Source organism: Desulfosudis oleivorans Hxd3 (assembly GCF_000018405.1).
Lineage (GTDB): Bacteria > Desulfobacterota > Desulfobacteria > Desulfobacterales > Desulfosudaceae > Desulfosudis > Desulfosudis oleivorans.
This window is the reverse complement of the sequence record NC_009943.1, coordinates 2,585,817-2,701,159: the sequence shown is the minus strand read 5'-3', so window position 1 is coordinate 2,701,159 and position 115,343 is coordinate 2,585,817. Positions and strand designations below refer to the sequence as shown.

Here is a 115,343-nt window from a genome sequence, read left to right as displayed (position 1 = left end):
ACCGCACTATTCAGTTGATCAAGGGGCTGGGTGCCAGGGCCGGCGTGGCCTTAAACCCCTCCACGCCGTTGAGCGTCCTGGACTGGGTGCTGGACGACCTGGACCTGGTGGTGATCATGAGCGTGAATCCCGGCTTCGGGGGCCAGCAGTTTATACCCAATTCCCTGGACAAGGTCCGGGCACTCAAGCAGCGCATCACCGAGCGGGGGCTGGCCACCCAGATTCAGGTGGATGGCGGGGTAAACGAAAAAACCATCAGGGACGTATCCGCGGCCGGTACCGACGTGTTTGTGGCCGGGTCGGCCGTGTTCGGCAGCAGCAATTACAAAACCACCATCGCCACGCTTCGCAAGCTGGCAAATGAGGCATAGGGGGCAAAATGGCGCGTCCGGTCAAAAAAAAGGTCCTGGTCATTCACGGTCCCAACCTGAACATGCTCGGGCTGCGGGAGCCGGAAACCTATGGCAGCCAGACGCTGGCCGACATTGACACCGCGGTCAAAAATCGCGGCGCTGAGCACGGGGTTGTCGTGGAGAGCTTTCAGTCCAACAGCGAGTCGGCTATCGTGGAAAAGATTCAAACCCTGGTGGATGGTGACGTTCACGGAGTGATCATCAACCCCGCCGCCTTCACCCATACCAGCATCGCCATTCGGGACGCCCTTCTCCTGCTTTCCATTCCTATAGTGGAGGTTCACCTTTCCAACATCTATCGCCGGGAACCGTTCCGGCACACCTCCATGGTGGCTGACGTGGCCGTGGGACAGATCGCCGGGTTCGGCAAGGCCGGCTATCTTCTGGCCGTCCAGGCCATGGCCGGGCTGATCTGATTGAAACCAGCGGCGGACCGATCATGGCGACCAGGTGTAATTTTTTGTTCCGGCTTTTCAGCCGGTTTTGTGTCGAGGGGCAGGCATGCGCGCGGTGATTCAGCGGGTTCAAAAGAGTTCCGTCACCGTGGACGGGCACGTGGTGGGAAGCATCGGACCGGGCCTGCTGGTGCTGCTGGGCGTGGCCGGCAATGATGAGCAGAAGGATGCCGAGTTTCTGGCAAACAAGATCACGTCCTTGCGCATATTTGAGGATGATGCCGGCAAGATGAACCGGTCGGTGATTGATACCGGCGGGGGCGTGCTGGTGGTTTCCCAGTTTACCCTGCTGGCCGACTGCCGCAAGGGCCGGCGCCCCTCTTTTGTGCAGGCCGCCGAACCCCGGAAGGCCGAAGCCCTGTATCTCGCGTTTGTCGAGGCGGTAAAAAACAGGGGGTTGACAACAGCCACGGGCACCTTCGGCGCCATGATGGATGTCTCCCTGGTCAATGACGGGCCGGTAACCTTTGTGATTGAAAGCCAATAACACTACCTTATTATCGGTATCGGGATCGGTATCGCTATCGAAAACAATGACTTCCGACTGAACCGGCAGGCTGCTTTTTAACACGAAGAACACGAAGAACACGAAGGGCACGAAGAACACGAAGGGCACGAAGAACATAAAACGAAAAAAACGCTTAAGAAAAAAGCCATACGGAGAAAAAGAATGACAGGTCAAATGAGCAAAAAAGAGCTGGACGCCTTTTCAAAGAAGACTATTCGGAAGCCCGCCCTGGTGTGGGACGCGCTTTCTCCTGCCGAGACCCGGCAGTCCTTTGATTTTGCTGAAAACTACAAGCGGTTTCTGGACGATGCCAAAACCGAGCGAAAGGCTGTGACCGTTATTCAGAAGGCCCTGGCCGCCGCCGGCTTTGTGGACATTGACGGCCGGGCCAAAGGCAAGGGGAAATTCTACAAGGTGTTTCGCAACAAGGCGGTGGCCGCCGCGGTTGTGGGCAGCGCCCCCCTGGACCAGGGCATGCGGATCATCGCGGCCCACGTGGACTCGCCCCGACTGGACCTCAAGCAGAACCCCCTTTACGAAGAGGTGGACCTGGCCATGCTCAAGGTCCACTACTACGGCGGCATTCGCAAATACCAGTGGCTGGCCCGGCCCCTGGCCCTTTACGGAACAGTGGTGGGCAAAGACGGCCGGTCCTTTGATGTGGAGATCGGCGAGGCGGAAACTGATCCGGTGATCACCATTGCCGACCTGCTGCCCCACCTGGCGGCCAAACTGCAGAACAGCAAAAAATTGTCTGATGTGTTTGAGGCCGAAAAACTCAACCTGGTGGCCGGCAGCCTGCCCGCCGGTGACGAGAAGCAGAAGGACCGGTTCAAGCTTACCGTGCTCAAATACCTGTTTGACCGGTACGGCCTGGTGGAGGAGGATTTTGCCAGCGCCGAGCTGGAGGCGGTGCCTGCTGGAAGGGCCAGGGACGTGGGGTTTGACCGCGGCCTGATCGGGGCCTACGGCCAGGATGACCGGGTTTGCGCCTACACGGCCCTGGCCGCGATTCAGGACCTGAAGAAGCCGCCCCGGACGGCCGTGGCCCTGTTTTTCGACAAGGAGGAGATCGGCAGCGAAGGCAACTCCGGCGCCCGGTCCCGGTTCATGGAGGACTTTATCGCCGACCTGTTTGAAAAACAGGACGCACCGGTTTCCGAACGGGTGCTGCGAAAGGCCATCACCGCTTCAGAGGCCCTTTCCGCGGACGTGAACGCGGCCCTGGACCCGGACTACCAGGAGGTCCATGAAAAGCGCAACGCGGCCCGTCTGGGATACGGTATCTGCATCACCAAGTTCACCGGTTCCGGTGGCAAGTCCGGGTCCAGTGACGCCAGTGCCGAATACGTGGGCCGGGTACGGCAGATATTCAACCGGGCCGGCATCGTGTGGCAGACCGGTGAGCTGGGCCGGGTGGACCAGGGCGGCGGCGGCACCCTGGCCAAGTTCCTGGCCGCCTACGGCATGGATATCGTGGATTGCGGCCCGGCCCTGCTCTCCATGCACTCACCCTTTGAACTCTCCAGCAAGGCCGATGTGTACATGACCTTCAAAGCCTTCAAAGCGTTTTTCGATGACCGGCAGTAATCTGTTGATCACAGGAAAAAGGCGCGTGGCATATCACTCTTTCAGCTTTTCCCGGGCCGTGCGGACCGTTGCCGTGTTGGCAACGGCCATGGTGCTGTGTACCGTCGCCTTTGCGCCGGCTTTTGCCGAAAGGCCCCTTTCCCAACTGCTCGAGCCTGGCGACAGTGTGCTGGTACAGCGCATGGACGACGGCCGTGTGGTGCTTGCCGAAAATCCCGATACCCTGCTGGTGCCGGCCTCTATTCTGAAAATCGTCACCAGCCTGGCCGCGTTTGAGATCCTGGGAAAAGATTTTCGTTTTATCACCGAGTTTTACACAACCCCCGGCGGCGACCTGATTATTAAGGGATATGGTGATCCCAGCCTGGTGTCCGAAGAGATAGAGGCGGCCGCATTTCGCATCGCGGCCATGGTGCCGTCCGTGGGTGACATTCTGGTGGACGCCTCTTTTTTTGCCCCCGGCATTGCGGTCCCCGGCCGGAAAATCGGATCGTCCCAGCCCTATGACGCTGTCAACGGAGCACTGTGCGCCAATTATAACACTGTGAATGTGACGCGAAAAGACGGCCGGTATGTCAGTGCCGAACCCCAGACCCCCCTGCTTGACTTTGCCCGGCGGCGGATTGCAAGAATGGACCCTTTTTCCGGCAGGGTCGCGTTTATAGAAGACGCATCAGCGGCGGCCCTGTATGCCGGAGAGCTGTTTGCCTGGTTTCTGGAAAAACACGGGTGCCATGTATCGGGCAAGGTGGCTTGCGGCCGGGTGGAAAAGGGCAGGGATACCCTGGAGTTTACCCACGTCTCTTCATCCGCCCTGGGCGACAACGTGGAAAAACTGCTGCGCTATTCCAATAATTTTACGGCCAACCAGCTGCTGCTGGCCTGTGGCGCAAAGGCTTACGGCCCGCCCGCCGACCTGGCCAGGGGGGTGGCCGCTGTTCAGGACTACGTGAAAACGGTTCTGGCCATTGACGGCATGAAAGTGGTGGAGGGGTCGGGCCTGTCACGGGAGAACCGGATGTCTGCCCGCATGATGGCCGGTGTGCTGGCCGCGTTCGAGCCCTATGCCGGGCGAATGCGCGTTTTTGGTAACGAGTATTACAAAACCGGGACGTTGTCGGGGGTAAACACCCGGGCCGGGTATTTTCTGTATGAAGACGGGCCGCGCTACCTGTTTGTTGTGATGAGCAACACGCCGGGCAGAAGCGCGGATGTGCTCATGCCGGAGATCAGAAAGCGTGTCGAGTCGGATCGCCGGCAGACCCCGGCAGGGCCGGGAGAGCTTACGGATTGATCCGGCCGCAGGTGATGGTGGCGTATGCGCTGTGGTTGTGAATGGACTCGAAGTTTTCCACGCTGATGTTAAACCAGGTGATGTTGGTATCGTTTTTCAGGGCCACGGCCACGTCGCGCACGATGTCTTCCACGAACTTGGGGTTCTGGTATCCCTTTTCCGTCACCCATTTTTCATCCACCCGTTTCAAGACCGAATAGAGTTCGCAGGAGGCAGCCGCTTCCACCAGCTGAATCAGGTCTTCGATCCAGACGAACTTTTTGGACCGGATGGCCAGCCGCACCTCTCCCCGCTGGTTATGGGCGCCGCCGTCACTGATCTCCTTTGAGCAGGGACACACCGAAGAGATGGGCACCACCACTTCAGAGACAAGGTCCACCCTGCCGTCGGCACGGCTGGTGCCCATGAGTTTGCAGGTGTACTCCATGAAGCCTGGAGTGCCGCTCACCGGCGCCGCTTTTTCGATGAAATAGGGAAAGGTGACTTCCATGTGGGCCGAGGCCGCGTCCAGGTCCTTTTTCATCTGGTCTAAAATGACGGAAAAGGTCTTGGGCGATATCTCCGGCTGAAGGATGTGGAGCATCTCCACGAACCGGCTCATGTGGGTCCCCTTGCTTTCATGGGGCAGGTCCACATACATGTTGATGGTGCCAACAGTCTGCTGGCAGCCGTTTTTCCGGTCCAGTACCCGGATGGGGTATTTGAGGTTTTTGATGCCGACCTTGTCAATGGGCATGTTGCGAAAATCCCGCTCTTTCTGAATATCTTTCATTTCCATACTGTATCAGTCGAATTGCGCGTGCAGGCGCGGTGCCGGGGCAGCGGGCCGTGGTTACCGTTGTTGTCGTTTTTTGCTATATACGCCGGAGGGAGATGAATTACAACAAATAATCGGTTTTCACGTTGGACAGGGACCGGAAGATGTTACCTTTGACCTTTCTGTTGCCCCTGTAGAGCGCTTCCAGCAGGGCCTTGATCTCGCTGCGCTTGGAGGTTTCAGCCGAAGGGCAGGGGTTTTTGAATTCCGGAAAACGCAGATGGCCGGCAAACCGCTGAATATCCTTTTCATCGGCAAGCGCCAGGGGCCGGACCAGGGTGACCTTGCCGCCGAACATGGGGAGAAACGGTTTCATCAGGCTGATTTCACCGGCATAGCACATGTTGATAAACAGGGACTCGATGATGTCGTCCTTGTGATGGCCCAGGGCCAGCTTGTTGCAGTCCAGTTCGGCCGATACTTCAAACAGTCGTTTTCTTCGCAGCCGGGAGCAGAGAAAACAGGGGTTTTCCCTGTTGGCGTCGCTGTGCGCCACGATACCGCAGTCGGTGGACTCCACCCGCAGGGGGGGCCACCCGGTTTGCGCGAAAAAATCCTGCAGCACACCGCCAAAACCGTCTTCAAATCCGGGATCGACGTAACAGGGGAAAAGGGTATAGGAGATGGGAATTCGGGAGAGCCGTTCGTAAAGGAACCAGAACAGGGTGAGGCTGTCCTTGCCGCCGGAAACACCGACGCAGACACGGTCCCCGTCGGCGATCATGTCGTACCGGTGCTGGGCCGTGCCCACTGCCTTGTTGAGAACCTTGTAACTCCGGTCTTCCGGGGGCGCCGGACGTTGTCGTCCGCTTCTATGCGTCGTCTTCGTCGTCGCCTTCGTCCCCGTCCGCTTCAAGGTCTTCATCCTCCCGGGTTTCCAGGCCGCTGTCGGCCAGCCCGGCGCCTTCATTCATGTTCCGGGTCATTTCTTCGGCGATTTCCTCGCTGATGCCGTCATTTTCAAAGGCGTCTGCCTTGAAAAAACCGGACGCCAGGGCCGCGGCCATGTTCTCCTGGGTGATCTTGCCCGCGGCGATCTCCCGCAGGGCCACCACAATGTCTTCGTTTTTGGGAGAGATGACCAGGTATTCAGAGCCTTCCCGTATCTGGCGCACCCGCTGGGCCGCCAGGTGAACCAGCTCGAAACGGGACGGTACCTTGCGCAGACAGTCTTCCACCGTGATTCGTGCCATTTTTTATCCTCCATGGATTATCGAATTTCTATGAGTTCATAACTCCGTTTGCCGCCCGGGGCCTGAAGCACCACCTCATCGCCGGGCACCTTTCCCAGAATCGCCTTTCCCAGGGGGGAGGTCACGGAAATAAGCCCGTTGTCGATGTTGGACTCATCCGGGCCGACCAGTTGATACTCCACTTCATCACCCGTGTCAATGCTCTCCAGCCGGATGGTGCAGCCGAACACGGCCCGGTCCTTTGTCAGGGTGGACGGGTCGATGATGTTGGCGCTGGCCAGCTTGTGCTCCAGGTCGTTGATGCGGCCCTCGATGAACCCCTGTTTCTCTTTGGCCGCGTGGAACTCGGCGTTTTCGGAAAGGTCACCGTGGGCCCGGGCCTCTTCAATGGCCCGAATGTTGGCCGGTCGCTCAACGGCCTTGAGACGACTCAGCTCCTGGTTGAGCTTTTCATACCCCTGTCGGGTAATCGGAATGGTTTCTACCACTACTGCCTCCGCGAAAAGGTGCATCCGCCCGGTATTTTCAGGCGGGTGCACGGGTGGTTTTAGAAATAGTCCCGGATCAGAATCTCGCCGATCTGGATGGCGTTGGTGGCTGCGCCCTTTCGAATGTTGTCGGCCACAACCCACATATCGATGCCGTTGGGTACCGAAACATCTTTTCGAATCCGGCCCACCAGGGTTTCGTCTATGCCGGCAGCGTCGATGGCCATGGGATAAATGTTGGCCCCAGGGTCGTCCACCACCTTCACACCGGGCGCGTTTTTCATAAGCTCCCGCACCTCTTCCGGTGAGATGGGGGTTTCGGTCTCGACGTTCACCGCTTCCGAATGGCTGTAGAGAACCGGCACCCGAATGGTGGTGGCGGACACCATGATGGTGTCGTCTTCCATGATTTTGCGGGTCTCGTTGACCATCTTCATCTCTTCATCGGTGTATCCGGTTTCCAGGAACGAGCCGATATGGGGCAGGCAGTTGAAGGCGATCTGATGTGGATACACCTTTTTTTCAAAAGAGGCGTTGTCCAGAATCGCCCGGCTCTGGTGGAGCAGCTCGTCAATGGCCGCCTTGCCCGTGCCCGACACCGCCTGGTAGGTACAGACCACGATGCGTTTGATGCGGGCCTTTTTGTGAATGGGCGCCAGGGCCACCACCATCTGGATCGTTGAACAGTTGGGGTTGGCGATGATGCCCTTTTTGGAATAACCGGCCACGGCATGGGGATTGACCTCCGGCACCACCAGGGGAATGTCCGGGTCCATGCGCCATGTCTTGGAGTTGTCGATCACCACGCACCCGTCCTGGGCCGCGATAGGGGCGAACTTCTTGCTGGGCCCGCCGCCGGCCGAGAAAAAGGCGATATCCACGTCCTTGAAGGACTCCTCGGTCAGCTCCTCCACGGGGACGTCTTCCCCTTTGAACCTCAACTTTTTCCCCACCGACCGGCTGGATGCCAGCATCTTGATGGATTTGATCGGAAAGTTTCGTTCTTCAAGGCAGGCCAGCATCTGGCCGCCCACAACACCAGTGGCGCCGGCCACCGCTACGTTGTATGATTTTTCAGCCATGTCTCCTCTCTTTTCCTTTTTTAAGATTGAGCCACATAGGCGGCCACCCGGGCGCCCACTTCCGCGGTGCTCATGCCCATTTTTCTGGCTTCCACACTCTTCAAGTCTTTTTTGATGGCGGTCATCGCGGCCTGCTCAATGGCGTCCGCGGCCGCGCTCTCGCCCAGGTGTTCCAGCATCAGGCTGCCGGCCATGATGGCGGCAATGGGGTTGATCACGCCCAGGCCGGTGTACTTGGGGGCTGATCCGCCGATGGGCTCGAACATGGAGACCCCCTCGGGGTTGATGTTGCCGCCGGCGGCCACGCCCATGCCGCCCTGAATCATGGCGCCCAGGTCGGTGATGATATCGCCGAACATGTTGTCGGTCACGATCACGTCAAACCACTCCGGGTTTTTCACCATCCACATGCAGATGGCGTCCACGTGGGCGTAGTCGGTCTCGATATCCGGATACTCTTTTGCCACATCGTGAAAGGTCCGCTCCCACAGGTCAAAGGCAAAGGTCAGCACGTTGGTCTTGCCGCACAGGGTCAGCTTTTTTCGTTTGTTCCGGTTGCGGGTGTATTCAAAGGCGAACCGGATGCACCGCTCCACCCCTTTTCGCGTGTTGATCGATTCCTGAATGGCCACCTCGTCCGGGGTACCGTACTTCAGAAAGCCACCGGCCCCGGCATAAAGCCCTTCGGTGTTTTCCCGAACAACGGTAAAATCGATATCCGCCGGTGTCTTGTCTTTCAGGGGTGTATAGACCCCTTCGTACAGCCGTACCGGCCGGAGGTTGATGTACTGGTCGCAGGTGAATCGAAGTTTGAGCAGCAGGCCCTTTTCCAGGATGCCGGGCTTGACGTCGGGATGGCCGATGGCGCCCAGAAAGATGGCGTCCGCTTTCTTGAGCCGGTCGATGGTGTCGTCGTTCAGGATTTCGCCGGTGGCCTTGTAGTGTTCACCGCCCAGCGAATAATCGGTGTAGTCAAGGTTGAAGCCGAACCGGGCGGCGGCGGCGTTGAGCACCTTCACCCCTTCGGCCACCACTTCCGGGCCGGTGCCGTCTCCCGGTATGACCGCGATGTTGTAACTTTTTCCCATGGTTTCCTTCCTTAACAGGTTAATAAATAAATATCATTGACCCGCCGATACCGGCAGGCGCTTCTGTTTTGTTGCATGACGGTGAATGTGGTGAGAATCAGATGTGGTATGGGCTATGCTCTTCCTCGTCCGAATCGGCGGCATCGGTTTCGATCAGCAGGTCGTCGGCCGCGTCATCCTCCGTGTGCCGGCCGTCTCTGGAAAAGAGGCGGCGGACGGCGCGGGCCGGACCGAAAGAGACATACAGCGCCCCCAGCGTGAAGAGGGCCACCACCGGTTCCTGGACAATAAACACCAGCATCAGCACGGCAATAACCAGGATGTTGAAGTTGTTCGCCCTCACCAGAACGGGCGGCGCCTTCTTAAAACTGGTGTAGGGAATATTGCTGACCATGAGAAAGGCCAGCGCAAACATGGCCCCCAGCAGCAGAACCGTGGCATAGGGGCCTGGGCCCGCGCCGTTGGTGACCTTCATGATGAACAGCACGCTGGTGGCGGTCATGCCGGCCGCTCCGGGAATGGGCAGCCCGGTAAACACCGAAGAGTCGGCCACATCCACGTGGGTGTTGAAGCGGGCCAGGCGAAGGGCTCCGCACGTCATAAAGATCAGGGCCGCCAGCCATCCCAGTTTCCCCAGAGGCTGAAAGGCCCACAGGTAGGCCAGAATACCCGGCGCCAGGCCGAAGGTGATCAGGTCGGCCAGGGAGTCGTATTCAATACCGAACCGGCTGGTGGTTTTGGTGAGCCGGGCGGTTTTGCCGTCCAGAATATCAAACACCATGCCGCCGAGAATCAAAAACGCGCTGTTTTCAAACCGGCCTTCTATGGCGGCGATAATGGCCAGAAACCCGCAGAACAGGTTTAACGTGGTAAACAGGTTGGGCAGCAGATAGATGCTCCTGCGCAGTTTTTCTTTTTCAATGTGTCTTTTTTTCATGATTTCAAATATGCCAGAATGGATGCACCGGCGGCCACCTTGTCCCCGATCGATACATTCAGGGAGGTGCCGGCCGGCAGGTAAACATCAAGCCGCGAGCCGAAGCAGATCATGCCGAACCGCTGCCCCCGCTCCAACTGGTCTCCTTCGTAGACATTGCATATAATCCGCCGCGCCACCAGCCCGGCAATCTGCACAAAACAGATGTCCTTGCCGGTTTCGGTGTGCAGAAACACGGCGTTGTGCTCGTTCTCGGCAGACGCCTTGTCCAGGTTGGCCGAGAAGAATTTTCCCGGGTAATACAGTATTTTCGTTATCTTCCCGGCAAAGGGGATCCGGTTGACATGTACGTTGAAAACCGACATGAAAATACTGATTTTCAGGCATTTTTCCTTTCCCAGGGGGCTGTTTTCAACCAGCGTTGCCGTGACGATCTTGCCGTCCGCCGGCGACACCACCGCGTTCTTTTCATCCGGAATGATCCGGTCCGGATCCCGGAAGAACCAGCAGATAAAGCCGGTGACCAGAAGCCCGGTTACCGACAGGGTTGAAAACCCGGCCAGCGCGAAAACAGCGGTCACAAACGCACCGGCCCCTATAAATGGATATCCCGGCCTGGCAATGGGAAATGCAGACCGGGACGGCGGATCAGCCCACTTGTATTGGCTCATTTTAAGGCTCTTTGGTCCCTTTTATAATGGTTATGTACAGTCGTATGTGTAACAAAGATCGCCTGTATTGTCAATATATTTAATGCCCGGCGCCGATGGCCCTCACGTCTATTCGCATGAAACGGCCGACGGTGTTTTTGCTTTACCCGGCCGGGGTACAATGTTAAGAATACGGGAAAACATATGGCGGAAGTGCATGGGAATCGAACCCACCCGGGACGGTGTTAGCGCCCCACACCGGATTTGAAGTCCGGGAGCATCACCAGAACGCTGCGCACTTCCGCATCCGTTGATAAGGCTAATGACTGGCGCCGGACAAGTCAACAAGATTTTGCATCAAGCGGCGCCGAATCGGTTTGGGAGTGTCCTCCATGATCAACAGAAAAAGACTGACCGACACCTTTGTGTCCCTGGTAAAAATCGACAGTGAATCAAAAAATGAAAAGGCAGTGTGCGCGTTTCTGGCCGACCTGTTCCAGGACATGGGCGGCGTCCCGGAAATAGACGATGCCGCCGCCGGCATAGGCGGCAACAGCGGCAACCTGGTGGTCCGGTTTGCCGGTGCTCCGGGCATCGAACCCCTTCTGCTCTCCGCCCATATGGACACGGTGGCGCCGGGGCAGGGCATTGATCCCGTGCTGACAGACGGCGTGTTTTCCAGCCGGGGCGATACCATTCTGGGGGCTGATGACAAGAGCGCGCTTGCCATCATTGCCGAGGCCCTGCGCGTGACCAGCGACCAGGGGGGGCCGGTCTGTCCCATCGACCTGGTGATCACCGTGTGCGAGGAGATCGGCCTGGTAGGGGCCAAGCACCTGGACACAAGCCTCTTTTCCGCGAAAAATGGTTATGTGCTGGACGCCTCGGACACGGCGGGCATCGTGACCCGGGCCCCGGCAGCCAACAAGTTCAGTTTTGTGGTGCAGGGAAAAGACGCCCATGCCGGGGCCCATCCCGAAGATGGCATCAACGCCATTGCCGTGGCGGCAAAAGCCCTGGCAAAGCTTTCTCCCGGCCGGGTGGACGCGGACACCACGTTCAACATCGGCCTGATCCAGGGCGGCATCGCCACCAACATCGTTCCGCCGGTAGTAACCATTAAGGGCGAGGCCCGCAGTCACAGCGACCAGAAGCTGGCCGACCTTACCGATCATATTGTTTCCGTGTTTAAAGAGACCGCCGAAGCCCAGGCCGCCACATCGTGCTACCCCGGCCTGCCCTTTGTGGATATCGAGGTGGAAAACGATTTTAAAAGCCTGTTCATCGGGCCGGACCACAAGGTGGTGCGCACCGCCATGAACGCCGCGTCCCAAATCGGCGTGGACCTGAAAGAAAAGACCTCCGGCGGCGGGTCGGACGCCAACATCTTTTTTCAGCAGGGAATCACCGCGGCCATTCTGGGCACCGGCATGAAAGACATGCACACCGTGCGCGAAACCGTTGCCGTAGACGACATGGCCCGGGCCGCCGAACTCCTGGTGGAGATCATCCGGCAGTGGTCGGTGCAATAGGGGAGATCCATGGACATCTATTTTGACTGCGGTTCCGGCATCAGCGGCGACATGACCCTGGCCGCGTTTGTGGACCTGGGCGTGCCTGTGGAGTGGCTCAGGCAGGAGCTGGCCCGCCTGCCCTTGGACGGGTTTGACATTCAGGAATCCGTTGTGTCGCGTAACGGGATTCGGGCGAAAAAAATCGACGTAATCGACATTCATGGCGATGGGGATGACGGCCACGCCCATGGCCGCCACTACGCGGCCATCCGTTCCCTGATCGGCGGCAGCCCCCTGCCCGAGCGGGTCAAGCAGATCGCCCTGGCCGCCTTTGAAAAGCTGGCAAAGGCCGAAGCCGCTGTTCACGGCGTGCCTCTGGAAAAGGTTCACTTTCACGAAGTGGGCGGGGTGGATGCCATCGTGGACATCGTGGGCGCGGCCCTGTGCGTGGCCCACCTGAAGGTCGGAAAAATCGCCGCCTCAGCAGTGCCCCTGGGCTCCGGCCATGTGACGTGCAGGCACGGGGTGCTGCCGGTGCCGGCACCGGCCACGGTGGGAATCTTAAAAGGCGTGCCGGTGTACGGCACGAACGTGGATTGTGAACTGGTGACCCCCACAGGCGCGGCCATTCTTACCACACTGGCAACCGAATTTGGCCCCATGCCGGCCATGACCATGGAAAAGACCGGTTACGGCGCCGGTACCCGGGAGATTGCGGCCATGCCCAACCTGCTGCGCCTCATTTCCGGCAGATTTCAGACTGCCGGTGCGGCAGACGGCCATGCCGACCTGATGATGGAGACCTGCATTGACGATATGACCCCCGAAATCTGGGGCCATGTCATGGAACGGCTCTTTGAAGCCGGGGCCAGGGATGTTTATTTTGTCCCGGTGCACATGAAAAAGAACCGGCCCGGTATCCTGCTTTGCGTACTGTGCGACAAGGCCCAACGCGAGGCCCTGGCCGCCTGCATCCTGTCTGAAACCACCTCCATCGGCGTGCGCTACTATCCGGTGGAGCGCATCATGCTGGCCCGCCGGCCGGTCACGGTGAAAACGGCCTTTGGCCCGGTCCAGGCCAAGGCCGTCACCCTGCCCAACGGCACCACCCGCATCGCCCCGGAGTATGAAGCCTGCCGCAAGATCTCCCTGGAACGCAAGGTTTCAATCCTGGAGATTTACCGGGCGACGGCGGATGGCCCGGTAGTTTAGGTGAAACGCCCTGTGCGGACCCGCATGCCGGGTGTTGTGGGTGCCGGGGCGGCGCCTTACCATCTGCCGGAAGTGTCCGGGAAAATCTTAACTTTTACATTTCACTTTTTTTTTTGGCGGGCTGAATCCGGATCAACTGGAAAGCGGTTATAACACTCGCACCTTCCAGGAACTGTTGGGACACAGCAGCGTGAAGACACCATGATCTACACACACGTGGCACAAAAGAACCGGCTGGGGGTAAAAAGCCCACTGGATGCGGGGCCGGAGTAAAATCAGCCTTCGGGCTTGACATTTTTCAATCAATCCCCATTGTTATCTATTTACCACAGCGATATCCATTTAAACTTGAGAAAAAAGCAAGGAGAGGCAGGCATGACAAACAAGGAGACCCACTCGTTTAAAACCGAAGTTCAGCAGCTGTTAAACCTGATCATCAATTCCCTGTATTCCAACCGGGAGATTTTTCTGCGCGAGCTGATTTCAAACGCGTCGGACGCCATTGACAAGCTGCGGTTTGCCGCGCAGACCGACCCCGACATCCTGGGAGATGACACGGAGTTTAAAATAAAGATCACGGCCGACAAAGAGAACCGCACCATTGAGGTGGCGGACAACGGCATCGGCATGACCCGGGAAGAGGTAATCGAGAACATCGGCACCATTGCCCAGAGCGGCACGGCATCGTTCCTGGCGGCCCTGGAACAGTCGAAAAAAGAGGGGCAGCTGTCGCCTGAGCTGATCGGCCAGTTTGGTGTGGGGTTTTACAGCGCCTTTATTGTGGCCGACCGGGTGACCCTGGTCACGAGGGCCGCCGGAGCGGATACAGCGGTCTGTTGGGAGTCTGCCGGTGACGGGGCCTATACCATCGAAGACACGGAAAAGGCCGACCGGGGCACTCGCGTGATCCTGCACCTGCGGGAAAACAAGTCGGAAGAAGAAGACGAGCTTGAGGATTTTACAGAGGAGTACACCATTCGTCACATTGTTCGCAAGCACTCCGATTTTGTGGCCTATCCCATTGTAATGGATGTGGAGCGCGACGAACCGGTGCCCGAGGATGAGGCCATTCTGGACAAGGACGGCAAGCCGGTGGAGGGCCAGACCCGCAAGGTGGTAAAAGAGGAGACCTTGAACTCCATGAAGGCCATCTGGCTCAGGGACAAGAACGAGGTCACCGAAGAGGAGCATAACGAGTTTTACCGCCATCTGAGCCACGACTGGAACCCGCCCCTGGCCCACCTTCACCTGAAGATGGAGGGGGTGATCGAGTACACGGCCCTGCTCTATGTACCGGCCAAGGCCCCGTTTGAGCTGTTCCGGGCCGAGCGCAAGCACGGTATCTCCCTCTACTGCAAGCGGGTATTTATAATGGATGACTGTAAGGAGCTGTTTCCCGAATACCTGCGGTTTATCAAGGGCGTGGTGGACGCGCCGGACTTAAACCTCAACGTGAGCCGGGAGATTCTGCAGCAGGACGCCGTGGTGCGAAACATTCGCAAGAACCTGACCAAGCGGGTGCTCAAGCTGTTTGCCGAAATGGGCGCGGAAAAGTATGACACCTTTTACGCAGAGCTGGGGCCGGTGCTCAAGGAGGGCGTTTATACCGATATTGAGAACCGGGAAAAGCTGGCCGACCTGCTGCGCTACCGCACAACCAAGTCCGGGGAAAAACGGATCAGCCTGAAGGATTACGTGGCCGGCATGAAGGCCGACCAGCAGGAGATGTATTATATCACCGGTGATGACCTGGCCTCGCTGATGAACCACCCCCACCTGGAGCGGCTCAAGGAAAAGGGGTACGAAGTGCTTTTGATGGCCGACCCGGTGGACGAGTGGGTGGTCCAGTCTTTGACCGAGTATGAGGGCAAAAAGCTCAAGAGCGCGGAAAAGGGCGACCTGGACTTAGACAAGGTAGATGAGGCCCAAAAGGGCGAGTATGAAAAGCTTTTGTCCCATATGAAGACCGTTCTGGAGGCCAAGGTCAAGGATGTCAAGCCTTCCACCCGGCTCAAGGAGTCACCGGCCTGCCTTTCCGGTGACACTTACGACATGAGCGCTTACATGGAAAAGATTCTGAAAGCCTCGGGGCAGCAGATGCCGGAGACCAAAAGGGTGCTGGAGCTGAACCTGGAACACCCGGCAATGGCCAAAATCAAGGCACTGTTTGAAGCGGACAAGGAAAGTGAGCAGCTCACTGATTATATCAATCTTATGTATGACATTGCCCTGATCGGAGAAGGGGGCCGCATTGACAATCCGTCGCGGTTTTCCAGGATCGTGGGGGACCTGATGGCCTCATAACCCGGAGCTTTTATGAAATATTCGGGTTGAAATCGAAATCGGTATCGAATCCCATCGACGCCAGGACCATGCCGTGGTTCTGGCGTTCTTATTTTCTTCTATAGTTCTGTTCTCCTGAAACAGGGCCGCCGGCCGTGGGCGCCTGGGTACGACTGGCGCAAACCCTTAATATCCTTGACACTGACAGGGAGTTCCGGTAGGCTCTTGCCAATTTTTTAAATGCTGCCTTGTGCCGGGTTCGCCCGGATATTTCATTAAATATTCGGGCTCGTCTGACCTGCCCGATCAACCATCACACCTCGGAGACATTTACTATGGCCGCCAAGCTTGATATCGTCAGCATGCTGCTGAACGCTGGACTCATGGTCCAGTTCGTGCTGCTGCTGCTGCTCTTTTTTTCCGTCACCTCCTGGACGATCATTTTTATCAAGTACACCTATATTCGCCACGCATTAAGGCAATCCCTGGAGTTTTCCGAATATTTCTGGAAAAAAAGGGACTTTTCCGAGGCCTTTGCCAAGGCCAAAAATCTTGATTCCTCGCCTGTGGCCCAGGTGTTCCGGGCCGGGTACAGCGAGTTCAAAAGGTTCAGCACCCCGTCTACCCGCACCGGGTCCGGCGAATCGGAAAACAATTTTGACGTGCCGGTGATCAAGAGCATTGAGCGGGCCCTGTCCCGGGGCATCACCGCGGAAACCGCCAAGCTCAACCGGCTGGTGCCCTTTCTGGCCACCACGGGCAATACCACCCCCTTTATCGGCCTGTTCGGCACGGTGTGGGGCATCATGAACTCGTTTCACGGCATCGGCGAGCGGGGTGCGGCCAGCCTGGCGGTTGTGGCGCCGGGCATCTCCGAGGCCTTGGTGGCCACGGCCGCCGGCCTGGCCGCAGCCATTCCCGCGGTGGTGGCCTATAACTACTTCACCGGCAAGATTCGGGTGATTGATTCGGAGATGCGCAACTTTGCCTCCGATTTTCTCAACATTATCGAGCGCCAGGTCCATATCGCGGCCCAGGCCAGGGGAGAGAAAAAATGATGGCAGGCGGTGAACAGGACCGGCTGATGTCGGACATCAACGTGACCCCCTTTGTGGATGTCATGCTGGTGCTGCTGATCATCTTCATGGTCACCGCGCCCATGATGGTGCACGGCGTGGACGTGGCCCTTCCCGAAACATCTTCATCTCCGGTGATGGTGGATGAGGAGGAGCGGCTGATCATCTCCGTGGACCGGCAGCAGCAGATATTTATCAACGACATGCAGGTGGAGTTCGCCTTTTTGAACGAAAAGCTGGCCGCCATCATGGAAAACCGCCGGGACCGGCAGGTGTTTCTAAAAGGGGACCGGGAAAACTCCTATGGCTACATGATGGCGGTCATGGCCGAGATCAAGGCCGCGGGCGTGGAGAAGCTGGGCATGCTGACCCAGCCCCTGGAGGAGGAAAAGCGGCGGTGATGCTGACCTTCTCAACAATGGGCGCCGCTGGGGTTTTTGAATAATGGCTGTTTCTTACCATGCATCGCTTCTGGACGACCGGCATACCGGTTCCGGCTCTTTTGCCGCCTGGATGTCGCTCTCCTTTGGATTTCACCTGCTGGTACTGGTGCTGCTGGTGGTTTCGGGAAGCTATTCGGGATGCCAGAAGCGCTCATTTCCCATGGGCGCCATCAGCGTGGACCTGGTCTCTCTTCCCGGCCCGGCTTCAGGGCCGTCAAAACCGGCGGCCGTCGCAGGCAAGACAGCCCCGGCCCCGGCCCCGCCGGTCAGGGAGAGCAAGGCCCCGGCCTATGAAAAGCCGGCGGTGGTGCCCAAACCCAAAGCCGCGGTATCGACAAAAAAGAATACCGCGCCGGTCAAGGCTTCGCCCAGGACCGCCCCGGCAGCGGCCCCGGAAGCCGAAGATACGGGTGATGCCGAACTGGCCAAAACCCTTGCCGATCTTGAACAGAAAGTGAGCCAGACCGAACAGAACGTCAGCATTTCCGGCCAAAGCAACGGACCGGCCGGTGGCGGCGGCACAGGCGCCGGTGGCGGAAGGGCGGCCAGCGCTCTTGAAATCTACAATGTGGAGATGGGGTTTCAGATTCGAAAAAACTGGGTTTCCCCCATGGGCGTGGATGAAAACCTGCAGGCGGTGATCGCCATTCATATTGCCGCCGACGGTAGCCTCATGGACCTGCGGTTTGAAAAGCGGTCGGGCAATGACACCTATGACGAGTCGGCCCGCAAGGCCATTCTCAAGTCCGTGCCCCTGCCGCCCCTGCCAAAGGGGTTTGTGCTGCACAGGGTAAATCTTGAGTTTACGCCGAAAGACGCCCGATAAACCGGAGCGGTGAAAGGTTGAAAGAGGAATGGTAAAGCGATCCCTGCTTGTTCTGGCCCTGCTGATCTGTCTGCCGGCCACACTTTTTGCCCAGTATGATTACGTGCGGATCAGCAACCCGTTTCTGCATAAGATTCCCATTGCCGTGCCCCTGTTTCAGGCCCTTACCGGTACCGAGCCCGAGGTCAAGGCCGCACAGAGCGGGGCCGACCTGCTGGCCGACACCCTGGAGTTCACCCGTTATTTTAACCTGATCAACCGGGCCGCCTTTCTGGAACGGCCGGACCGGACCGGGGTGACCCTGGCCGACATTGATTGTAAGAACTGGCGCGACATCGGCGCCGAGTTTCTGATCACCGGCGGCGTGACAGTGGCCGGGGGAATGATGGAGATGGAACTCCGGCTGTTTGACGTGTTCAAGGAGCGGATGATTCTCGGCAAAAAGTACAAGGGCAAACCTGTGGACCAGCGGAAAATGATCCGCCGGTTCTGCGCGGAGGTGATGGAACAGCTTACCGGCACCCCAGGCATCTTTGAAAGCAGAATCGCATTTATCTCCACCGGCGACGGCAGCAAGGAGATCTATGCCTGTGAATTTGACGGGTACAACCCGCAGCGGATCACGCGCAACAGCAGCATCAATCTCTCCCCGGCCTGGTCGTCGGATGGCCAGTGGCTGGCCTACACCTCCTACCGCAAGGGGGGGCCGGACCTTTACATCACGCACCTCACCGAAAACCGGGGGACGGTTTTTTCCAAAGAGGGGATTAACATCGCGCCGTCCTGGGTGCCGGGCCAGTTCATGCTGGCCGCCACTCTCTCTTTTGAAGGGGACCAGGAAATCTACCTGCTCACCGGATCCGGCACGGTTGTCCGGCGGCTGACCCGAAGCTGGGGCATTGATGTCTCTCCCACTTTTTCGCCGGACGGCAAACGCATGGCCTTTGTGTCCGGCCGGGCCGGCAGCCCCCAGATTTTTATCATGGACATGGGCTCCGGCCGCACCCAAAGGTTGACTTTTGAGGGCGGATACAATACAAATCCTAGTTGGAACCCTGTAAATGACACGATTGCGTACTGCGCCATGACCGGCGGTGCGTTTAATGTTCGTGTCATTGACGTAAAAACAGGCGCCACTGTGGCCCTGACCGCCGACCAGGGTGATAACGAGTCTCCCTCATGGTCGCCGGACGGCAGCCTGATTGCGTTCAGCTCCACGCGGGAGGCCGGGGTTTCCAGGATTTACGTGATGACCGCCGCCGGCACCGATCCAAGGCGGCTGTTGATACTGCCGGGGGAACAGACAGGCCCGAAATGGTCGCCGGCCGTGGCGGCGGGCAGATAAAACTTTAAAACCAACAGGAGGAACACATGGAAAAGAAACGGTTGTTTGTCATGTTTGTCATGCTGTTTGCCATATGCGGTCTGTTGTTTACCGTGTCTTGCGCAAAACAGAGTGTGAAATCAGAGGCTACCGAGCTGGAAACAGAATCCTCCCTCGCTGCCGATGAAGCATCTCAAATGGCGGCCGAAGAGATGGCCGAGGCCGAAGCCATTGCCGCTGAAAAGGCCGCGGCCCGTCACGCTTTTGTCAACGAGAACATCCATTTTGATTTTGACAAATCCACCCTGACCCCCGCGGCCCGGGAAATTCTTCGGACCAAGGCCACGTGGCTCCGGGACAATTCGGATGCGGCAGTAGTTGTTGAAGGCCATTGCGACGAGCGGGGCACCACCGAGTACAACCTGGCCCTGGGTGACCGGCGCGCCAAGGCGGCCAAGGATTTTCTGGTGGACATGGGCATCTCCGCGTCCCGCCTTTCCACCATCAGCTACGGCGAGGAAAGGCCCCTGGATCCCAGGAGCAACGAAACCGCCTGGGCAAAGAACCGTCGTGCCCAGTTTGTGCTCCGCTAAAACCGGTTGTTGCGTAAACGGTCCGGATCATGTCCGGATGTTGAAACTATCGTAAATCGGCCGGCAGGCTGTTGAATTCGGCCTGCCGGCTTTTTTATGTACAGCGCATGTGTTGTCCGCATGCCGTGCGAGGCGGATGGGAGCCTGCCATGCGAATCATCCTTTTTTTTATTTTACCGGTCTTTGTTCTGGGCGGCTGCATTGCCACCCAGAACAGCACCCTGGTCGATTCCCGCGTGTACCAACTGGAGCAGGAGCAGTTTGTCGTCAAGAGGGACATCGACTACCTGAAAAACAGTGTTGAAAGCAAGGAGCAGGCCCTGCGGGCCGATTTTGCCGTGCTAAAGGCCGAGCTCAACGCGTTGCGGGAAGAGGTGCAGTCCCTGCGGGGAGAACTGGAGGCCGCCGTCCATCTTCTGGAAAAGCAGAAAGACGCGGCAACGGACGCTGAAAAAGAACGCCAGGAGCAGATGACGGCCCTGGGCCGCAGCCTGATTGAACGGGTCGCCGCCATGGAACATTATCTGGGCATGGAGGCGCCGGCACCGGGGGCCGCGGCAGACGAAGCGGCGGCGGACAGGGCCGAAAGCGCCGCAGAGGGCAACCTGGCGGTTGAGCGCTTATACGGAATGGCCCGCCAGCACTACGAGCAGGGCAACTATGATGCCGCGCGAAAGGGATTTGAAGAGCTGATTGCACGCTTTCCCAAGTCTGATCTTGCGGACAACGCCCGGTTCTGGATCGGGGAGAGCTACTTTCGGGAAAAGTGGTACGAAAAGGCCATTCTTGAATATCAGAAGGCCATCGACGATTATCCCAGGGGGAACAAAGTGCCCGCTGCCCTCCTGAAACAGGGCATCGCCTTCAGCTATATCGGCAAGACCACGGAAGCCCGGGTGGTGCTCAATAAACTGGTCAAACAGTTTCCCGGTTCCAGTGACGCGAAAATCGGGGAACAAAAGCTGGCGGAGCTTTGATGATACCCGTTGCCGACCCGGCAGGCGGAATAACCGGACGGACAGGTGTTCATGGTTAAGGTTATCGGCATTGATCCCGGCCTGGCCGACACCGGCGTCGGCATTGTAAAAGGGTGTGACGGTCGGGTTTCAGGCTATTCCTTTGGCTGCATCCAGACGTCGAAAAATGACTCTTTGCAATGCCGCCTGCACCGTATCTTTTCGAATGTTCAGGATCTGCTGCGGGATGAAAAGCCGGATGTCATGGTGGTTGAGGATGTCTTTTTCTTGAAAAAATACCCGGTTTCCGGCATTGTGCTGGGCGAGGTGACCGGTGTGATCCTCCTGGCCGGGTTCCAGGAAAATGTGAAAGCCGTCAAGGTGCCGGTGCGGGAGATCAAACAGGTTGTCACCGGCAACGGCAATGCCGGTAAAAAACAGCTGGGTGAAGCGGTGAGCCGGTTTTTGGGCCATGACGGGCCGATTCGCCCGGACCACGCCTCCGATGCCCTGGCCCTGGCCATTATGGGACTGCTCCGTTATGATCGGTTATCTTGAAGGCACCTTGCTGAAAAAAAAGGAAGACCGCATTCTCCTGCTGGCCGGGCCGGTGGGGTATGAGGTGCTGTTGCCCGCCGTGGTGATGGCGTCCCTGCAGGGCAAGCGGGAGGGGGACCCGCTTTTTTTCCACATCTATCATTACCAGACTGAACGGCAGCCCAAGCCGGTGCTCATCGGGTTCAATACCGAGGAGGAAAAGGATTTCTTTCATTTGCTGATCACGGTGGAGGCCATCGGCCCCCTCAAGGCGGTACAGTGCCTGACGCTGCCCATCGGTGAGGTGGCCGAGGCCATTGAGACCGGCAACAGCGCCCTGCTGGGCCAGTTGAAAGGGGTGGGCGGCCGCACGGCCCAGAAGATGATCGCCACGCTCAAGGGCAAGGTGGGCCGCTTTGCCGATGCCGGTCATTCATCAGCGCCGGATGTGCCGGTGACCGGCAGTCTGGCGGACCAGACAGTGGAGGTGCTGGTGGGGCAGCTGGGTTATAAACCCAACGAAGCCCGGCTGATGGTGGCCGGGGCACTGAAGCGCAACCCCGACGTTTCCACCCCGGAAGCGCTGTTTGACGAAATTTTCAAGCACGGACAGGCCCAATGAAAGAAAAGATACTTACGTTTTCTTCTGATCCCTCTTCTCCGGTCACCCGGCATGAGACGGAAGAAGATACCGGCGACGATCTTTTTTCCCTGCGGCCGTGCGATTTTGAAGATTACGTGGGCCAGGACCGGACCGTGGAGACCCTGCGGATCGCCATTGCGGCCGCCAAGCAGCGGAGCGAGCCCCTTGAGCATGTGCTGTTTCACGGTCCTCCCGGCCTGGGCAAGACCACCCTGGCCCATATTATTGCCGCTGAAATGGGAACCAGCCTCACCATTACTTCGGGCCCAGCCCTGGAAAAGGGCGGGGACCTGATCGGCATGCTGACCCATCTGAAACGCGGCGACATCCTGTTTGTCGATGAGATCCATCGGCTGCCCCGGACCACCGAGGAGTTCCTTTATCCGGCCATGGAAGACTTTGCCGTGGATTTCGTGTTTGACAAGGGCATTCATGCCCGGTGTCACCGGTACCGGCTCAACCAGTTCGTGCTGGTGGGGGCCACCACCCGGGTGGGGCTTCTCTCCGCGCCCCTGCGGGACCGGTTCGGCATTTTTCGTAAATTTGATTTTTATTCCCGACAAGACCTGGCCCGCATTGTTTCCCGGTCCGCGGCCCTGATGGGGCTGACCATTGATGAAACATGCACGATGGAACTGGCCCGACGGTCCCGGGGAACCCCCCGCATCGTGAACCGCCTGTTAAAGCGGGTCCGGGACTACGTACAGGTGCGTCATGGCGGTGTGATCACGGTGTCGGCCATTGACGATGCCCTGGCGCTGGAGGGAGTGGACGAAAAGGGATTGACCGGCCTGGACCGGTCCTATCTGGAAACCATTATTCAATATTACGGCGGCGGCCCGGTGGGCATCGAGGCCATCGGCGCCACACTGCAGGAGGAGACCGACACACTGGTCGATGTGGTGGAACCCTTTCTGCTGGCCGAAGGACTGCTTCAGCGGACCTCCTCGGGCAGGAAGGCGACAGAGGCCGCCTACAGACATCTGGGGGTGCAATGGCGCGGATAAACATGGTGTGGTATCGGGATTTATTGAAAGGCATCGGGCGATTTTTTTGTGTGAACATGCCGGCGGCAGCGATGGCGCTGGCGGTACTGGGCATCTCCGGGACAGGGGCCCAGGCATTTTCCATTCCCGACCTGGTGGTCTATTCCGAGGAGGACCGGCCCCAGTATGTCATCCTGGTGGAAAAGGCCACCCAGCAGCTTTTCCTGTTTTCTTTTTACAAAAATTCTATTCGCAAGGAAAAGCAGTGGAAGTGCTCCACCGGTGAGAACCATGGTCCCAAGCTGGTGATGGGTGACAAAAAAACACCGGAGGGCATCTATTTTTTCACCCGCAAGTACACAGACAGTGAGCTGGCGCCGATTTATGGCACCCTTGCGTTCCCTCTGGACTACCCCAACGTGCTGGATCATGAAGCGGAAAAGAACGGCAGCGCCATCTGGCTTCACGGTACCAATAAAGTGTTGAAGGACAATGATTCCAACGGCTGCGTGGCGCTGGAGAATGGCAGCATTGACGCGCTGGCCCCGTATATAGAGCTTTATCATACCCCCATCGTGATCGTCCACGAGGTGGCCGAAGCCCCATGGCAGGCCGTTCCCCGGGTGGACAAGGCGGTGGGAGCCCTGGTGCGGCAATGGAATGACGCACTGGTTTCCGGCACCTACCACGACTATCTTCGGTTTTATGACCCCCGTTACCTGCCCGACATGGGGTGGTGGAAAAAGTGGCGCCGAGTGCGCGGCGAGGTGGCCGGGGAACTTCCGGACCTTTACATTGACATGGATTCGCTTCTGGTGGTTCGCTATGACAAAAATTATGTGGCCCTTTTTGACCAGGTTGTTTCAGCCGGCGGCAGCTGGGTGAAAGCAGGCAGAAGAAAACTGTTCCTGGAAGAGACGACCAACGGACTGAAGATTGTCGGTGACACTTTTCAGGGACCTGAGGTGAAGGGGGGCGCCCAGAGTCCTTCCAACCGTCTGGTGGCGGCCTGCCGGAACGTGTATGACGTGGCGGTGACGGAGAAAAGTGTCCGCCGGATGCTGGACCAGTGGCTGTCGGCATGGAGCCGAATGGACATGGACGCATACGGCACCTTTTATGCCGGCGATTTTGTTTTCGATGGCATGAACAAAAAGGGGTGGCTGGCCTATAAGCGGAAATTGAACTGGCAGTATGACTATATTCGCGTGGCCATGGACAACCTGCGGTTTGTGGAGACATCACCCGCCGTTTGTGTGGTGACCTTCATTCAGAAATACGAGTCAGACCGTTACAGCGATATGGGCCTGAAAACCCTGATCCTGAAAAAGGAGGACGGGCAATGGAGGATTCACCGGGAGTCCTGGGAAGCGTTGGACCTTCCGCCGACACCGAAAACAGAGGGCTGAGAGAGCAGCACTGGAGCGTCATGTTCGTCAGCGAACATGGGCGGCTGGTTCACGTAAAGCACTTTGTGCGTTACGTGGCCATTGCCGCCGGCGTGTTCATCGTCTCCCTGCTGGTCTCGCTGTGTTGCTTTTTGCTGTTCTTGAATGAACGGTCGAAAACCGAAAAATTGTCGGGCGACCTGGCATCCGCCCGGCAGGAGGTGCGGGTGCTGGTAGACAGAAACGATGCCCTGCTGGCCCGGATTGCGGCGCTCACCGCCACGGATACCCCTTCCGGTACGCCGGCAGAACCCGATGCCGTGGCCGACACGGGTGAGAAAGGGGCCGCGCCCGATGACGCCGCTTCAGAGGCGGCAACTGTCGCCATCGAGAACCTGCGGGTGGTTCAGACGTCGGATACCCATGCCTCCCGGATCGAGTTTGCGGTAAAAAAAGTCGGTGATTCGTCGGACACGGTTTCCGGCCGGGTGTTTGTGGTGCTTGAAGGCGACACCGGCGCGGGTCCCAGGACAGTGGTGGCCCCTGCCGTGGCCCTGAATGACGGCGTACCCGCCCAGCCCGGCAGGGGCCAGTATTTTTCAATTGCCCGATTCAAACCGGTCTCCATGACGGTGAATATCGAGAACCCCCATGAACTTGAAACCGCCACGGTGTATATATTCAGTACCGACGGTGAATTGTTGTACGAAGCGATTTTCCCGGTAAAGGTGGTAAGAGAAGCCCCTGCCGCCAGCGCCGATCCGTCGGAGCGCCCTGATCATATGGCGTTTGTCCCCGGCCCATTTAATGTGTCGATACCTGTTGCCGGCAGTGCCGGCGCCCTGTCTCCTCCCTGACCCTGAAACGGGGTTCGCCCGGAAAGGTAAGCAATATCATGGTTTTTTCTGCATCGCCCGGCGTTGAACAGTGGCGGATCAGCCGGTTCTCCCGAAGAGCGGGGGCATGGACGGCGCTTTGTCTCGCCTGCCTGCTGCTGCTGCCGGTTTCGGCCCTTTCTCAACGGGCCGAGCATGTGGTCTATTTTGAAAATACCGATTATGAGCTTCACGTTTACAGGCTTTATGGCCGGGAAGATGGCAAGACGCTGCTGCTCATCGGCGGCATTCAGGGGGATGAGCCCGGCGGCTTTCTTTCCGCCGATCTTTACGTGGACCTGACCCTGGCCAGGGGCAACCTGATCGTGGTGCCAAGAGCCAATTTTCAGTCGATCCTGATGCAGCGACGCCAGGTCAACAAGGACATGAACCGGACCTTTTCCGGCGACGTGGACCGGAACAGTTACGAGGCAAGGGTGGTTGAAATCCTCAAAGAGCTGATCGCGGAGAGCGACTGCATGCTCAACCTGCACGACGGATCGGGATTCTATTCTCCCACCTGGATCAGCGACCAGCGCAATCCCAACCGTTACGGCCAGTGCCTTATCGCCGACTGTGATATCTACGAGGACCCGGAACGGGGTATTCGCCTGGATCTGGGGAAGATGGCCCGGACCGTCATCGCCGATATGAACCGTCATATCAAGAACCCGGACCACCATTTTCATTTCAACAACCACCGGACCAATGAAAAAGATTCTACCCATAAGGAACAGCGGGGGTCGGCCACCTATTACGCGGTCTACAATTGCGGTATTCCCGCCTTTGGCGTGGAGACCCATAAAGGGCTTTCCCTGGCGGAAAAGGTGAGTCAGCACAATTACGCCATCAACGGGTTTATGGCGCTTCTGGATATTGTTCCCGAAACGCCGGGCATCTATCTGGATACCCCGGAATTGAGTTATCTGCTGGTTTCCATTAACGGCGGTTCTTCGGTCCTGGTGGCTAACCAGCAGACACTTTATGTAAGACCGGGAGACATCGTCCGGGTCATTCATATAGAAGCCAACTACAAGCGCGGCCTGACCGTGGATCTCCTGGGGGCAGGTACCCTGAACGATCTGCGAAAAGATTTTAAGATCACCCGGGAGTCGAAACTTGTTGCCCGAAAGGATTCCCTGCCCTGCGGCACCGTGTACGTGGCGTTTGGCGGTGATCCCATGAACAGGGCCCAGAACATTGCCACGGTGGATGCGGGCGGGTCGGCCCTGTTTTTCAATGTGGAGGTTAATGGTCAACCCCTTGTATTTCCCAATTATGGCCACGTGGAACTGATACGCGGCGACACGCTCAAGCTGGTTGATGTGGCGGGCAACGGCCCCTATGGCGACGTGGTGGTGAACTTCAAGGGGTTTGTGGGAGACGAGACCAACAATACCGGTGAGGACAGGGGCTATTTGATTCATACCGCCAAAGACCTTTGGGAGCGGTATGCCGTTGACAAAGAGAAGAACACCTATCAGGTGGTGGCGACCCGGAAGGGTCAGGTCACGGGAAAGCTGTTCGTGCACCTCAACCCGCCGGTATTGCGATACCTGATGCTTCAGGCGGCCGACGGTGCTGAGCACCTCTACTGCTGCCGGCCCGGAGCAACGCTTGTCCTGAGCACAAAAGCGGCCGGCTCCCTGCGCCTGGCCGACATGATCACCAACGTGTCGGACAATAAAGGTGTGCGGGTGTTTGCCGGTTTCGGCGACACCCTTGCCGAATGGCCCAGGGGCGGCGGGCTGCCCGGCGCCGATCGCATCGCCGGACGACCGGCTGAAGCAGCCTGTCGCGTGGAGGTACGGCGCGGAGATGAGGTGATAGGGCAGGTGACGCTACGATTTTTAAAGGAGCATGAGAATGGATAGCCGGCAGAAAGGGCTGTCGATCATTGACGGTGGGCTGAGTATAGAAGGCACGCTCACGGTTAAGGGCACCCTGGTGATAAAAGGCGATGTGAGGGGAACCATTGACGGTGAGAGCCTGGTGATCGCGGCCGGGGGGCGGGTTCGGGCCACGGTCCGGGTGACGGAGATGACCGTCGGTGGTGAGTTTGAGGGGGACGCGGCCGTGGACCGGGACCTGGTCATCCTGGCCACCGGCAGCTGCGCCGGAAAGGTCGCCTGCCGCATGCTTCGGATGGAAAAGGGCGGCCGGCTGAATACCGAGGTGGCCTGCAACGGGGGATAATCTTCAATGTTTTTGTCTCCGCATTCGGCGGGTAGTGTCCATCATGGTTAAGGGAGGATAAAATGAAAAAAGCATGCATGATGTTTCTGGCGGTATCGTTTCTGCTGGTTCCGGTCATGGCCGGCGCCGCGGCCAATGTGGTGGCCATTGAGGGAATGGCCTACAATGTAAAGGCGTCCCTGGCGGATAACCTGAAAGCACTGGAAGGCAAGCAGGTTTACATCACATTGAAATCCGGAACCGTTCTGGCGGGTACCGTCAAGACAGTGGGGGACCACCTGGTGCATCTGGAGAAGCTGGATCGCAAGGACTTTTTTGACGCTTTGATCCGCCTGGACGAGATTGCCGCCATTGATACGAAGTTCCGGGATTTCCAGCGGTGATCTGATTCGCACCGGAGGAGGGGGGCATGGCGCAGACCGGGATGCAGGGGAAGGGGTACCGGCCCCGCCGTTTCAGTTCTCGGTTTTCCGCTGTGTTTCCGCCTCCGTGTGGGCCTCTTCATCCATGCGGGAAAGCCCCTCCATCAGCAGCCACATGAACTGGCCGATCTCGCTGCGGGACTCCTCTTCCGGCGGAATACCGGGGGTAAACTTGAACCGGCCGGTTTTTTCCTTCAGCACGGCCCAGAAGGCCTCTTTGTTGTTCATCTCGCCGAAGCGGGCCCGGATCGGCTCGCCGTTTTTAAAGGTGATGGTGGCTGAATCGTGGGGGAACTTGAGGGTCAGGACCCCGGTTTTCTGGTTCATGTTGAAGGTCTGAAGCAGTTCGGCCACAGGCATCTCCGAGAGGTTGCCGGACATGCCCGATTCCAGGTCCGCGGACCGGGCCACGTTGGTTTTGGCCAGGCGTTTGGAGAGCAGGCCGGCAAAGTACATCTGAAGGGCAGGGAACTGGCGCAGCAGCTTGCGGAAATTCCGGCTGTTCAGAAAGATCACCCGGGTGGGCTCAACGGCCCGAATAGAGGCGCCGGCCGCCTCACCGCTGATCAGGCTCATCTCGCCGAGAATCTCCTCCTTGCCCAGAAACGCGATGTTGACGTCGTTTTCCCCCACTACCTCCACCATGCCCGACAGGATCACAAAGAGGTTTTTACCTGGCTCTCCCTTATTGATGATGATGTCGCCTTTTTGAAACTGTTTATGCCGGATAAAGGGCACAAAGTATTTGATCTCGTGTTTTTTGAGTGTTTTGAAGAAAGAAAAGTTTTTCAGCAGCCGGGCGATGTTGTCCTTGGCGTTTTCGTGCGGGTCTTCCAGTTCGAACACGTATTCGGTGACCTTTTCGTAGGTCAGGGTGATGGTGCCGGAGCACCCGCTGCATTTGAACGTTGCCGGATCCTCCTGTGACGCCGGTTCTTCCTGGTCGCTGTTAAGGACACGCCTGATATCGTCGGCCAGGATGGTGCAGGTGGGTTTGCCCGGCGGCATGTGCAGGGCATTGGTGGAAAACCGGAACTGGTCGTCTGTCTCATAAAACGGGCAGCTGTCGTTCTCTGTCACTGTAAAAAAGGCTTCAAGCAGCGTCATGCGTATCCTCGTTTATACCCGCCACCCGGCGAGGCCGGTTTATTGGTCTCCGGTTGCCGCGGTGACGGTTGTGGTGATACCGCCGCGTGCGGTGAATTCTCCGGAGACCTCCATCCATACGGGGGCCACGGCCCCGGACAGATCGTTTAGAATTCGGTTGATCACGTGCTCGTAGAATATGCCCACATTGCGATATTGCAGAAGATAGTATTTCAATGATTTGAGTTCCACAATATGATGGCGGGGACGGTAGCGGATGGTGATGCATCCGTAGTCGGGCAGCCCGGTCATGGGGCAGAGGGAAGTGAATTCCGGCTGCCGGATCACCACGTCGATGGGCCGTGTCTCCCGGTAGGCATATTCAATCACGGTAAGCATCTTGGTGCCCACCGTGTCGGCGGAAAGCGCCGTGTAGGGAAGCGGGGGCTGCGGGTTGTCACTCATGGTCTGCCGCCGGTCTCAAGGGTTAAGCTGCTGTCTTGTAATTGTTCGTGTGTATGTTCTACATGATTTGTCGTGCTTTTTCAAAATAAAAAAGCGAATCCACCGGGCCGGGCACCGGGCAGGTTTCCGGTTGCAAACCGTACGGGGATTGTATATGGATAATGTTTGTACAACATGAGGCATTTAAATGAAACACAAGGAAGATCCAGTGACTGTCGGCCGCAATGATCCATGCCCCTGCGGCAGCGGGAAAAAATACAAAAAGTGCTGCATGGGCAGGGAAACAACCCCCCAGTCCTCTCTGGCCAGGGCCTATCGCGAGAAATACGGCATTTGCATCAAACAGGCCGAGGACATCAGGGCCATTGCCAGAGCCGGACGCCTGGCCCTGGAACTGCTGGACCGGGTGGAACAGATGCTGCGGCCCGGCATCACCACCGACCAGGTCAACACCCTGGTGCATGACCAAACGGTTGCCGCCGGTGCCGTGCCCGCCCCCCTGAACTACCGGGGATTTCCCAAGAGCGTGTGCGTGTCGGTCAATGACGAGGTGTGCCACGGCATCCCGGGCAACCGGATTCTTCAGGCAGGGGATATTGTCAACGTGGATGTGACGCCGATTTTAAACGGCTATTATGCGGATGTAAACAAAACCTTTTTTGTGGGCACACCGGGCCTGAATGCCGTCAAAATCGTGGATGTGACGCGGCGGTCCCTGGCCGAGGCCATGGCCATGGTGACACCGGGCAATCATGTGGGAGACATCGGGTGGGCCATTCAGCGTTATGTCGAGGCGCGGGATTGCTCGGTGGTGCGTGAGTTCGTGGGCCACGGCGTGGGGTTCGATTTTCACGAGCCGCCCCAGGTGCCCCACTACGGGAGAAGGGGGGAGGGCGTGGTACTGGTGCCGGGCATGGTCTTTACCATTGAACCCATGATCAACCTGGGCGCCAAGGGGATTCGTGTGCTGCCGGACGGCTGGACCGCGGTCACCGCCGACGGCTCCCTGTCGGCCCAGTTCGAACAGACCCTGGTGGTCACCTCCGACGGCTTTGAAAGCCTGACCCCCTTTGACCTCTGACCCTACCCCGCATACCGGTCCTTGAACTGCGGCTTGTTCTTGTAGGTCTTGAGCATGCCCCGGGCGTTGCAACTGGGGCACCGAATCTCGGAGGGCATGTTTTCCGTGTCGATCTCAATGGGGCTGTTGCACTTGGAACAGTTGATGGTAACCGTCTTCCCCTTTGCCGGCGGAGCGTTATCGGTCGGCTCCATGGCCAGGGGCTCGTCTCCCACCGGAATAAAGTCAATGTCCGGCGGATTGGGCCGGGTTTTCTCCTCAATAAAGGCCAGCACGGCCTGCCGCACACTCTCGTTGTCATCCTCGCCGCCCTTTGCCACCAGTTTCTCATACTGATCTTTTGAGATGGTGATCCTGGCCTCCAGCACATGAATCGACTCCATGGCGGTGTTGAGCTCTTCTAAAAGCCCGGCCAGTTTGGCGATTTTCATGTCGCCGGACTTTATTTTCTCCTGAATTTTTTCGGCCAGCTCTTCGGCCGACAGCCATTGGTCTTCGTGCTGTATTCTGCCTTTTTCCAGGTCGATGTGTTCCATTGCGCCCCTCCTTGTATCTGTTCGGGCATTTTGTTTATCCGTTCAGGTTTTGTTAACAGAAGCATAGTACATGTGAAAAAAAGATGCAAGCGCCGGAAACATCACTTTTTTTCACCGGCAGCCGTCTTGCAAGTCCGGCACAAAGCCTGTATAAAGGAACCATTTTTAAAGGAGAACGTATGCCGTTTCGCATTGCCATCAACGGGTATGGAAGAATCGGACGCTGCGTGTTGCGGGCCCTGTATGAGTCGGGCCGCAGGGCGGACATGGCCGTGGTGGGCATCAACGATCTGTCCAACATGGATTCCATTGCCCATCTGACCCGGTTTGACTCCACCCATGGCCGTTTTGCCGGCCGTGTCGTTCATGAGGGGGCCACCCTTTATGTGAATGACGATCCCATTGAGGTCTCTTTTGAAAAAAATCCGGCGGCCCTGCCTTGGGCGAAGCTGGGCGTGGACGCGGTGCTGGAGTGTACGGGCAGCTTTATCGACCGGGCCACGGCCGAAGGGCATTTAAAAAGCGGGGCCAAAAAGGTGGTTTTTTCCTGCCCGGCGGAAAACGCGGACGCCATTGTCGTTTACGGTATCAACCATACCTCCCTTAAAAAGGACCATACTGTCATTTCCAACGCCTCGTGCACCTCCAATTGCATTGTTCCGGTGATCGACGTGCTGGACCGGGCCCTGGGCATTGACCACGGCATGATCACCACCATCCATTCCATCATGAACGACCAGCCGGTGATCGACGCTTATCACAACCGGGACCTGCGCAAGTCCCGAAGCTCCGGCCAGTCGGTGATTCCGGTCAACACCGAGCTACCCAGCGGCATTGACCGGCTCCTGCCCCGGCTGGCCGGCCGGTTCCAGGCCATTGCCCTGCGCGTGCCCACCACCAACGTGTCAGCCATGCAGCTCACGGCTCATGTCAAAACAAAAACCGAGGCCGCAACGGTCAACGAAATCTTTGCGACAGGCGCCACCGGCCCGCTCGCCGGTATTCTGGGATACACCGAACTGCCCCTGGTCTCCTGCGACTTCAACCACGACCCCCACTCGGCCGTCATTGACGGCTCCCAGACCCGGGTTGCTGGCACCACCGGGGTTTCCGTTCTGGCCTGGTTCGACAACGAGTGGGGCTATGCCAATCGCATGCTGGACACCACCTTTGCCCTGCTGTCTGCCTGATTCCCTGTTTTTACCGTCTGTTTTTTGCCGCCATGCGGGCCGCAAGAGCCACGATCCAGTCCGAGGGGGTGCGGGTCAGCAGGCCGTTGCTGATGCGGTGCTGAAAGTACATGAATTTGGCGGCCAGGCCGGGCACCACCAGAAAGCGGTTGCGCTCAATGGCCTTTACAATGGTTTTTGCCACGTGTTCCGGTTCCAGCAGGCCTGCCATGCGCTTGACCGCCTTGCCCTCCGGCGGCATGGTTTTGGCCTCTTCGTCGATAAAGGGGGTTTTGACCTCCGGCGGGCAGACCACGGTGACGCGAATGTTGTGGCGCTTGAACTCGGCGCGAATACATTCGGAAAAGCCCACCAGGGCGTACTTTGAGGTGCTGTACAGGCTGTAGCCGAAAATGCCGATCAGGCCGGCCTCAGAGGCCAGGTTGACGATGTGGCCGCTTCTCTTTTTCTTCATGTGGGGCAGCACCGCGCTGATGGTGTTGCGGGTGCCGTACACATTGATCTTCATCACCCGGTCGAACTGCTCATAGGTGATGTTTTCAAAATAGTTGCCGTCTCCCACGCCCGCGCTGTTGATCAGGATGTCGGGCGTGCCGAACCGCTCCACCGCGTCGTTTATCTTTTGCGCCACGTCGGTGTTGTCCGCCACATCCATGGACACGGTATCGAACTTCTGGTTGGCGTCAACAGCCCTGTCTGCGACGGCCTGGCGGGCCTTGTCCAGGCCGGCCTGTCCCCTGGCAAACAGCACCATGCTGCATCCGCGATCGGCCAGCATCAGGGCGGTCTCAAGGCCGATGCCGCTGGAGCCGCCGGTGATAAAGGCCAGTTTATTGAAGAAGAAGGTTGTCATGGTTTTCCCCCTTGTGTTGTAAGTTTCAGCGTCGCCGTCGTAAAGGTTCAGCAGCCCGAACAGGATTGCCGCGCGCCCTGCGGGCGCTCATAATGACGCCTACATCCGTCATTATGAGTCGAAGGCATGTCATTGCGAGCGCAGCGAAGCAATCTTTAACATGCCTGTGTCATTGCGAGCCAAAGGCGAAGCAATCTTGAACAGATGCGAAGAAGATTGCTTCGTCGCTTCGCTCCTCGCAATGACGGGAAAAACGATGTCATTGCTGAAGGCGAAACAATCTCCTGCCCAATCGTTTGCCGCCCATTTTCGTTCCTTTATCGGATACTTTCCTTATCAATATACTCCCGAATCCGCTTCAGCCCCTCTTCATAAGAGACCTTTGGCGCATAGCCCAGTTCTTTCCTGGCCCGGTCAATGGGAAAGCGGTTGTCCGATCCCACCAGGTTCAGAGCGTCCCGGGTCACGGGCGGCCGTTTCTGAATGCCGAAGAGCTTCCATGTTTTTTCAAATACAAAGGCGCTCAGGGCCGCCGCCGGCCGGGGTACGGATCCCGGTTTTTTCGCGCCGATCATGGCGGCGATGTCCTCAAAATAACGGCGCCAGGTGACTTTAGTTCCGTCGGCGGCGTTGTAGGCCCGGCCCAGGGCCGTGTCACTGGCCCCGGCCAGGAGGAACAGGTCGGCCACGTTGTCCACGTAGGCAAGGCCGGCGTTCATGTTGCCGCCGGAGATAAGACCCGGCGCGCCGCTGCGTAAAACATTGACCACGTCATGAAGCCAGGGGCCGGAACGCGGTCCGTAGACATTGCCGGGCCGCACCACGGTCAGGGCCAGGTTCTTTTTCCTGTGGTACTCCCATGCCAGCTTTTCCTGGGCCTGCTTGGTGCGGCTGTAAGGGCCAAAGGTTTTTCCGTAACCCACATCTTCGTGACACACTTGCTTGCGGACATTGTCGCCGTACACCACCACACTGGAGACCAGCACCACCCGGGCTCCGGTTTTTGCGGCCTGTTCAAACACCAGGCGGCTGCCCTCCACGGTAAACTCCCAGTATTTTTTTTCATCCCCCCAGTCCGACACCACCGCGGCCAGATGAATGATGGTCCCGGCTCCGGAAACGGCCTTTGCCACAGCCCCGGACTCCGAGATGCCGCCCCGTACCACTTCCACCCGGTCGCCCCAGGCAGCGGGCAGGGCTTCGTCCGGCAGCACCAGTGCCTTGACCGCCATATCCTGCTCCAGCAGCTTGTGAACCACCTGGCTGCCGATAAAGCCGGTGGCCCCGGTCACCAGCACGGGCTGGGCCATCTGTTTTGAACTGTTCATGGTGTTCCTCTTTTGTTTGGCAAAATTATAATTCACCGCAAAGGCGCAAAGCGTTCCTCTTATGTTTCAATGCCGGCTTCGGCAAAAATTTTTCTGCTTTTTTCAAGCACGCTGTTGTCGGCAAAGGCGGTCATGGCCTTGTCGGTTTTATAAGGGTCGGGTGTGCCGATCTTGTCGGTTTTGTCATGCCACAAAGGGTTGTAGGCAAGCAGGGCCGACTGGGTGACGCCCAGTTTTTTCAGAAACGCGGCAATATCGGTGATGTTTTTTTCGGTGTCGGTGATGCCCGGAATCAGGGGGGTTCGGGGCAGAAGGGTTTTTCCGTCTTTTGGGGCCCGCGCAAACAGGGTTGCAAAGTTGGCCAGAATCCGGTCGTTGGGAACGCCGCAATAGGTTTTGTGGGCCGTTGGGTCGATAATCTTTATATCAAAGTAGATGGTGTCGAGCATGGGGTAGAGCATCGTCACGAAACGTTCTGCGTCAAACAGGCCGCAGGTCTCTACCAGGGTGTGAATGTCTTCGCGTTTGATGGCTGTCAGCAGGTCGGCGGTAAAGTCCATAAACAGCGTGGGCTCGCCACCGGACAGGGTGACCCCGCCGCCGGATGCGTCAAAAAACGGTTTGTCCGGCAGCACCTGTTCAAGGATGTCGGTGACCGGCATCTCTTTGCCCACCTGTTCCAGGGCGCCGGAGGGACAGGCGGCGACACACGCAAAGCAGAGGGTGCATCTCTTTCTGTCAATGTAAAAAGGGTTGGCTTTTGACAGGGCCTGCTCCGGGCAGGTTTCCCTGCAGGCGCCGCAGTCGATGCACCGGCCTTTATCAAAGGCAATTTCAGGTCCGGCTTTTTTGCTTTCCGGATTGTGGCACCAGACACAGGAAAGCGGGCATCCTTTGAAAAAGATCACCGACCGGATGCCCGGCCCGTCATCCAGGCTGTTGCCCTTGATATCCAGGACCAATGGAGTTTGTGTGTTTGTCATGGAATCTCCATCATTGTTGTCAGACCCGCTAAAACGCCATTGTAAGTCTATGAAATGTCATTGCGAGCGCAGCGAAGCAATCTTGAACCTATGCGAAGGAGATTGCTTCGTCGCTACGCTCCTCGCAATGACGGGAGAAACGTCTTGCTCCTCGCAATTGCAGACCTGTTTACTTTTCCCTTGTCACATGCCGAATTCAGCCCGTTCAATCAGCTCTATCTGCATCTCCCGGTTCAGCGAGACAAAATAGGCGTTGTATCCCGATATGCGCACCAGCAGGTTCTGGTAGTTTTCCGGGTGTTCCATGGCGTCGCGCAGCGTGTCCGACGACACCACGTTGAGTTGCATCTGCATGCCGCCCAGGCCGGTATAGGCCTTGGTATAGGAGCAGAGGGTGTTGACGGTCTGGGCATGGGACTCGCCCGGCGCCGGCACCACCTTGACGTTAAAGGCGATGTTGTTGTTCATGGCGGTGGGGTCCAGGCCGGCCACGTCGCGCAGGTTGTCTAAAATACTGGGGGAAGAATGGGGTTCAGGGGTCAGGCCCGGTGTAAAGGCCTTGCCGGCCAGTCGTCCCGACGGCAGTGCTCCGGTCAGGGTGCCGAAGGCCACGTGGTTGGACATGGACCAGAACCCCGCGGTATAGGGGCCGCCCCGGTAGTTGGTGTGGGCCCCGAAAATGTCGTGGGCCAGCCGGATGATGCGGTTGGCCATGGCCAGGGCCTCTTTGTCGCCGGACCCGAACAGGGGAATTTTGTTTTTGATGATCGCCAGCAGGGCCGGTTCGTTTTCAAAATTGGCGGCCAGGGCCCGGTGAAGATCGCCAAAGGAGACCTGCTTGCCGTCGAACACCAGTTTCTTGATCACCATCATGGAGTCGGTGATGTCGGCAAGACCGATGCAGGCCACGCCTGACGAGTTGTAAAGGGCCCCGCCTTTGGTGACATCCCTGCCTTTTTCTTTCGGGCCCTGGATCAGGGCCGAGATGTATGGCGTGGGCCGGATTGTCTGGTGGGCCTGGCCCAGCAGGTTGTTGTACTCGCAGGTCTGGTCGGCCAGAAATCCAAGCTGGGTTGCAAAGGCCTCGAAAAACGATTCAAAATCCTTGAAATGGCCGGTGGTCACGTCCCCTGTTTTGGGGCCCAGGTCCCAGCGCATCAGGGGGTGGCGCCCGTTGTTCAAGGCCATTTCAAGGGCCGCCACCATGTTGAACATCATGCAGTTGGTGTGGCCGATGTGACGGCCGGAAAGGGTGGGCTCCACGCACCCGGTGGCGGCCCAGTCCCGCAGGTGCTCGGCCGGGTAGTTGAATTCGGCCAGCGAGGCCATGACCGCCTCGTCATTGTGAATGGAGGGGGTGGCCGCGGTGTTCAGGTTCACCTCGCAGAGCCGCGCAAGATAAGCGTCGCTGTTTTTTTCGCGGTTGTACCGGGCATTGACGTTGGGGTCCCGAATGGAGAGCATCTCCGTGACCTTTAAAAAGATGTAGGTCATGTCGTTGACCGCGTCCTCGCCGTCCGGGGTCACCCCGCCCAGGGTGATGGCCTGGTCCGATGAGCTGCCGCCGAACAGGTAGTTGCCGATGTCCGGAATCAGGGGCAGGTGGTCGGTGCATCGCATGTAGAAGCACCCGACAAGCTCGATGGCGCGGCGGATATAGTCCTTCTGTTCGTTTTCGTTTTTCAGGGCTGCCATGTCCGCCTCAAAATAGGGTTGCAGCCACTGGTCCATGCGGCCCAGGGAAAAACCGGCGTTGGTGTTTTCCATGTGAACCCCCACCCAGACGATCCAGATGGCGTTGATCGCTTCATCCAGGGTGGCGGCCGGGTTTTCCGGCACCTTTCGGCAGATGTCGGCCAGCCGGACCAGCTCTTTTTTGCGGGCCGGGTCTTTTTCCATGCCTGCCAGCCGGTGGGCTTCAGCGGCCAGGTTTTTCGCGTAGGCGTTGATGCCCTCCAGGGTCAGCTTCATGGCCCGCAGGGTGGTGTGCTTTTCCGCGTCCGCCTCGCTGGTGCGGCCAATCTCGGCGTCGATTTGGGCCATGATGCCTTTTGTGCCCAGAGAGAGCAGGGTCGGGTAATCAAGAATGGTGTGGGAAAGGGCCACGGTTTTCCACAAAAAGCAGGCGGCAAACCGCTCGTCGAGTTTCTGACAGTCAGGATAGCCTTTGTTGTCCCGCACCCATTCGCGGAAATTGCGGTTCAGCCAGAAGGGAAACACGGAGTTGTGCAGCACGTCAATGGTGTTCGGGGAAACGTCGTAGGGGTTTAAGGGCCTGTGGGGGGCGGTAAGCAGTTCACCCCAGATCATGGTGCCGTGGGCGTCCGGGTAGAGCACCACGCCGATCTCTTGGGCGGTGGTGGTGCCAGCCACCAGGTCGTTTTCCCGAATGAGGGGTTTGCGGTTTTCCATCAGGTATTTTAAGGCATGGGCCTGGCGAATCTCGGCCACCCAGGGCTCGCCGTTTTTGTCGGTTTCAAAACCATTTTCCCTGTACCACCGGGTCAGGATTTCGGGCCGCTCGTGGCAGAGGGCGGGTCGGGTCTTTAAATGAATATCCAGAAAGGTTTTGAGCCGGGGAAAGTCGTCCAGGCTGTAATCCGCCAGGTAGGGGTCGGCAAGAAACCGGACCCCGGGGTCCGTGGCCGTGGCCGACAGCCGGTCTTTGTTTTTTTTGTTAATGCTTTTCTGAGACGCTTCGGCTGGATCGTAATCCCGCTTTTCCCGTTTGGCCTCTTTTTGCAGCTTTCCCACCTGTACCTTTTTTAACAGCAGCGACAGGTAAAAGTTCATCAGCTGGAGGTAGCCCAGGTTGCCCCGGGTGACCATGCGGTTTTCCATCAGGGCCAGCATCAGCTTGTTGGGGGGCTGGGTGGCCGCCTCCTTTACCGCGGCTTCGTCCACAAACACCAGTTGAGCGTCGGGTTTTTCCGGCATTTTTTTCAGTACACGGACTCGGCCGTTTTCAAACTGAACAGCCTGTTCCACGCTGCCGCTTTCGGTGCGAATGCCGAAGGTAAAATTGATGGGCCCGTCATCGCACGAAAGGTAACGGTTCAACGCGGGCCGAAGGTTGAAGTTGGCGGCAAAAAACCGGAAAAACAGGTTGGCCAGCATATTGGTCATGCCTTTACGGTTTGCATTCATTGTATGTCTCCAATTGAAAAATGGTGGTTTCCATCACCTGTCTGCGTTTCTTAGTCTTACTCTTACTCCCGTTTTCTCTTCCGGTCCTGTTACAAACCCATCAGAACAGTGCTTCACCGGTATCCACGCGCTGTTTGAGTTGCAGCAGCGTGTCAATCAGTTCGGTGGTGCGCTGTTTGATAAACGTGTCCACAGTATCGATCACTTCATGAAAAAGCCGGCTGTTGTGAAGGGTGATCAGGCCATGGAGGTCGGACCAGAATCGCACCACCTGGTGAAGGATAAACCGGTCCCTTTTCACTCCCTTTCCCGGAATATAGGCTTCCAGGGGCTCGATAAAAAGGGCCAGGCATTTTAAGGCGGTCTGCTTTTCATGATGGGCCAGGGGCTCAATGTCGGTGCCCACATAGTCGAGGTACTTGGGTGTGTGCAGGTTGAACATGAGGTCGTAGTAGCTGGGATAGGTCAGGCCGAACGTTACGTAGCCACGGATCATGGCGCCGAACCGGGCCTCAATGTCGGAATGGGGGCCGGCCTGTTTTGTCAGCAGGGCAAAAAGTTTTTCAAAGCCCCGCACCCGGATCATCAGGTTGAGTTCATCTTTATTGGAATAGTAGTTGTAAAGGGTGGTGGGGGTCACGCCCAGGCGGGAGGCGATCTTGCGCAGGCTTAAGTTTTCAAAACCGTCCTTGATGATGATGTCAAGGGCCGTGTCCAGAATCCGCTCACGGGTCTGTTCCACTTCCTGGGGTGTTCTGGCTGCTTTGGGCATGGGGCCTCCGCGTTTAAATAACAATGTTAAGTTAACAGTGTTATTTTTAAAAGTCAAGTTTTTTCAAAAAAGACAAGAGGGCGGCAAAGGGTTGGAGATAGGCCCGGATATTTCACGAGTTGATTTGGCTGCAGATCCAAGGCTCGGGCATGAACATGTAGGCAACTCCCTGTGGTTGCCCATCAAAGGGCGAACACAAGGTGCGCCCCTACCGTATATCCGCGAATGCCGGAGCAACACAGCAGCTGCGGTCAAGGAGACTCGCCTGAAGGATGAAATACCCCGGTTAATGACAACGATTTTCTTGACAACCGGCTTGGGGGTGGGGTAGGATTCCGTCATGACTGAGCGCTCGCTCAGTATAAGGGTGAAAAGAAGACAAGAAGAGTAGAAGAAAGGAAGAGGCGAGGTGAAGGCCGCAACCGGTACGCATCACGACGTTCCCACCCAGGTCAAGGACCCGGCCCTGGTGGAAAGAAGGCGGCGGCAGATCGTGGACGCTTCCGTGGCCCTGTTTGTAAAAAACGGGTACCACAACACCACCACCCGCCAGATCGCCAAAGCCACCGGGTTTTCCATCGGCAGCCTGTATGAGTATGTCTCCACCAAGGAGGATGTGCTTTACCTGGTGTGCGACGCCATTCACGCGGAGATGGAGAAGGCCGTGACCCGGGTGGTATCGGACCAGGTGCCCGGACCGGATATGCTGCGGGACGCGGTGCGCGGTTATTTTGCCGTGTGCGACACCATGAGCGACCACATTGTGCTGATCTACCAGGTGACCCAGTTTCTTTCAGACAAGTGGAAAAAAAGGGTGCTGGACAATGAAATCCGGGTCACCGGCCGTTTCCGGCAACTGCTGGAAGACGTGATCGCCAAGGAGCAGTTTGTCGGCATCGACGCCCGGCAGATTGATCTGGCGGCCCACAACATCGCTGTGCTGGGCCATGCCTGGGCTTTTCGCCGCTGGTTTTACCTGAAGCACTACTCTCTTGCCGAGTACACCGAGTTTCAGATTCGAAATATTCTGGGCGCGATTTCCGAAAATTTTCACAATTCCATCAACAAGGGGAAATAAGTCATGGATCAGTCGACCTATAAGCCGAAACACGCCGTCCGGGTGGTGACCGCCACCTCCCTGTTTGACGGCCATGACGCGGCCATCAACATCATGCGCCGCATGCTTCAGGACACCGGGGTGGAGGTGATTCACCTGGGTCACAACCGCTCGGCCACTGAAATCGTGGACGCGGCTGTTGCCGAGGATGCCCATGGCATTGCCGTTTCCAGCTACCAGGGCGGTCACATGGAGTTTTTTAAATACATTCTCGAGCTGCTGAAAGAGAAGGATGCGGCCCATATAAAGGTGTTCGGCGGCGGCGGCGGCGTGATCGTGCCCGACGAAATTCGCGAACTGGAGGCCTGCGGTGTGACAAAGATATATTCACCCGACGACGGGGCGAATATGGGCTTGCAGGGCATGATCAACCACATGGTACGGCAGCTTGATTTTGTCACGGTGGGCCGGAAAAAGGTGGACCTGTCACACCTGTCCGTTGACCGTCCCCTGGAAGTGGCCCGAATGATTACCCGGGCCGGCCTTAAAAGCCCGCAATCCGGCGGCCTGGCCAAGACGGCCAAAAGGCTCCTGGCGGCTCAGGCCCGGGAGCGCCGGGTGCCGGTGGTGGGCATTACCGGTACCGGTGGCGCGGGAAAATCGTCTCTCACCGATGAGCTGATCCTGCGGTTTCTGATGGACACGAAAAAGCTTCGCGTGGCGGTCCTCTGCGTGGACCCCTCCCGGCGCAAGAGCGGCGGGGCGTTGCTGGGAGACCGGATTCGCATGAACGCCATCACCGATTCCCGTGTCTACATGCGCAGCCTGGCCACACGGGCGTCCGCGACCGAGCTGCCCCCGGCCATGGCCGACATCATTCATATTGTCAAGGCCGCCGGGTTTGACCTGGTGATGGTGGAAACCGCGGGCATCGGCCAGGGGGACTCCCGCATTCATGACCTGGTGGATGTGTCGCTTTACGTGATGACCAGCGAATTCGGGGCCGCTTCCCAGCTTGAGAAAATCGACATGCTGGACTTTGCCGATATTGTGGCCATCAATAAATTTGACAAGCAGGGGTCCGAGGACGCCCTTCGGGACGTTCGCAAGCAGCTTCAGCGTAATCGCAAGTCCTTTGATTTACCGGTGGAAACCATGCCGGTGTTCGGCACCATGGCGGCCCGGTTCAACGATGAAGGGGTCACGGCCCTGTATCACGGCCTGCTGGACGCCATTTGCCAGAAAACCGGGGTAAACTGGACATCGTCTCTGACCCGGCCCGTTGTAACCACTTCCGGGGCCAGGTCTATTATCGTGCCGCCGGAACGGGTCCGCTATCTTTCCGAGATTGCCGACACGGTGCGGGCCTACCACGGCCGCACTGCGGACCAGGCCGACGCCCTAAGGGCGTGCTGGCACCTTGAGGAGGTAAAACAGCGCCTGGCCGCCGAAGGCGACAAACCATCGGCCAGGGCCCTGGACAAGACCCTGGCCGATGCCAGGAAAAAGGTGACGGCTGAAACGCTGGGCCTGATGAAGCAGTGGGACGAGATGCGGGCCCATCACGACAGCGGCGAAATGGTCTACAGTGTCAGAGGACGCGAGATCAAAGCCCCGCTTTATTGCCGGTCCCTGTCCGGCACGCCTGTTCCCAGAGTATCCCTGCCCGACTTTGCCGATCCGGGCCAGCGGTATCAATGGATGCGCCAGGAGAATCTGCCGGGCCGGTTTCCTTACACGGCCGGGGTCTACCCCCTTAAACGGTCCGAAGAAGACCCCACCCGCATGTTTGCCGGTGAAGGGGACCCGGCCCGGACCAACCGGCGCTTTAAGCTGCTGTCGGAAAATTCAGAGGCCAAGCGGCTTTCCACGGCCTTTGATTCAGTGACCCTGTACGGTTACGACCCGGAAAAGCGGCCCGACATCTACGGCAAGGTGGGCACCTCCGGGGTGAGCGTATGCTCGCTGGAGGACGTAAAGACCCTTTATGACGGGTTTGACCTGTGCGCGCCCAACACATCGGTTTCCATGACCATCAACGGCCCGGCCCCGATCATGCTGGCCATGTTTTTTAATGCCGCCATTGATCAGCAGGTGGAAAAGGCCGAGGCAAAAAAGAAAAGAAAGCTGTCGGCCGTTGAGCGGATCGACATCGTCAAGCACGTGCTTTCCACCATTCGGGGGACGGTCCAGGCCGACATTTTAAAAGAGGACCAGGGTCAGAATACCTGCATTTTTTCCGTGGCGTTCGCGCTTAAAATGATGGGCGACATTCAGGACTTTTTCATCAAAAACCGTGTGCGAAACTTCTATTCTGTTTCGGTGTCCGGCTATCATATTGCCGAGGCCGGTGCCAACCCCATCACCCAGCTGGCCTTTACCCTGGCCAACGGGTTTACCTACCTGGAGTATTACCTTTCACGGGGCATGGACATCGACAATTTTGCCCCCAATTTTTCATTCTTCTTTTCCAACGGCATGGACCCGGAATACACGGTGATCGGCCGTGTGGCCCGCCGCATCTGGGCCGTGGCCTTGAAGGAAAAATACGGGGCTGCCGAGCGGTCCCGCATGCTCAAGTACCATATTCAGACATCGGGCCGGTCCCTGCACAGCCGGGAGATTCAGTTCAACGATATCCGCACCACGCTTCAGGCCCTGTGCGCCATCTACGATAACTGCAACAGCCTTCACACCAACGCTTATGACGAGGCCATTACTACGCCCAGCGACGAATCGGTACGCCGGGCCCTGGCCATTCAGCAGATCATCAACCGGGAATGGGGGCTGGCCAAAAACGAGAACCCCAACCAGGGCAGCTTTATCGTGGAAGAGCTGACAAAGCTGGTGGAAGAGGCGGTGCTGATGGAATTCGACCGGATCACGGCCCGGGGCGGGGTTCTGGGTGCCATGGAAACCGGGTACCAGCGCAGCCGCATTCAGGAAGAGTCCATGCACTATGAACGGCTCAAGCATACCGGAGAACTGCCGGTGGTGGGGGTCAATACTTTCCTGCGGCCAGACAGCGCGGACGGCGGCGAGACCGGCCCCCTGGTGCTGGCCAGGGCCACGGAGGCGGAAAAGCGGTCCCAGCTTCGGCGCCTGGCCGCCTTTCACAAAAAGAACGCCAACCGGTCGGAACAGGCTTTAGAAGAGTTGAAGCAGACCGTTCTTTCCGGGGAAAATATTTTCGCCCGCCTGATGGAGACGGTGCGGTGTTGTTCTCTGGGCCAGATCACGCAGACGTTGTACCGGGTGGGGGGGCAATACAGGAGAGGGATGTAAGACTGGAAGAACGTAACGACTCAATCTTACTCTTGATCTTGCGGTTGAAATCTTGTCGATCAAGAGTAAGATTAAGAGTAAGAGTAAGATGAGATACAGATTCCAGCAGGTAGACCATAAACAGAACTGTGGAGGTTGTTTCCATGAGAGAAGCGGTGATTGTCAGTGCGGTGCGCACCCCGCTGGGCGCGTTTAACGGCGCTTTGGCCGGGGTTGGCGCCACCCGGCTGGGTGCTATTGTGATTCAGGAGGCTGTGGACCGGGCCGGCATTGATGCGGCAGCGGTCAACGAGGTGATTATGGGCATGGTGCTGCCCTGCGGGTACGGCCAGAATCCGGCCAGACAGGCGGCGGTTCAGTCGGGCCTGCCCTGGGAGGCTGAATGTGTCACCGTGAACAAGGTGTGCGGGTCGGGCCTAAAGGCCGTGATGCTGGCGGCCCAGGCCATTGCCGTAGGAGATGCCGATGTGGTGGTGGCCGGCGGCATGGAGACCATGAGCATGGCGCCTTATTACCTTGAAAAGGCCCGTTTCGGCTACCGCATGGGGCCGGGCGCCATTCAGGACCACATGGTGCATGACGGGCTGTGGGACGTGGTCAACGACTTTCACATGGGCATATCCAATGAGCTGTGCTCGGAAAAATATGCTGTCAGCCGGGAGGATCAGGACCGGTACGCGGCAGAGACCTATCGCCGGTCACTGGATGCCGTGACATCGGGCCGGTTTGCCGATGAGATTGTGCCGGTGCCGGTGATGGGCAGAAAAGGGGAGACCGTGCTCTTTTCCACTGACGAGTGCCCCCAGGAAACTTCCTACGAAACCCTGGCCCGCATGAAACCGGCCTTTAAGAAAGACGGCGTGGGCACGGCGGGCAATGCCTCGGTGATCAGTGATGGCGCCGCCGCAGTGGTGGTGATGTCCAGGGAAAAGGCGGCAGAATTCGGGTGCAAACCTTTGGCCGTGATCGGAGCTCAGGCATCTTACGGTATTGACATGAAATACGTGCTGATGGCACCGGTGTGGGCCATTCCCAAGTGTTTAAAAAAGGAAGGCCTTGCCATGGGCGACATCGACCTGTTTGAGATCAACGAGGCCTTTTCCGGCTCCACCGTGGGCGTGATCCGGGAACTGGGCCTTGACCCGGCAAAGGTCAACGTCAACGGCGGCAGCGTGGCCCTGGGCCATCCCATCGGCGCCAGCGGGTGCCGGGTGCTGGTGACCCTGCTGTATGAAATGGCCCGGCGTAAGGCGAAAACCGGGCTGGCCTCTCTCTGCCTGGGCGGCGGTGAGGCCGTGGCCCTGATTGTGAAAAGGGATTGATGCCTTATAAGTGACTCACCACGAAGAATACGAAGATCAGGAAGATGGCGAAGATGGTGTTCCAGATTCAAACCATCTGCGTCAAAAACGATCCGCAAAAACGGCGCAGTGCAAAGCCCGCAAAATTTCTTCGTGCTCTTTTAAAGCTTCGTGATCTTCGTGTTGAAACATCTTGCCGACATCGTTGGCCGGCCGCTTTTTAACACGAAGATCACGAAGCAGCTTTACGGTTTTTTGGGCTTTGTGTTGTAATGGTTTTGTCGCTTATGTCAGCCGCAGTCGATCCCGATCCCGATTTCGATTGCGATGGATGGAGAATGATATGGCAACAGATATTCAGGAAACCTACACGCCCCGGTCGGAAATTGATGCCCGTCTGAAACGGCTGCGCAACAGGCTTGAAAAGGAAAAAATCGACGCTGCCCTGATTATGGAGACTGCCGACCTCTTTTACTTTTCCGGCACGGCCCAGCAGGCGTTTCTGCATGTCCCGACAGACGGCCCGGCCATTCTGATGGTCAAGAAAGACGCCCAGCGGGCCTTTGAAGAGTCTTCCATCGAGCAGATCCGCGCCCTGCGCAGCCAGAAGGAGATGGCGCCCGTCATCGGTTCGCCAAAGACCCTGGGCATGGAGCTGGATGTGCTGCCGGTCAACATGTACCGCTATTTTCAGGAACAGTTTCCGGATACAGAAATTGTGGACATATCCCATGCCGTGCGGTCGCTAAGGGCCGTAAAATCAGCTTATGAAATTGATATCATCCGGCAGGCATCAAGGCTTTCCGACCAGCTGGCCGCCTTTGTGCCCCGGGTGCTGGAGCCGGGTATGCCCGAGATTGAACTGGCCGGCCTGATTGAGGCCGAAGCCAGAAGGCTCGGCCACCAGGGCATGATTCGCATGCGGGGCTGGAACAGCTCACTCTTTTATGGCCACATCATGGGCGGAGCCTCCGCGGCGGTTTCCAGCAGCCTGGCCTCGCCCACCGGCGGCGTAGGCACCACACCGGTGTTTCCCCAGGGCAGCAGCTTTGCCCCCATCCGGTCCGGTGAGCCGGTGCTCATGGACATGGCCTTCGGCTTTCGGGGCTACCTGTCCGACCACACGCGGATCTACGCCATTGGCAGCCTGGCCGATGACCTGCTGGCAGCCCATGATGCCATGCTGGAGATTCAGGAACTGGTCAAAAATACGGCCCGGCCCGGCATGACCGCGGGCTCGGTGTACGAACTGGCTGCCGAGCGGGTGGCTGAGCTTGGATATGCCGATAATTTTATGGGCGCAGGTGACGGTCGGGTCCCTTTCGTGGGTCACGGCGTCGGCATTGAACTGGACGAATACCCGGTGCTGGCCCGGGGGCAGAAAATGGTGCTGGAAGAGGGCATGGTGGTGGCGGTGGAGCCCAAGGCCATTTTCCCGGGCCGGGGCGTGGTGGGTATTGAAAACACCCATATCGTGACAAAAAACGGCCTGGAACAGCTGGGTCGCTATCCCGAGGCCGTGGTAATCGTCTGATGGCAAAGTAAAAAGCCCAATATCTGCGTTGCGCTGCACCCCTCGTCACTGCGGCGTATCGCTATCCCGAAGCCGTGGTGTTTGTCTGAAGTTTTTCAAAATCGATAGCAAGGCTCCATGCAGAGCCTGAAAAAGCGGCTTGGTGTTCTTCCAAATCTTCGTGATCTTAGTGTCCAAACACCCTGGCGGCACAGTCGGCCGGCTGTATCGATATCGATTCCGATAGCGATCCCGATTCCGATTTCGATGAGTGGAACAGGTTCAGGCGGTGGAAGCCGTTACATGGACTGGTACATGGTCATGCGGCTGGTAACCCGTTGCAGGTAGTCCCGGGTCTCCTGATGGGGCAGGCGCTGGATCAGGTGGGTGTAAACCTGCTGGGGCGACATCCGGTTGATGGCCTGCGCGGCCCGGCTCACGCTGGTGGTGCCGGTAAAGGCCCTGGCCACGTTGCCGGCCCCGGTGTTGTAGGCCGCGATGGCGCAGTACATGCGGCTGGTGGGGTTGGTAATTTCCCGAAGGTACCGGTTGTAAAGAATGTAGAGGTAAGCGGTACCCACATTGATGTTATTCTGCTCGCTGTACAGGTAGGAGGGGGAGAGCAGCACCTGGCGGCCGAAAAGCAGTTGGGCGGCATCCCGCCCGGCGGACTGGGGAACGATCTGCATCAGGCCGTAGGCCGGTACATGGGACCGGGCCATGGGGTTGAAGGCGCTTTCCGTGTGAATCACGGCAAAAACCAGGGCCTCGTTTAATCCCCGTTCATTTGCATAGGATTTGACATAGGGCCGGTACGCCATGGCCTTGCGCTGCATGCCGCCCGCCGGCAGCGAAACCCGAAGGCTCACCGTGTCGGTGTCCGGCATCTTGGACGGGGTGCGGGAAATGGTGGCGTTCTGTTTTAAAGCCGCCACGGCCGCGTCGATCTCCTGGTCCGTGGGGTGGTCCTTTCCCGTGATCATTTTCAGCAGCACCGGGCTGTCCTTGACCTCGCCCGACTTTACATGGGGCGACTCCTGGGTGATCCGGTTTTCAATGTTCTGGGAAAGCACGTCCCGCTCAAACGCGGTTTTCTGGTCTTCGGTTATCATCTCCCGCAGTTTCTGTTCCACCAGGGTGTCGATCAGGGCCTCCATCTCCTTGCCGTCCACGTTAAGGTCGATCTGAAGGTACTGCTGATCAAAGTCCACGATATGGCGGGACTGAAAATCCGGGGCGTACTCCACCCACCGCTTGGCCGTGCTGATTTCCGCCTTGACCCAGGTTTTCAGGATCTCCTTTTCATAGGCCCGGTACTCCTCCTCGATGATCCGCTGGTAGGTCGCATAGGTCTGTTCAATGGAAGCCTCATCCGCTGCATACTGGGCTTCAATGCTCTGTTCATACTGGTCGAACTGTTCCATGGCCGCGTTTATTTCGCTTTCGGCCGTCATCTGCTGTTCCATGACATCGAACTGGTGGTCCATGGCAGACCACGCGGGCATCCATACGGCAGCCCCCGCGCAGATTGCAATCAGAAGAATGGAGATGGTTGACAGCCGGTATTTTGTTTTTAATATCATTTCCTACCTCATTGTTGACAATTCCAACCCGGATATTTCATGAAATATTTGGGCTATGCATTGGCCGCTTTTGACATAAGCTGATCAAAAATTTTGTCCACCTGGGCCATGGTCTCTTCAAGGGTGCCGCTGTTGTCGATCACCATGTCGGCCCGTTCCCGTTTTTCGTCAATGGGCAACTGGGAATGGATGCGGGCCCGGGCTTCCACCTCGGTGAGATCGTCCCTGGCCATCAGCCGCTCCAGCTGCTGGGCCGGCGTGGCATAGACCACGAGAATGTCGGACAGGTCTCGGTACATGCCGGACTCGTAGAGCAGGGGCACGTCCAGAATTACGATGGTATCCGGCGTTTCTGACTCGTTGATGATATCGACAATGGACTGGCTGATGCGCTCAAATACCCGCGGGTGAACGATGCGGTTGAGCTGCTCCTTTTTGATCGTATCGTGAAAGATGATCCGGCCCAGGGCCTTGCGGTTAAGTTCACCGTCGGGCAGCAAATACTCCCGGCCGAACATGTCGACAATCTCTTTCCATGCGGGGGACTCTTTTTTAACCACTTCGTGGGCGATGGCATCGGCGTCCACGACCAGTGCCCCCAGTTCCGCCAGACGGTTGGAAACAATAGATTTTCCCGTGGCAATGCCGCCGGTCAGGCCGACAATGAGCATGCAGACTCCTTTGGTCAGGTACCTGTAATGGTTGTGGCACCATTCGAATTTGCCCGGATCATATCACACCCATCAAAGGGGTGAAAAGTGAAATATGCTGCCCAGACCATTTCCGTGGCTGTGCGGCAGGAGCGGTGGCGGACTGCCGGTCGGCCTTGACTTTTTTTGCCAAAAAACGCTAAGCTGGCAAAAAAAGCGGCTATAGACCTGTTGCGTGTGAAACAAAAAAAACGGAGGCGGTAGTGAAAGACAAGACCAGAGAGAATGTGTATCAAGCATTTGTGGGAGAGGCCAAGGCCTATTTTCGGCTTTTGGCCTATGCCCAGAAAGCGGCAGAGGAGGATGTGCCCCAGGTGGCCCTGCTGTTCCGCGCCATTGCCGAAGCCGAGCGGGTCCATGCCACCCGGCACTTAAACCTTGCCAAAGAAGTGGTGGTAAAAGACACCGACACCAACCTGGAAGCCTCTTTTCAGCGGGAAAAGACCATCAGTGAAAATGTTTATCCCGAGTTTATCCGGCAGGCGGAAGAGGAGGGCGAGCAGGCCGCGGCCATCGCATTTGGCCACGCCCGGGACGCCGAGACCTATCATGCCAAGCTCTACGAGCGGGCCATGCTCCACGTGATCAAGGATGCGGTGGTCGAATATCACGTGTGCCAGGTGTGCGGGTATGTGACCGACAGAAAGATTCCGGACAAGTGCCCGATCTGCGGTGCCCCGCCGGAAAAATTCAAGACCGTGACATAAAGGGATTCCGGGGCTGGGGGCCGAAAACGCGACCCCGAGCCCCGGATCGCGTCAGTTCATTTATCTGCCTCCACCTCTCTTACTCTTACTTTTTATCTTACTCTTACTCTTACTCTTGATCTTTATTTCTTTCGATCCCGATCCCGATCCCGACCCCGATGCAGTCTTGCCGAACCTGTATCGCCTGCTTCGTGTTCTTTGTGACCTTCGTATCTTCGTGTTGAAAAGCGACTGGCCGGGCGCTGAAAATTAGAATCGTTTTTTGAGAACGAAAAAAAATCGATTTTTAAAGGCCCTCTTAAAAATTTCTTGACATTCCTGCCCGACCTTTCTAAATTGAATCAGATTCAATAAATGAATTGTATTATTAAAACTCGTCAGGAAAGTCCTTTTCATCCTATATTCAGGAGGCTTGCCATGGATTTCGCGTTTACCCGGGAACAGCTGATGTTCAAAAAAGAGGTGATCAAGTTTGCCAGAAAGGAGATCGTGCCCCGGATCGAGGAGCATGAGTTGGCCGGAAAATTTGATCTTGAGTCGTTTCGGAAGATGGGAGAGTTCGGCATTCTCGGCCTCCATTTTCCCGAGGCCTATGGCGGCCAGGGCGCGGACGTGATCACCACGGTACTGGCCGGAGAAGCCATGGGCGAGGCCGGGGTGGACGGCGGCCTGACCCTTTCCTACGGGGCCCATACCTTTTTGTGCACGGACACGATTTTTGCCCACGGCACCGAGGCCCAGCGAAAAAAATACCTGCCGAAATTAAACAGCGGCGAATGGGTCGGCTGCATGGGCTTAACCGAGCCGGACGCCGGTTCGGACGTGGCCTCCCTGAAGACAACGGCCGTTAAAAAGGGCGACACCTACGTGCTCAACGGCAGCAAGATGTTTATCACCAACGGCCCCATTGCCGACGTGGCCCTGGTCTATGCCAAGACCGACCCGGAAAAGCGTCACGAGGGAATATCCGCCTTTATCGTGGAAAAGGGGACCCCCGGCTTTTCAACGGGCCAGCCCCTCAAGAAAATGGGGTGCCGCACCTCTCCCACGTCGGAGCTCTTTTTCTCCGACTGCGAGATCCCGGCTGAAAACCTTGTGGGAAAAGAGGGCAACGGTTTTCTCATGGCCATGCAGACCGTGGAGTGGGACCGAAGCGCCCTGCTGGCCCCCATGGTGGGCGGCACAAAATACATTCTGGACCGGTGCGCCGAATACGCGAGCAAGCGGGTCCAGTTCGGAAAGGCCATCGGCCAGTTTCAGGCCACCAAGCACAAGCTGGCCAACATGCGGATTTTTTACGAAAGCGCGAAACTCCTGGTCTACCGGGTGGCCTGGCACAAGAACCAGGGGAACCCGCTCAACCACCTGTCCGCGGCCATGGCCAAGCTGTTTGTGGGCGACTGGAGCCTGGGGCCGGTCAACGACGCCCTGCTGCTCCACGGCGGATACGGTTACTGCCATGAGTATGCCATGGAGTGCGCGTTCCGGGACAACCGGCTGGCGCCCCTGGGCGGAGGCACGTCGGATATTCAGAAAATGATCATTTCGCGGCTCATGTAAATGTCGCGGGTTTACGAAATCAGGGGGTAAACATGGAATACGAATTCACGCAGGCCGAAAAGCAGGCCATTGAAGAAACAGAAAAAATCGCGGGCCAGGTGCTTGCCGATGCCGGCCGGGCCACCACACCCGAGGCCCGGCGCGGCCTGGTGCAGGCCCTGGCAAAGGCCCTGGCGCCAACAAACTACATGAAGGCCGGGCTTTGCGATGACACGCCTTTTGACGCGGCCGCCATGGGGGCCATGATTGCGGTGTCCGGAAACGGTCCCGGTTTTTTTATCGCCTTTGAAACAGGGATTCGGCAAATGGGCCGGCTGCTGGCCGGATACGGAAACAAGGATCAGCAGGACCGGTTTCTTGCACCCCTGCAAAAAGGGGAGTTGATCGGCACCGTGGCCCTTTGCGAAAAAACCATGAACGTGGTCAATGATCCCCTGGCCACCCAGGGGGTTCGAGAAGCGGGCGCGGTGGTTGTGTCCGGGGAAAAGGGCTTTGTGATAAACGGTGGTGCGGCCGACCTGTTTGCCGTGGTGGGCCGTCTGGAGGAGGGGCTGGGCGTCTTTCTGGTGGAAAGGGGCGCGCAATGCCTGACCCTGGATCCGGTTCTGGACAACAGCGACTACGGGCAACTATCGTCCTGCCGCATGATCCTGGACGGATGCCGGGTGCCTGAAACCCATGTCATCGGACCGGTGGATGCGAAAAAACTGCTGGCCGACCTTCGCATTTGGGAAAACCAGGTGCTGATCGCCGCTGCCGTGGGCATGATGAACGCGGCCCTTTTTTCCGCCACCCTGTTTGCCAAGACCCATCGCACGGGCGGCAAACCGGCCATCGCTTACCAGGAGGTGGGGTTCAAGCTGGCCGAGATGTTTACCCTGGTGGAGACCTCCCAGCTCATGGCCTACAAAACCGGCTGGCTGAACGCTGAAAAGGAGAGGGAAACGGGGGTGTTTACCGACTGCGCCAAGGTCTTCTGCTCCGAGTCCGCTGAAGAGGTGGCGGGCAGCGCACTGCGCATTCTGTCACTGGAGGGGCTTGCCCCGGATCATCCGGCCCAGGCGGCCCTGCGGTGGGCCAAGTACGCACAGATCGCCGGCACCTCCACCGAGATCGCCCGCATGCATATCGGTGACGCGGCATTGTAGAGGAAACACCCCGGAGGCTTTGTCGCAATTTTTTGTCATTGCGAGGAGTGAAGCGACGAAGCAATCTCCTTCGCATATGGACAAGATTGCTTCGCCTGCGGCTCGCAATGACGTAAATCTCGTTTTTTTCGAATTGCGACACTGCCGCCTGACGGAGTCGGCTGTGCCGCTTGCTTCACTACCGAGTTTGATTTGGAAGAAAGGGAAGCACCATGCCTGTCATTGAATCGGCCGTTGACGTGACCTCCGAGGCGTTTGCCCAAAACCGGGAGGCCATGGAGTCCCTGGTGGCGGACCTGAAAAGGGAGATTGACCGGGCCCACCACGAGCGGTCCCCAAAGGCCATGGACCGGTTAAAAGAGGTGGATAAATTGCCGGCGGACAAAAAGCTTGATCTGCTGCTGGACAAAAACACGCCGTTTCTTGAAATCGCGCCTCTGGCGGCCAAAGACCTGTATGACGGCAAGGTCCACGGCGCCGGCATTCGGGCCGGTATCGGCATCGTGGCCGGCCGGGAGGTGGTGGTATCGGTGAACGACGCCACCATCAAGGGCGGTTCCATGTATCCCATGAGCGTGAAAAAGACGTTGCGGCTTCAGGCCATCTGCATGGAAAACCGGCTGCCCGCGGTCAACCTGATGGATTCGGCCGGCGCCTTTCTGCCGTTGCAGTCCGAGATTTTTCCCGATCTCGACGACGGGGGCCGGGTCTTTTACAACCAGGCCATGATGTCCAAGATGGCCATTCCCCAGATCACCGCGGTGATGGGGCTCTGCACGGCCGGCGGAGCCTATGGCGCGGCCATGTCCGACGAGATCATTCATGTCAAGGGCCATGGCGCCATTTTTCTGGGCGGCCCTCCCCTGGTGCTGGCCGCCACCGGCGAAGAGGTGACCTCTGATGAACTGGGCGGGCCTGACCTGCACTGCGCCCAGTCCGGGGTGTCGGACTATTATGCCGAGGACGACGCCCATGCCATTGCCCTGGTGCGGGAGATCGTGGCCAACCTGCCCCGGCCGGAAAAGGCAAGGCTAACCCTGCGGCCGCCCGCGCCGCCCCTTTACGATCCCAAAGAGCTTTACGGCATCATTCCCCGCAACATCTCCACGCCTTACGATATTCGGGAGGTGTTTGCCCGGATGGTGGACGGCAGCGAGTTTATCGAGTTCAAGGAGATGTACGGCCCCACCCTGGTGTGCGGCTGGGCCCACATTCACGGCTATCCCGTGGGCCTGCTGGGCAACAACGGTGTGCTTTTTCCACAAAGCGCCCAGAAGGCCACCCAGTTCATCCAGATCTGCGACAACCGGGGCATTCCGCTGGTGTTTGTTCAGAACATTTCCGGGTTTATCGTGGGAAAACAGTATGAACAAACCGGGGTCACCAAGGACGGTCACAAGATGGTCAATGCCGTGGCCACCGCCTCGGTACCCAAGTTCACCCTGCTTGCCGGCGCCTCTTTCGGGGCGGGCAACTATGCCATGTGCGGCCGGGCCTATTCTCCCCGGTTCTTATGGATGTGGCCCAATGCAGAGATCGGCGTGATGGGGGGGCAGCAGGCCGCCGACGTGCTGGTGACCATCACCAACGATCAGAACGCCCGGCTGGGCAAGCCGCCCCTGACGCCGGAGGAGGAGGCCTTTATTCGCCAGCCCATCATTGACAAGGCCCGGCAGGAGGGAAACGCCTATTACAGCACGGCCAACCTGTGGGATGACGGCATTCTCGATCCGGCCAAAACAAGGGATGTGCTGGGCATGGCCATCTCAGCGGCCTTAAACGCGCCGCTGCGGGATGACCGTTACGGGTTCGGTGTCTTCCGGATGTAATATGAGTGGCTTCGTAAAAAATCCAATAACTGCGTTGCGCTGCGTCCCTCGTCACGGCGGCGTACGATCCGTACGCCTCATTCCTCGGAACGTGCGACGCCTTGCGCTTGAACTTTTTACAAAGCCGCCAAAGATAATCCACGAAAAAAGCCAATGGCAACTAAACGACAGGTATGCTCGCTATGTTTAATAAAATTCTGATCGCCAACCGGGGGGAGATTGCCGTGCGGGTCATGGCCACCTGCCGGGAGATGGACATTGCAACGGTGGCCGTCTATTCGGATGTTGATGCAGAGGCCCTGCACCGGCTTTGCGCCGACGAGGCGGTGTGCATCGGCAGGCCTGACCCGGCGGACAGTTATCTGAACGGCGCAAAAATCATTGACGCGGCCAAAAAGACCGGCGCCCAGGCCATTCATCCGGGCTACGGGTTTCTGGCGGAAAATGCCGAATTCGCGCAACTGTGCGAAGCCAGCGGCATCGTGTTTATCGGGCCGCCGTCAACGGTGATCCGCAGCCTGGGCGATAAAACCGTGGCCCGGCAAATCATGGCCGGCAGCGGCGTTCCAGTGATTCCCGGCATGAACATGCCGGAGTCCGATTTTAAAAAGATGGCGGCCCATGCCGAGATCATCGGTTACCCGGTGCTGGTAAAGGCGGCTGCCGGCGGCGGCGGCAAGGGCATGCGCATCGTTACCGACCCGGCCCATCTTTCCGAGGCCCTGGCCGCAGCGTCCGGCGAGGCGGCGGCCGCCTTTGGCAATGGGGCAATCTATCTTGAAAAATATATCGCCCGGCCCCGGCACGTGGAGATCCAGGTGCTGGCCGACCGGTTCGGCCACACGGTGCACCTGGGCGAGCGGGAGTGCTCCATTCAGCGCCGCCACCAGAAGATTATCGAGGAGACCCCGAGCACGGCCCTGACCCCGGACCTGCGGGAGGCCATGGGCCGGGCTGCTGTGCAGGCGGCGGAGGCCGCCGGTTACGTGAACGCGGGCACCGTGGAATTCCTGGTGGATGAACAGAAAAATTTTTATTTTCTGGAGGTCAACACCCGGCTTCAGGTGGAGCACCCCATCACCGAACTGGTGACCGGCATTGACCTGGTGCGCCGGCAGATCGAAATCGCCGCCGGTGAAAAACTCGATCTTGTCCAGAAAGATATTCAGGCCCGGGGCCATGCCATTGAGTGTCGTATCTATGCCGAGGACCCGGAAAACAACTTTATGCCGTCACCCGGCCGGATCGCGCTGCTGGAAGAACCCAGGGGGCCGGGCATTCGCAACGACTGCGGCGTGTATGCCGGTTTTACCGTGCCAATGGAGTATGATCCCATCCTGTCCAAGCTGGTGGTGCATGCCGGCACCCGCCAGGCAGCCATTGACCGCATGAAAAAGGCCCTGTCCGACTACCGGATCGCCGGCATTCGCACGCCGATTTCGTTTTTAATGGAAGTGGTCGATTCAGCGCCGTTTCGAAACGGTGAAACCTTTACCGATTTTTTGGACACCCATTTTTCTGAGTGGAAACCGGCCCAGGCAGACAACACACTGGCGGCCCTGGCCTTTATTGCCCACACCATGTGGGCCAGAACACCCGTGGTCTCGGAACCGGGAACCGGCACTGGCGGGAATGGCGGAGTTCCATCCCCGTGGCAGACATTGGGCCACTGGCGGCTTTAACCCGAATGTTTATAGAATCTCGAAAAACAAGATTTACCGCAAAAAAGGAAATCGCCAACATCAAAATTGCGCCTTCCAGGACGGAAAGAAAATTCAATACAACACTGCACGCTAAATCGAAATCGGGATCGAAATCGGTATCGGTATCGGGATCGGGATCGAAATCGAAACCCATCAATTAAGACAGGAATGATATGGACTACAGATTGAACATCGGTGGAACGGTTTTTTCCGTTTCCGTTGACCATGACGGTGAAGACTGTTTTTCCGCCCGGATCGACGGCCGCACATACCGGGTGGCATCTGTTCAGGCCGGGGCCGACACCCTGGTGATTTCCGTGGATGGTTGCCAGGTACGGGCCGGCGTGGCGCCAACAGACAGCGGCAAATGGATTGGCATTAATGGCGGGTCGTACACGGTTTACGATGAAGACACGGCCGGGCAGAAGATCTCCCGTCGCAAAAAAGGGGGACAGGTGCCGGATGCCGTGACCCCGCCCATGCCCGCTGTTGTGGTGCGGATACTGGTGAGCGTGGGAGACGCCGTGACAGCGGGCCAGGCCGTTGCGGTGGTGTCGGCCATGAAGATGGAGACCACACTCAAGGCGCCCTTTGACGGTGTGGTGACGGGAGTGCACGCGGCGCCGGGGGACAAAGTGGCGCCCGGCCACATCCTGGTGGATATTGAAAAAGCGGCTGAAAATCAGGTTGCTGAATAAAACGGGGGTACGACGATGTCTGATGAAGCATTGCAATATGAGGTAAGGGGGAATGCCGCGTGGCTGACCATTTGCCGGGAAGACCGGAGAAACGCCATCAGCCCTGGCGTGATCGATCTTTTTTTTAAAGGACTGGACAGGGCCGAGGCCGACCCGGCGGTGCGGGTTGTGGTGATCACCGGCGCGGGGGACAGGGTTTTCTGTTCCGGGGCTGACCTGGCGGGCCAGGGCGGTTCCGGACAGGATGTGTTTGCCGCCTATGCCGGCCTGCTCAAGCGGCTCTACGCCTTTTCCAAACCCACCGTGGCCCGGGTGAACGGCCATTGTCTGGCCGGGGGCACCGGCTTCATGCTGGCCTGCGATATCGTGGTTGCGAAGCAGAGCGCCATGTTCGGCACCCCGGAAGTGAACGTGGGCCTGTTCCCCATGATGATCGGGGCTCTTATTTTTCGCAATGTGCCGCGTAAAAAGGCCATGGAGATGGTGCTGCTGGGAGAAAAACTGACGGCGGCCCAGGCTCTGGATATGGGCATGATCACACGGGTGACGGCCGATGATGCCCTGGACGGCGAGGTGGAAAAGATTGTAACGCAGCTGGGTGAAAAAAGCCCCATCGGCACGGCCCTGGGCAAACAGGCCTTTTTTGCCGCCGAAGAGATGAACCTGGGAGACGCCCTGGATTATCTTTCCGCAAAGCTGGGCGAGGTGATGGCCACCGGGGATGCGGCAGAGGGGATTACCGCGTTTCTTGAAAAGCGAAAACCGGTGTTTCAGGGCAGATAGCCAATGGAAGATTCTGTGGAAGGAAAGTCAAACATGGACAAAGACCGTTTGATCATCGCCAATTGCAGCGGTTTCCTGGGAGACCGGTTTTCGGCGGCCGAGGAGATGGTCACCGGCGGCAGGATTGACGTGCTCACCGGCGACTACCTGGCCGAACTGACCATGGCCATTTTGTTCCGGCAGAAAATGAAAAAGCCGGAAACCGGTTATGTGAGCACCTTTTTAAAACAGATGAAGGTTGTCATGGGCCTGTGTCTGGAAAAGAAGATTCGGGTGGCCTCCAATGCCGGCGGGCTCAATCCCCGGGGCATGGCTGCGGCCCTGGCCGAACTGGCCAAAGAACTGGGTCTCTCCCCGAAAATCGCCTGGATCGAGGGAGATGACCTGATGCCCCGGTTAAAAGAGCTGCAGGCCGCCGGGGAACCGTTTGTCCACCTGGACAAAGGCATTGCCCTGGCCGACGGCGGGGGCATGCCGGTTTCGGCCAACGCCTACCTGGGCGGGTGGGGCATCACCGAGGCCCTGAAGCGCGGCGCCGACATCGTGGTATGCGGCCGGGTCGCGGACGCGGCCCTGGTTTCCGGTCCCTGCGCCTGGCATTTCGGCTGGGCGACAGACGACTGGGACCGGCTGGCCGGGGCCTATGCGGCGGGCCACGTGATCGAGTGCGGCGCCCAGGCCACGGGCGGCAACTACGCCTTTATGGACGAGGTGCCCGCCTATTCAAAGATCGGGTTTCCCCTGGCGGAGATGTATGCGGACGGGTCTTCCGTTATCACCAAGCATTCAGGCACCGGCGGCCTGGTTTCCGTGGGAACGGTGACGGCCCAGCTGATGTATGAAATCCGGTCTCCCGCCTACCTGACCCCGGATGTCACGGTGCGGTTCGATACCCTGACCCTGACGCCCGACGGCGACAACCGGGTCCGCCTGTCCGGGGTCCGGGGCGAACCGGCCACCGATACCACCAAGGTGTGCATTAACCTGGTGTCCGGGTATCGCAACACCATGACCGTGGTACTCACCGGCCTTTCTATTGAAAAAAAGGCCCGCATCGTGGAACAGACCCTGTGGGAAAACCTGGGTGGAAAGGAGCGGTTCGGCACGGTCCATGTGCAGCTGGTCCGTTCGGACAAACCGAACCCGCCCACCAACGAGGAGTCCTTTGCCTTTCTGCGGATCACGGTGATGGATGACAACCCGGCCCTGGTGGGCCGGGAGTTTTCCGCCGGGGTGGTGGAACTGGCCCTGGCCAGTATTCCCGGGTTTACCCTGACCAGCCCGCCCACGCCGGAATCGCCGGCGGTATTTCACTGGCCGGCCCTGGTGGGGAAAAAACAGGTTCCCCAGACCGTTTATATTGATGATCAGCCGGTCATCGTGGCATCAGCTGTTGACACCGTTTCCGGGGATGGAATTTCAGCCCCGGTCTTTGATTTCCCCGAACCGCTCGGCGGGCCGGTGCAGCCGGTTCCCCTGGGCAGGCTGTTTGCCACCCGGGCCGGCGACAAGGGCGGCAACGCCAACCTGGGCGTGTGGGCAAAAACCCCGGAGGCGTTTGCTTTCTTGAGGACGTTTCTGACCACGGAATGTTTGAAAAGCCTGCTGCCGGACATCGGCCCCTTTGAGGTGGAGCGGTATGAGCTGGCCAACCTGCTGGCCGTTAATTTTTATATCAGGGGGCTGCTGGGTGAGGGTGCGGCCGCGTCCTGGCGCAGTGACCCCCAGGCCAAGACCCTGGGAGAGTACCTGCGGGCCAGGATCATCGATGTACCGTCAGCCCTGCTGGATTGAGTGTGCCGGCGGTAAAAACGGCTCTGGCGGGTGAGTATGGAAAGGAGCAGAAAAAAATGCCGGTGACAGGAGCAAAAAAACCCGCGCGCACCGCGCTGCGACGACAGCGGGAAAAGGAGCAGCGTCACGAAACGATTCTGGGGGCCGCGGAAACGCTTTTTGTAAAAAAAGGGTATCACCAGACCAGCCTGGAAGAGATCGCCGAGGCGGCCGAGGTGTCGGTGGGCACGGTCTATTTTTATTTCAAGAACAAGGAAGAGCTGCTGATCAGCCTGATGCAGAAGGTGGGCGCTCACCTGCGTGTCATGCTCCAGGAGGCGTTTTTAAAAAAACAGGGAACCATGGAGGGGATCGTGGAGGCGGGCACTGTTTTTTTCCAGGATTTCTGCCGCTCCCATCCCGGCCATGCCTCCATCTTTTTCAGGGAGTCGGGCGGCCGAAGCGCCCGGGTGGAGACCGAGCGCAAGCGGCTTTACGTCAAGCTGATTTCCGACCTTGAAAAGGCCCTTGTTCGGGTCCGGTCAGAGACCGGGACAACCTATCTTTCCGCCGGTTCAGAAGAGCTGATGGCGGTGTGCATTCTGGGCATCTATGAGCGGGTGGCCGAGTATTACCTGTTGTGGCACGACCGGGCCGACGATATTACTGAGGCCGGCCGCGAGGCCGTGGCCTTTACCGTGGCCGGTATTCAGGGGCTGATGACGGGCCGATGACGCGGGGTATAACCCGGATATTTCATGAAATATCCGGGATCATTATTGTCCAAAAACGGTTTTAATCATGGTAGGACAGTCTTCCGGTTGTTTATCGAAATCGCTATCGGTATCGGTATCGAAATCGAATTGTCTTTACGGCAGTGCTCTTAAAGGGTATCTCTCTTATCCTGTTTAGCCGTGTACTTTTCTTGGCGGCAAGAAAAGTACCAAAAGAATCACGCCGCAGGCGTGACAGCTTGGCCTCTGGCTTGCCACGCCACAGGCGTGGCTGCCCTCGCGCAAACACTTTTTTCGGCGCGGGCAGGAACTCGCCCGCTTCGCGGTGCTCAAACAGCCTGCCCGCTTTTTCCCGAAAAAAGCATTTGCGCTCGGCTGCGCTGCAATGGGCGCTGCCTGCCATTAATGCCCTGCCGTGGTGTATAAAAAAATTTGCTTCCCCAACGACAGCCTGGTTTTCAGTCTTATTTCCGGAATTCGTAAATTCAGATGGTTGTAAAGTCTAAAAGTCCTTTTGGGAGCTATTTTGGACAATAATGATTCGGGATAAATCAGAAGAGGTGAAGCCCAAAGCCCGGTGCCACAGAGGGGGAGGAAGTGATGATGGCGTCTTCGGGGTTTTTTTCACACCATTTGATAAACAGGTCCACGCAGTCGGGACAGAGCTGGGTGCCCTTGGCGTCGTAGATGATCTGCATGGCCCGGTCATGGTTGGTGGCAATGCGGTAGGGCCGGTCACTGCTCAAGGCATGGTAGGTGTCGGCCACGGCGGTCATGCGGGCCAGCAGGGGAATCTGGCTGCCTTTCAGTCCCTCGGGATAACCGTTGCCGTCCATTCGTTCGTGATGATAGTGCACCATGGGAATGATGTCCCGAAGGCTGGGAATGTTCTTAATGATCTCGGTTCCCTTTCTGGGATGCTCCATGATGTGGGAGAGTTCAATGTCGGTCAGGGGGCCGCTTTTGAGCAGCACGCTGTCCCGGACCCCGATTTTGCCGATGTCATGAAGCCGGCCCCCGACATTGGCGCTCTGAATTTCCTGTCTGCCGGCGCCGGTCAGGCCCACCATGCCGGAGACAATTCGGCCCACCACCTCGGAATGGCCCTTGGTATAGGGGTCTCTTGCCTCAAGGGCTGAGATCAGGCCCGATATGCTGGCAATCACCAGGTTGCGCTCGGTTTCCAGGCGCTCTTTTTCCTTGAGCAGCAGCAGAAAATGGTTGGACAGCGTCTCTTCGATCTGAATGACCAGGGCGTCCATGTTGAAGGGCTTGCACACGTAAGAGGCGGCGCCGTGCTGCACCATGCGGTTCATGTGGCCCCGGTCGCTTTTGGCGCTCATCACGATAAACGGAATGCCGGAAAAGGCCGGGTCCGCGTGAATGGTTTCGCAGAATTCCAGGCCGTTCATCACCGGCATGTCGATGTCGCTTAGAATAAGGTCCGGGGGCGTGTCCCTGAGTACTTCAAGGGCGTGTCTGCCGTTTTCCGCGGTGACCACCTTGAATCCGGCGGCGGTCAGGCCGTTTTCGACAATGCGCCGGATGGTGGGCGAGTCGTCCACCACCATGATCAGGTGGTTGCTGTTGCGCTTGGTTCGGGAAAGCAGTTCCTCGACCACGTTGAACAGGTCGGTGTAGACATCGTTTTTGGCGATGTAGTAGGTGGCCCCCACTTCAAAGCCTTTTTCGATGTTTTCCTCGGAATCCAGGGAGCTGACCACGACCACCGGAATGGAGCGGGTCTGTTCGTTGTTCCGCATGCGGCGGCACAGTTCAATACCGTCCATCACCGGCATGTCGATGTCGGTGATCACCACGTCAAAGCGGGTGGTGGTAATCATGTCCCAAGCCTGCTGGCCGTTTTCAGCCTCTTCAAAAGAGGCGTTGAGCGGCTCCAGCAGCTTTATTAAACGGCGGCGAATGGCGGCACTGTCGTCAATGACCAGTATGGTGGGCGTGGAATCAATCAACAACCATATGTCCTTAATAAAAATAGGGCAGATGTTCAAAAATCCTTAAGACTATACAGCACCCCCCGGCCTTTGTCAAAGGATGTTCTTATTATGTTTTTATTGAAATTGATAACAGCCTGTATTTTATTAAAAATCTTTTTTATGAACTGCCATGCGCTCTCTGTTTACGGGTGACATGGGCACAGAGAAACCGCTCTGCCAAGTGGGTGGAGAAAAACTGCTCTCAATTGGGTGGCACGGGCACCCATTAAAAGAAAGACGTCCTTCAATGGGTGGCACGGGCCCGTGAAATAAAAATGACACACACCTCTTTTTTGCCACTCCGGGCCTGCGTTACTTTTACCGCACGGCGGCATAATACTTATAATAATTAAGTTTTTTGTAAGTATTTTTACAGTGTTTATTTGTTATACAACTGTTTATTTCTTGCTTTTATTTGATGGTCTTAAATGCTAAAAGATGAAAACCATGCTTTTTGAATATTGTTTTGCAATACAGGGCCCAGGTCTGAACCGGATACACGCTGCACTGCGAGAGGCCTTATGTTTAAGCAGACCGATAATAAGATCGAAAGCGATCTGATACTCAAGCATCTGCCCGTGGCCATGGGGGTGTCAACCCTTTCAGGAGAGCTGCTGGCGTCAAACGCACTCATGCACGAGTGGTTCGGCGATAAAAGGGGCTCCAGCGCCCAGGGCCTTTATGTCCGGCCCGAAGATAGAACCGCCTGGATTAAACGGCTGCAAAGAGATGGCCAGATCGTCAACCATGTTCTGGAACTGAGAAAAAAGGATGGCCAGCCGGCCCAGTTCCTGGTCAATGCCCGACTGATCCACTACAACAGCAACAACCTGATCCTCGTCGTAGTCACGGAATACAACCCCTTAACTCAGCCTCAAACCAACGGCATCAAAGCCGGTCTCGACAGTGTCGACACCCTTATTGAAACCCTGCTGGAACGCCTGTCCAGAGACAAAAAACAGGTTGAAGAAAATATTCTGGCCAGCGTTGAAAAAACGATTCTGCCGCTCTTGATCACCCTGGGCAACACATCCCTTACCGAAACGCAGCACCAGTTGCTAAAAATCCTGCAAGCCAGCCTGGCAGACATCGTGTCGCCGTTTGCAAGCACCATCGGGCAGAATCACACTCAGCTTACCCCCATGGAGATGCAGGTGGCCAACCTGATCCGCACCGGCGCCACCTCCAAGCAGATTGCCGGCATGCTGGGCCTCTCCTACCGCACCATCGAAGCCCACCGCAACAACATCCGCAGAAAACTCGGCCTCAAAGGCAAAAAAGCCAATCTTGCATCCTTTCTGGTTACCCCCCCGAATACTTATGAGACGTAAGCGTTTCGCAGGTATTATTTTCGTACCACTGATCGTTGTGTATTGCGCTATATGAATAGTATTAATTTTTATCTAGCTGCTTTCGCTGTTGTATAGGAAAGTGCCATCGATATTTTGCACTCTGAATTATCGGTGGAATGAAATTACGATAGCAGTCGGTCTACATGCAAAACACTATTTATCTGCCACTGCATAATAGAGGGGAAAAATCATGTCACGAAAAATAATCTTTAAAGGTAATCTTAGACGTATTATTCCTGTTTTTTTCATATTTCTATGTATTAGTGGGGCTAATGCTGGCAATCAAAAAATATCGAATAGCTCAACACCACCAACGAATCATGGCAGCGAGTTGCTTGAGAATCTACGGTCAAGTTTTGGCACTGGCACAATCGCGTCCCAAATCAGGCTGCAGCACCAACTTAGTCAATACTGGGAATCAAATCCGCCATCGGCAGAAGAACTAACAAGTCTAATATCTGATACAAAAGCGCCAGAAGCCTTCCGTATCTATCTGGCGAAGGTGCTCCGTAATAAAATTAAAAAGCAATCGTTCAGCACAGAAGCAACGTCCAACACCTACAGTAAAATGCGCGACATTATTGCCAACGCCGCCAATCGTCCGGATTTCCGTGCGAAACTCGCCAACGTTCTTACGACAGTAGATCAAAGTGACGAAACTGTTCGCGCTGTCACACCACTTCTTCTTTTAGACGATGAATCAGCCGCAAAAGCAGTTTCTGCACTCTGCAACACGACAAACCCCCTTGCTGTTGACACACTTTATGATTTCGTTACGTCCAGCCAGGATCTAATGAAAACAAAGCCCCGTGCCCTTATGGCAGCACTTCCACCATTATCAACAACAGATAAAGATGTACTGCCGGTTGTGAATCGTGTTGTGAACACCACCAAAAATTTTGATCTTTACCGTTCTGCCATACAGGCTCTCATTCACTCAAAATCTTCTCCCGCCGTTCTCGAATCCATTGCAAAGGCGTTTGATGTGGCACCGAGGTTTGGTAAACGACAAGCGCAAGCTGAGCTCCTTAGTAAAGCAGCAGCCCGGCAGCATGTTCAGTTGTTTCGCGGCATCAAGAATGAACTCGACACAAATACAACAGAAACAATTGAAAAATTAGTGGGACCAAATAAGGCAAAATGAAAGTATAAAGTGTGTCAACAGCGAGTTGATCCGAATTCATGGGGAGATTAAATTGTGAAGATAATTAATCAGATAGCGGTTGCCGCATGTCTACTGATGATGGCAGGAAATGCTTTTGCTTTATGTTCAGACTGTCCTCATGAGCAGCAGTATGGAAGTTCAAAGTATGAGACAGTCTATTTGAGCACGGGAAGTCATACTTTCAGGATTAACGGAATTTATGGTAATGAATTCAACTCATGGCGAACCGATTGGTATTCAACGCAAGATATATATGGCCAAAGTGGTTTTCTAGAATCTGATTCATCAAACTTCGGGAACCAGTATTACGACCCAGAAATTACACGTACATTTTCTTCTCCAGGAACTTATTATGTCCGTGGCGAAGTTATGTACCGTCCAAATGTACTATCCGACTTTTCGTGGAAGGAAACGCACCAGTGGCAGATAATAGTAATGGAAGCCCCGGATCTTGATCTTGATAGAAATAGCTTGGATTTTGACTACAATGATAGTTCCAAGTATTTTTATGTTGAAAACGACGGCGGGGGAACACTGGACTACACTATTACGGACAACGTTGATTGGCTTACTTATAGCCGCACCAGTGGAAGCACCTCAAGTAGCATCAAGATTACTGTCTATCTAAATAGAAGCGAGATGGCGTGGGCAAACAATCAAACGGCCACCATCACAGTCAGGAATAATGATGACAGTGGAGATTACGAGACCATAGCGGTTACAGCGGACAATCCCGATCCTGATCCTGTGGCAAGCAGGGTAACGCCTTCCGATAGTTCAGTTACACTGTCATATGGAGCGAGCCAGAAATTTACGGTTCGCGGGGAAGATGATGGTGGCGATCTTGACGAAGTGGTTTGGACACTTTCGGGGGCGGAATCCGACACTGATACGGATAGCGTTGGTTTCGGCGGTTCAATTGATACCACTGATTTTAAGGATGTTGGCGACTACACATTTAATACGCCTGGTGATTACACGCTTCGCGCCAGGGTTTATGATGTATCGGGAGATTATGACGATGCCGTGTGGTCCATTCATGTCAATGATCCGCCCCAAGCGAATTTGATTATCAGCAGTCTCACGTTGTCGCAGGCAAGTGGTTATCCAGGCCAAAGTGTTGATGTTAACTCCATTACGAAGAACGCCGGTGATGCAGATACGGGATTAAGCACTTGGTGTAAGGTCCGGTATTATCTTGGCCGTAGCTCCGGTGAACAATGGCGAGAGATCGGCTGGGGCTGGACGCCAAATCTTCAGGAAGTCAACGGTATCGCCGTCGATGAAGAAGAACCTGACGGTATCTCTTGGACCGTTGATGCAGACCTGACACCCGGACGGTACTACATCACCGCCGTTGCCGATGCGGATGACGATATCGACGAGTCGGATGAGAGTGACAGCCGAACCGTTACCTTTGACGTGACTGCCGTGCCGCAACCGAACCTGATTGTCAGCAGTCTCACGTTGTCGCAGGCAAGTGGTTATCCAGGCCAAAGTGTTGATGTTAACTCCATTACGAAGAACGCCGGTGATGCAGATACGGGATTAAGCACTTGGTGTAAAGTCCGGTATTATCTTGGCCGTAGCTCCGGTGAACAATGGCGAGAGATCGGCTGGGGCTGGACGCCAAATCTTCAGGAAGTCAACGGTATCGCCGTCGATGAAGAAGAACCTGACGGTATCTCTTGGACCGTTGATGCAGACCTGACACCCGGACGATACTACATCACCGCCGTTGCCGATGCGGATGACGATATCGACGAGTCGGATGAGAGTGACAGCCGAACCGTTACCTTTGACGTGACTGCCGTGCCGCAACCGAACCTGATTGTCAGCAGTCTCACGTTGTCGCAGGCAAGTGGTTATCCAGGCCAAAGTGTTGATGTTAACTCCATTACGAAGAACGCCGGTGATGCAGATACGGGATTAAGCACTTGGTGTAAAGTCCGGTATTATCTTGGCCGTAGCTCCGGTGAACAATGGCGAGAGATCGGCTGGGGCTGGACGCCAAATCTTCAGGAAGTCAACGGTATCGCCGTCGATGAAGAAGAACCTGACGGTATCTCTTGGACCGTTGATGCAGACCTGACACCCGGACGATACTACATCACCGCCGTTGCCGATGCGGATGACGATATCGACGAGTCGGATGAGAGTGACAGCCGAACCGTTACCTTTGACGTGACTGGCCCTGACCTGATTGGGGGCGGGGGATACCTGAGTCAGACCTACTTCCCAGGGGACACGGTAGAGTTCTCTTTTGCAGTAAGGAACGATGGAAATGCCCCAGGCAGCGCCGGGACAGTTCATTACTTCGCCCATAAAGACACCGCCAGCTACGCCGATGACGACCGTTTTACATCGACCAGTTACGGTGCATTGGCGGCAGACGGCGGGCAGCAGTCCCAGAATTTCGACTGGCCAATCCCGACAGACGCAACGCAGGGAACATACTCCGTAACCTACTGGGTCGATGTAAACGACACCAGCAACGAATCGAATGAGGACAATAATAAGGGGGAATGGATCGTTACTGTCAGTAGGAAACCTGAAATTGCGATTTCTTCATCTACACTACCCGATCTCATGGACAAGAACTATTTGCCGCACTTAGTCGATGTTGATGGTTCAGGTGATACATATGATCCGTTTATTGATTGGGATGCGGATGGTCAGAAGGATTCGGGCTGGACGGCACATTCTTCACGATGTTTTGGGCCGGGTGATACCGTTGCTATTCATGTGATGGTTGAAAGCTCGGTTGCGGCTACAAAAACGGCCAAGGTCAAAGCATACTACAACGAATCTTCGCCAGATGAATCGGGGCGAGTGTTTATTGGGCAGACCACAGCTTCTATTCCAGTGGTAGAAGGAACATATAACGGTCTACCCTTAACGCTGCCTGGTAGCCGTAATCTCATTGTCGAATGGCAGCCCCCAGCGGTTGGGCAGTACTATATTCAGGTGGAACTTGAAGAGTATAGTGATGAGGCGTGGGTACCCGTTGGGAGCGAATGGATTGATGGTTCAGTTGACGGAATAGCTGCATCACCTATGCTGGTTACAGATGAAAAGCCTATTATTCTCGCTCATGGATGGAGTGGACAGGGGAGCAACTTCGGGGAGTTGGAACTGTTGCTGGAGTTGACATACGGCAGGCCGGTTCGAAAGTTCGAGTATGAAACTGCAAAGGTAGACTTGGGGCCTGAGTCGTATAAGTATCCTCGTGTTGATGTTGAGGTCCCTGGAAAAGTAACGCTCATCAAACAACTTGCGGATTTCGTGGCGGAACCGAATGGTCCAGGTTTCCAAGGGTTCGACTGTTTCGATGCGATAGCTCACAGTTATGGCGGGTTGATTGTGCGGCGCTATGCTTTGGAAGCATACAGTAAGCTTGACAGGTTGATCACGCTTGGGACGCCACACTATGGTGGGAATGCAGCGGATGCGGTAAGTTTTTTACTCAACAATCAGGCACACGATCTCGAATTTGGTTCCCCACTTCAATGGCGGATTTTCTTGGGGTGGGCTTCTCTGACAACACTTCCCGATACACTGGCAATAGTAGGAACAGACAATGCGGCTTGGGGTAATTACAACACAAGTGATGGAATAGTCCGGTGTTCAAGTGCAAGTTTGGAGAATCTTGGGTGCCCGGTTTATTACGTTCCTCATGCCCATTCTGGTGGCTTTGGGGCGGGCGGAATAAGCCCCGGCATGGCAGTGATTGAAGATCAAACGCATGAATCATGGGCGCCAATAAGGCACTTCTTCATGGATCCGCCGGATGTATATCCGTATTATTCAGATGGAGGCGCTGCAGAACCGGGAAATGCAGGCGGCGAAGACGATGTTGGTGACAACAGGCACGAGAAAGCGTTGGAAAGCGCCATTGCGTGGGTTGTCGCGCAAGATGGTGGGCCAGATGCTTTACTGCAGTTGGACTTCGATGATGTTATATGGAATAAGAATATTGTTGACTATCACTATAAAGGCATCAATGGAGATTCCGGGATATATTTTGTTGGAGGCAGGAAGGCAGACGGAGACGACCTTTCGGGATTTGAGAATTTTGCAGATTATCAGATTGATGTGAGCCCGGCGGGGCAGCCTACGCTTTCAGATTCGTTCAGGCTAAAAGCTGGGGAGACATTTGTTTCCATCATTGACTTCAGCGATGCTCCCGACACGCCAACCCCGATAGCGCCAGAGGACGATAATATCCTGACATCACTGACGCCAACGCTTGCATGGTCGGCATTCAACAGCGGTACTCCCGGCAGAACGCAGGCTGGGTTTGAAGTGCGAGTCCGTTGCGATACTGACAATGACGCGATTGTCTACTCCAACTACGTTGAGAGTACATCCGGAACAACACATGCGATTCCGGCGGGCGTCTTGGAGAACAACAAGCACTACCATTGGCATGTACGTTACCAGGACAATACAGGCGTTTGGAGTGCCTGGAGCGCTGATGACCCCAACCCGCACCAGGACTTTTATACAGTAGAGGCGGGTGCGTTTGTCATATACTCTGATCATGGCAGCCCAAATCCGGCACCTGGTTCTTATGCATGGGTATCCGGGCAGACGATGCCGGGCGGCAGTGTGGCATCTCCGGCGGATCAGTCCGATGGGACTCGTTGGATGTGTACTGGATACGCTGGAACCGGAAGCGCCCCGACCGGATCAGGAACAAGTTATCCTTCCTTTGAAATTTACGAAGGCTCGACACTCCGTTGGAACTGGCAAGCGCAGTACCAGGTTACACCGGAGACAGATGGAAACGGTACCATCAGTCCTTCAACATCCTCGTGGGAGGATGAAGGAACGGATGTAACCTTTACGGCTGAGGCTGACATTGGATTCACCGTAGACAGCTGGCTTGTAAACGGTATGATGGTGCAGTATGGGGGTAATAGCTATATGCAAAGCAACATTTTACAACCGTTAACAGTCCAGGTTACATTCCGCTCGACAGTTCCAGGCCCATATACGGTGAATTACAACGCCAACAACGCCACCAGCGGCAGTGTTCCGGATTCACAAACCAAGATACACAATGTGGCCTTGACCTTGCAGACAAATACCGGCAACCTGGCCAGAACGGGCTATACCTTTATAGCGTGGAACACAAGCAGCAGCGGCACGGGAACACACTATGCCCCGGGCGGGATATACACGGCCAATGCTTCCGACATCCTTTACGCCGAATGGACGACAGCGTTATTCCCCATAATCAGCCTTGCCGGAGACCTGTCTTTTGGAGACACAACGATCGGTCAGAACTCCCAGAGCACGTTGCGGATCAACAACAGTGGGACCAAAACATTGACTGTTTCCGGGATCAGCTATTCCAGCTCCGTTTTTAGCGGCAATTGGAGCGGAACAATTGATGCTGGAGATTATCATGATGTCACGGTAACGTTCTCTCCTACTGCCGCCCAGAGTTACGGCGGCACAATTACTGTGAATGCAAATGAAATCAGCGGTATAGACACCATTGCGTGTTCAGGTATTGGTGTATCTGAGGCACCTTCTGTAACATTGGGAGAAGCTGTCGACAACTTGTCTCTCGATTTGGTAACAGGTGGGCACGCCGATTGGTTCGGCCAGGATGGCATTTTCTATTATGATGGTGACGCCGCGCAGAGTGGGAATATTGGAAATGCCTTTCAGTCATGGATGGGGGCCACCTTAAACGGTCCGGGTACACTTAGTTTCTACTGGAAGGTATCTTCAGAGTTAAATTGCGATTATTTAGAATTTACTATTGATGGAGCAAGCCAGGCCAGCATATCCGGCGAAGTGGATTGGGAAGAACAGGTATATAAAATAGATCAGCAGGAATGTTATGTTGACTGGAATTATGACAAAGATACTTCTAACTCCGAGGGTTTTGATTGTGGATGGGTGGATCGGGTACTTTGGATACCAGACGTCTGTTCTTACAGCCTCAGCCCCAGCGCCATGGATTTTGATGCCGATGGCAGGCACGACAGTGCGACGGTTAATACTGATGCCAATTGCCCATGGATAGCAGTCTCTAACGACGATTGGATTACCGTCTATCCCGATTGGGACTCAGGTGTTGGTGATGGTGAGTTTTCGTTTGTAGTTGAAGAAAATACCGGCACAAAACGGCGAACCGGCACCATTACCGTTGTCGATAAGATATTTACCGTGACGCAGGAAAAAGAGGATGTTCCTGTCCCTGCCGCCGGCGGCGGTGGAGGCGGAGGAGGTGGATGTTTTCTGGATTCCTTGCAGCAGTAGGCTGAATCGGCGGAGTATTAACTACTGAATCGATCTAACAAGAGGGGCGGCTTCGGCCGCCCCTCTTGTTTTATACGGCGCTTGTTTTGCCTTCCGTTTTCATAAGGGAGGCAAGCGGTTTATTCGGAAGCCTGCGGCGCAGCGCAGGCGCTTGCGTCGCATAAGGCAGGTAAGGTCAGTCCGCCCCTCGCAGCCCCATGATGGTCCGGGCCTCGTCCGGCGTGGCCGGTGTTCTGCCCAGGACCTCGGCGATTTTGACGGCCTGTTCCACCAGTTCATAGTTGCCTTTTGCCAGTTCGCCGTTGGCCAGGCGGGTGTTGTCTTCCAGGCCCACGCGCATGTGGCCCCCCATGAGGGCTGACTGCATGATGGCGGGAAACTCGTCTTTTGCCACGCCACAGGTGGTAAAGTTTATTTTTCTGCCCAGGGACTTCACGGCATGGGCCAGGGCCACGAAGGTGTCGGGCCGGAACTGCTGACCCCCGGTGACGCCCCAGACGAAATTGAAGTTAAGGGGCTCGGTGAAAAAGCCCTGCTTTGCAATGGCACAAAAGTTGTCCAGCCCGCCCATGTCGTAAATTTCAATTTCCGGCTTGACCCGGTTATCCTCCATGGCCTTGCCGAAGTCCTGGAGCATGGTAAAGGTGTTTTCAAACACATAGTCCACGAAGATAGCGCCGGTTTTCCGGTCCAGCACGCTGAAGTTCATGGTGTTGGTGTTCAGGGAGGCCATTTCCGGTTTGATCGCCACAATCTGGGCGATGCGCTGCTCGGCCGTGGCCCCCATGCCCACCGCGGAACTCAAGTTGACGATCAGTTCCGGGGTTCTGTCTTTGATGGCGTCGTGGGTCTGCCGAATGCGGTCGATGTCCCAGGTGGGCCACCCGTCATCGGTTTTGGCGTGGACATGGACCATGGCGGCACCGGCCTTATACGCCTTTGCCGCCTCCTCGGCAAACTCGGCAGGGGTGTAGGGCACCGACGGGTTGTTGTTCTTGAAGGTGGCGGCGCCGGAAAGGGCTGCGGTGATGATTGCTTTTTCTGTCATGTTAACCTCATTTTTTTGTTTTTCTGGACCTTTTCCTGCTTAATGGGCGCACAGGATTCAAGGGTTCAAGGGGTTGAGGGTCCAAGGGATTGTTTCGGAAGATGAATCATTTTAACGTCTTGTCAGGCATGCCGATTACCGCGGCAAACCGGCCGGTTCTGCCTTCGCCGCGATAGGAAAAAAACAGGTCGGTCCGGCACCGGGTGCAGAGACCGGCAATTTCGATGTGGGCTTCAGGCACGCCGGCTGCCATCAGCTGATGCCGGCTGATTTGCCAGAAATCAAACCGATTGCTTTTGTCTTTGTATTTCCAGAAAGGAGGGGGCAGTTCATTCTTATAATTGACAAACTCGGCGCAGCAGGGACCCAGCGACGGCCCGATGCCGGCCAGAATGTCGGCGGGGTTGACGCCGAATCGTTGGGTCAGTGTTTTTATGGTTATGCCGATAATGTCGGCCACGCTGCCCCGCCACCCGGAATGGATGTTGGCCGCAACGTTTTTGACCGGGTCATACAGCAGGACAGCCTGGCAGTCGGCCAGCTTGATGCCCAGCAGCAGGCCGGGGGTTGCTGTCACAAGGGCGTCTCCATCCGGCTGTTTTGGCGCCGGAGCTGCCGCATCCACGACATGCACGCCGGTTTTGTGCACCTGGTTTAAAAAGAACAGGGGCCGGTTGCCGAAACAGGCTGCCACGGCCCTCCGGTTCTGTCCCACGGCCTCAGGGGTGTCTCCCACGCTGGTGCTCATGTTGAGGCTGTCAAACGGCGGGCTGCTGATGCCGCCCGTCCGCGCAAAGATGCCGTGAAGCACTCCCGGATACCGGGCCAGGTGGGAAAACTTAAAAAAGGTCAGGCTGTTTTGCGTGGTCTGGATCATGGCGCTGTCAGTCAAATCCGATCCATGTTGTCAGGGCATCCACCGGTTCCCGTGTGCTTTCCAGCCGGTTGGCCGGAAAGTCGGGGTCCGGGTAACCGATGGCAATGGCGGTGACGATTTTCTTGGATTCCGGAATATCGGCGAATTGGCGAAGCACATCCGGGTACTGGACCCCCTGGCCTTCGATGCAGGTGCCAAGATCGTGCTCCACCGCGGCCAGGCAGATCATCTGCATTACCGCGCCCATGTCCAGCAGCGGACCGGGGTCGTTGAGAACCCGGTCATGGGTGAGAATAATGGCCGCAGGGGCGTCAAAGAACCGGAACCCCCGCTGGATCCAGTCGATGCGCTGGGCCATGTCGTCTCTTTGAATGTTCATCAGGCGAAAGAGCTCTTTTCCCAGCTCCACCTGCCGCCGGCGATACACGCTGTCGTTGGGCCAGACCGAGTAGGCCGCTTCCGGTGCCGGGGCCACGCCCTTTTGCAGGTTCTCAATGTGCTGGTGCTTGATCGATTCCAGGGCCGGTCCGGCAATCACGAAAAACTCCCATGGCTGAATGTTCATGCCCGATGCGGCCCGGCCGGCAACGGTTAGGACCGCTTCAAGGGTCTCTTTTGACACCGGGTCGGGTTTGAATCTTCGAATGCTTTTGCGCGCATACACAACGTCCTTAAACTCCATGAGCGTCTCCTTTTTGTGGTTTCGCAAGGGGCTGAAAAACAGGCCAGGCGGATAATATCTTTATGCCGGCACAATGGTGCAGGTGTCGCTCTTCATGCCGGCTGTTGCGTTGCGGGTGTCGATGACCAGCCGGGCATGCCGGATGATGAACTGCATATCATAGTCGCTGTGGTTTGCCAGGATCAGCACGGCGTCGGCAGCGGCCAGGGTCTCGGGCGCCAGCGGCACCGATGCCATGGTAAAATCATATTTGCGGGTGGGCCGCAGCCGGGGAATCCAGGGATCGTTGTAGCTGACGGCTGCGCCCTGATCCGTGAGTTTTTTCATGATAGGGTAGGCCGGCGACTCCCGGTCGTCATCCACATCCTTTTTGTAGGCCACGCCCAGGACCAGGATGGTGCTGTTGCGGACGCAACGGCCCATGCGGTTTAAGGCGTCGGCGGTTTTTGTCACCACATAGTCGGGCATCAGGGTGTTGATCTCTCCGGCCAGCTCAATGAATTTGGTGGCAAAGCCGTACTCCTTGGCCTTCCAGGTCAGGTAGAAGGGGTCGATGGGAATGCAGTGGCCCCCCAGGCCGGGGCCGGGGTAAAAGGGCATGAACCCGAAAGGCTTGGTGGCCGCGGCTTCAATGACTTCAAAGATGTCGATGTTCATGCGGTGGGCCAGGATCTTGAGTTCGTTGACCAGGGCGATGTTGACCGACCGGAAGGTGTTTTCAAGGATCTTGGCAAACTCTGCCACCCGGGCCGACGATACCGGCACGGTCCGGGTGATGGTGCTGTAAAGGGTGTCGGCCGCCTCCAGACAGGCCGGGGTGATGCCGCCCACGATCTTGGGAATGTTGGTAACGGAAAACCCTTTGTTGCCCGGGTCTTCCCGCTCCGGGGAAAAGGCCAGAAAAAAATCGATACCCGGTTTCATGGTGTTTGAGGCAAACCGAAAGAGCAGTTCTTCTTCCGTGGTTTCCGGGTAGGTGGTACTTTCCAGCACCACCAGCTGCCCTTTTCTCAGAAACCGGGCAATGGTCTGGGCCGTGTTTACCAGGGCCGAAAGGTCGGGCACCCGTTTGTCGGTCAGGGGCGTGGGCACGCAGATGAGAATGCAGTCCGCCTCGGCCAGCCGGGAAAAATCGCTGGTCGCTTCAAAGGACTTGTTTCCGATCAGGTCTTTTACCGGTTCCAGGGGGATATGGCGGATATATGTCCTGCCGTTGGCGATGTGGTCGCACTTCTCCTGGTCTGTATCAAACCCGAGAACGGAAAAGCCTTTTTTTGCAAAAGTCAGGGCCAGGGGCAGGCCCACATAGCCCAGGCCGATCACCGCGATTCGGGCGGTCCGGGCCTCTATCTTTGCGATCAGTTCAGCGCAGCGGTCGCTTCGGGTCATTTTTTCACCTCTGGTCATCGCGATCGGGTCACATCCTGCTTCGGGCATTCGGCTTCAACCGGGCACCGGCTGCAAAAGGGCGACACCGGTACGCAGATGGTCTGGCCGTATGAAACCAGGAGTTCATTGTAGGGTTTCCAGTATTTTTTGGGAAGTGTTTTTCTCAAGGCGAACTCGGTCTCTTCCGGGGTCCGTGTCGTCACAATGCCGGTGCGGTTGCTGATGCGGTGTACATGGGTGTCCACGCAGATGCCGTCCCTGCCGAACCCCTCGATCAGCACGAGGTTTGCCGTTTTGCGGCCCACGCCGGGCAGGGCAAGCAGGGCCTCCATTTCGTCGGGTACCCGGCCGTCATGGCGTTCGAGCAGAATGCGGCTGATCTCAATCAGGCGTTTTGCCTTTGTGGGATAAAACCCCACCGGGTAGATCAGCTTTTCTATCTTTTGGGCCGGCAGCGCGGCGATTTGTTCCGGTGTATTTGCCACGGCCAGCAGGCGCCGGGCCGCGGCATCGGTTACCGCGTCTTTTGTTCGCAGCGAGAGCAGGGTGGATGCGAGAATTTCAAAGGGGGTGGCGCCCCGGTTGGCGATCAGGGTGATCACCGGGGCCTGGCTCTTTTTTCTGGCTTTTTTCAGTTCGCGCACAAATCGGTCAAGGTCAACAACTTGTTTTCGCATTTTCAGATTCCATGCCGGGTCGTAAACGTCTCAGGCCAGGGGCGGTGCAATCACCACCTGTTGCTTGCCTTCGTGGCTTTTTGCCTCATACAGCGCCCTGTCCACATGTTGCAGCAGGCGGTCCAGGTCTATCAGACCATCAGGGACAGCGGCGATACCGAAGCTGACGCTCACCTTTGCCCCCTGTTGCTCAGCCCACCGGGCAAACCGGGCCTGCAGGCGGCCGGCCACCTGTTCGGCATCACCGGGGGACATGTTGACCAGCATGAACACAAACTCATCCCCGCCGTAACGGGCCACGATGTCGGATCTTCGAAGCAGTTCACCGGTCAGGCGGGCAAACAGTTTAAGCACCTGGTCTCCAAAAAGGTGGCCCTTTGTGTCGTTGACCCCCTTAAAATTGTCCAGGTCCGCGAACATCACTACGAGGGGTGTCTGTTCCCGTTCATGGAGCGAAAGCAGATAGGCGGCGCTCTGAATAAAGGCGGTCCGGTTATAGAGTCCGGTCAGCGGATCCTGCCGGGACATTACCTGGGCCTTTTTTTTCATTCGTTCGATGCGGCTGAACAACAGGTAATTGTAATAAAGAAAGATGGCGATAAACAGGACCACAAAAACAAGAGGAAAAGAAAATTCCTGAAAAAACAGCCATTGCCGGATGGCAAGAATGGGTATGCCGAGCAGTAAAACAGCGACAAACTGTTCCAGAAAAATCTTCAGGCCGTGCTGCATGCCGTTGCCCATCACCGCGATCATCACCAGCATGCCGGTGGGCGGTATATCAAAGGGGTCGATCAGCGTGGCGGTAAAGGCGGCCCCGATATCAACCCATGCGGCCAGGCGGACCCCCACCCACCCGACACCCCGGGTACGGTAATGCCACCACCACGCAAGATGAAAAACGAAAAAAGCGGCGATCACGCCGCCGACTTCGACGGGAGGCAGCAGAAACGGGGTAACGGGAATAACGAAAAAATAGAACGCCGCCAGCAAGCCAAGGGTCATCCGGATGGCAAGCTGCATGCGCGGCATATAAATGGCCGGCGGCTCTATATCGGCAGACGGTTGATTGAACGTCACCGGTTTGTTTTTAAAATAGGAAGGCAATGGTCATGTCCGTTGGAAAGTCTGTATTTTTATGAATTTTAACACATTCCACCGGTTCTGACAGCATAAAACCGGCGGCACTATATAAGCCGGTCGTGCGACCCGTTCGTTTTACGGTCAACCCGGCCTTTTTTTGTGCCCATTTTCTAAAAGGATTTTTAAAGGTTTCTTGACAACGGAAAAAACCCCTGCTAAAAATGAATGAGTCTTCATTCATTGAGTGAGTATTCATTCATTTATACGGCACATGTGCCGGTACATAATTTTTTATCATAAAGGAGAACAGGTTATGGCACAGGGAACACTTTCAGGCCGCAGGGATGTGGATTTTGTCCTGCATGAAATGCTTAATGTGGAAGAACTTTCCAAACACGAACTGTTTGCCGACTTCAACCGGAAAACCATTGATATGGTGGTTTCCGAGGCCCGGAATTTCGCACTCAAAGAGATCCTTCCCGCCAACGAGGAAGGGGACAAGGGGTGCGTGTTTGAAAACGGCCAGGTCAAGACACCCGAATCTTTCAAGCGGATTTTTGATCTGTATTGCGAAGGCGAATGGATCGGGGCATCGGAAGATCCCGAGTTCGGCGGCCAGGGCATGCCCAACGTGCTCAACCTGGCGGCGGCCGAGTTCTTCTCAGGCGCCAGCATGGCCTTCATGATGTATCCCGGCCTGACCCACGGGGCCGCCAAGATGATTGAGTCCCTGGGCACCGAGGAGCAGAAAAAGATCTATGTCAAAAACATGTATACCGGCAAGTGGGCCGGCACCATGCTGCTCACCGAGCCCGATGCCGGCACCGACGTGGGTGCGCTGACCACCACCGCGAAAAAGAACGACGACGGCACCTACTCCATCACCGGTAACAAGATTTTCATCTCCGCGGGCGAGCATGACATGACGGAAAACATTATTCATCCGGTGCTGGCCCGTATTGAGGGTGCACCCGCCGGTACCCGCGGCATCTCCCTGTTTATCGTTCCCAAATACCGGGTCAATCCGGACGGCAGCCTGGGCGAGTTCAACGACGTGGTATGCACCGGCATTGAAGAGAAGATGGGCATCCACGGAAACGCCACCTGCTCGCTGACCCTGGGCGGCAAGGGCAACTGCATCGGTACCCTGCTGGGCCAGGAGAACAAGGGCATGAAGGCCATGTTCCTGATGATGAACGAGGCCCGCTTCGGTGTTGGTGTTCAGGGTTTCTCCCTGGGGGCCACCTCTTTTGCCAACGCGGTTGCCTATGCCAAGGAGCGGATTCAGGGCCGCGAACTTCTCAAGTTCATGGACGCCGATGCGCCGTCGGTCAACATCATCAAGCACCCGGATGTACGCCGGCAACTGCTGGTCATGAAATCCTATGTTGAAGGCATGCGGGCTCTGCTTTATTACGTTGCCCGGTGTTTCGACATGGAGCGCGTGCTGGAAGAGTCGGATGAAAAGGAAAAGTACAAGGCCCTGATCGAGTTCCTGATTCCGGTGGTCAAGGCATACTGCACGGACAAGGGGTTTGAAGTGTGTGTGCTCGGCATGCAGGTATACGGCGGTTACGGCTATATTGCGGAGTATCCCCAGGAGCAGCTGGTGCGCGACTGCAAGATCACCAGCATCTACGAGGGTACCAACGGGGTCCAGGCCATGGACCTGCTGGCCCGCAAGCTCGGCATGAAGGGCGGCAAGCCCCTCATGGATCTGATGGGTGAGATGGGCAACACCGTGGCCCAGGCAAAGGCCGTGGATGGCTTAAAAGAGCTGGCCGAGTCGGTTGAAAAGGCTTCGGCCAAGCTGGGTGAGGTGGCCATGGCCATCGGCCAGACCGCCATGTCGGAAAAGGTGCTGGATGCTTTTGGTTCAGCCACCCCCTTCCTGGAGGTCACCGGCGATGTGGTGATGGCCTGGCTGCACCTGTGGCGGGCCACCGTGGCGGCCAAGGCTCTGGCAAGCGGCAACGCCAAGAAAAAGGACGAGGCCTTCTACCAGGGCCAGGTCAAGACCGCCCAGTTCTTTATTCAGACCCTGCTGCCCATGGCCATGGGCAAGATGGACGGTGTCAAGACCTTTACTTCGGCTGTCATGGAGATTCCTGAAGACGGGTTCATGCAGTAGGATGAAAACAACCGGTGGCCGACGTAACGCAGCAAGGGGTTCGGCCACCGGATAGAAGGAATGACCGGCCCGCTGACACACCGTGTCAGCGCCAGCTGTTCATATAATGGTTGTGTACCCCCTACACAACCATCCCCCCCTGAGAGGGGCGTGCTTTGCGCGCCCCTCTTCCTTTTTTTGTGAAAATAGCGAAAAATTAATCCGCTTTATTCTCTGCTTCCTGTTTTCCTTCTTTTATCCGGTGGAGCAGGTCCCATCCCTTTTTGGCCAGCAGATTGCCGATGATGGCGGCGACAATGGCAAACAGAAGAGAACCGGCCCACAGGTAGGCGGTGTGTTCCACCAGCCGGCCCATTTTTTCTCCGAACCCGAAAAGGGAGATGATGGTTTTCAGAAATTCTGACTGGCCCAGAAGAAAGCGACCGAGCCAGTGGGCCGACAGGTAAATCGGAGGGGCTGTCAGCGGGTTGGTCACCCAGCAGGCGGTCAGGGCGGCAAACAGGTTGACCCGGAAGAAAATGGCGCCGAGTACGCAGAAAATCATCTGAAAGGGAATGGTGGGGGTAAAGGCGATAAAAAGGCCGAGGGAAAGTCCGCCGGCCAGGGCCTCCTTTTCAAATCCCCAGAGAGAGTGGGAAAATATCCGTTCTCCAAAGAGCCGGTGCAGTTGAGTGTTACGCAGCCCCTTTTTTAACAGGTCCTGCTGTTCACGTAAAAGGGCAAGCCGTTTTCTGATTTTCATGGTCGTGCAATTTTTTGAAGGGGCTCGCGCTGCCCCTCTTTGTCCCGCAAAAAGGGGGGCGGCGCTTTAAGTAAAACGATCCGTCGAAAGAATGTGTGCTTTCAACGGATCGTCGGTTGGCTCATGAAAGCGGGATTCGGTGTTACTCAGACTCCATTTTGGTCTCCCACACCTCCCACACCTTGCCGACCAGGTCAGGAGAGGGCTTGAGAGTTAGTTTACCCGGCTTCCACCCGGAGGGTGTGGCCTCGCTGCCTTTGGATTTTCGAACCAGTTGAAAGGCCTGAATCTGCCGCAGGGTTTCGGCCACGTGCCGGCCCACCGGCGGGGTGAGCACTTCGTAAGCCTGAATCACACCGTCCGGATCAATGATGAACCGCCCCCGGTTTTCTACCCCGGCATCTTCATCATAGACGCCGTAGGCTGTGCCGACCTTGCCGCCGCCGTCGGAGAGCATGGGAAAGGGAATACCGCCCTTGACCATTTTCGTCAGCTCATTGTCGTTCCACATCTTGTGCACAAACACACTGTCCACGCTCATGGAAAAAAGTTCCACTCCCAGCTTCTGAAAGGCCTTGTGGTTCGCGGCGACCGCCGCAATTTCGGTCGCTCAGACAAAGGTGAAGTCACCCGGGTACAGGCAGAGCACCACCCATTTGCCCAGGTAGTCGGAAAGTTTGACGGATGTGAATTTGCCTTTGTGATACGCGGGCGCTACAAAGTCGGGGGCTGGTTTTCCTACCTGAATCATGGGTCTCACCTCCTTGGCGGGTGATGCGGTTGTCTCTTTGTTCTCCTCGGTTTTTTTCTGTCCTACCACGCCGCCGGTGGGGCGGGCGCATCCTACCTTTTCCTCTTTTGGCATTTGCAACCTCCTTTTTTCGCCGGGTGCCGACGATGATCGCGAATCGTTATGGGTCATCCGGCTTCTTCTGCTACGGTGCAGGGAACCTGTTTTTCCCATTATTTCGATTTTTTCAAAAAGAGTCAATCGAAAGCGGGCTGGGGGCTGGTGACTCGCAGGCAACAAGAAGAGGGCGCCTGTTGTTCCCGATATGTGAAATAGCTGTCGGCACTACCCCTCGTTGTTTATTGATACCGACAGACGGTAAAAGGCTCAGGCGGAACAACGGTCATTGGTTGTTCCGCCTGAGGTCAAATGGACACAATAAAATTTTCGAACTACAACATTTCCACGGCCGTTGCCATAGAGACGCCGCCGCCGCCGCAGAGCGTGGCCATACCCACGCTTTTGCCCCGTTTTTTCATGGCATGGATCAGGGAGACGATGATCCGCGCGCCGGTGCATCCCACAGGGTGTCCCAGACCGATGCCCGATCCGTTCACATTGGTGATCTCGCGGTTTAAGCCCAGCTCTTTTTCACACCCCAGGTACTGGGCCGCAAAGGCCTCGTTGAGCTCGATGAGCTCAAAGGCGTCCAGGGAGAGGTCGGGATGTTTGTCAAACATGTTCTTGACCGCCGGCACCGGGCTGATGCCCATGACCGACGGATGGCAGGCCCCCCGTCCGCTGGCAACGATTTTTGCCAGGGGTTTTAATCCCAATTCCTTTGCCTTGTCCGCGGACATGATGACCATGGCCGCGGCCCCGTCATTGAGCCCTGAGGAGTTGCCGGCCGTGACCTTGCCGATGCCGGGCACAAAGGCCGGGGGCAGCTTGGTCAGCTGCTCCATGGTCAGGCCGGGCCGGAAGTGTTCGTCCTTGTCGAAGATCACCGGCGGCTTGCCCTTTTTCTGGGGAATCTCCACGGGCACGATCTCTTCGGCAAAATCGCCTTCCTTTGTGGCCCGTTCCACGTTGTTGTGGCTGCGCAGGGCCACCTCGTCCATCTCTTCACGGCTGATGTTGTAAAGTTCGGCCACCATTTCAGCGGTGTGGCCCATGATGTAGGGCTTGCCTTTCAGCCGCTCGATCAGTTCGCCTGTCTTGAGCGGGCCGTCTTCCGGGTGGGGAATGATGTGCGAACCGCAGTGAAGTCCCCGGATCAGGGCATCCACAAAGGTGGTGTCCTGAAGGCGGCATCCCCACCGGGCGTCCTGGACCACGTAGGGCACTCCGGACATATGCTCCACGCCGCCGGTCAGCAGCACGTCGGCCATGCCCGCCTGAATCATGGCCATGCCGCTGAGCGTGGCCTCCATGCCGGAGATGCAGACCCGGTTGATGGTAACGGCGGGCACGGAGTCGGGAATACCGGCCAGCAGCGCCGCGGTGCGGGTGACATTCATGGAATCGGTGGGGTCAAGGCAGCAGCCGAACCGGATATCATCGATGATGCCGGCGTCGATACCGGCCCGGCGGATGGCCTCTTTCATGGCAATACTGGCAATACGCGAGGCATGCATGTTTTTCAACGTTCCCCCGAACGCGCCAATGGCCGTCCGGCAGGCGGATACAATAACAACGTCTTTCATTAAACAGTCCTCCTTTGTAGAAAAAATATAACAAATGTTCGATTTTGCGAAAAAACGCAAAGGTCACTATAGTATGATGCCCGGGGGGAGTCAACACATTGCGCGTCGCAGCCGGCTTGAAATTCGCCGCAGACGGGCATCCGCAGAAGGGCTGGCCGGGAGGAGGAGGCGCGGAAGGGTCAGATCACGATCACCTTTTCCGCCAGTTGCATGGCGGTGACGATGTCCAGCATGTTGGTGGTCTGCCCCACCTGCTTCCGGTCCATCAGGTCAAAATGGGTCAGGCAGGTGCCGCAGACCAGCAGTCGAGTTCCCGCGGCTTCATATTTTTGAAGGTCCGGCAGAACGGCGGAACCGTCAATGGTCAGCCGGACCCCGCTGTTGACAAATACAAGGCGCCAGAGATCGGTGCCCATCTCTTCCAAGGTCTTGATGAAGCTGGCCATCAGTTTTTCGCCCAGGTCGTCGTCGCCCCGGCCCAGCCGGTCCGATGAAATCAGCACCAGGGTGGCGCTCCCGTGCTCCCGGACCGGAATTTTTTCTTCCTGAAAGGCAGCGCCGGATTTGCGAATACCGGTGATGGTCCATGTGTCGTCTGATTGTTCCACCTGCATGTCGTACCCCTGGCTGGACAGAAAACGTTCGACATTCTGCCGGGCTGCTTCATTGTCCACCACAATGGTGATGCGGTTGGGGTCGTTCTGCTCAATAAAGGCCTTGGCCGCTAAAACCGGTCCCGGGCAGGCCAGATTCCGGGCGTCGATGGGGGTCATGGCATCTCCTTGGTCAGAAAGGAACATTCAAAAATAATTATTGCCCGGTCCGATTGATTTGTCAAACCGGAAGGATTAATAATGTCATTGCAACGTATCTGAAAAATCTATGCAACGGAGGTGGTCATGGATCTCTGGCGATTGCGCGTCTTCTGCAAGGTGGTGGAGCTGCGGAGTTTTTCAAGGGCGGCGGCGGGTGTCCGTCTTTCCCAGCCCACGGTGAGCAGTCATGTGAAGGACCTGGAGGATCATTTTGGCTGCCGGTTGATCGACCGGTTGGGCCGGTCTGTGGCACCGACCCCGGCAGGGGAACTGCTGTACCGGCAGGCTTCGGATCTGCTGGCCCGGTACGACGGGATCGAGGCGGAGATGGCCGGCTATCAGGGCCGGGTAGCCGGCCGGCTGGTGATCGGCGGCAGCACCATTCCCGCCGGTCATATCCTGCCGGGCCTGATCGGTGCATACCGCCGGGCCTATCCCCAGGTGACGGTCTGTCTTCTGGTCGGTGATACGGAAAAAGTTTTTTTTGACATTCTTTCCGGAAAGGCGGAGCTGGCGGTGGTCGGCGGCCGGACCGCTGACCGGCGGATCGTTCAGCAGCCGTTTCTTACCGATGAGATGCGGGTGGTGGTGCCGGCATCCCATCCCTGGGCCGGGAGAAAAACGGTGGCGGTGGCGGATCTGGCAAAGGAGCCCTTTATTGTCCGGGAGCGGGGTTCGGGTACAAGAAGCGCTCTGGAAGAGAGCCTGGCGGCCCGTGGAGCAGGTATTGAGGGGCTGAATGTGGTGGCCGAGCTCGGCAGCACCGAGGCGGTGGTCCAGGGGATTAAAAGCGGTATCGGTGTTTCTGTTCTGTCTTCCATGGCGGTGGCCGCGGATGTACGGGCCGGTATGTTAAAGGCCCTGGCCCTGCGGGGCGTAAAACTGACCCGGGTGTTTTACCTGGCCTTTCTCAGGGACCGCAGCCAGTCCCCGGCGGCAAATGCATTTTGCACCCTCATTGCAGCAGACAGGCCAAAATGAAGGATTGATCCGGCTGTCTTATGGTGTCCGCCGGGGTGGCGCAGTATATTCCACCCGGTTCTTTCCGTTTTTCTTGGCCTTGTAAAGGGCCGCGTCGGCTCTGGAGAGCAGGCTGTCAATGGTTTCCCCGGGCTCGTAGGTGGTCATGCCGATGGAGATGGTCACCCGGACCTGATCGGAAATGTCGGGGAAGGCGAGGCGGGCTGTTGCCGCCCGCAGCCGCTGGGCACAGTCGGCGCTGTTGGCAAGACAGCGGGTCCCGGTAAAAACAACCAGGAACTCTTCGCCGCCGTACCGGAAGATGTAATCCTCCCGTCGGATATCATGCTTGATCGTCTGGGCAAAGGCCCTGAGAATGGTGTCGCCGGAGAGATGACCATAGGTGTCGTTGATGAGCTTGAAATCATCCAGGTCCATCAGGCAGGCAACAAAGGGCATGCCCGTCCGGTCGGCAAAGGCTTTTTCCCGGTTTAGTACGCGGAACATCTGGCGACGGTTATAGACGTTCGTCAGCTCGTCATGCACGGCCAGCTGTTCAATGGTGCCCAGGGCCTCTTTGAGTTCCACATTGGCCTGCACCGCCCTGGCGCGCAGGTTGTAGATGTAGTAGCCCAGCGGCGAGAACCACATCAGAACGGCCAGCAGCAGCACCGTCCGGGTGATTTCAAGGTGGGGGTCGACCGCGTCCGGCGCATTGACCGCCAGCAGCAGCATGGAGGTCCCGTATGAGCCCGCGGCAACAAAAGTGAGTACGAAAAAGGTCCGCAGTCGGAGCTTGAACACGCCGAACACAAAAACGATCAGGTAGAGGGCGATATAGCTCCCCCGCAATGACGTGTGCGAGCAGTAGCCCATGATGGTGACCCACAGGATGCCGCTGATCATCTGCGCGGCGGTCAGGCTGGGATCTTTGAGCCGTCTGTTCAGACCGGAAGCAAACAGCCCGTAAAAAGCGAGGTTGACCAGGAACGCCAGAAACCCCAGTCCAAGCAAAACACCCATGGTGATACGCATCAGCCCAACGTAATAGGCGCAGATGCATATGATTCCCCACAGCAGGTATGAGGCACAGGCCATCAGGAACCGGCGTATTCGCAGGGTCTGCTGCCTGTCTGCTGTTGCTGCTGTATCCATCATGAGTTGTAGCGCCGTTCGGTAAAATAAAATCGGTCAATCAGGGCAATCTAATCGCTTCAAGCCCGGACGTCAAGAGTTGGTTGAAAGCAAAGGCTGGTTTTATGTCGCGGACGGTGGTGTCTTTAAAAACGCAAAAGAGAAAATACCCCATATATTGTGGTGGAATTTTCTTGACATACAATTTTTATATTTATATAGTACAACAAAATCGAGACAACCGATTCGGGGCATTAGTGGTACGGGTGCAACAAGGTCGGGTCTTGACCGGGGCAGAACGGGCATCTCGGTTGAACAGGGCGGGGTAACAGACATGGTTTTATTCCTTGACAGGCGCCCTTTCCGGTGTTAATTTTCATAAATTTTACACGGTCATACCGGGGATGTAGCTCAGCTGGGAGAGCGCGGCGTTCGCAATGCCGAGGTCAGGGGTTCGATCCCCCTCATCTCCACCAGGTTTTATTCGGCGGAAATTGGCGGCCCAAAGGGCGTGCATTGTTAACAGCGCTTTCCGCGTAAACCAAGCCAATCAAAGGCGCGGGGTTTTTCATGAAGCGTTCTGCTTCTGTACAGCGACAAACAGCGGAAACGCAGGTGAGTGTCACTGTTCTGCTTGATGGTATAGGCACTCAGACCATATCCACCGGCATTCCTTTTTTCAATCACATGCTGTCTCTTTTTGCGGCCCACGGTTTTTTCGACCTTACCGTCCAGGCGTCCGGTGATATTGACGTGGACTTCCACCACACGGTGGAGGATGTGGGCATTGTCCTTGGAAACTCGGTAAACAAGGCCCTTGGCGACAGAAAGGGAATCCGGCGATACGGGTACGCGGTCACGCCCATGGATGAGGCCCTGGCCCACGCGGTTATTGATCTTTCCAACCGCCCCTTTCTTGTTTTTAACGTTCCGTCGATCCCTGCCGCGGAAACCGGCTTTGGCGTACAGCTGGCCAAGGAGTTCTTTCGGGCTTTTGCTGTTAACTGCGGCATGACCCTGCATATCCGCGTCGACTATGGCGAGAACGAGCACCATGTGATCGAGTCCGTGTTCAAGGCCGTGGCAAGGGCACTGGATATGGCGACGTCCATGGATGACCGCATAACCGGCCCGCTTTCCACCAAGGGCTGTATCTGAAAGGCGGTTGAAGCAACATGATGGTTATTCCCGCGGTGGACATCAAGGGCGGTAAGTGTGTCCGGCTGTTGCAGGGAGACATGAACGCGGAGACCGTGTTTTCCGATGATCCGGGTGCCATGGCCGAACGCTGGGCCGAAGCGGGCGCCGAACTGATTCACGTGGTGGACCTGGACGGCGCCATTGAAAAAAGCCCGCGGAACCTGAAAGCGATCAGCGCCCTTATTCGCCGGGTGGGGGTTCCGGTACAGGTGGGCGGCGGCATTCGGGAGATCGACACGGTAAAGATGTACGCCGATCTGGGTGTTGCCAGAATCGTGATCGGGTCGGCGGCGGTAAACCACCCCGACCTGGTGACAGCGGCCTGCCGTGAGTTTCCGGGCCGGATCGTTCTGGGCATTGATGCCCGGGACGGCCGAGTGGCCACCGAAGGGTGGACCAGCACCACCGATATTGCCGCGGCTGATCTCGCGGCACGGTTTGAAGGGTGCGGAGTGGCGGCGATTAATTTTACCGATATTCACAGGGACGGAATGCGGACGGGTCCCAACATTCCGGCCATTGAGGCGTTTGCCCGGGCCACCGCCATTCCGGTGGTGGCTTCCGGCGGCGTTTCCACCATCGACGACATTCAGGCCCTTTTGGGTATTCAAGAATTTGGCGTGACCGGTGTGATCACGGGCAGGGCCCTGTATGACGGCACCCTGGATCTGGCAGAGGCCATTGCCGTGGCATCGGCCGGGGACTCAACCTCACAAAAGAGCGTTGGCTGACATTGTATATTCCTGACGACATCATTGCGAACATCAAGAACTCCGCCGATATCGTCGACATCGTCTCGGAAGTGGTGCGGCTGAAGAAGACGGGGAAAAACTATCTGGGCCTGTGCCCCTTTCATTCGGAAAAAACCCCCTCTTTTACCGTCAGCCCGGACAAGCAGATGTTCCACTGTTTCGGCTGCGGCGAGGGCGGCAGTGTGTTTACGTTTCTGATGAAACATCAGGGGCTGGGTTTCCCCGAGGCCGTAGCCCTGCTGGCAAAGCGCTGCGGTATTGCCCTGCCCCGGCCGGAAAAAGGATCGCGCGAAGCAAAGGATGTGTCCGAGCGGCAGCGGTTGCTCTCGGTCATGCAGCGGGCCGCGGCATTTTACCATTCCTGCCTTAGGGAAGGGCCGGGCGGTGAACGGGCCACGCGATACATGGCCGAACGGGGCCTGTCGGACGATATGGTCCGTGATTTTCAGCTGGGATATGCTCCCGGCGGGTGGGATGCCCTTACCCGTTTTCTTTCCAAACACAAAATACCCATGCCCCTGGCCGAGCAGGCCGGCCTTGTTGTGTTGAACAGGGAGGGCAGTGGATATTATGACCGTTTTCGTAACCGGATTATCTTTCCCATCACCGACCTGACCGGCCGGGTGATCGCCCTGGGCGGCCGGGTAATGGATGATACGCTTCCCAAGTATCTCAACTCCCCGGAGACCCCCCTGTACAGCAAGAGTAACTCCCTTTACGGGCTCAGCCACACCAAACAGATGTGCCGCCAGGCAGGGACGGTCTATATCACTGAAGGATACATGGATTTTCTCTCCCTTTACCGCCACGGCATTAAAAACGTGGTGGCCACCCTGGGAACGGCCCTGACAGCGGAACACCTGAGAATGTTGAAGGGGTTCGTGACAAAGGCGGTGCTGGTGTTTGACTCGGATGCGGCGGGCATTAAGGCGGCCCAGCGCAGTATCGAGATATTTAACGGGGAAAAGGGAATTCAGCCTTTTATCCTGGTGCTTCCCACCGGCCATGATCCGGACACCTATGTGCGCGAGAACGGCGCACAGGATTTCGAAGCCCTGGCAAGGAAGGCCGGTGGCGCCATGTCGTTTCTTCTTGAATCGGCCGTCAATCGTCATGGCCTTTCCCTGGAAGGAAAGATTCGGGTGATGTCGGACCTGGAGGAAAGCCTGGCCGCGGTGGAAGACGGCGTGGCCCGGTCCCTGTATGTGAAAGAGGTTTCTGAACGTTTGGGAATCGAAGAGAGCGCGGTGCTGGAAAAGGTGCGGCAGGCGGCAGCCCGCCGCCGGAGCCGCTCTGCCCGGCCCTCCCTGTTTACCGTGGACACATCTGCTTCAGGCGGAGATCAACGGAAAGAAGAGACCACCGCATCCGTGTTTGGGCGGTCGCTTCGCATGGAGCGCCAGCTGCTGTCCATGATGTTGCACGTGCCGGAGATGATCTCTGAAATAGAATCCCGGAATGTTTTATCGTTGTTTGCCGATGAACGGTTGAAAACCATCGGAACGCTTCTGGTGACCCATCGAAGGGCACTGGAGAACCGTTCCGTGGATATTGTCGACGTGGTGCCGGATGAATCCCTGCAGCGCATTGTCAGCGCCCTTTGCGTGGGGGATGAACTTTGCATGTGGAACGAAACGGGCTGTCGTAAGTTGATCGGCCAGTTTGTCGATAGCCGCCTGCGTCATGTGGATACGCTGTCCCACAGGATCAAGGCGGCAGAGGAGAACCGTGACGGGGATCTGCTCGACCATCTGCTGAAGGCAAAGCAGGAGCAGGTCCGGAACAAACTAACCATAGAACAAAAAGGGGAGAGTGCGTTATGACAGAAAAAGCCGTTGCAAAGAAGACAGTGAAGAAGGCCGCCGTCAAGAAGGCTGCACCGAAGAAAAAGGCCGCCGCCAAGAAGGCAGCGCCGAAGAAAAAGGTGGCCCCGAAGAAGAAGGTTGCGGCCAAGAAGGTGGCCCCGAAGAAGAAAGCCGCCGCCAAGAAGGCAGCGCCGAAGAAAAAGGCGGCCCCGAAGAAGAAGGTTGCGGCCAAGAAGGCGGCCCCGAAGAAGAAAGCCGCCGCCAAGAAGGCAGCGCCGAAGAAGAAGGCCGCCGCCAAGAAGGCAGCGCCCAAGAAAAAGGCGGCTCCGAAGAAAAAAGCCGCGGCAGCGAAACGCAAAACAGCAAAAAAGTAAGGCCCCATGGCGTTTGAAGGAGTTACACGGTATGGCAAAGACACCCTCTGTGAAAAAGAAACCCGCATCCACCGGAAAGCCGGGTACCGCAACGGGCAAGCCGGCCAAGGCGGCTAAAAAAGCCGCCTTGGCAAAACCGGCGAACAAGAAAGCGGCGCCAAAGAAGGCCGCTCCCGTAAAAGGTGCTACCCGCAAGACAGCGTCCGGGACGACTGCCAGTGCTGCCTCGCCGGATAAAGTAAAAAAGAGCGGGCCGGCAGTCCGGAAGGCGGGCGGATCATCTGAAAAACCGGGGAAGGCGGGTGCTGCCGTCACGGCCAGGCCGAAGAAAAAGACTGCGGTAAAGCAGAAACCTGTGAAAAAGGCTGCCGCTGTCAAGGCGGCAGCCGACAGGAAACCCAAGGCAGGAGCCGTCGCTGAAAAGAAGCGAAAAGTGAGCCCAGCGGCCGGTAAGGCGGGGAAGAAGGCCCCGGCCGGCAAAAAACGGCAGGCAGCGGCATCTCCCCCGCCTCAGAATTTCAAGCAGAAACTGAGCGGGCTGATCGCCAAGGGGAAAAAGCAGGGAGAACTGACCTACGAGGAGATTGCCAAGGCAATTGAGGCCAATGATATTCCCACCGATCAGATGGATGATCTGCTGGTGCATCTGGATGATCTGGATATTTCGGTGGTGAAAAAGGCCGATCAGGCGGATGATTCCGGAGAAGACGGGGCAAAGAGTACCACCCGCGGCGACAGCCCGGTGACTTATGATTCAGACCCGGGTTCGGTGACCGATACGGTCAAGATGTACCTTCGGGAGATGGGTCTGGTCACCCTGCTGAGCCGGGAGGGAGAGGTCGAGATTGCCAAGAAGATCGAAGCAGGGGAACAGGAAGCCTTAAGGGGCATGCTGGATACCGCCGTTGGGGTGGAGAGCATCATCGCCTACGGCGATAATATTGATGTCGGCAATCTGCGTCCCAAATCGGTTTTAAAGGATGTGGATGAAGGTGATGCAGGAGAGGAAGAGATCCTGCGGATCGATGCGTTTGCCGCCACCATTCGGCAGATTAAAGCACTGGATGCAACCATCCAGCCCCTTCGGCAGAAACACCTGTCCGTTTCGCTCTCCGCAACTGAACGCAAAACCGTTGCCGAGCAGCTCACCCGGAAGACCGACGAGATTTTTGAACTCCTTCTTCCGTGGCGGCTGGAGAGTGAAGTGCTGGATGCCATGGAGGAACGGATTCAAGATGAGATCAAGTGGTTTGACACCATGGAGCAGACCATTGATCGACGGCTCGCCGGGCTGGGAGCCGGAGGCGCCGTTTCCACTATCCGGTCGAAAATGAAAACAAAGACCGGGTTTGTAAACTGGGCCTACCCGCGCATGCAGACCACCAAGGTGCATCTTGCCGCGTTTTACGACGAGATCAAATCCCTTGAAAGGCAGATGGAGATCCGCGAACGGGCCATCATGGCCGACCGTCGCCTGCTGCGGAAAACCATGAAGAAAATAGATGACGGCTATCTGCGGGCCAAGGCGTCCAAGAGCGAGCTGATCCGGGCCAACCTGAGGCTGGTGGTCAGTATCGCAAAAAAATACACCAACCGGGGCCTGCAGTTCCTGGACCTGATCCAGGAGGGCAACGTGGGGCTGATGAAGGCCGTGGATAAATTCGAATACCGTCGCGGCTACAAGTTCAGTACCTATGCCACCTGGTGGATTCGTCAGGCCATTACCCGGGCCATCGCGGACCAGGCCAGAACCATCCGTATTCCGGTCCACATGATCGAAACCATTAATAAGCTGATCCGGACCTCCCGGTACCTTGTGCAGGAGCGGGGCTACGAGCCGTCGCCCGAAGAGATCGCGGAAAAGATGGAGATCCCCCTTGAAAAGGTCCGGCGGGTGCTCAAGATCGCCAGGGAGCCCATCTCTCTTGAAACCCCCATCGGCGAAGAGGAAGACAGCCACCTGGGCGATTTTATCGAGGACAAGAAGTTCATGATTCCTTCGGAAGCCGCGGTCAGCATGAACCTGTCCGAACAGACAAGAAAGGTGCTGGCCACGTTGACGCCCAGGGAGGAGAAGGTGCTTCGCATGCGTTTCGGCATCGGCGAAAAGGCAGACCATACGCTGGAGGAGGTCGGCAGGGATTTTGCCGTGACCCGGGAGCGCATTCGCCAGATCGAGGCCAAGGCCTTGCGAAAGCTTCGGCACCCCACACGGAGCAAGATGCTCAAACATTTTATCGAGTCCTGATTTTATGGGTGCTTTGCGGAACCTGAAACGGCCATACCCGGCGTGGTGTGGCCGATTTGTTTCTGACTTTGCGCTTGACAACACCTGGCTGAAGGATTACACAACAGAGGGCGCAGAAAAGGCGCATCGGCGAATGGGCCCATAGCTCAGCTGGCAGAGCCACCGGCTCATAACCGGTCGGTCCCTGGTTCGATCCCAGGTGGGCCCACTCATGAGACAAGGCAACTGAAATGCGAATCAACGGTTTTCGAAAGATAGATGGGGTATAGACGCAAACAACCGGTTTGGCGGCAAACCGACGGGTTTGAACCTGTCAGGGGCGTGGTGTCTTTCACCACGCCTTTTTTGTTGTCTTTTCCCGCGGGCCGGTGCGTCGGGCGGCGGCCGTTGGAGGCAAACGGAACACGGTCCGGGAGGAGAAAATGATGCGTGCCACTGTCGGCGACATGGTCGCCATCATGAACCGTCTGGCGCCGCCGGACCTGGCGGAAACATGGGACAACTGCGGGCTTCAGGCGGGCTGTTTCGACCAGGAAGTGAAAACCGTGCTGGTGGCCCTGGACCCCTCTTCGGCCGTGGTCCGGGATGCCTGTGACCGGGACGTCGATCTGCTGATCACCCACCACCCCCTGTTTCTGTCGCCACCGCGGTCAGTTGACTTTTCCCGCATGCCGGGAACGGCCATCTTTCTGGCCGCCACCCACGGTCTTTCCATCTTCAGTGCCCATACCAATCTGGACAGCGCCGAGGGCGGCCTCAACGACCGGTGCGCCGAATGTATTGGTCTTCAGAATGTGAGGGTGCTTTCCCGAGCAGGGCAGACGGATCACGTCAAACTGGCCTTTTTCGTTCCGGTGGAACACGAGGCCCGGCTGCTGGAGGCTCTGGCCGCCACGCCGGCGGGCGCATGGGGCCGGTACAGCAGCTGTTCTTTTTCCGTTCGTGGAACGGGCCGGTTCCAACCCCTGGAAGGAGCCGTTCCTTTTATCGGCCGTACCGGAGAGATCGTTGCCGTGGAAGAGGTCCGGGTGGAAGCCATCGTGCCCCGTCGTGACCTGGACGGCGTGGTTCGAGTCCTCAAGCAGGCCCATCCTTACGAGACCATGGCCTATGACGTTTTTCCCCTGGCTGGGGGCATCGAACCCCTGCACGGGCTGGGTCGTATCGGTGAGGTAGAACCCTCCACCCTGGAGGTGTTTGCCGGCCGTGTCAAGCAGCGATTCGGTGTGGACCGCGTCGGTGTGGCAGGCGACATGGCCATGCCGGTAAAAACCGTGGCCGTCTGTTCCGGGGCCGGCTCCAGCCTGATCAGGGATTTTCTGACATCCGGGGCCGACGTGTTTGTCAGCGGCGACCTGAAGTATCACGACGCCATGGCGGTGGTTGAGGCCGGCCGGGCACTGATTGATGTGGGCCATTTCGAGACGGAGCACCTGGTGGTGGAACTGCTGGTGGATCGATTGACCCGGGAGACAGCAGCGGCAGGGTATGAAGTGCGGGTGGCCGGATACGCCGGCCAGCGCAATCCCTGCCGTTTTATATGAATTCATCATGTTTCGGAGACAGAGGCAATGGTTGAGATAACCAGAGATGAGATGGCGGTCCTGGTGGCGCTTCAGGAAACGGAGAGCAGCAAGGACCGGGTCGCCGCGGTTTTAAGGCAAGTGCCGGAGCGACTGGCCCGGTTGGACAGGGCGCGACAGGAGGTGGAACAGCGGTTTCAGGAAAAAGAGGCCCGGGTTCTGGAAAAGCGGAAAACCTACAAGGATTTGGAGCAGGAGGTCAAAAGCCGGCAGGATGCCATTAAAAAAAGTGATGCCAAGCTTTTTGCCATCAAGAACAACAAGGAGTACCAGGCCGTGTTAAAGGAGATTGATGATCTCAAGCGGCAGTCCGCCAAAATCGAGGACCAGATGCTGGATCTGCTTTTTTCTGTGGAGACCGAGGAAGCGGCCCTGATGGAGGAGCGAAAGGACTGCGACGCGGAGAAAGAGCGTATCGCGGAAGAAGAGGCGCAGGTGGAAACGGAACGCGCCGGACTGGAGCAGGAGCTTGCCGAACTCGACAGTGCGGCACAATCGGTGCGGGGCAGGGTTCCTCCGGGGCTGATGGGCGCTTACCAGCAGGTCCGCAAGCGGGTGCCCACCGGCGCCGTTCTGGCGGCGGTGGAAAATTACGTCTGCCAGGGATGCTTCATGAATATACCGCCCCAGACCTATAACGAATTGCACCGCTCCACCACATTGAAATATTGTCCGTTTTGCACTAGAATCATTTATCATAACGGTAATTCACAGGAGTAATGGTTTACGGACGGTTGAAGTTGCGCAGACGATCGCTGAAGCGGTCAAGGCATTGGCCTGCCGCTTTGGAGGAAAGTCCGAACACCACAGGGCAGGGTGCTTCATAACGTGAAGTCATGGCGACATGAAGGAAAGTGCCACAGAAAAGATACCGCCAAAGGAGCGCTGCTCTTTTGGTAAGGGTGAAAAGGTGCGGTAAGAGCGCACCAGTTCCCCGGGTGACCGGGGAAGCTAGGTAAACCCCACCCGGTGCAAGACCAAATAGGGGGACGTTTGAGGGCGGCCCGTCCAAGTCCCCGGGTAGGTCGCATGAGGCGTCGGGCAACCGGCGTCCCGAGAGGAATGATCGTCGGCCGGCAAGGGGTAACCCGCGCCGGACACAGAATTCGGCTTACGCGCAGCTTCAACCGTCTTTCTATCCCTTTTGACAGTGGCGTTCTCGAACCGGAGGCAGCAGCGTGTCCCTTCCTTACTGCAACATCAGCTTTTTTGAAAAGCTGCGTGTCTATTCAGGTGAGTATCATCAATGCTTCAAGTACCTGGCTACCTGCCGGGATCCCGAATGCCTGTTCACTAAGAAGCTCTATTCCAAGCTGATCGCCTCTTCCCACCTGCTGGAAGATTTTCTCGATTTTCACGGCGCCAAGAACAATAAGAACTGGTATTTTTACCGGGAGCTGACCGCCACGGTCCGTTACCTGAGCCTGAGCGGATATATTCAGGAGCACATCTCCAACCGGCTGGTGTTTTATGATCTGGTGAACACAGAGGACTTTGAGAAAGAGGGGGCCGCCACCCGGGAGTTTCTCGGCCAGACCATTCTGAACCTGGCCCCTGTTATAATGGCCGAGGCGGCCCGGCTGGAGATTCCCGTACCGTCGGAAAATTATTCACAGAACGATTTTCCCAGCGTGGTGACCGGCGATATGCTGGAGTTTGACATTGACGATGAAAAACCGGACCGCCAGCAGCGGCACATCGTCAAGGTGACCAGCGAGTTTTTAAACATCGTCAAGGGCTTCGAACATTACGGCGTTTACGAAAAGTGCGATACGGAACAGATTGAGACCCTGGTGCCGGCCAAGATCAATGAAGTGGAGATGCGGCGGTTCGAGGTGCTGGTGCATAATCTGCAATCCTCGTTTGACACCTATATCATCTATGGCGGGCTGCGTTTCGGGGACCGGAAGCTCAAACAGCTCCGCAGCTATTTTTCCATCGTGCTCCACCTCTTGGAGTTTACCGGCAAGCTGCTTCACTTTTACGAGCGGCACCTGTTCGGCATCCGGGGCACCCAGAAAAATCTCTTCCGGTCGGTGACGGAGAGCCTGTCGGCTATTGTGGACGAAAGATTGCTGCTGGACCGGATTATCAATTATGGTCTCTATTACGCGGTTCACTTTCTGTCCGACGGGAAAAAGCTGGCCCAGGTGATTTTGAACGAGAATATCGAGCGGGGGGCCATTGAGGTGGGAATCCCGGTGAAACTGGGGTTTCACAGCCGTCCCAGCCTGCTGGTGGCCAAGATCGTCCAGCATTACGGCGGCGAGGTCTATCTGCGGGTGGGGGAGGACCGGTTCGATGCCGGCAGCGTGCTTGATATCCAGTGGGCCGGCGGTAAGATCGACAAAGAGAAGATCACCCGGGTGGTGTTTGAAGGAGATGCCCGGGCCTTGGGGGACATCGAGGTTCTGGCCGGTGTCAACTACGGTGAAAACAGCATGGGCAAGGGCATTCCATTGCCGAAAGAACTGGATTACCTCAAATAAAAGACGCGCCGGAATGGGGCGAAAATGACCCGGCGCAACGACGGTCAAAAAACTTTCCGCGACAATCGACTATGAACAGCGCTATTATTGTGGCTGCCGGACAGGGCACCCGGTTCGGCGGCAATCTTGCCAAGCAGTACCAGCCGCTTGCCGGAAAGCCGCTGCTGTGCCATACCCTGAATGCGGTCTGCGCCTGCAAAACCATCGACACGGTGGTCCTGGTGGTGGCCGACGCGGAGAGGGATTACTGCAGGACGCACGTTCTTCCTCATGTTACAGCGGCATGCGATATTCACATGGCGTCGGGCGGAGCCGAGCGGCAGGCGTCGGTTTTGAACGGGCTTGCGGCAGTGGGCGGGGGCGCTGATGACGTGGTGCTGATTCATGACGGGGTCAGGCCCTTTGTCACCTGCGACCTGATGAATGCCTGCCTGACGGGCCTGGCGGACGCGGACGGCTGCATGGCCGCCATTCCAGCCGCCGATACCCTGGCCGCGGTCACGCCCGACCATGTGGCGGACCGGATCGTTGACCGCAACGGCGTATGGCAGGTCCAGACGCCCCAGGCGTTCCGGTACGGCGTCATTGTGGAGGCCCACAGGACGGCGGTAACGCGGGGGTGGCGGGTGACCGATGACGCATCCCTGCTGCTGCGGCTGGGCAAAAAGGTCCGGGTGGTAACCGGATCGTCGGGCAACATCAAGATTACCACGCCCGATGACATGGCCCTGGCCCAGGCCCTGGCCGAGGTCCTGTGAAGGAAGGCGCGTGTGGGTCAAGGATTCAGGGGCTTGAATATATCGAGCCTCATGGCGACGGTTCCCGAGCCCTCTACTACTACGTGCTCATCGTAGAGGTCTCGGCCCGGTGCCGGGCTGGATGAACGCCAGGCTTTTCAAAAGCAGCCTGAACGCGTATATGGAAGGCAGAAGACAGCGGGTTAAAGAGGTCCGGTAACCGTGACCGCTTTTTCTGTAACATCATTTTTCAGTGGAGGCGCCATGATACGGAATTTAATAAAAAGCGGGGTGTATGCCTGCCTGCTGGTGGTTTTTATCGCCACCGGCGTGTTCTCCTCCCAGGGGGCATGGGAGATGAACTTTCCCCTTCCCGGGAACGATCCCCTGTGGCAAGAGGTAGCCGTGCTGTGGGAGGACCATTGGGACGGAAAGAACATCGACGACCTGATCGCGGTGCTGCATCGGCTGGAGGCTGCCCAGCCGGACAGCCTGGCGGTCAATTTGTGGCTTTCCCAAGGCTATTATCTAAAGGCCCGCCATCAAAGAAAAGAGAGAATCGAATCCCTGAAACAGGCCGAAAGTTATGCGGCAAAGGCGGTTTCCCTTGACGGGGTCGATATGACGGCCATGAAATTGCTGATCACGGCGGTCTCTTCATACGCGGATCTGGATTACATTCAAAAGACCTACGCGGCCACGTGGGTGGAAAAACTGCCGGCCCCGGTGGGCCGGGCCCTGCCCGAGCTGGATCTGCCCGAGTTCAGGGAGACCCTTGCCACCTGGGATCTGCGGGAGGATATTGAAAAGGGTAAACAGGCGGTGGCTGTTTTTGAAAAGATCGCCGGGGACCGGCCGGAAGACCTGCTGGCCCAGACCTGGGCGGCCCGGGGCAACTACTACCTGGGATACTACTATATTTCGGTGGGGGATCATGACACGGCACTGCCCTGTTTTAAAAAGGGCAACGACTACGGTTTAAAAGCACTTGACATTGATCCTCATTTCGTGCCGGCCCACTACTGGCGGCAGCTCAACCTGGCGCGCTCCATTGAGAACGCCAATATTCTTGTCAAGGCCCGGTATCTGAACACCATCATGGATCACCTGGTGTTTACCGCCAATGAAAACACCACCTATTTTTATTGCGGCCCGTTGATCTCAACAGCCACGATCATCGAAAAAGGGGGATGGGTGGCGGAAAAGGGGCTGGGCCTCGCGGGATACACCATCGACACGGTGGCCATGGGGCTGGAACTGGCCGTTATTGCCTATCCCACTTATTTGTATACCCATTTTGCCAAAGCCGAGGTGCTTTACCATGTGGGCAAAAAAAGCGAGGCCAGGGCACTGATGGGCATTATCCTCAGCATGGACCCGTACCAGAACCCCTTTCACGGGCCGGAAAACATCTGTGTGCAGCGGCTGGCCAGAGCGTTTCTGGAGGAACACTTTCCTGCGGAATAGCCGTGTCATCTCATCTGTCCCATTAAATGCACGGGCTATTGAAGCAGTTTTTCAATGAGGCCCACAACCGCCTCCGGGGTGTCGGCGGATAAGAGGCGGCCGGTGCCTATGGAAAGGCCGGGCAGGGCCGGCAGGGAAAACCCCATGGTGATCACCGGCCTGTCTGACTTCAGGGCCAGGGCGATTTCAGAAAGCGTGCCCGGGCCGCCGGGGCAGGCCACCACCACGTCGCTGGACAGTACGTTGATGCAGTTTCGGGCCATGCCCATGCCGGTGCGAATGGGAATGGTGATATGGGGAGAGGCGGTGTGAAGGGTGGTGCCCGGCAGAATGCCAACAGTGAGCCCGCCGTTTTCAAAGGCCCCCCTGGCCGATGCCGCCATGACGCCCGCGTCCCGGCCGCCGTTGAGCAGGCACCATTTGTGTTGCGCCACCAGGCAGCCCAGCCGGTAGGCATTGTCCAGGGCCTCGGCGGCGGCATCGCCGCCGCCCATGATACCGATGATCCAGGGCCTGTTCATGATCCTCTCCCGTGGCATGTGTATCGTCTGTTTTGAATATGGTATAGTGGTTTTTTCTTTTTTTTGCAATGTTTCCCTTCAGCTGTCGCATGAGGGTAAAAACCATCATTTACCCAGAAGAGGCCTTATGACCGATACTATTAACCGCCAGGTGCACACCCTGATTCAAAACGGCCGGCACTGCGTTCTGGCCACGGCCAACAACAACCGGCCTTACTGTTCTCTCATGGCTTATGTAGCGGCATCCGATGGCGCGGCGGTCTACATGGTGACCCATCGCCACACCCGGAAGTTTGGAAACCTGACCGGTAATCCGGCGGTGAGCCTGCTGATCGATACCCGCGACACCCCCCGCCCCCGGGCGCTGACCCTGGAGGGTACCTGTTTTGAGGTGGCCGACCTGTCGGAAAAAGAGCGCATTTACGGTCTGTTTTTAACGGACCATCCGTACATGCACGCCTTTGTGAACCACGAGGATGCCGTGTTGATCCGCATCGACATTGCCGCGGCCCTTTATCTGGACGGCCTTGTCGACGCCCACCATGTGTCGTTCCCGGAGAAAACACAATAACCGAAAGGATTCGTTGTCATGAATCAGAAAGATTCCCCCGCCAGCCAGACGCCCGAGGCCTTGATCAATCGGCCATTTATCCTTCCCTGTGGCCAGGAGATAAAGAACCGTCTCATGAAGTCGGCCATGTCCGAAGCCCTGGGAACCGTTGACAATCACATGACCCCCGGCCTGGTCACCCTCTATGACCGCTGGGCCGGCGGCGGCGCGGGTCTGCTGGTATCCGGCAATGTCATGATTGACCGCCGGGCCCTGGGCGAGCCCTATAACGTGGCCATTGAGGACGAACAGGACATGGCGCTGCTTTCCGCCTGGGCCCGGGCCGGTACAAAAAACAACACCCAGTGCTGGATTCAGCTGAACCATCCGGGCAAGCAGGTGCCCCGGGGATTGAACACGGAATCTGTGGCGCCGTCGGCGATTCCTTTTCGAAAAGAGCTGCAACGGTTTTTTGTCACCCCGAGGGAGATGACCGAAGCGGAAATTGAAGATGTGCTGGACCGGTTTGCCCGGGCCGCTTCCATCGTGAAAAAGGCCGGGTTTACCGGGGTTCAGATTCACGGGGCGCACGGATACCTGGTGAGCCAGTTTCTTTCGCCCCATCACAACCGGCGCACCGACGCTTGGGGCGGCAGCGCGCAGAACCGCCGCCGGTTCGTGCTGGAGGCCTATCGTCGCATTCGAAGCGCGGTGGGGACATCCTTTCCCGTGGCCATCAAACTCAACTCGGCCGATTTTCAGCGGGGCGGATTTTCCGAAACCGAATCCATGGAGGTGATCGCGGCCCTGGCCGCCGAAGGGGTGGACCTGGTGGAGATTTCCGGCGGCACCTATGAAGCCCCGGCCATGAGCGGCAGAAAAGCTTCCGGCATCGACAGTGAACGGGAGGCCTATTTTCTGGAGTTTGCAAAAAGCGCGAGAAAGGCGGTGAAGGTACCCCTGGCCGTGACCGGCGGATTTCGAACCGCCGGTGCCATGGCCGGTGCCCTGGCCGACGACAGCCTGGATATGATCGGCATGGCCCGGCCCCTGGCCGTGGACCCCGATTACGCGAACACCATTTTGACGGGCCGTCCCCCCACCGTGACCATTCGGCCCATCACCACCGGCATCCGGTTTCTGGACAAGACGGCCCTCATGGAGGTGGCCTGGTACAGCCGTCAGCTGCGGCGCATGGCAAAAGGGAAAAACCCCAGGCCCAATGAAAGCGGCCTTGTCTCTTTTATCAAGGTGATGGTTGCCTCCACCTGGCGCACCAACCAGACCCGGCGCCTGCGGGCATAGCCCGGTAATGCATGTGCCGGTCCCGGCTGTTTTGAAAGGCATGATTCGATGATTATTCTAGGATGCGCCGACATTCACGGTCGCACCGTGGCGGTTGATCCAATGGCCGAGGTCCTGCAATCCGCCGACGTAGTGGTACTGGTCGGGGATGTGACCAATTTCGGCCGTCAAGCGGAAGCCATGGCTGTGGTGGACGCCTTTGAGCACCACGGAGCGCGGGTGCTGGCCGTTCCGGGGAACTGCGACTTTCCCGAGGTGGGGCAGGTCTTTTCCAGCCGGGGGATCAACATTCATGGCGACTGCCGGGTGGTCAACGGTGTGGGGTTTGTGGGCCTGGGCGGTTCCCTTGTGACCCCCTTTGGAACACCGGGCGAATATTCCGAGGCCGAACTGGAGGGGGTTTTAAACCAGGCCGCGGCCCGGCTGCCGGAAGGGCTTCCCTTTGTTCTGGTCTCCCACCAGCCGCCGATTCACACCCTGTGCGACCGCCTGAGCAACGGAACCCACGTGGGAAGCCATGCGGTACGCCGGTTCATTGAGACCCGGCGGCCCCTTGCCTGCTTTACCGGCCATATCCATGAGGCCTGCGGCATGGACACAATCGGTGACACTTCGATTGTCAATCCCGGCCTGTTTGCCAATGGCCGCTACGCCCATGGGACTGTCTCCGGGCAGGGCGTGGAACTGACGATCCGTATGGTCTGATGCGGGAGGTTTAAAAATGCCTGATTGCGATTGCTGCAGCCCTTCGGAGGCGGCCCGGCTGGAACGAAACACCCTCTGGATGCTTCTTGTCATCAACGGCGTCATGTTTGTCGTTGAAGCAGGGGCCGGATGGTGGGGAGAGTCTTCGGGCCTGGTTGCCGACTCTCTGGACATGCTGGCCGATGCTTTTGTTTACGCCATCTCGCTTTATGCCGTGGGCCGGTCCCCGGGCATGCAGACCGGCGCCGCCAGAGCCAGCGGCGTCCTCCAGATGCTTCTGGGCCTGGGCGTTCTTGTTGACGTGGCCCGCCGGTTTGTCTACGGCAGTGAGCCGGTGAGCCTGCTGATGATAACGATAGGCACCGTGGCCCTGGCGGCCAATATCTCCTGCCTGCTGCTCCTCTCCAAACACCGGCAGGGGGGTGTTCATATGCGGGCCTCCTGGATATTCTCTACCAATGACGTGATCGCCAATCTGGGGGTGATCCTGTCCGGGGCCCTGGTCATGGTGCTGGGCACACGGCTTCCGGATCTGGTGATCGGCGCGGTGATTGCCTTTATCGTGGTGCGTGGTGGTGTCCGGATTCTGGGGGAGGCAAAAGCGGTGGGGCAGGGAGGCTAGCCCGGATATTTCATGAAATATCCGGGCTAAACGAACTGTTTGACGTAGTCCGCAAAGATCTTTCGTACCCCGGGATTTTTTTCCATGTTGTAGAGCCGTTCAAAACACCCTACGTATCCTTTTTTTCTGTCGGAATAGGCAATGGCCTCGATATGCTCCTTGTGAGAACTGACCCCGAGCTGTGATCCGATGGACCCCATGCAGTCGTAGTACCGTTCCACAAGGTTTTTCCTGCCCTTGGCCGTGGGGTGCTGCCACGCCTTTTTCCCTGAAAAGAGGGATGTCTTGAGGGCGGTCTTTCTTGCACAGACCCGTTCCACCATGTCGTAGGTCATGTAGAAGGTGACCAGGGGGCTGTTTTTAAGGGAGCCGGGAATGGCCCGGTTGGACTCCATCAGGTCTGATGTGGACAGGGCGCAAAAATAGGGGACCGTTCCCTGCCTGCCGTAAAGGTAGGTGCCGCCCTCCTGGCTCTCCTGGAAGTTCCGGGAACCGGGCAGGTCGTTCAACACCGTTGCCTGAATGGTGATGTGGTTTTCGATACAGAAATCGGCGATGGCAATACCCGAATGGTCGGAAAGATCATTAAAATAGTCGTGGGGCATGCCGGTGATAAACGCGCCGTGAATGGAGATGCCGTGATCCTGGATCTTTCTGATCTGCCGGGCATAGTAGTCGGCCACGCTCAGCCCGCTCTTTTCAATTTCACGGACCGCCGCCTTGCCGATGGACTTCAGGTTGTCCAGGTTTAACGATTCAAACCCGATGAAAAAGTGGGAAGCCCCGGAGCGCCGCAGCTTTTCCAGTAAATGGGGGCTGTCCGCGATTTCAATGGATATCTGGGAGATATAGTTGATTTTGACCTTGCGGGCGATGATTTCGTCTAAAAACGCCTCGAGCTTTTTTCCGCTGATCAGCAGGTTGTCCGGCAGAAACACGTAAAACCGGTTTTTAAAGGTGGCGCCGTTTTTTTGTGTCTCGGCGATTTCGTCCACAAAATCCTTGGGCGTTCGGGACATGAACCGGCGCTGGTTTTTCGGCAGGGCCGATATGGAGCAGAAACTGCACGAGTAGGGGCATCCCAGGTAGGGAGCCGCCACATTGCCGCGGGTGATACGGCTTAAATAGTTGCCGATCACGGGCAGTTTTTTAAGATAGGGCGGCTCAATGCCGGGCAGGGTAGCGATGTTCTCCCGGCCCCAGACACCGTCTTCCAGGGTGACTGAGCCGGTATACTCCTTTTTCAAAGTGCCCGCGGCCAGGTCGGTCATGACTTCGGCAAACACATGGGTGTCTCCCGGCCCCCTGGCATTGGCGATCAGCTCCGGGTGGGGCGCGTTTTGACGCACCAGCAGCTCCACGTCATTCGGCGAGCAGGAGACATGAATACCGCCGAAGATCACTGGAATTCTGCCGTGGTTCAAGGCAATGGCGGACAAAGCCGCCGTTGGGAAGTTGGCGCTGATCGATGTGATGAACACGGCCCGGGGCTTGCGGCCCTGCCGCACGATAAGGCCGTCGATGGTCTCCCGCTTGCCGTCGGCAATAAAGATGGAGGCCGACGGATCAAAACGGGCCACCTGGTTGGCGATATAATAGGTGGCATAGTTGTCAATGCCGTAAAAGTCGTTGATGCCCACCCGTACCTTTCCCGGATCAAATCGCAAAAATCGCAGGTAGGTCTCTTCATTGAGCGCGGCCGCATCCTGGCGCGTCAGGTGGGATATGACCGATGCCATGGTGAGCGAGGACTCGTTGACCATGGCCATCAGGTCGTAGGCGATGGGGTTGTATACAATATAATAAGTGTCTGTCATGGCTGGATTCATGCTCCAATCCATAGCACAAGCGGCAGTGGAATCAAAGCAAAAGTAGGCCGCGCGGCCCGGTGCGGCTTGGCCTGAATATTTTATGAAATATTCGGGCTATCTGACGGCCTCGATAAAGCAGCCGCCCCCACCGCCGCCGGCTGCGGGAGGGGTGTCATTATCCGGTGGGGCAATGCCGTCCCACCGGACAGTGACGGTGCAGGTATCGGACGTCAACTGGCCGGCCCTGTCTCTCACAGAAAGCCGGAAGGTCAGGGTCTGGTCGGCTTCCACATCCGGGGCCGTAAAGGAGGCCCGGACCGTGTGGGAATTTGCAATCGTTACCGTGGGCCCGGCGGTCTGGGTCCAGACATGGGATGAAATACCATCGTCAATATCAAACGAGCCGGTGCCGTCAAGCGTGGTCCGGTCTCCCTCATCCACTGCCTGGTCGGCCCCGGCATTTGCCGTGGGCCGTACATTGATGGAAGGATCGGTCTCACCGGCATCCACCCGGCCGTTGCGGTTGGCGTCCTCCTGCCCGTCAGGCAGGCCGTCGCCGTCAGTGTCGGTGTCCAGGGGATCGGTAGTGGTGTTTGGATCAAGGTCGGGCTGGAAGGAATCGCTGTCCGTATCCAGGCCGGTGCCATCGGTATAACCGAGTTCGGTGCCGTCCTGAATGCCGTCGCCGTCTGTGTCGGGATTACAGGGGTCGGTCTCTCCAGGGTCCACCGTGCCGTTCTGATTGGTGTCTTCATCACCGTCGAAAATACCGTCGTCATCGGTATCCGCGTCATCCCGGTCGGTGCGGGATATTGCCTCCAGGTCGTCGGACAGCCCGTCGTCGTCGGTGTCGGTGTCGTTGTCTTCCACATCGATTGCGGCGGTTGCCGCGATAAAGCCAGGGGCCGAGGCGGTGATCAGCGCGGTCTGAACATCGTCCAGCAACAGGTCGTCTTCCACCGTCAGGTCAAACGAGACTTCTGATTCACCGGCCCGAATGGTGACGGAAGCGGGCACGGTTACCTCTGTTGTGTCGCTGCTGGTCAGCGATATCAATAGGTCTGTTGCGACCGTTTTGATGGCCGGAACCTGTTTGACAGAGAAAACCTGCACCCGGCCGGAGCGAACGTCGCCTTCCATGGCATTGGCCGGAATTTCCAGGGAAAGAGAAAGCCGCCCCCGCAGCACGGTAGCGGGATCACCCAGCAGGTTGGTTTCGTAGATAGACCAGCGAATAAAACCATCGCCGATGTCCCAGAGGTTGTCCTCGTGGCTGGCGGTGTTGATCGCCCCCAGGTCGGCCAGCCCCTCACCGAAACAGGCGTCCCAGAATTCACGGGCCAGCCGCTGGCTCGGGCTGTCCGTGCTGTAGGGCAAGCCCCACCCTTCACGGGAGTTGAAAACCACGGCAAACATGCCGTGGCGGGTGGATGTGGTGAGGTGCTCGGCAATGCAGTCCCCCTCGTAGTTCCCGGAAAAGCAGGCCTGAGATTGTGCAAATATGAAATTCGTGTTGACAAGGGCGTCGGCATCAGCGTTGTACAGCTTCATGATCTGGTCATCAAGCCCGTGGCCGTCGTGAACGATGATGCTGTAGGCGTTTGAATCGATGTCGTTTATGATTTCAGCGGCAGGCCATTCGTAAGAATCGCTGTCGTAAAGCGTGTCTACTGTAAAATTTGGAAAGGCGGCAAACCCGGCGGTGGTGTAGCCATGGTTGTCCGATCCCAGCCGTATCTCCTCCAGGCCCGGTTCGGCGTAGTCCGCGATTCCGCCAAACCCCAGGTATTCGCCGCACATCAGGGACGTGGTGAGACAGGCTGCGTCATCGGCACCGGTTTCATAGGCCATGGTTTTAGAAAAAAAATTGGACAGCTCCGCGGCGTTTTCCGCCGAGGCCCGGCCCACGAAGATTTCGGCCATCAGGTCAACATCTCCCCCGTCTTCTCCGTCCGTGCGTTCCCCCCACTCTTCGTCCCCGTCGAAGTTAAAGTCACCGTCCAGGCACTGGTAGTAAAGATCGGAAGGAATGTAATCCTCATATCTTCCCGCCTCGCACCAGAGCGTACGCGGGGGGATGATGCCGGTGTCGCCACCCAAAAGAACATACTCGGTGTTCAGGTTTTCGTAGGCGTAAATGATGAAATTGCGCAGGGTTTCGGCATCATTCCTGCCGGTATAGTTGTCATCGGCAAGGACCGAGTCAATGGATACCACAGCCGTGGTCAGTCCCTGGGCCTGGCGGTGGGCGATAAAGTCGGCCACTGAAGGGTCTATGGAGACGTCGTCGATAATGGCCTGGCTGGTGATCAGCACATAACGGGCAGTGGCCCGGGGGTAGATCGCGTCTTCCGCTGGCGCGTATTCAGTTTTTTTTTTATCCGTGTAGGTGTTCACCATTTCCGGATTTTCCACCGCCCGGTCCAGCATGCCGGTAGTTGAGGACCTGTAGGGCAGGCCCGGTTTACGGGAGGAAGTGCTGTCCGCCGGCTTTGTGGTTACCGTCAGGGTCAGGGTTTCATACCAGGAAAGGGTGCCGCTTTTTGGGCGGTAGACCACGGGATAAAGGTTTACCAGCAGGATGGAGACCCCCCGTTTTTTCTGGACCCCGACGATCTCTACCAGCTTTCCCGGGTAGGGATCATCGGATTCATACACGGCCCTGTTCTTTTCCGTTTTTTCCGGCTTGACGCCCGGAATCCGGGGATAAGGGGTCTGGCCGTGCGCCACCAGGTATTTGCCCGGCAGAACAGTCTTTTTGCCCGGCGTGACCCACACATCGTCCAGGTCCTGTCCTTCCGGCAGAACAATCCGGGCCGGCACCACCGGCAGAACCGGCATGCCCGGCTCAGAACGGTGGGCTGCGTTTCCCAGCACCGGTTTTACGGGACCGGATGGTGCATCGCTTTCAGTGGCCGTTTTGGGGCTGTTTTCCGCAAAAACCGCCTCAAGGCCGGGCATGGCATACTCAAACACCATGGTTTTTTCTGACATGGCAACGGTCCGGATGGTGAGCTGACGGTCTTTGTCCATTTCCGCCTTTGTTTCCAGAGAACGGGCGGGCCGCCACCCATGGGCGTAAGCGGCAGGAGCAATGAGAAGCAGGCAGAGCAGAAGCATCACCGCTCGATTATATTTTCGCAAAAGCATTTTTATCCCTGTCATCCGGGCCGTTCCTTAAATAAAAGGGGAGAGTTACAGTCGGTGCCGGTGCATCTGTCCCGATCTTCATCGTGACATAGCTTTAAAGTATACAGCCCGGCCATTTGAATGTAAAGACGGACGATGCGCCTGCCAGAAGGCACTTCTGTGCCTCTACAAATGACCGGAAGCTGAAATTCAGGTTGTCTTTGGCCCACCGATTGATTATGCTGGGGCCGTCTGATGAAGGGGGGACGCCTCCCTGTGAACAATACCACTGCTGCGGGAAGAAAATAATGGTCCAGGAAAAAAAGATTTTGTGCATGTATTCCGGGGGGCTGGACTCCCTGGGGGTGCTGTACCGGCTGCTTACGGAGCCGGAATATGCCGATTTCGGGCTCCATGTGCACCACATGCACCTGAAAAACGTGGAAAACCGTGCCCTGGCCGAGAGCAAGGCCATTCAGGCCACATTCAGGTATTTCCGGGAAAAGGGGTACAGGAATTTTCTTTACACAGAAAGCGGCCACGACTACTCGTTCATGCGCCGCTATTTTACTTTCGACACCTACTGGTATGCCTTTATGGCGGCCAACATCATCACCGCGGACAGCTCTATTATGCATGTGGCCGTGGGCCGGACAAAGTCGGACATGGAAAGTGCGGGGTCCCGGATGAACGCCAACCGGGGCCACGAGATTTTTCACGCCACCCTGCCCCTTGAGCTCCGGTTCGATCGATCCTACATCTACCCGGTGGCCCACCTGACCAAGCAGGCGGTGTGGAACATGCTGCCGGCCGACCTGCGGGAGCTCTCCTGGTCCTGCCGGAAACCGGTCATCTCCGATAAAGAACCCCGTCCCTGCGGAAAATGTCCCACCTGCCAGGAGATGGAAAAGATTCGACAGAACCAGGGTTGAGTACGATCGCGGACGGGCGGTATCAGGCCGGCGCCAGCCCGATCATTTGCCGGGCTTCGGCCGGGGTGGCGATTTTTCGGCCCAGGGTTTCCGCCAGCCGCGCGATCCGTTCCACCAGCCCCGGGTTGGTGGCCGGTTCTGTCTTTTCCGCGTCGTAGTAAAGGCTGTCCTCCAGCCCTACCCGCACATGTCCCCCCATCAGAATGGCGGCGGTGTTCATCTTCAGCTGAAAGATGCCGATGCCGGCCGCGGCCCACAGGGTCTCGTAGGGCATGTCCTTGACCAGGCAGGCCAGGTTGAACAGGGTGGCCGGGGTGGAGAAGAGCGACCCCAGCAGCAGGTTGCAGTAGAAGGGCGGGGTCAGAATGCCGGTGCGGATCATCTCCTTCATGGTGTAGAGCATGCTGGTGTCAAATACCTCCAGCTCGGGCACGATGCCGGCTGCCTTCATGCTTTCCGCCAGTTGCCGGATCATGTCCGGGTCGGTGACCGACGCGCTTTTGGGAAAGTTGAGCGACCCCAGGGTCAGGCTGGCCATGTCGGGCCTGGCCCGGCCGGTTAAGGCCAGCACATCGGAGCGCTGGGCAAATGCGTTATGGACCCGGCCGCTGGTGGAGGCGCATACAATGAGGTCCGGGCACCGGTCCCGCACCCCCTCGATGATCTCCCGGTAATAGGCTTTTTCACAGACCGGTTTCCCATCTTTTCCCCTGGCATGAAGGTGAACGATGGCGGCGCCGGCATCCCGGCACCGGGCCGCGTCCGCTACGATCTCATCGGCCGTGAGGGGCACGTGGGGGGAGTCTTTGCGTGTGGCCACCATGCCGGTAAGGGCCGCGTTGATAATCAGCTTTGGATACCGGGTCAGGGGGTAGGGCCGGATCAGGTCGGGATGGGTTTCCATGGGTCACCTGTTTCGATTCGCGGCCCATGCCTGTAAGTCCACCTGGAGGGTGGTCCAGGTGTCGATGGCCGGGTCGCCGAATTCATGAATTTTTTTGAGTGTGCCCACCGCTTTGTAGCCAAAGTGTTTTTTATACCAGGCAATGGTGGGGGGCAGGTCGGTGTTGGTGGTCAGGGTTTGGATACCGGCAGTTGCCATTTTTTCCATGCGGAACTCTTGGAGCAGGTTGCCCACGCCCCGGCCCCGAAAGGTTTTGTCCACCACCATCAGTTCGGTCTTGGCTTCCGTGGGCGACAGTATTTTGTAGCCGCAGAACCCGGCGATCACGCCGTCCGCCTCGGCCACATAGTAGGTTTCAAAGGTTAGCTCCGGCATCTCCGGTGAAGGGATGTGATGCATGTTGGCCTGGCGCAGCAGTTCGAAAATTCTGGGTTTATCCGCTTCTGCGGCCTTGCGTATGGTGATTTTTCCGGACATGAACAAAAGCCTCTTTTGGCGGGTGGAATGATCAGACAGGTGAAAATACCCCAGGCCGCGCGCAAAAGTCAAGGCGCAAGCCCATCACCGGGCCGGGAAACAGATATTGCCCAAACCCGTACAATTTAGTAGGATAAGCCAATTTCTTGTGATGGAGGATTGTAATCATGCCGATGTCAAAGGCTTTTGAAAATCGACTTTTTCCCGTGCTTGACAAGGTGGCGGCCCATTACGGCACCCCGTTCCATATTTATGACGAGGCCGGCATCCGCGGCACCGGAAAGGCCCTGCTGGACGCCTTTTCGTCAGTGCCGGGGTTCCGGGAGTATTACGCGGTCAAGGCCCTGCCCAACCCCCGGATTCTGGATATCATGCGCTCCATGGGGTTCGGGTTTGACTGCAGCTCCATTCCCGAGCTGGTGCTGGCCCGGCGGGCTGGGGCCATCGGTGAAGAGATCATGTTTACGTCCAACAACACCTCGGCCGAGGAGTTTGAGGCGGCCCTGGCCGATAGCGGCTGCATTCTGAACCTGGACGACATCTCCCTGATTTACAAGGTGCCCAAGCTGCCCGACCTGGTTTGTTTCCGTTATAATCCGGGCGAGCGGCGCACCGGCAACGCCATCATCGGTAACCCGGTGGAGGCCAAGTACGGCGTGGCCCACGACCAGATCCTGGAAGCCTACCGGAAAGTCCGGGACATGGGGGCCCGGCGGTTCGGCCTGCATGCCATGCTGGCCTCCAACGAGCGCAACCACACCTACATGGTTACCACCGCCGAGATGCTGCTGGACCTGGTGCGGGACATATCCGACACCCTGGACATTCAGTTCGAGTTTGTCAATATCGGCGGCGGCCTGGGCATTTCCTACCGACCCGGCGAGCCGCCCCTGGACCTTCCGGCCATGGGCGCCCAGATTTCCGATGTTTTTGAGCGGTTCGGCCGGGAGCGGCGCTATATGCCGCGCCTTTACATCGAAAGCGGCCGCTACATGACCGGCCCCCACGGCGCGCTGGTGACCCGGGTGATCAACCGCAAGCATATCTATCGCACCTACGTGGGGGTGGACGCCTGCATGTCGGCCCTGATGCGGCCCGCCATTTACGGGGCTTACCACCATATCTCTCTTCCGACAAAAAGCGGCGGCCCCGTCGAAACCGTGGACGTGGTGGGGGCCCTGTGCGAAAACAATGACAAGTTTGCCGTGCAGCGGGAACTGCCCGTGGCCGCCGAAGGGGACCTGATGGTGATTCACGACACCGGGGCTCACGGCATCGCCATGGGCTTTAACTACAACGGCCGAATGCGCCCCATGGAACTGCTGCTGCGCGAAGACGGCAGCGTTGAGCTGATTCGCCGGGCCGAGACAGTGGAAGACTATTTTGCCACCCTGGCGTTTGAAAAGAGCGTCCTGCGGCCGTAGTCCACTGACGGATGGAAGGCTCCTGAAGCACCCTTCGTGTCCTTCGTGCGCTTCGTTTTCTTCGTGGTAATAAGCTGCATGGCGAGCCGGATATGCCGGTCGCTTTACACGAAGATCACGAAGGACACGAAGATGATTGTCAAAATCGACCAAGCGTAAGAGCAAGAAAGATCGGCGGAAAACCCTATGAAACCTGTAGTCGTCATTCTGGGCCGGCCCAATGTGGGCAAGTCGACCCTGTTTAACCGTCTTACCCGCACCCAGAACGCCCTGGTGGATGATATGCCCGGCGTCACCCGGGATCGTCTTTACGGCGATGTGGAGTGGAACGGCGTTTTCTTTTCACTGGTGGATACCGGCGGTTTTTTGAGCGGCGACGATGATTTTTTCATGCCCCACATTCAGTCCCAGATTCATCGGGCCATTGACGAGGCCGATGCCGTGCTCCTGGTGTTTGACGGAAAGAGCGGCATCTCCCCCTTTGACCGGGAGGCCATGGCCTTTCTTCAGAGTGCTTCCTGCCCGGTGTTTTACCTGGTCAATAAGATCGACAGCCCGGAGCGGGAGGTGTACACCGCCGAGTTTTTCGGCCTGGGTCTGGACAACCTCTACCCGGTTTCCGGTGCCCACGGCTACGGTGTCACTGATTTTCTAGATGACCTGGTGAATGCCCTTCCCGAGACCGAACCCGAGCCCCCGGCCGACGACATGATCAAGCTGGCCGTGGTGGGCCGGCCCAATGTGGGAAAGTCCACTCTGATCAACCGCATTCTGGGCCAGGAGCGGATGATTGTCAGTGACGTGCCCGGCACCACCCGGGAGAGTGTGGACACGGTGTGCGAGATCGACGGCCGCTCCTACCTGCTGATTGATACCGCCGGCCTGCGCCGAAAGAGCCGGGTGTCGGTAAAACTGGAAAAGTTTTCAGCGATCAAGACCCTTAAGAGCCTGGACCGGTGCGATATTGCCCTGATCCTGGTGGACGCCGAGGAAGGGGTCACCGACCAGGATGTGACCATTGCGGGATACGCCTTTGAACGGGGGTGCGGCTGCATCTTTCTGGTCAATAAATGGGACCTGGCAAAGGAGCAGGAAAAGAAGGCCAAAACGTTCTATGACGACCTGCAGGACCAGGCCAAGTTTTTAAGTTTTGCCCCGGCTGTGACCATCTCCGCGGCCACGGGATTCAGGGTGAAAAAAATATTTGAACTGATCGACGCGGTCCATGCGCAGTACACGTTCAACATCAAGACCGGCGAACTCAACAACATTTTTGAACGGGCCACCCGGTCAAAGGAGCCGCCCTTTCACAAGGGCCGGCGCCTCAAGTTCAACTACGCGGTCCAGGTGGCCACCGGCCCGCCCACCTTTATCTGTTTTGTCAATTTTCCGTCCGGTGTCCATTTTTCCTATAAGCGGTACCTGATAAACGCGATCCGGCGGGAGACCGGGCTGGACAAGACGCCGATCCGCCTTTTTTTCCGCGAAAAGCCGGGCCGCATCGATTTTGCCGCGCTCAAGCCGTCGGAGAAAAGGGGCGGAAAAAAGACCCGCCGGAAATAGAAGCGGACCGCTTTGCGACTTTGCGGTGCAAAAAAAAACAAGCCAATTTCCCAAAATCAAAATTAAAGCCATGGGCGATCCCCTAATTTTGAGAGGGCCTCAGCAGTTATGACCAGTCTTTTTGACTACAGGGAGCAGGAATCACCTTCCGGCATGCGGCCCCTTGCCGACCGCATGCGGCCGGAGAAACTGGAAGACCTGGCCGGCCAGCCCCATGTCACCGGACCGGACTCCCTGCTGCGGTCGGCCCTTGAAAAGGGCACCCTGTTTTCCATGATTCTCTGGGGGCCCCCGGGCTGCGGCAAAACCACCCTGGCCCGAATTCTGGCCGGCATGACCGGGGCCGCCTATGTGCAGATATCGGCGGTACTCTCCGGGGTCAAGGAGATTCGGGAGGTGGTGGAGGCGGCCCGCCGGCGGCGGGGAGAGTTTCAGAAGGACACCATCCTTTTTGTGGACGAGGTGCACCGGTTCAACAAGTCCCAGCAGGACGCCTTTCTGCCCCACGTGGAGAGCGGCCTGGTAACCCTGATCGGCGCCACAACAGAAAATCCCTCCTTTGAGGTGATTCCGGCTTTGATGTCCCGGTGCCGGCTGATCGTGCTAAACCCGGTGCCGGAAGAGGCCGTCCGCCAGGTGCTGCTGCGGGCCCTGGCTGACACGGAAAAGGGCCTGGGCAAAATGGGACTTGAAATCGAACCCGAGGCCCTGGCCCACCTGGCGGCCCTGGCAGACGGTGATGTGCGCACCGCCTTGAACAACCTGGAGGCCGCGGCCCTGCTGCGGCCGGCCGGCACCGGCGTCACCATCACCCTGGCCGGCGTGGAGCAGGCCCTGGACAAAAAAGCCCTGCTCTACGACAAATCCGGAGAAGAGCACTACAACCTGATTTCGGCTCTGCACAAGAGCCTGCGGGGAAGCGACCCGGACGCGGCGGTCTACTGGCTGGAGCGCATGCTTTCCGGCGGGGAAGACCCGTTTTATATTCTGCGCCGCATGGTACGGTTTGCCAGTGAAGACATCGGCAATGCCGATCCTTCGGCCCTGGGCGTGACCCTCAACGCCATGGAGGCCTACCGGTTTCTGGGATCGCCGGAAGGGGACCTGGCCATTGTACAGGCCGCGGTCTACCTGGCCACGGCGCCCAAGAGCAACAGCCTTTACACCATGCACGGTGAGATAAAGCGTGTGGTGAAACAGACCGGGTACCTGCCGGTGCCCAAACATATTCGCAACGCGCCCACGAACCTGATGAAGGATCTCGGGTACGGCAAGGGTTATAAGTATGCCCACGATTTTAAGGAGGCGTTTGTGCCCCAGGATTACCTGCCGGAAAAGCTGGCTGGCAGCCTTTTTTATCATCCCACCCAGCGGGGATACGAAAAGACGGTCAAGGAGCGGCTGGACAAGTGGCGGGCGTTGAAGAAGCGATACCGGGAAAACGAAAAAAAAGGAGCACCGGATGATCGAGATCAAACACCTGAATAAGCGATTCGGCGATTTTACGGCCCTTTCCGATCTGTCGCTTTCCGTGGCAAAGGGCGAGCTGTTCGGATTTATCGGCCCCAACGGCGCGGGCAAAACCACCACCATCCGCATTCTGGGCGGTATCCTGGCCCCCACGTCGGGCAGTGTCCATGTGTGCGGCATCGACATGGCAGCCGAACCGGAAACGGCCAAAGCAAAAATCGGCTTTATTCCGGACCGGCCCTACCTGTATGAAAAGCTCACGGCCATGGAGTTTCTGCGCTTTACCGCCGATCTTTACAACGTTCCGGGTGCCGGGTTTTCCAAAAAGGCCATGGGAATGTTGCGGCAATTTTCTCTGGAAAACTGGAGCGACACCCTGATCGAGTCCTTTTCCCACGGCATGAAGCAGCGGCTGATCATGGCCAGTGCCCTGCTGCACGACCCCGAGGTGTTGATCGTGGACGAGCCCATGGTGGGGCTGGACCCGGCGGGCATCAAGATGGTAAAAAGGCTTTTCCGGGAGATGGCGGCGGCCGGGGTGGCGATTTTCATGTCCACCCACACTCTGTCCGTGGCCCAGGAGGTGTGCGACCGTGTGGGGGTGATTCACAAGGGCCGGCTCATTGCCACGGGTGACATGGACGACCTGACCCGGCAGGCCCATGCCGAGCGCACCGACCTGGAAGAGGTTTTTTTTCGGTTGACCCAGGAGGAGAGCCTGAATTATTAAGTAGTTTCCATCCATAAATGGCCTTTTTCCGCAATCTCTGCGTCAAACTGCGGGCTTCCTTGTGCGGCGTACAACACAGTACGCCTTCAGTCAGCCCTTGTTTTTCTTGACCTTGCGAAATCCCGCCATGGCGGGACTGGATTGGAAACACTACATGGTGTCATCCATGTTAAATGGATGGATATAAGGCAGTTTTTGGTAAAGGGAGGCTATTATGGTGGAAAGCGTTTTCAAAAAAATTCACTGGCTGGGGCACGACGGATTCCGCATCGACGGCGAGCAGGTCATCTATATCGATCCCTACCAGATCGCGGGCGGGCCGCCGGCCGGCCTGGTACTGATCACCCATGAACATTTCGACCATTGCAGTCCGGAGGATGTGGCAAGGATCCAGAACCCGCAAACCGTTATCGTTACGGAAAAGGATTCAGCGGCAAAGCTGTCCGGCGACATTCGGACCGTTGCGCCCGGAGACCGCCTGACCGTGGGAGGCGTGGCCATCGAAACGGTGCCGGCCTACAACACGGACAAGGATTTTCATCCAAAGGCCAAAGGGTGGCTGGGTTTTGTTTTTGAGGTGGATGGCGTACGGATTTATCATGCCGGTGACACGGACCGCATTCCCGAGATGGATAGGATTCAGGCCGATATCGCGCTGCTGCCGGTGTCCGGCACCTACGTGATGACCGCGGCCCAGGCGGTGGAAGCGGCCCTGGCTGTTAAACCGAAGATTGCCGTCCCCATGCACTACGGCGCCGTGGCCGGCACCGCCGACGATGCCCAGGCATTTAAAAAGGCCCTTGAGGGTAAAGTGGATGTGCGGATTTTGTCAAAAGAGTAGGGGGGTATTTTTTACGTCATTGCGCCGCGTGTCATTGCGAGCGAATCGAAGCAATCTTGTTCGCACAGACGTCATTGCGAGCACAGCGAAGCAATCTTGAACGTTTACCGTGAGATTGCTTCGTCGCTTTGCTCTTCGCAATGACGGGGAACTCTGTTTCTCGATAATGACCACGGATATGTGCTGCTGACCAATCGAAATCGGTATCGGTATCGGTATCGGTATCGGTATCGAAATGGATAAACGATTACGGGTACGAGCACGTGCACGGACACGAGCACGAGCACGATTACGAGCACGATTAAGATTAAAGCTATAAGGAAAGGAAGATCATGGGGTTTTTGTCGTCAAGCGTATCGGTTGTCTGCTACCAGGTCCAGGGCAAGCTGGCCCGGCCCATCAACGAGACCGTGGAGCAGGGGCTGAAACAATTTACCATTCGAAACATCGATAACGAGCCGTCAGACAAGGCCGTGGGCTGGACCTCTTTTGAAGCCCCGTTTTCCGCGGATTTTTCCGGGGCCTCGTTTTCCTATGGCACCTATTTCCTCTTTTCCCTGCGCGTGGACAAGAAATCGATTCCCGCCAAGGTGGTGGCCAAGTGCTGCGCCCTGGAGGCGGAAAAGCGGTTGAAACAGACGCAACAGAAGGTGCTGGCCAAAAACGAAAAAAAACAGATCAAGGAGAAGGTCCTCCACGATCTCGCCCTGCGGATACCGGCCACGCCCGGGGTGTTCGACCTGGTGTGGCAGTACGAGGACGGCCGGCTCTGGTTTTTCTCAACCCAGAAGGGGGCCAACGAAGAGCTGGAGACCCTGTTTGTCAAGACCTTTTCCCTGCGCCTGGTGCGGCTGTTTCCCTATACCCTGGCCGACCTGGCCTGCGATCTGTCGGCCCCGCAGAAAGACGCCCTGTTTAAACTGTCACCCACCCAATTTCTGGAGTAGCCATGCTGGATGTATCTGTCGCGTATAATCGGTATAAGTTCCTGGGCCACGAGTTTCTCACATGGCTCTGGTTTGTCATTGAAACCCGTTCCGACCACCTGAAAGATGCGGACGGGGCGCCTGTGACCCTGGTGCTGGGAGACCGCATCGTGTTGGAAAACCATCGCAAGGAGGCCCTGGAGACAGTCACCATCAAGGGCAGCGAGGCCGAGCTGGAAGAGGGCCGGCTGTCGGTGAAAAAGGGCGCCGTGGTCACGGAGCTGAACCTGCGCCTTCACCAGGACGACAAGACCTGGCGGTTTGATATCAAGGGCGAAAGCCTGTCGGTGGCCGGCCTTAAAGCGCCTGAATCCGATGGGGACAAAGGCGATATCGA

General features: G+C 57.3%; 100 protein-coding genes, 3 tRNA genes and 1 other RNA gene (2 of these 104 cut by a window edge). 67 read left to right on the top strand and 37 right to left on the bottom strand.

Annotated elements, in window-relative coordinates; all coding sequences use genetic code 11:
• The 5 genes from rpe to DOLE_RS11440 form a co-directional block, all read left to right on the top strand.
• A protein-coding gene (rpe, locus tag DOLE_RS11460) for a ribulose-phosphate 3-epimerase (protein WP_012175645.1) crosses the window boundary here: on the top strand, positions 1-371 show its 3' portion. It extends 289 nt beyond the left edge of the window; only the last 371 of its 660 coding nucleotides appear in the window; the start codon falls outside the window, past its left edge; it ends in the stop codon at positions 369-371.
• Positions 372-379: 8 nt separating this feature from the next.
• Entirely contained in the window at positions 380-829 is a 450-nt protein-coding gene (aroQ, locus tag DOLE_RS11455; protein ID WP_012175644.1) for a type II 3-dehydroquinate dehydratase, read from the top strand.
• A gap of 85 nt (positions 830-914) precedes the next feature.
• On the top strand, positions 915-1,355 hold the full coding sequence (gene dtd, locus DOLE_RS11450; protein WP_012175643.1) for a D-aminoacyl-tRNA deacylase: 441 nt from the start codon (positions 915-917) through the stop codon (positions 1,353-1,355).
• A 183-nt stretch (positions 1,356-1,538) separates the two neighbouring features.
• Positions 1,539-2,966, top strand: a complete 1,428-nt coding sequence (locus DOLE_RS11445; RefSeq protein WP_012175642.1) for an aminopeptidase — start codon at positions 1,539-1,541, stop codon at positions 2,964-2,966.
• A 25-nt stretch (positions 2,967-2,991) separates the two neighbouring features.
• Positions 2,992-4,260, top strand: coding sequence for a D-alanyl-D-alanine carboxypeptidase/D-alanyl-D-alanine-endopeptidase (locus tag DOLE_RS11440; RefSeq protein ID WP_167320875.1), 1,269 nt, complete (start codon positions 2,992-2,994; stop codon positions 4,258-4,260).
• Here the strand turns inward: DOLE_RS11440 and folE2 are convergent.
• The 9 genes from folE2 to DOLE_RS11395 form a co-directional block, all read right to left on the bottom strand.
• Positions 4,250-5,032, bottom strand: coding sequence for a GTP cyclohydrolase FolE2 (folE2, locus tag DOLE_RS11435; RefSeq protein ID WP_012175640.1), 783 nt, complete (start codon positions 5,030-5,032; stop codon positions 4,250-4,252). The genes DOLE_RS11440 and folE2 overlap by 11 nt on opposite strands.
• A gap of 106 nt (positions 5,033-5,138) precedes the next feature.
• Positions 5,139-5,828, bottom strand: a complete 690-nt coding sequence (locus DOLE_RS11430) for an ATP-binding protein (RefSeq protein ID WP_332306747.1) — start codon at positions 5,826-5,828, stop codon at positions 5,139-5,141.
• 61 nt (positions 5,829-5,889) lie between these two features.
• Positions 5,890-6,270 (bottom strand): DNA-directed RNA polymerase subunit omega, encoded by a 381-nt coding sequence (gene rpoZ / locus DOLE_RS18610; protein WP_232362701.1) that lies wholly within the window; start codon positions 6,268-6,270, stop codon positions 5,890-5,892.
• 17 nt (positions 6,271-6,287) lie between these two features.
• Complete coding sequence (greA, locus tag DOLE_RS11420) at positions 6,288-6,782, bottom strand: transcription elongation factor GreA (protein ID WP_012175637.1); 495 nt, start codon at positions 6,780-6,782, stop codon at positions 6,288-6,290.
• Positions 6,783-6,817: 35 nt separating this feature from the next.
• Positions 6,818-7,840, bottom strand: coding sequence for an aspartate-semialdehyde dehydrogenase (locus tag DOLE_RS11415; RefSeq protein ID WP_012175636.1), 1,023 nt, complete (start codon positions 7,838-7,840; stop codon positions 6,818-6,820).
• Between the two features lie 20 nt (positions 7,841-7,860).
• Complete coding sequence (locus DOLE_RS11410) at positions 7,861-8,928, bottom strand: 3-isopropylmalate dehydrogenase (protein ID WP_012175635.1); 1,068 nt, start codon at positions 8,926-8,928, stop codon at positions 7,861-7,863.
• A 97-nt stretch (positions 8,929-9,025) separates the two neighbouring features.
• Positions 9,026-9,865 carry a CDP-diacylglycerol--serine O-phosphatidyltransferase gene (gene pssA, locus DOLE_RS11405; RefSeq protein WP_012175634.1) on the bottom strand — a complete coding sequence of 280 codons (840 nt, stop codon included), beginning with the start codon at positions 9,863-9,865 and terminating at the stop codon, positions 9,026-9,028.
• Positions 9,862-10,536, bottom strand: coding sequence for a phosphatidylserine decarboxylase family protein (locus tag DOLE_RS11400; RefSeq protein WP_012175633.1), 675 nt, complete (start codon positions 10,534-10,536; stop codon positions 9,862-9,864). Before DOLE_RS11400 ends, pssA begins: the two co-directional genes overlap by 4 nt.
• A gap of 184 nt (positions 10,537-10,720) precedes the next feature.
• Positions 10,721-10,818: transfer RNA gene (locus tag DOLE_RS11395), tRNA-Sec, on the bottom strand.
• An 89-nt stretch (positions 10,819-10,907) separates the two neighbouring features.
• Between DOLE_RS11395 and DOLE_RS11390 the strand changes: the two genes are divergently transcribed.
• The 17 genes from DOLE_RS11390 (at position 10,908) to DOLE_RS11310 (ending at position 27,750) form a co-directional block, all read left to right on the top strand.
• On the top strand, positions 10,908-12,047 hold the full coding sequence (locus DOLE_RS11390; protein ID WP_012175632.1) for a M20/M25/M40 family metallo-hydrolase: 1,140 nt from the start codon (positions 10,908-10,910) through the stop codon (positions 12,045-12,047).
• Between the two features lie 9 nt (positions 12,048-12,056).
• A complete protein-coding gene (larC, locus tag DOLE_RS11385) occupies positions 12,057-13,241 on the top strand; it encodes a nickel pincer cofactor biosynthesis protein LarC (RefSeq protein ID WP_012175631.1) in 1,185 nt (394 codons plus the stop codon).
• Between the two features lie 375 nt (positions 13,242-13,616).
• A complete protein-coding gene (gene htpG / locus DOLE_RS11380) occupies positions 13,617-15,545 on the top strand; it encodes a molecular chaperone HtpG (RefSeq protein ID WP_012175630.1) in 1,929 nt (642 codons plus the stop codon).
• Positions 15,546-15,859: 314 nt separating this feature from the next.
• Entirely contained in the window at positions 15,860-16,582 is a 723-nt protein-coding gene (tolQ, locus tag DOLE_RS11375) for a protein TolQ (protein ID WP_012175629.1), read from the top strand.
• Positions 16,579-17,001 carry a protein TolR gene (gene tolR / locus DOLE_RS11370; RefSeq protein WP_012175628.1) on the top strand — a complete coding sequence of 141 codons (423 nt, stop codon included), beginning with the start codon at positions 16,579-16,581 and terminating at the stop codon, positions 16,999-17,001. The genes tolQ and tolR overlap by 4 nt, the downstream gene beginning before the upstream one ends.
• A 43-nt stretch (positions 17,002-17,044) precedes the next feature.
• The gene (locus tag DOLE_RS17505; protein WP_012175627.1) at positions 17,045-17,869 is read left to right on the top strand and encodes an energy transducer TonB; all 825 of its coding nucleotides are present in this window, start codon (positions 17,045-17,047) and stop codon (positions 17,867-17,869) included.
• A 28-nt stretch (positions 17,870-17,897) separates the two neighbouring features.
• Positions 17,898-19,214, top strand: a complete 1,317-nt coding sequence (gene tolB / locus DOLE_RS11360) for a Tol-Pal system beta propeller repeat protein TolB (RefSeq protein ID WP_012175626.1) — start codon at positions 17,898-17,900, stop codon at positions 19,212-19,214.
• A gap of 26 nt (positions 19,215-19,240) precedes the next feature.
• Positions 19,241-19,786: a peptidoglycan-associated lipoprotein Pal gene (pal, locus tag DOLE_RS11355; RefSeq protein WP_012175625.1), complete on the top strand. Its 546-nt coding sequence runs from the start codon at positions 19,241-19,243 to the stop codon at positions 19,784-19,786.
• 149 nt (positions 19,787-19,935) lie between these two features.
• Complete coding sequence (gene ybgF, locus DOLE_RS17500; protein WP_012175624.1) at positions 19,936-20,763, top strand: tol-pal system protein YbgF; 828 nt, start codon at positions 19,936-19,938, stop codon at positions 20,761-20,763.
• A gap of 51 nt (positions 20,764-20,814) precedes the next feature.
• Positions 20,815-21,300, top strand: coding sequence for a crossover junction endodeoxyribonuclease RuvC (locus tag DOLE_RS11345; protein ID WP_012175623.1), 486 nt, complete (start codon positions 20,815-20,817; stop codon positions 21,298-21,300).
• Complete coding sequence (gene ruvA / locus DOLE_RS11340; protein ID WP_012175622.1) at positions 21,284-21,901, top strand: Holliday junction branch migration protein RuvA; 618 nt, start codon at positions 21,284-21,286, stop codon at positions 21,899-21,901. The genes DOLE_RS11345 and ruvA overlap by 17 nt, the downstream gene beginning before the upstream one ends.
• Positions 21,898-22,929 (top strand): Holliday junction branch migration DNA helicase RuvB, encoded by a 1,032-nt coding sequence (ruvB, locus tag DOLE_RS11335; RefSeq protein WP_012175621.1) that lies wholly within the window; start codon positions 21,898-21,900, stop codon positions 22,927-22,929. The genes ruvA and ruvB overlap by 4 nt, the downstream gene beginning before the upstream one ends.
• Before the next feature lie 71 nt (positions 22,930-23,000).
• A complete protein-coding gene (locus DOLE_RS11330) occupies positions 23,001-24,317 on the top strand; it encodes a L,D-transpeptidase family protein (protein ID WP_167320874.1) in 1,317 nt (438 codons plus the stop codon).
• Positions 24,251-25,153 (top strand): hypothetical protein, encoded by a 903-nt coding sequence (locus DOLE_RS11325; RefSeq protein WP_153304416.1) that lies wholly within the window; start codon positions 24,251-24,253, stop codon positions 25,151-25,153. Before DOLE_RS11330 ends, DOLE_RS11325 begins: the two co-directional genes overlap by 67 nt.
• A gap of 38 nt (positions 25,154-25,191) precedes the next feature.
• Complete coding sequence (locus DOLE_RS11320; RefSeq protein ID WP_012175618.1) at positions 25,192-27,045, top strand: M14/M99 family metallopeptidase; 1,854 nt, start codon at positions 25,192-25,194, stop codon at positions 27,043-27,045.
• The gene (locus tag DOLE_RS11315) at positions 27,038-27,367 is read left to right on the top strand and encodes a bactofilin family protein (RefSeq protein ID WP_012175617.1); all 330 of its coding nucleotides are present in this window, start codon (positions 27,038-27,040) and stop codon (positions 27,365-27,367) included. Before DOLE_RS11320 ends, DOLE_RS11315 begins: the two co-directional genes overlap by 8 nt.
• Before the next feature lie 62 nt (positions 27,368-27,429).
• Positions 27,430-27,750 carry a hypothetical protein gene (locus DOLE_RS11310; protein WP_012175616.1) on the top strand — a complete coding sequence of 107 codons (321 nt, stop codon included), beginning with the start codon at positions 27,430-27,432 and terminating at the stop codon, positions 27,748-27,750.
• Positions 27,751-27,822: 72 nt separating this feature from the next.
• Here the strand turns inward: DOLE_RS11310 and DOLE_RS11305 are convergent, their stop codons facing one another.
• Complete coding sequence (locus tag DOLE_RS11305; RefSeq protein ID WP_012175615.1) at positions 27,823-28,896, bottom strand: DUF4388 domain-containing protein; 1,074 nt, start codon at positions 28,894-28,896, stop codon at positions 27,823-27,825.
• Between the two features lie 39 nt (positions 28,897-28,935).
• A complete protein-coding gene (queF, locus tag DOLE_RS11300; protein ID WP_012175614.1) occupies positions 28,936-29,340 on the bottom strand; it encodes a preQ(1) synthase in 405 nt (134 codons plus the stop codon).
• Positions 29,341-29,527: 187 nt separating this feature from the next.
• Between queF and map the strand changes: the two genes are divergently transcribed.
• Positions 29,528-30,421 (top strand): type I methionyl aminopeptidase, encoded by an 894-nt coding sequence (map, locus tag DOLE_RS11295; protein WP_012175613.1) that lies wholly within the window; start codon positions 29,528-29,530, stop codon positions 30,419-30,421.
• Between the two features lie 2 nt (positions 30,422-30,423).
• On the opposite strand, the gene DOLE_RS11290 is transcribed toward map, so the two are convergent.
• Positions 30,424-30,957 (bottom strand): hypothetical protein, encoded by a 534-nt coding sequence (locus DOLE_RS11290; protein ID WP_012175612.1) that lies wholly within the window; start codon positions 30,955-30,957, stop codon positions 30,424-30,426.
• Between the two features lie 179 nt (positions 30,958-31,136).
• Here DOLE_RS11290 and DOLE_RS11285 point away from each other — a divergent pair, with 179 nt between their 5' ends.
• On the top strand, positions 31,137-32,147 hold the full coding sequence (locus DOLE_RS11285) for a type I glyceraldehyde-3-phosphate dehydrogenase (RefSeq protein WP_012175611.1): 1,011 nt from the start codon (positions 31,137-31,139) through the stop codon (positions 32,145-32,147).
• A gap of 10 nt (positions 32,148-32,157) precedes the next feature.
• Here the strand turns inward: DOLE_RS11285 and DOLE_RS11280 are convergent, their stop codons facing one another.
• The 5 genes from DOLE_RS11280 to DOLE_RS17495 all read right to left on the bottom strand — a co-directional run bounded on the left by DOLE_RS11280 (position 32,158) and on the right by DOLE_RS17495 (position 39,230).
• Positions 32,158-33,000 (bottom strand): SDR family oxidoreductase, encoded by an 843-nt coding sequence (locus DOLE_RS11280; protein WP_012175610.1) that lies wholly within the window; start codon positions 32,998-33,000, stop codon positions 32,158-32,160.
• A 317-nt stretch (positions 33,001-33,317) separates the two neighbouring features.
• Positions 33,318-34,328, bottom strand: coding sequence for an NAD-dependent epimerase/dehydratase family protein (locus DOLE_RS11275; RefSeq protein ID WP_012175609.1), 1,011 nt, complete (start codon positions 34,326-34,328; stop codon positions 33,318-33,320).
• 59 nt (positions 34,329-34,387) lie between these two features.
• Positions 34,388-35,311, bottom strand: coding sequence for a glycyl-radical enzyme activating protein (locus DOLE_RS11270; protein ID WP_012175608.1), 924 nt, complete (start codon positions 35,309-35,311; stop codon positions 34,388-34,390).
• 183 nt (positions 35,312-35,494) lie between these two features.
• Complete coding sequence (locus DOLE_RS11265) at positions 35,495-38,458, bottom strand: pyruvate formate lyase family protein (RefSeq protein WP_012175607.1); 2,964 nt, start codon at positions 38,456-38,458, stop codon at positions 35,495-35,497.
• A gap of 100 nt (positions 38,459-38,558) precedes the next feature.
• Positions 38,559-39,230, bottom strand: a complete 672-nt coding sequence (locus DOLE_RS17495) for a TetR/AcrR family transcriptional regulator (protein WP_012175606.1) — start codon at positions 39,228-39,230, stop codon at positions 38,559-38,561.
• Positions 39,231-39,639: 409 nt separating this feature from the next.
• On the opposite strand from DOLE_RS17495, the gene DOLE_RS11250 reads away from it, so the two are divergent.
• From DOLE_RS11250 to DOLE_RS11235, 4 genes are all read left to right on the top strand, one after another.
• Positions 39,640-40,308: a TetR/AcrR family transcriptional regulator gene (locus DOLE_RS11250; RefSeq protein ID WP_012175605.1), complete on the top strand. Its 669-nt coding sequence runs from the start codon at positions 39,640-39,642 to the stop codon at positions 40,306-40,308.
• Between the two features lie 3 nt (positions 40,309-40,311).
• Positions 40,312-43,572, top strand: a complete 3,261-nt coding sequence (icmF, locus tag DOLE_RS11245) for a fused isobutyryl-CoA mutase/GTPase IcmF (protein WP_012175604.1) — start codon at positions 40,312-40,314, stop codon at positions 43,570-43,572.
• 143 nt (positions 43,573-43,715) lie between these two features.
• Entirely contained in the window at positions 43,716-44,894 is a 1,179-nt protein-coding gene (locus DOLE_RS11240; protein ID WP_012175603.1) for an acetyl-CoA C-acetyltransferase, read from the top strand.
• A gap of 322 nt (positions 44,895-45,216) precedes the next feature.
• Complete coding sequence (locus DOLE_RS11235) at positions 45,217-46,407, top strand: M24 family metallopeptidase (RefSeq protein ID WP_012175602.1); 1,191 nt, start codon at positions 45,217-45,219, stop codon at positions 46,405-46,407.
• Positions 46,408-46,685: 278 nt separating this feature from the next.
• Here the strand turns inward: DOLE_RS11235 and DOLE_RS11230 are convergent, their stop codons facing one another.
• Together DOLE_RS11230 and coaE are read right to left on the bottom strand one after the other, a co-directional pair.
• On the bottom strand, positions 46,686-47,969 hold the full coding sequence (locus DOLE_RS11230; RefSeq protein ID WP_012175601.1) for a transglycosylase SLT domain-containing protein: 1,284 nt from the start codon (positions 47,967-47,969) through the stop codon (positions 46,686-46,688).
• A gap of 53 nt (positions 47,970-48,022) precedes the next feature.
• Positions 48,023-48,640, bottom strand: coding sequence for a dephospho-CoA kinase (gene coaE, locus DOLE_RS11225; protein WP_012175600.1), 618 nt, complete (start codon positions 48,638-48,640; stop codon positions 48,023-48,025).
• Between the two features lie 242 nt (positions 48,641-48,882).
• Between coaE and DOLE_RS11220 the strand changes: the two genes are divergently transcribed.
• The 9 genes from DOLE_RS11220 (at position 48,883) to DOLE_RS17490 (ending at position 59,614) form a co-directional block, all read left to right on the top strand.
• Positions 48,883-49,386 carry a rubrerythrin family protein gene (locus DOLE_RS11220; protein WP_012175599.1) on the top strand — a complete coding sequence of 168 codons (504 nt, stop codon included), beginning with the start codon at positions 48,883-48,885 and terminating at the stop codon, positions 49,384-49,386.
• 417 nt (positions 49,387-49,803) lie between these two features.
• A complete protein-coding gene (locus DOLE_RS11215; RefSeq protein WP_012175598.1) occupies positions 49,804-50,946 on the top strand; it encodes an acyl-CoA dehydrogenase family protein in 1,143 nt (380 codons plus the stop codon).
• Positions 50,947-50,978: 32 nt separating this feature from the next.
• Positions 50,979-52,094 (top strand): acyl-CoA dehydrogenase family protein, encoded by a 1,116-nt coding sequence (locus tag DOLE_RS11210; protein WP_012175597.1) that lies wholly within the window; start codon positions 50,979-50,981, stop codon positions 52,092-52,094.
• A gap of 212 nt (positions 52,095-52,306) precedes the next feature.
• Positions 52,307-53,923, top strand: coding sequence for a carboxyl transferase domain-containing protein (locus DOLE_RS11205; RefSeq protein ID WP_012175596.1), 1,617 nt, complete (start codon positions 52,307-52,309; stop codon positions 53,921-53,923).
• A gap of 182 nt (positions 53,924-54,105) precedes the next feature.
• Positions 54,106-55,605: an acetyl-CoA carboxylase biotin carboxylase subunit gene (accC, locus tag DOLE_RS11200; RefSeq protein WP_012175595.1), complete on the top strand. Its 1,500-nt coding sequence runs from the start codon at positions 54,106-54,108 to the stop codon at positions 55,603-55,605.
• 194 nt (positions 55,606-55,799) lie between these two features.
• A complete protein-coding gene (locus tag DOLE_RS11195; RefSeq protein WP_012175594.1) occupies positions 55,800-56,324 on the top strand; it encodes a biotin/lipoyl-containing protein in 525 nt (174 codons plus the stop codon).
• Between the two features lie 15 nt (positions 56,325-56,339).
• Positions 56,340-57,107, top strand: coding sequence for an enoyl-CoA hydratase/isomerase family protein (locus tag DOLE_RS11190; protein ID WP_012175593.1), 768 nt, complete (start codon positions 56,340-56,342; stop codon positions 57,105-57,107).
• 33 nt (positions 57,108-57,140) lie between these two features.
• Positions 57,141-58,901: an acyclic terpene utilization AtuA family protein gene (locus DOLE_RS11185; RefSeq protein WP_041280524.1), complete on the top strand. Its 1,761-nt coding sequence runs from the start codon at positions 57,141-57,143 to the stop codon at positions 58,899-58,901.
• 56 nt (positions 58,902-58,957) lie between these two features.
• A complete protein-coding gene (locus DOLE_RS17490; RefSeq protein ID WP_012175591.1) occupies positions 58,958-59,614 on the top strand; it encodes a TetR/AcrR family transcriptional regulator in 657 nt (218 codons plus the stop codon).
• A 103-nt stretch (positions 59,615-59,717) separates the two neighbouring features.
• Here the strand turns inward: DOLE_RS17490 and DOLE_RS18220 are convergent, their stop codons facing one another.
• Positions 59,718-60,017, bottom strand: a complete 300-nt coding sequence (locus DOLE_RS18220; protein ID WP_153304415.1) for a hypothetical protein — start codon at positions 60,015-60,017, stop codon at positions 59,718-59,720.
• 148 nt (positions 60,018-60,165) lie between these two features.
• Positions 60,166-61,590 (bottom strand): response regulator, encoded by a 1,425-nt coding sequence (locus tag DOLE_RS11175; protein WP_012175590.1) that lies wholly within the window; start codon positions 61,588-61,590, stop codon positions 60,166-60,168.
• A 542-nt stretch (positions 61,591-62,132) separates the two neighbouring features.
• Between DOLE_RS11175 and DOLE_RS17485 the strand changes: the two genes are divergently transcribed.
• The 3 genes from DOLE_RS17485 (at position 62,133) to DOLE_RS11160 (ending at position 70,407) form a co-directional block, all read left to right on the top strand.
• A complete protein-coding gene (locus DOLE_RS17485) occupies positions 62,133-62,942 on the top strand; it encodes a helix-turn-helix transcriptional regulator (protein WP_012175589.1) in 810 nt (269 codons plus the stop codon).
• Between the two features lie 211 nt (positions 62,943-63,153).
• Positions 63,154-64,107 carry a hypothetical protein gene (locus tag DOLE_RS11165; RefSeq protein ID WP_012175588.1) on the top strand — a complete coding sequence of 318 codons (954 nt, stop codon included), beginning with the start codon at positions 63,154-63,156 and terminating at the stop codon, positions 64,105-64,107.
• A gap of 54 nt (positions 64,108-64,161) precedes the next feature.
• Positions 64,162-70,407, top strand: a complete 6,246-nt coding sequence (locus tag DOLE_RS11160) for a CARDB domain-containing protein (RefSeq protein ID WP_083766591.1) — start codon at positions 64,162-64,164, stop codon at positions 70,405-70,407.
• A gap of 175 nt (positions 70,408-70,582) precedes the next feature.
• Here DOLE_RS11160 and DOLE_RS11155 read toward each other — a convergent pair whose 3' ends face one another.
• From DOLE_RS11155 to DOLE_RS17480, 6 genes are all read right to left on the bottom strand, one after another.
• Entirely contained in the window at positions 70,583-71,455 is an 873-nt protein-coding gene (locus DOLE_RS11155; protein WP_012175586.1) for a BKACE family enzyme, read from the bottom strand.
• Between the two features lie 106 nt (positions 71,456-71,561).
• On the bottom strand, positions 71,562-72,347 hold the full coding sequence (gene pgeF / locus DOLE_RS11150; protein ID WP_232362699.1) for a peptidoglycan editing factor PgeF: 786 nt from the start codon (positions 72,345-72,347) through the stop codon (positions 71,562-71,564).
• Positions 72,340-73,014 (bottom strand): nitroreductase, encoded by a 675-nt coding sequence (locus DOLE_RS11145; protein WP_012175584.1) that lies wholly within the window; start codon positions 73,012-73,014, stop codon positions 72,340-72,342. The genes pgeF and DOLE_RS11145 overlap by 8 nt, the downstream gene beginning before the upstream one ends.
• Before the next feature lie 60 nt (positions 73,015-73,074).
• Positions 73,075-74,403 carry a nucleotide sugar dehydrogenase gene (locus tag DOLE_RS11140; protein ID WP_012175583.1) on the bottom strand — a complete coding sequence of 443 codons (1,329 nt, stop codon included), beginning with the start codon at positions 74,401-74,403 and terminating at the stop codon, positions 73,075-73,077.
• A gap of 14 nt (positions 74,404-74,417) precedes the next feature.
• A complete protein-coding gene (locus DOLE_RS11135; protein ID WP_012175582.1) occupies positions 74,418-75,080 on the bottom strand; it encodes an endonuclease III domain-containing protein in 663 nt (220 codons plus the stop codon).
• A gap of 30 nt (positions 75,081-75,110) precedes the next feature.
• The gene (locus DOLE_RS17480; protein WP_052294296.1) at positions 75,111-76,187 is read right to left on the bottom strand and encodes a GGDEF domain-containing protein; all 1,077 of its coding nucleotides are present in this window, start codon (positions 76,185-76,187) and stop codon (positions 75,111-75,113) included.
• Positions 76,188-76,476: 289 nt separating this feature from the next.
• Here DOLE_RS17480 and DOLE_RS11125 point away from each other — a divergent pair, with 289 nt between their 5' ends.
• Positions 76,477-78,294: an acyl-CoA dehydrogenase gene (locus DOLE_RS11125; protein WP_012175580.1), complete on the top strand. Its 1,818-nt coding sequence runs from the start codon at positions 76,477-76,479 to the stop codon at positions 78,292-78,294.
• 196 nt (positions 78,295-78,490) lie between these two features.
• On the opposite strand, the gene DOLE_RS17475 is transcribed toward DOLE_RS11125, so the two are convergent.
• The 4 genes from DOLE_RS17475 to yedF all read right to left on the bottom strand — a co-directional run bounded on the left by DOLE_RS17475 (position 78,491) and on the right by yedF (position 82,245).
• On the bottom strand, positions 78,491-79,036 hold the full coding sequence (locus DOLE_RS17475) for a DUF2062 domain-containing protein (protein ID WP_012175579.1): 546 nt from the start codon (positions 79,034-79,036) through the stop codon (positions 78,491-78,493).
• Positions 79,037-79,178: 142 nt separating this feature from the next.
• Entirely contained in the window at positions 79,179-79,901 is a 723-nt protein-coding gene (prxU, locus tag DOLE_RS18605) for a thioredoxin-dependent peroxiredoxin (RefSeq protein WP_232362698.1), read from the bottom strand.
• A gap of 317 nt (positions 79,902-80,218) precedes the next feature.
• Entirely contained in the window at positions 80,219-81,472 is a 1,254-nt protein-coding gene (locus DOLE_RS11105; RefSeq protein WP_012175576.1) for a thiolase family protein, read from the bottom strand.
• 179 nt (positions 81,473-81,651) lie between these two features.
• Positions 81,652-82,245 (bottom strand): sulfurtransferase-like selenium metabolism protein YedF, encoded by a 594-nt coding sequence (gene yedF, locus DOLE_RS11100; protein WP_012175575.1) that lies wholly within the window; start codon positions 82,243-82,245, stop codon positions 81,652-81,654.
• Between the two features lie 126 nt (positions 82,246-82,371).
• Here yedF and DOLE_RS11095 point away from each other — a divergent pair, with 126 nt between their 5' ends.
• Positions 82,372-83,268 carry a selenium metabolism-associated LysR family transcriptional regulator gene (locus tag DOLE_RS11095; RefSeq protein WP_012175574.1) on the top strand — a complete coding sequence of 299 codons (897 nt, stop codon included), beginning with the start codon at positions 82,372-82,374 and terminating at the stop codon, positions 83,266-83,268.
• Positions 83,269-83,286: 18 nt separating this feature from the next.
• Here the strand turns inward: DOLE_RS11095 and DOLE_RS11090 are convergent, their stop codons facing one another.
• The gene (locus DOLE_RS11090) at positions 83,287-84,405 is read right to left on the bottom strand and encodes a GGDEF domain-containing protein (protein ID WP_012175573.1); all 1,119 of its coding nucleotides are present in this window, start codon (positions 84,403-84,405) and stop codon (positions 83,287-83,289) included.
• A gap of 376 nt (positions 84,406-84,781) precedes the next feature.
• Here DOLE_RS11090 and DOLE_RS11085 point away from each other — a divergent pair.
• The 13 genes from DOLE_RS11085 to DOLE_RS11025 all read left to right on the top strand — a co-directional run bounded on the left by DOLE_RS11085 (position 84,782) and on the right by DOLE_RS11025 (position 97,036).
• A tRNA-Ala gene (locus DOLE_RS11085) sits at positions 84,782-84,857 on the top strand.
• 94 nt (positions 84,858-84,951) lie between these two features.
• On the top strand, positions 84,952-85,539 hold the full coding sequence (gene hisB, locus DOLE_RS11080; RefSeq protein WP_012175571.1) for an imidazoleglycerol-phosphate dehydratase HisB: 588 nt from the start codon (positions 84,952-84,954) through the stop codon (positions 85,537-85,539).
• A gap of 17 nt (positions 85,540-85,556) precedes the next feature.
• Positions 85,557-86,312 carry a 1-(5-phosphoribosyl)-5-[(5-phosphoribosylamino)methylideneamino]imidazole-4-carboxamide isomerase gene (gene hisA, locus DOLE_RS11075; RefSeq protein ID WP_012175570.1) on the top strand — a complete coding sequence of 252 codons (756 nt, stop codon included), beginning with the start codon at positions 85,557-85,559 and terminating at the stop codon, positions 86,310-86,312.
• Positions 86,313-86,314: 2 nt separating this feature from the next.
• Positions 86,315-88,156 (top strand): DNA primase, encoded by a 1,842-nt coding sequence (dnaG, locus tag DOLE_RS11070; RefSeq protein ID WP_012175569.1) that lies wholly within the window; start codon positions 86,315-86,317, stop codon positions 88,154-88,156.
• Positions 88,153-88,512, top strand: coding sequence for a hypothetical protein (locus DOLE_RS11065; RefSeq protein WP_012175568.1), 360 nt, complete (start codon positions 88,153-88,155; stop codon positions 88,510-88,512). Before dnaG ends, DOLE_RS11065 begins: the two co-directional genes overlap by 4 nt.
• Before the next feature lie 31 nt (positions 88,513-88,543).
• Positions 88,544-90,760 carry an RNA polymerase sigma factor RpoD gene (gene rpoD / locus DOLE_RS11055; RefSeq protein ID WP_012175567.1) on the top strand — a complete coding sequence of 739 codons (2,217 nt, stop codon included), beginning with the start codon at positions 88,544-88,546 and terminating at the stop codon, positions 90,758-90,760.
• Positions 90,761-90,895: 135 nt separating this feature from the next.
• Positions 90,896-90,968 (top strand) — tRNA-Ile (locus tag DOLE_RS11050).
• Between the two features lie 214 nt (positions 90,969-91,182).
• Positions 91,183-92,304 (top strand): Nif3-like dinuclear metal center hexameric protein, encoded by a 1,122-nt coding sequence (locus DOLE_RS11045; RefSeq protein WP_012175566.1) that lies wholly within the window; start codon positions 91,183-91,185, stop codon positions 92,302-92,304.
• Between the two features lie 27 nt (positions 92,305-92,331).
• Complete coding sequence (locus DOLE_RS11040) at positions 92,332-93,063, top strand: zinc ribbon domain-containing protein (RefSeq protein WP_012175565.1); 732 nt, start codon at positions 92,332-92,334, stop codon at positions 93,061-93,063.
• Between the two features lie 16 nt (positions 93,064-93,079).
• Positions 93,080-93,472: RNase P RNA component class A (gene rnpB, locus DOLE_RS17765), an RNA gene on the top strand.
• A gap of 49 nt (positions 93,473-93,521) precedes the next feature.
• Complete coding sequence (locus tag DOLE_RS11035) at positions 93,522-94,832, top strand: HPr family phosphocarrier protein (RefSeq protein ID WP_012175564.1); 1,311 nt, start codon at positions 93,522-93,524, stop codon at positions 94,830-94,832.
• Between the two features lie 71 nt (positions 94,833-94,903).
• Positions 94,904-95,590, top strand: a complete 687-nt coding sequence (gene ispD / locus DOLE_RS11030) for a 2-C-methyl-D-erythritol 4-phosphate cytidylyltransferase (RefSeq protein ID WP_012175563.1) — start codon at positions 94,904-94,906, stop codon at positions 95,588-95,590.
• A gap of 243 nt (positions 95,591-95,833) precedes the next feature.
• A complete protein-coding gene (locus DOLE_RS11025) occupies positions 95,834-97,036 on the top strand; it encodes a tetratricopeptide repeat protein (RefSeq protein ID WP_012175562.1) in 1,203 nt (400 codons plus the stop codon).
• A 35-nt stretch (positions 97,037-97,071) separates the two neighbouring features.
• Here the strand turns inward: DOLE_RS11025 and DOLE_RS11020 are convergent, their stop codons facing one another.
• Positions 97,072-97,557: a TIGR00725 family protein gene (locus DOLE_RS11020; RefSeq protein ID WP_012175561.1), complete on the bottom strand. Its 486-nt coding sequence runs from the start codon at positions 97,555-97,557 to the stop codon at positions 97,072-97,074.
• A 127-nt stretch (positions 97,558-97,684) separates the two neighbouring features.
• On the opposite strand from DOLE_RS11020, the gene DOLE_RS11015 reads away from it, so the two are divergent.
• From DOLE_RS11015 to DOLE_RS11000, 4 genes are read left to right on the top strand one after another with little or no spacing between them, the layout of a single operon-like run.
• On the top strand, positions 97,685-98,128 hold the full coding sequence (locus DOLE_RS11015; protein WP_012175560.1) for a pyridoxamine 5'-phosphate oxidase family protein: 444 nt from the start codon (positions 97,685-97,687) through the stop codon (positions 98,126-98,128).
• Positions 98,129-98,146: 18 nt separating this feature from the next.
• Positions 98,147-99,412, top strand: a complete 1,266-nt coding sequence (locus tag DOLE_RS11010) for an NADH:flavin oxidoreductase/NADH oxidase family protein (RefSeq protein ID WP_012175559.1) — start codon at positions 98,147-98,149, stop codon at positions 99,410-99,412.
• 48 nt (positions 99,413-99,460) lie between these two features.
• Positions 99,461-100,117 carry a metallophosphoesterase family protein gene (locus DOLE_RS11005; RefSeq protein ID WP_012175558.1) on the top strand — a complete coding sequence of 219 codons (657 nt, stop codon included), beginning with the start codon at positions 99,461-99,463 and terminating at the stop codon, positions 100,115-100,117.
• A gap of 16 nt (positions 100,118-100,133) precedes the next feature.
• On the top strand, positions 100,134-100,739 hold the full coding sequence (locus DOLE_RS11000) for a cation transporter (protein ID WP_012175557.1): 606 nt from the start codon (positions 100,134-100,136) through the stop codon (positions 100,737-100,739).
• A gap of 26 nt (positions 100,740-100,765) precedes the next feature.
• Here DOLE_RS11000 and DOLE_RS10995 read toward each other — a convergent pair whose 3' ends face one another.
• Positions 100,766-102,556 carry a B12-binding domain-containing radical SAM protein gene (locus DOLE_RS10995; RefSeq protein WP_167320873.1) on the bottom strand — a complete coding sequence of 597 codons (1,791 nt, stop codon included), beginning with the start codon at positions 102,554-102,556 and terminating at the stop codon, positions 100,766-100,768.
• Positions 102,557-102,664: 108 nt separating this feature from the next.
• Positions 102,665-105,715, bottom strand: a complete 3,051-nt coding sequence (locus tag DOLE_RS10990) for a C25 family cysteine peptidase (protein ID WP_041280518.1) — start codon at positions 105,713-105,715, stop codon at positions 102,665-102,667.
• A 272-nt stretch (positions 105,716-105,987) separates the two neighbouring features.
• Here DOLE_RS10990 and DOLE_RS10985 point away from each other — a divergent pair, with 272 nt between their 5' ends.
• Positions 105,988-106,611, top strand: coding sequence for a hypothetical protein (locus DOLE_RS10985; RefSeq protein WP_012175554.1), 624 nt, complete (start codon positions 105,988-105,990; stop codon positions 106,609-106,611).
• 22 nt (positions 106,612-106,633) lie between these two features.
• Here DOLE_RS10985 and DOLE_RS10980 read toward each other — a convergent pair whose 3' ends face one another.
• Both DOLE_RS10980 and DOLE_RS10975 read right to left on the bottom strand, forming a co-directional pair.
• Positions 106,634-107,515, bottom strand: a complete 882-nt coding sequence (locus DOLE_RS10980) for a BKACE family enzyme (protein WP_012175553.1) — start codon at positions 107,513-107,515, stop codon at positions 106,634-106,636.
• Between the two features lie 3 nt (positions 107,516-107,518).
• On the bottom strand, positions 107,519-107,992 hold the full coding sequence (locus DOLE_RS10975; protein ID WP_012175552.1) for a GNAT family N-acetyltransferase: 474 nt from the start codon (positions 107,990-107,992) through the stop codon (positions 107,519-107,521).
• 167 nt (positions 107,993-108,159) lie between these two features.
• On the opposite strand from DOLE_RS10975, the gene DOLE_RS10970 reads away from it, so the two are divergent.
• From DOLE_RS10970 to DOLE_RS10940, 7 genes are all read left to right on the top strand, one after another.
• A complete protein-coding gene (locus DOLE_RS10970; RefSeq protein ID WP_012175551.1) occupies positions 108,160-109,416 on the top strand; it encodes a diaminopimelate decarboxylase in 1,257 nt (418 codons plus the stop codon).
• Positions 109,417-109,602: 186 nt separating this feature from the next.
• Positions 109,603-110,979, top strand: a complete 1,377-nt coding sequence (gene der / locus DOLE_RS10965; protein ID WP_012175550.1) for a ribosome biogenesis GTPase Der — start codon at positions 109,603-109,605, stop codon at positions 110,977-110,979.
• A 108-nt stretch (positions 110,980-111,087) separates the two neighbouring features.
• Positions 111,088-112,467 carry a replication-associated recombination protein A gene (locus DOLE_RS10960; protein WP_012175549.1) on the top strand — a complete coding sequence of 460 codons (1,380 nt, stop codon included), beginning with the start codon at positions 111,088-111,090 and terminating at the stop codon, positions 112,465-112,467.
• Complete coding sequence (locus DOLE_RS10955; protein WP_012175548.1) at positions 112,442-113,179, top strand: ABC transporter ATP-binding protein; 738 nt, start codon at positions 112,442-112,444, stop codon at positions 113,177-113,179. The genes DOLE_RS10960 and DOLE_RS10955 overlap by 26 nt, the downstream gene beginning before the upstream one ends.
• Positions 113,180-113,393: 214 nt before the next feature.
• The gene (locus DOLE_RS10950) at positions 113,394-114,020 is read left to right on the top strand and encodes an MBL fold metallo-hydrolase (protein ID WP_012175547.1); all 627 of its coding nucleotides are present in this window, start codon (positions 113,394-113,396) and stop codon (positions 114,018-114,020) included.
• A gap of 332 nt (positions 114,021-114,352) precedes the next feature.
• Positions 114,353-114,967, top strand: coding sequence for a recombination-associated protein RdgC (gene rdgC / locus DOLE_RS10945; RefSeq protein WP_012175546.1), 615 nt, complete (start codon positions 114,353-114,355; stop codon positions 114,965-114,967).
• Between the two features lie 2 nt (positions 114,968-114,969).
• Positions 114,970-115,343, top strand: the 5' portion of a protein-coding gene (locus tag DOLE_RS10940; RefSeq protein ID WP_012175545.1) for a hypothetical protein. Its footprint extends 148 nt past the window's final position; 374 of the gene's 522 nt are visible here — the first part of the coding sequence; the start codon lies at positions 114,970-114,972; the stop codon falls past the right edge of the window.

Bases quoted from the DNA above. Each gene is read 5' to 3' on its own strand.
- aroQ (WP_012175644.1), top strand. From the start codon at position 380: ATGGCGCGTCCGGTCAAAAAAAAGGTCCTGGTCATTCACGGTCCCAAC.
- dtd (WP_012175643.1), top strand. From the start codon at position 915: ATGCGCGCGGTGATTCAGCGGGTTCAAAAGAGTTCCGTCACCGTGGAC.
- DOLE_RS11445 (WP_012175642.1), top strand. From the start codon at position 1,539: ATGACAGGTCAAATGAGCAAAAAAGAGCTGGACGCCTTTTCAAAGAAG.
- folE2 (WP_012175640.1), bottom strand. From the start codon at position 5,032: ATGAAAGATATTCAGAAAGAGCGGGATTTTCGCAACATGCCCATTGAC.
- rpoZ (WP_232362701.1), bottom strand. From the start codon at position 6,270: ATGGCACGAATCACGGTGGAAGACTGTCTGCGCAAGGTACCGTCCCGT.
- greA (WP_012175637.1), bottom strand. From the start codon at position 6,782: ATGCACCTTTTCGCGGAGGCAGTAGTGGTAGAAACCATTCCGATTACC.
- DOLE_RS11415 (WP_012175636.1), bottom strand. From the start codon at position 7,840: ATGGCTGAAAAATCATACAACGTAGCGGTGGCCGGCGCCACTGGTGTT.
- DOLE_RS11410 (WP_012175635.1), bottom strand. From the start codon at position 8,928: ATGGGAAAAAGTTACAACATCGCGGTCATACCGGGAGACGGCACCGGC.
- pssA (WP_012175634.1), bottom strand. From the start codon at position 9,865: ATGAAAAAAAGACACATTGAAAAAGAAAAACTGCGCAGGAGCATCTAT.
- DOLE_RS11400 (WP_012175633.1), bottom strand. From the start codon at position 10,536: ATGAGCCAATACAAGTGGGCTGATCCGCCGTCCCGGTCTGCATTTCCC.
- DOLE_RS11390 (WP_012175632.1), top strand. From the start codon at position 10,908: ATGATCAACAGAAAAAGACTGACCGACACCTTTGTGTCCCTGGTAAAA.
- larC (WP_012175631.1), top strand. From the start codon at position 12,057: ATGGACATCTATTTTGACTGCGGTTCCGGCATCAGCGGCGACATGACC.
- htpG (WP_012175630.1), top strand. From the start codon at position 13,617: ATGACAAACAAGGAGACCCACTCGTTTAAAACCGAAGTTCAGCAGCTG.
- tolQ (WP_012175629.1), top strand. From the start codon at position 15,860: ATGGCCGCCAAGCTTGATATCGTCAGCATGCTGCTGAACGCTGGACTC.
- tolR (WP_012175628.1), top strand. From the start codon at position 16,579: ATGATGGCAGGCGGTGAACAGGACCGGCTGATGTCGGACATCAACGTG.
- DOLE_RS17505 (WP_012175627.1), top strand. From the start codon at position 17,045: ATGGCTGTTTCTTACCATGCATCGCTTCTGGACGACCGGCATACCGGT.
- tolB (WP_012175626.1), top strand. From the start codon at position 17,898: ATGGTAAAGCGATCCCTGCTTGTTCTGGCCCTGCTGATCTGTCTGCCG.
- pal (WP_012175625.1), top strand. From the start codon at position 19,241: ATGGAAAAGAAACGGTTGTTTGTCATGTTTGTCATGCTGTTTGCCATA.
- ybgF (WP_012175624.1), top strand. From the start codon at position 19,936: ATGCGAATCATCCTTTTTTTTATTTTACCGGTCTTTGTTCTGGGCGGC.
- DOLE_RS11345 (WP_012175623.1), top strand. From the start codon at position 20,815: ATGGTTAAGGTTATCGGCATTGATCCCGGCCTGGCCGACACCGGCGTC.
- ruvA (WP_012175622.1), top strand. From the start codon at position 21,284: ATGATCGGTTATCTTGAAGGCACCTTGCTGAAAAAAAAGGAAGACCGC.
- ruvB (WP_012175621.1), top strand. From the start codon at position 21,898: ATGAAAGAAAAGATACTTACGTTTTCTTCTGATCCCTCTTCTCCGGTC.
- DOLE_RS11330 (WP_167320874.1), top strand. From the start codon at position 23,001: ATGGCGCTGGCGGTACTGGGCATCTCCGGGACAGGGGCCCAGGCATTT.
- DOLE_RS11325 (WP_153304416.1), top strand. From the start codon at position 24,251: ATGGAGGATTCACCGGGAGTCCTGGGAAGCGTTGGACCTTCCGCCGAC.
- DOLE_RS11320 (WP_012175618.1), top strand. From the start codon at position 25,192: ATGGTTTTTTCTGCATCGCCCGGCGTTGAACAGTGGCGGATCAGCCGG.
- DOLE_RS11315 (WP_012175617.1), top strand. From the start codon at position 27,038: ATGGATAGCCGGCAGAAAGGGCTGTCGATCATTGACGGTGGGCTGAGT.
- DOLE_RS11310 (WP_012175616.1), top strand. From the start codon at position 27,430: ATGAAAAAAGCATGCATGATGTTTCTGGCGGTATCGTTTCTGCTGGTT.
- DOLE_RS11305 (WP_012175615.1), bottom strand. From the start codon at position 28,896: ATGACGCTGCTTGAAGCCTTTTTTACAGTGACAGAGAACGACAGCTGC.
- queF (WP_012175614.1), bottom strand. From the start codon at position 29,340: ATGAGTGACAACCCGCAGCCCCCGCTTCCCTACACGGCGCTTTCCGCC.
- map (WP_012175613.1), top strand. From the start codon at position 29,528: ATGAAACACAAGGAAGATCCAGTGACTGTCGGCCGCAATGATCCATGC.
- DOLE_RS11290 (WP_012175612.1), bottom strand. From the start codon at position 30,957: ATGGAACACATCGACCTGGAAAAAGGCAGAATACAGCACGAAGACCAA.
- DOLE_RS11285 (WP_012175611.1), top strand. From the start codon at position 31,137: ATGCCGTTTCGCATTGCCATCAACGGGTATGGAAGAATCGGACGCTGC.
- DOLE_RS11280 (WP_012175610.1), bottom strand. From the start codon at position 33,000: ATGACAACCTTCTTCTTCAATAAACTGGCCTTTATCACCGGCGGCTCC.
- DOLE_RS11275 (WP_012175609.1), bottom strand. From the start codon at position 34,328: ATGAACAGTTCAAAACAGATGGCCCAGCCCGTGCTGGTGACCGGGGCC.
- DOLE_RS11270 (WP_012175608.1), bottom strand. From the start codon at position 35,311: ATGACAAACACACAAACTCCATTGGTCCTGGATATCAAGGGCAACAGC.
- DOLE_RS11265 (WP_012175607.1), bottom strand. From the start codon at position 38,458: ATGAATGCAAACCGTAAAGGCATGACCAATATGCTGGCCAACCTGTTT.
- DOLE_RS17495 (WP_012175606.1), bottom strand. From the start codon at position 39,230: ATGCCCAAAGCAGCCAGAACACCCCAGGAAGTGGAACAGACCCGTGAG.
- icmF (WP_012175604.1), top strand. From the start codon at position 40,312: ATGGATCAGTCGACCTATAAGCCGAAACACGCCGTCCGGGTGGTGACC.
- DOLE_RS11240 (WP_012175603.1), top strand. From the start codon at position 43,716: ATGAGAGAAGCGGTGATTGTCAGTGCGGTGCGCACCCCGCTGGGCGCG.
- DOLE_RS11235 (WP_012175602.1), top strand. From the start codon at position 45,217: ATGGCAACAGATATTCAGGAAACCTACACGCCCCGGTCGGAAATTGAT.
- DOLE_RS11230 (WP_012175601.1), bottom strand. From the start codon at position 47,969: ATGATATTAAAAACAAAATACCGGCTGTCAACCATCTCCATTCTTCTG.
- coaE (WP_012175600.1), bottom strand. From the start codon at position 48,640: ATGCTCATTGTCGGCCTGACCGGCGGCATTGCCACGGGAAAATCTATT.
- DOLE_RS11215 (WP_012175598.1), top strand. From the start codon at position 49,804: ATGGATTTCGCGTTTACCCGGGAACAGCTGATGTTCAAAAAAGAGGTG.
- DOLE_RS11210 (WP_012175597.1), top strand. From the start codon at position 50,979: ATGGAATACGAATTCACGCAGGCCGAAAAGCAGGCCATTGAAGAAACA.
- DOLE_RS11205 (WP_012175596.1), top strand. From the start codon at position 52,307: ATGCCTGTCATTGAATCGGCCGTTGACGTGACCTCCGAGGCGTTTGCC.
- accC (WP_012175595.1), top strand. From the start codon at position 54,106: ATGTTTAATAAAATTCTGATCGCCAACCGGGGGGAGATTGCCGTGCGG.
- DOLE_RS11195 (WP_012175594.1), top strand. From the start codon at position 55,800: ATGGACTACAGATTGAACATCGGTGGAACGGTTTTTTCCGTTTCCGTT.
- DOLE_RS11190 (WP_012175593.1), top strand. From the start codon at position 56,340: ATGTCTGATGAAGCATTGCAATATGAGGTAAGGGGGAATGCCGCGTGG.
- DOLE_RS11185 (WP_041280524.1), top strand. From the start codon at position 57,141: ATGGACAAAGACCGTTTGATCATCGCCAATTGCAGCGGTTTCCTGGGA.
- DOLE_RS17490 (WP_012175591.1), top strand. From the start codon at position 58,958: ATGCCGGTGACAGGAGCAAAAAAACCCGCGCGCACCGCGCTGCGACGA.
- DOLE_RS18220 (WP_153304415.1), bottom strand. From the start codon at position 60,017: ATGGCAGGCAGCGCCCATTGCAGCGCAGCCGAGCGCAAATGCTTTTTT.
- DOLE_RS17485 (WP_012175589.1), top strand. From the start codon at position 62,133: ATGTTTAAGCAGACCGATAATAAGATCGAAAGCGATCTGATACTCAAG.
- DOLE_RS11165 (WP_012175588.1), top strand. From the start codon at position 63,154: ATGTCACGAAAAATAATCTTTAAAGGTAATCTTAGACGTATTATTCCT.
- DOLE_RS11155 (WP_012175586.1), bottom strand. From the start codon at position 71,455: ATGACAGAAAAAGCAATCATCACCGCAGCCCTTTCCGGCGCCGCCACC.
- DOLE_RS11145 (WP_012175584.1), bottom strand. From the start codon at position 73,014: ATGGAGTTTAAGGACGTTGTGTATGCGCGCAAAAGCATTCGAAGATTC.
- DOLE_RS11140 (WP_012175583.1), bottom strand. From the start codon at position 74,403: ATGACCCGAAGCGACCGCTGCGCTGAACTGATCGCAAAGATAGAGGCC.
- DOLE_RS11135 (WP_012175582.1), bottom strand. From the start codon at position 75,080: ATGCGAAAACAAGTTGTTGACCTTGACCGATTTGTGCGCGAACTGAAA.
- DOLE_RS11125 (WP_012175580.1), top strand. From the start codon at position 76,477: ATGGCACAGGGAACACTTTCAGGCCGCAGGGATGTGGATTTTGTCCTG.
- DOLE_RS17475 (WP_012175579.1), bottom strand. From the start codon at position 79,036: ATGAAAATCAGAAAACGGCTTGCCCTTTTACGTGAACAGCAGGACCTG.
- DOLE_RS11105 (WP_012175576.1), bottom strand. From the start codon at position 81,472: ATGAAAGACGTTGTTATTGTATCCGCCTGCCGGACGGCCATTGGCGCG.
- yedF (WP_012175575.1), bottom strand. From the start codon at position 82,245: ATGACCCCCATCGACGCCCGGAATCTGGCCTGCCCGGGACCGGTTTTA.
- DOLE_RS11095 (WP_012175574.1), top strand. From the start codon at position 82,372: ATGGATCTCTGGCGATTGCGCGTCTTCTGCAAGGTGGTGGAGCTGCGG.
- DOLE_RS11090 (WP_012175573.1), bottom strand. From the start codon at position 84,405: ATGATGGATACAGCAGCAACAGCAGACAGGCAGCAGACCCTGCGAATA.
- hisB (WP_012175571.1), top strand. From the start codon at position 84,952: ATGAAGCGTTCTGCTTCTGTACAGCGACAAACAGCGGAAACGCAGGTG.
- hisA (WP_012175570.1), top strand. From the start codon at position 85,557: ATGATGGTTATTCCCGCGGTGGACATCAAGGGCGGTAAGTGTGTCCGG.
- DOLE_RS11065 (WP_012175568.1), top strand. From the start codon at position 88,153: ATGACAGAAAAAGCCGTTGCAAAGAAGACAGTGAAGAAGGCCGCCGTC.
- rpoD (WP_012175567.1), top strand. From the start codon at position 88,544: ATGGCAAAGACACCCTCTGTGAAAAAGAAACCCGCATCCACCGGAAAG.
- DOLE_RS11045 (WP_012175566.1), top strand. From the start codon at position 91,183: ATGATGCGTGCCACTGTCGGCGACATGGTCGCCATCATGAACCGTCTG.
- DOLE_RS11040 (WP_012175565.1), top strand. From the start codon at position 92,332: ATGGTTGAGATAACCAGAGATGAGATGGCGGTCCTGGTGGCGCTTCAG.
- ispD (WP_012175563.1), top strand. From the start codon at position 94,904: ATGAACAGCGCTATTATTGTGGCTGCCGGACAGGGCACCCGGTTCGGC.
- DOLE_RS11025 (WP_012175562.1), top strand. From the start codon at position 95,834: ATGATACGGAATTTAATAAAAAGCGGGGTGTATGCCTGCCTGCTGGTG.
- DOLE_RS11020 (WP_012175561.1), bottom strand. From the start codon at position 97,557: ATGAACAGGCCCTGGATCATCGGTATCATGGGCGGCGGCGATGCCGCC.
- DOLE_RS11015 (WP_012175560.1), top strand. From the start codon at position 97,685: ATGACCGATACTATTAACCGCCAGGTGCACACCCTGATTCAAAACGGC.
- DOLE_RS11010 (WP_012175559.1), top strand. From the start codon at position 98,147: ATGAATCAGAAAGATTCCCCCGCCAGCCAGACGCCCGAGGCCTTGATC.
- DOLE_RS11005 (WP_012175558.1), top strand. From the start codon at position 99,461: ATGATTATTCTAGGATGCGCCGACATTCACGGTCGCACCGTGGCGGTT.
- DOLE_RS11000 (WP_012175557.1), top strand. From the start codon at position 100,134: ATGCCTGATTGCGATTGCTGCAGCCCTTCGGAGGCGGCCCGGCTGGAA.
- DOLE_RS10995 (WP_167320873.1), bottom strand. From the start codon at position 102,556: ATGACAGACACTTATTATATTGTATACAACCCCATCGCCTACGACCTG.
- DOLE_RS10990 (WP_041280518.1), bottom strand. From the start codon at position 105,715: ATGACAGGGATAAAAATGCTTTTGCGAAAATATAATCGAGCGGTGATG.
- DOLE_RS10985 (WP_012175554.1), top strand. From the start codon at position 105,988: ATGGTCCAGGAAAAAAAGATTTTGTGCATGTATTCCGGGGGGCTGGAC.
- DOLE_RS10980 (WP_012175553.1), bottom strand. From the start codon at position 107,515: ATGGAAACCCATCCCGACCTGATCCGGCCCTACCCCCTGACCCGGTAT.
- DOLE_RS10975 (WP_012175552.1), bottom strand. From the start codon at position 107,992: ATGTCCGGAAAAATCACCATACGCAAGGCCGCAGAAGCGGATAAACCC.
- DOLE_RS10970 (WP_012175551.1), top strand. From the start codon at position 108,160: ATGCCGATGTCAAAGGCTTTTGAAAATCGACTTTTTCCCGTGCTTGAC.
- der (WP_012175550.1), top strand. From the start codon at position 109,603: ATGAAACCTGTAGTCGTCATTCTGGGCCGGCCCAATGTGGGCAAGTCG.
- DOLE_RS10960 (WP_012175549.1), top strand. From the start codon at position 111,088: ATGACCAGTCTTTTTGACTACAGGGAGCAGGAATCACCTTCCGGCATG.
- DOLE_RS10955 (WP_012175548.1), top strand. From the start codon at position 112,442: ATGATCGAGATCAAACACCTGAATAAGCGATTCGGCGATTTTACGGCC.
- DOLE_RS10950 (WP_012175547.1), top strand. From the start codon at position 113,394: ATGGTGGAAAGCGTTTTCAAAAAAATTCACTGGCTGGGGCACGACGGA.
- rdgC (WP_012175546.1), top strand. From the start codon at position 114,353: ATGGGGTTTTTGTCGTCAAGCGTATCGGTTGTCTGCTACCAGGTCCAG.